107 protein-coding genes and 3 tRNA genes (2 of these 110 running past the window's edge) are annotated in these 113,647 nt (G+C 62.4%); 50 read left to right on the top strand and 60 right to left on the bottom strand.

Annotation, left to right across the window (positions count from 1 at the left end; translation table 11 throughout):
• Positions 1-156, top strand: the 3' portion of a protein-coding gene (locus ACR30Z_RS12340; protein WP_144648825.1) for a GNAT family N-acetyltransferase. The gene continues 255 nt to the left of window position 1, outside the view; 156 of the gene's 411 nt are visible here — the last part of the coding sequence; its start codon lies beyond the left edge, outside the window; it ends in the stop codon at positions 154-156.
• A 69-nt stretch (positions 157-225) separates the two neighbouring features.
• The gene (locus ACR30Z_RS12335) at positions 226-660 is read left to right on the top strand and encodes a DoxX family protein (protein ID WP_144648826.1); all 435 of its coding nucleotides are present in this window, start codon (positions 226-228) and stop codon (positions 658-660) included.
• 145 nt (positions 661-805) lie between these two features.
• Here the strand turns inward: ACR30Z_RS12335 and aztD are convergent, their stop codons facing one another.
• Positions 806-2,119 carry a zinc metallochaperone AztD gene (aztD, locus tag ACR30Z_RS12330; RefSeq protein WP_434372804.1) on the bottom strand — a complete coding sequence of 438 codons (1,314 nt, stop codon included), beginning with the start codon at positions 2,117-2,119 and terminating at the stop codon, positions 806-808.
• Between the two features lie 109 nt (positions 2,120-2,228).
• Here aztD and ACR30Z_RS12325 point away from each other — a divergent pair, with 109 nt between their 5' ends.
• The 4 genes from ACR30Z_RS12325 (at position 2,229) to ACR30Z_RS12310 (ending at position 4,573) form a co-directional block, all read left to right on the top strand.
• Positions 2,229-2,633: a hypothetical protein gene (locus ACR30Z_RS12325; protein WP_434372802.1), complete on the top strand. Its 405-nt coding sequence runs from the start codon at positions 2,229-2,231 to the stop codon at positions 2,631-2,633.
• The gene (locus ACR30Z_RS12320) at positions 2,630-2,962 is read left to right on the top strand and encodes a PEP-utilizing enzyme (RefSeq protein ID WP_434372800.1); all 333 of its coding nucleotides are present in this window, start codon (positions 2,630-2,632) and stop codon (positions 2,960-2,962) included. The genes ACR30Z_RS12325 and ACR30Z_RS12320 overlap by 4 nt, the downstream gene beginning before the upstream one ends.
• The gene (locus ACR30Z_RS12315) at positions 2,959-3,525 is read left to right on the top strand and encodes a hypothetical protein (protein WP_434372798.1); all 567 of its coding nucleotides are present in this window, start codon (positions 2,959-2,961) and stop codon (positions 3,523-3,525) included. The genes ACR30Z_RS12320 and ACR30Z_RS12315 overlap by 4 nt, the downstream gene beginning before the upstream one ends.
• A gap of 73 nt (positions 3,526-3,598) precedes the next feature.
• On the top strand, positions 3,599-4,573 hold the full coding sequence (locus ACR30Z_RS12310) for an acyl-CoA thioesterase (RefSeq protein ID WP_434372796.1): 975 nt from the start codon (positions 3,599-3,601) through the stop codon (positions 4,571-4,573).
• A 45-nt stretch (positions 4,574-4,618) separates the two neighbouring features.
• Here ACR30Z_RS12310 and ACR30Z_RS12305 read toward each other — a convergent pair whose 3' ends face one another.
• Entirely contained in the window at positions 4,619-5,641 is a 1,023-nt protein-coding gene (locus tag ACR30Z_RS12305; protein ID WP_434372794.1) for an endonuclease/exonuclease/phosphatase family protein, read from the bottom strand.
• Positions 5,642-5,703: 62 nt separating this feature from the next.
• Between ACR30Z_RS12305 and ACR30Z_RS12300 the strand changes: the two genes are divergently transcribed.
• Entirely contained in the window at positions 5,704-6,387 is a 684-nt protein-coding gene (locus ACR30Z_RS12300; protein WP_434372792.1) for a response regulator transcription factor, read from the top strand.
• Between the two features lie 14 nt (positions 6,388-6,401).
• Positions 6,402-7,757 (top strand): sensor histidine kinase, encoded by a 1,356-nt coding sequence (locus ACR30Z_RS12295; RefSeq protein WP_434372790.1) that lies wholly within the window; start codon positions 6,402-6,404, stop codon positions 7,755-7,757.
• A 143-nt stretch (positions 7,758-7,900) separates the two neighbouring features.
• Here the strand turns inward: ACR30Z_RS12295 and ACR30Z_RS12290 are convergent, their stop codons facing one another.
• The 5 genes from ACR30Z_RS12290 to ACR30Z_RS12270 all read right to left on the bottom strand — a co-directional run bounded on the left by ACR30Z_RS12290 (position 7,901) and on the right by ACR30Z_RS12270 (position 12,541).
• On the bottom strand, positions 7,901-8,299 hold the full coding sequence (locus ACR30Z_RS12290) for a PDDEXK nuclease domain-containing protein (protein ID WP_434372788.1): 399 nt from the start codon (positions 8,297-8,299) through the stop codon (positions 7,901-7,903).
• Positions 8,300-8,467: 168 nt separating this feature from the next.
• Positions 8,468-9,124: a GntR family transcriptional regulator gene (locus ACR30Z_RS12285; protein WP_144648834.1), complete on the bottom strand. Its 657-nt coding sequence runs from the start codon at positions 9,122-9,124 to the stop codon at positions 8,468-8,470.
• A gap of 112 nt (positions 9,125-9,236) precedes the next feature.
• A complete protein-coding gene (locus ACR30Z_RS12280; protein ID WP_144648835.1) occupies positions 9,237-10,232 on the bottom strand; it encodes a transketolase family protein in 996 nt (331 codons plus the stop codon).
• Entirely contained in the window at positions 10,229-11,140 is a 912-nt protein-coding gene (locus ACR30Z_RS12275; RefSeq protein WP_144648836.1) for a transketolase, read from the bottom strand. The genes ACR30Z_RS12280 and ACR30Z_RS12275 overlap by 4 nt, the downstream gene beginning before the upstream one ends.
• 63 nt (positions 11,141-11,203) lie before the next feature.
• On the bottom strand, positions 11,204-12,541 hold the full coding sequence (locus tag ACR30Z_RS12270; RefSeq protein ID WP_434372787.1) for an MFS transporter: 1,338 nt from the start codon (positions 12,539-12,541) through the stop codon (positions 11,204-11,206).
• 202 nt (positions 12,542-12,743) lie between these two features.
• Between ACR30Z_RS12270 and ACR30Z_RS12265 the strand changes: the two genes are divergently transcribed.
• From ACR30Z_RS12265 to ACR30Z_RS12245, 5 genes are all read left to right on the top strand, one after another.
• Complete coding sequence (locus tag ACR30Z_RS12265; protein WP_434372786.1) at positions 12,744-13,586, top strand: sugar phosphate isomerase/epimerase family protein; 843 nt, start codon at positions 12,744-12,746, stop codon at positions 13,584-13,586.
• Positions 13,587-13,608: 22 nt separating this feature from the next.
• Positions 13,609-14,382 carry an SDR family NAD(P)-dependent oxidoreductase gene (locus tag ACR30Z_RS12260; protein WP_144648839.1) on the top strand — a complete coding sequence of 258 codons (774 nt, stop codon included), beginning with the start codon at positions 13,609-13,611 and terminating at the stop codon, positions 14,380-14,382.
• Between the two features lie 39 nt (positions 14,383-14,421).
• On the top strand, positions 14,422-16,161 hold the full coding sequence (locus ACR30Z_RS12255) for a dihydroxyacetone kinase family protein (RefSeq protein ID WP_434372785.1): 1,740 nt from the start codon (positions 14,422-14,424) through the stop codon (positions 16,159-16,161).
• 9 nt (positions 16,162-16,170) lie between these two features.
• The gene (locus ACR30Z_RS12250) at positions 16,171-16,629 is read left to right on the top strand and encodes a ribose-5-phosphate isomerase (RefSeq protein WP_434372784.1); all 459 of its coding nucleotides are present in this window, start codon (positions 16,171-16,173) and stop codon (positions 16,627-16,629) included.
• A 237-nt stretch (positions 16,630-16,866) separates the two neighbouring features.
• Positions 16,867-17,328 carry a phage tail protein gene (locus ACR30Z_RS12245; RefSeq protein ID WP_434372783.1) on the top strand — a complete coding sequence of 154 codons (462 nt, stop codon included), beginning with the start codon at positions 16,867-16,869 and terminating at the stop codon, positions 17,326-17,328.
• A 28-nt stretch (positions 17,329-17,356) separates the two neighbouring features.
• Here the strand turns inward: ACR30Z_RS12245 and dnaB are convergent, their stop codons facing one another.
• Positions 17,357-18,742, bottom strand: a complete 1,386-nt coding sequence (gene dnaB / locus ACR30Z_RS12240; RefSeq protein WP_018779423.1) for a replicative DNA helicase — start codon at positions 18,740-18,742, stop codon at positions 17,357-17,359.
• 590 nt (positions 18,743-19,332) lie between these two features.
• Between dnaB and ACR30Z_RS12235 the strand changes: the two genes are divergently transcribed.
• From ACR30Z_RS12235 to ACR30Z_RS12225, 3 genes are read left to right on the top strand one after another with little or no spacing between them, the layout of a single operon-like run.
• Positions 19,333-19,806, top strand: a complete 474-nt coding sequence (locus tag ACR30Z_RS12235; protein WP_144649105.1) for a hypothetical protein — start codon at positions 19,333-19,335, stop codon at positions 19,804-19,806.
• A 7-nt stretch (positions 19,807-19,813) separates the two neighbouring features.
• Positions 19,814-20,389 (top strand): hypothetical protein, encoded by a 576-nt coding sequence (locus ACR30Z_RS12230; protein WP_144648843.1) that lies wholly within the window; start codon positions 19,814-19,816, stop codon positions 20,387-20,389.
• 28 nt (positions 20,390-20,417) lie between these two features.
• Complete coding sequence (locus ACR30Z_RS12225; RefSeq protein ID WP_434372782.1) at positions 20,418-20,843, top strand: acyl-CoA thioesterase; 426 nt, start codon at positions 20,418-20,420, stop codon at positions 20,841-20,843.
• Positions 20,844-20,895: 52 nt separating this feature from the next.
• Here ACR30Z_RS12225 and ACR30Z_RS12220 read toward each other — a convergent pair whose 3' ends face one another.
• From ACR30Z_RS12220 to ACR30Z_RS12190, 7 genes are all read right to left on the bottom strand, one after another.
• Complete coding sequence (locus ACR30Z_RS12220) at positions 20,896-21,249, bottom strand: zf-TFIIB domain-containing protein (protein ID WP_244296541.1); 354 nt, start codon at positions 21,247-21,249, stop codon at positions 20,896-20,898.
• Between the two features lie 49 nt (positions 21,250-21,298).
• Entirely contained in the window at positions 21,299-21,925 is a 627-nt protein-coding gene (locus tag ACR30Z_RS12215) for an FMN reductase (protein ID WP_144648846.1), read from the bottom strand.
• 91 nt (positions 21,926-22,016) lie between these two features.
• Positions 22,017-22,991 (bottom strand): alpha/beta hydrolase, encoded by a 975-nt coding sequence (locus tag ACR30Z_RS12210; RefSeq protein WP_434372781.1) that lies wholly within the window; start codon positions 22,989-22,991, stop codon positions 22,017-22,019.
• Between the two features lie 48 nt (positions 22,992-23,039).
• The gene (locus ACR30Z_RS12205) at positions 23,040-24,116 is read right to left on the bottom strand and encodes an alpha/beta hydrolase (protein WP_144648848.1); all 1,077 of its coding nucleotides are present in this window, start codon (positions 24,114-24,116) and stop codon (positions 23,040-23,042) included.
• 63 nt (positions 24,117-24,179) lie between these two features.
• The gene (locus ACR30Z_RS12200; protein ID WP_434372780.1) at positions 24,180-24,692 is read right to left on the bottom strand and encodes a GNAT family N-acetyltransferase; all 513 of its coding nucleotides are present in this window, start codon (positions 24,690-24,692) and stop codon (positions 24,180-24,182) included.
• A 38-nt stretch (positions 24,693-24,730) separates the two neighbouring features.
• Positions 24,731-27,241: an ABC transporter permease gene (locus ACR30Z_RS12195; RefSeq protein ID WP_434372778.1), complete on the bottom strand. Its 2,511-nt coding sequence runs from the start codon at positions 27,239-27,241 to the stop codon at positions 24,731-24,733.
• Positions 27,241-28,011: an ABC transporter ATP-binding protein gene (locus ACR30Z_RS12190; RefSeq protein WP_144648851.1), complete on the bottom strand. Its 771-nt coding sequence runs from the start codon at positions 28,009-28,011 to the stop codon at positions 27,241-27,243. Before ACR30Z_RS12190 ends, ACR30Z_RS12195 begins: the two co-directional genes overlap by 1 nt.
• Positions 28,012-28,146: 135 nt before the next feature.
• On the opposite strand from ACR30Z_RS12190, the gene ACR30Z_RS12185 reads away from it, so the two are divergent.
• A complete protein-coding gene (locus tag ACR30Z_RS12185) occupies positions 28,147-29,397 on the top strand; it encodes a CaiB/BaiF CoA transferase family protein (RefSeq protein WP_434372776.1) in 1,251 nt (416 codons plus the stop codon).
• Positions 29,394-30,383 (top strand): hydroxymethylglutaryl-CoA lyase, encoded by a 990-nt coding sequence (locus ACR30Z_RS12180; RefSeq protein ID WP_434372774.1) that lies wholly within the window; start codon positions 29,394-29,396, stop codon positions 30,381-30,383. The genes ACR30Z_RS12185 and ACR30Z_RS12180 overlap by 4 nt, the downstream gene beginning before the upstream one ends.
• 4 nt (positions 30,384-30,387) lie before the next feature.
• On the opposite strand, the gene ACR30Z_RS12175 is transcribed toward ACR30Z_RS12180, so the two are convergent.
• Positions 30,388-30,837 carry an SRPBCC family protein gene (locus ACR30Z_RS12175; protein WP_144648854.1) on the bottom strand — a complete coding sequence of 150 codons (450 nt, stop codon included), beginning with the start codon at positions 30,835-30,837 and terminating at the stop codon, positions 30,388-30,390.
• An 80-nt stretch (positions 30,838-30,917) separates the two neighbouring features.
• Complete coding sequence (locus ACR30Z_RS12170; RefSeq protein WP_144648855.1) at positions 30,918-31,211, bottom strand: DUF4287 domain-containing protein; 294 nt, start codon at positions 31,209-31,211, stop codon at positions 30,918-30,920.
• Between the two features lie 125 nt (positions 31,212-31,336).
• Here ACR30Z_RS12170 and ACR30Z_RS12165 point away from each other — a divergent pair, with 125 nt between their 5' ends.
• Positions 31,337-31,738, top strand: a complete 402-nt coding sequence (locus ACR30Z_RS12165; RefSeq protein ID WP_434372772.1) for a hypothetical protein — start codon at positions 31,337-31,339, stop codon at positions 31,736-31,738.
• 133 nt (positions 31,739-31,871) lie between these two features.
• Positions 31,872-32,759, top strand: a complete 888-nt coding sequence (locus ACR30Z_RS12160) for a hypothetical protein (RefSeq protein WP_434372770.1) — start codon at positions 31,872-31,874, stop codon at positions 32,757-32,759.
• A gap of 5 nt (positions 32,760-32,764) precedes the next feature.
• Here ACR30Z_RS12160 and ACR30Z_RS12155 read toward each other — a convergent pair whose 3' ends face one another.
• The 4 genes from ACR30Z_RS12155 to ACR30Z_RS12140 all read right to left on the bottom strand — a co-directional run bounded on the left by ACR30Z_RS12155 (position 32,765) and on the right by ACR30Z_RS12140 (position 35,699).
• The gene (locus tag ACR30Z_RS12155) at positions 32,765-33,502 is read right to left on the bottom strand and encodes an ANTAR domain-containing protein (RefSeq protein ID WP_434372768.1); all 738 of its coding nucleotides are present in this window, start codon (positions 33,500-33,502) and stop codon (positions 32,765-32,767) included.
• 59 nt (positions 33,503-33,561) lie between these two features.
• Positions 33,562-34,461, bottom strand: coding sequence for a diacylglycerol/lipid kinase family protein (locus ACR30Z_RS12150; protein WP_144648857.1), 900 nt, complete (start codon positions 34,459-34,461; stop codon positions 33,562-33,564).
• Positions 34,462-34,582: 121 nt separating this feature from the next.
• Positions 34,583-35,332, bottom strand: a complete 750-nt coding sequence (locus ACR30Z_RS12145) for a class I SAM-dependent methyltransferase (protein WP_434372767.1) — start codon at positions 35,330-35,332, stop codon at positions 34,583-34,585.
• The gene (locus ACR30Z_RS12140; protein WP_434372766.1) at positions 35,325-35,699 is read right to left on the bottom strand and encodes an iron chaperone; all 375 of its coding nucleotides are present in this window, start codon (positions 35,697-35,699) and stop codon (positions 35,325-35,327) included. The genes ACR30Z_RS12145 and ACR30Z_RS12140 overlap by 8 nt, the downstream gene beginning before the upstream one ends.
• Positions 35,700-35,913: 214 nt before the next feature.
• On the opposite strand from ACR30Z_RS12140, the gene ACR30Z_RS12135 reads away from it, so the two are divergent.
• Both ACR30Z_RS12135 and ACR30Z_RS12130 read left to right on the top strand, forming a co-directional pair.
• Complete coding sequence (locus ACR30Z_RS12135; protein WP_434372765.1) at positions 35,914-36,591, top strand: ABC transporter ATP-binding protein; 678 nt, start codon at positions 35,914-35,916, stop codon at positions 36,589-36,591.
• Positions 36,578-38,125 carry a DUF6297 family protein gene (locus ACR30Z_RS12130; RefSeq protein WP_434372763.1) on the top strand — a complete coding sequence of 516 codons (1,548 nt, stop codon included), beginning with the start codon at positions 36,578-36,580 and terminating at the stop codon, positions 38,123-38,125. The genes ACR30Z_RS12135 and ACR30Z_RS12130 overlap by 14 nt, the downstream gene beginning before the upstream one ends.
• A gap of 2 nt (positions 38,126-38,127) precedes the next feature.
• Here the strand turns inward: ACR30Z_RS12130 and ACR30Z_RS12125 are convergent, their stop codons facing one another.
• Complete coding sequence (locus ACR30Z_RS12125) at positions 38,128-38,979, bottom strand: PhzF family phenazine biosynthesis protein (protein WP_434372761.1); 852 nt, start codon at positions 38,977-38,979, stop codon at positions 38,128-38,130.
• A gap of 58 nt (positions 38,980-39,037) precedes the next feature.
• Between ACR30Z_RS12125 and ACR30Z_RS12120 the strand changes: the two genes are divergently transcribed.
• Positions 39,038-39,460 (top strand): DUF1801 domain-containing protein, encoded by a 423-nt coding sequence (locus tag ACR30Z_RS12120; protein WP_144648913.1) that lies wholly within the window; start codon positions 39,038-39,040, stop codon positions 39,458-39,460.
• A gap of 161 nt (positions 39,461-39,621) precedes the next feature.
• Here the strand turns inward: ACR30Z_RS12120 and rplI are convergent, their stop codons facing one another.
• From rplI to rpsF, 4 genes are all read right to left on the bottom strand, one after another.
• Positions 39,622-40,074 carry a 50S ribosomal protein L9 gene (gene rplI / locus ACR30Z_RS12115; RefSeq protein WP_017197273.1) on the bottom strand — a complete coding sequence of 151 codons (453 nt, stop codon included), beginning with the start codon at positions 40,072-40,074 and terminating at the stop codon, positions 39,622-39,624.
• Positions 40,075-40,092: 18 nt separating this feature from the next.
• Complete coding sequence (gene rpsR, locus ACR30Z_RS12110) at positions 40,093-40,332, bottom strand: 30S ribosomal protein S18 (RefSeq protein ID WP_003800144.1); 240 nt, start codon at positions 40,330-40,332, stop codon at positions 40,093-40,095.
• A 128-nt stretch (positions 40,333-40,460) separates the two neighbouring features.
• A complete protein-coding gene (locus ACR30Z_RS12105) occupies positions 40,461-41,042 on the bottom strand; it encodes a single-stranded DNA-binding protein (RefSeq protein WP_144648914.1) in 582 nt (193 codons plus the stop codon).
• Between the two features lie 50 nt (positions 41,043-41,092).
• The gene (rpsF, locus tag ACR30Z_RS12100; RefSeq protein ID WP_011776755.1) at positions 41,093-41,398 is read right to left on the bottom strand and encodes a 30S ribosomal protein S6; all 306 of its coding nucleotides are present in this window, start codon (positions 41,396-41,398) and stop codon (positions 41,093-41,095) included.
• 231 nt (positions 41,399-41,629) lie between these two features.
• On the opposite strand from rpsF, the gene ACR30Z_RS12095 reads away from it, so the two are divergent.
• Positions 41,630-41,968 (top strand): YnfA family protein, encoded by a 339-nt coding sequence (locus tag ACR30Z_RS12095; protein ID WP_144648917.1) that lies wholly within the window; start codon positions 41,630-41,632, stop codon positions 41,966-41,968.
• Between the two features lie 87 nt (positions 41,969-42,055).
• On the opposite strand, the gene ACR30Z_RS12090 is transcribed toward ACR30Z_RS12095, so the two are convergent.
• Positions 42,056-42,138 (bottom strand) — tRNA-Leu (locus tag ACR30Z_RS12090).
• Positions 42,139-42,256: 118 nt separating this feature from the next.
• On the opposite strand from ACR30Z_RS12090, the gene ACR30Z_RS12085 reads away from it, so the two are divergent.
• Complete coding sequence (locus ACR30Z_RS12085; protein ID WP_434372757.1) at positions 42,257-42,421, top strand: hypothetical protein; 165 nt, start codon at positions 42,257-42,259, stop codon at positions 42,419-42,421.
• 9 nt (positions 42,422-42,430) lie between these two features.
• Complete coding sequence (locus tag ACR30Z_RS12080) at positions 42,431-43,090, top strand: DUF1345 domain-containing protein (RefSeq protein WP_434372756.1); 660 nt, start codon at positions 42,431-42,433, stop codon at positions 43,088-43,090.
• Positions 43,091-43,184: 94 nt separating this feature from the next.
• Here ACR30Z_RS12080 and ACR30Z_RS12075 read toward each other — a convergent pair whose 3' ends face one another.
• The 4 genes from ACR30Z_RS12075 to ACR30Z_RS12060 form a co-directional block, all read right to left on the bottom strand.
• Entirely contained in the window at positions 43,185-44,588 is a 1,404-nt protein-coding gene (locus ACR30Z_RS12075) for an amino acid permease (RefSeq protein WP_144648918.1), read from the bottom strand.
• A gap of 220 nt (positions 44,589-44,808) precedes the next feature.
• Positions 44,809-46,116: a M18 family aminopeptidase gene (locus ACR30Z_RS12070; protein ID WP_434372755.1), complete on the bottom strand. Its 1,308-nt coding sequence runs from the start codon at positions 46,114-46,116 to the stop codon at positions 44,809-44,811.
• A 37-nt stretch (positions 46,117-46,153) separates the two neighbouring features.
• Positions 46,154-47,080: an intradiol ring-cleavage dioxygenase gene (locus ACR30Z_RS12065; protein ID WP_434372754.1), complete on the bottom strand. Its 927-nt coding sequence runs from the start codon at positions 47,078-47,080 to the stop codon at positions 46,154-46,156.
• Positions 47,081-47,152: 72 nt separating this feature from the next.
• The gene (locus tag ACR30Z_RS12060; protein WP_434372753.1) at positions 47,153-48,094 is read right to left on the bottom strand and encodes a LysR family transcriptional regulator; all 942 of its coding nucleotides are present in this window, start codon (positions 48,092-48,094) and stop codon (positions 47,153-47,155) included.
• A 123-nt stretch (positions 48,095-48,217) separates the two neighbouring features.
• Here ACR30Z_RS12060 and ACR30Z_RS12055 point away from each other — a divergent pair, with 123 nt between their 5' ends.
• Genes ACR30Z_RS12055 through ACR30Z_RS12045 form a run of 3 tightly spaced genes read left to right on the top strand, consistent with a single transcriptional unit; the run spans position 48,218 to position 50,852 of the window.
• Positions 48,218-49,210 (top strand): DUF1852 domain-containing protein, encoded by a 993-nt coding sequence (locus ACR30Z_RS12055; RefSeq protein WP_434372752.1) that lies wholly within the window; start codon positions 48,218-48,220, stop codon positions 49,208-49,210.
• 20 nt (positions 49,211-49,230) lie between these two features.
• Entirely contained in the window at positions 49,231-50,277 is a 1,047-nt protein-coding gene (locus tag ACR30Z_RS12050; RefSeq protein ID WP_144648926.1) for a methionine synthase, read from the top strand.
• 2 nt (positions 50,278-50,279) lie between these two features.
• Positions 50,280-50,852 carry a flavin reductase family protein gene (locus ACR30Z_RS12045; RefSeq protein ID WP_434372751.1) on the top strand — a complete coding sequence of 191 codons (573 nt, stop codon included), beginning with the start codon at positions 50,280-50,282 and terminating at the stop codon, positions 50,850-50,852.
• Between the two features lie 118 nt (positions 50,853-50,970).
• On the opposite strand, the gene ACR30Z_RS12040 is transcribed toward ACR30Z_RS12045, so the two are convergent.
• The 5 genes from ACR30Z_RS12040 to ACR30Z_RS12020 all read right to left on the bottom strand — a co-directional run bounded on the left by ACR30Z_RS12040 (position 50,971) and on the right by ACR30Z_RS12020 (position 56,428).
• Positions 50,971-51,663: a response regulator gene (locus ACR30Z_RS12040; protein ID WP_144648929.1), complete on the bottom strand. Its 693-nt coding sequence runs from the start codon at positions 51,661-51,663 to the stop codon at positions 50,971-50,973.
• The gene (locus ACR30Z_RS12035) at positions 51,660-52,949 is read right to left on the bottom strand and encodes a sensor histidine kinase (RefSeq protein WP_144648931.1); all 1,290 of its coding nucleotides are present in this window, start codon (positions 52,947-52,949) and stop codon (positions 51,660-51,662) included. The genes ACR30Z_RS12040 and ACR30Z_RS12035 overlap by 4 nt, the downstream gene beginning before the upstream one ends.
• A 20-nt stretch (positions 52,950-52,969) precedes the next feature.
• On the bottom strand, positions 52,970-53,821 hold the full coding sequence (locus tag ACR30Z_RS12030) for an ABC transporter permease subunit (RefSeq protein WP_144648933.1): 852 nt from the start codon (positions 53,819-53,821) through the stop codon (positions 52,970-52,972).
• Positions 53,822-53,823: 2 nt separating this feature from the next.
• A complete protein-coding gene (locus tag ACR30Z_RS12025) occupies positions 53,824-54,768 on the bottom strand; it encodes an ABC transporter ATP-binding protein (RefSeq protein WP_434372748.1) in 945 nt (314 codons plus the stop codon).
• Between the two features lie 157 nt (positions 54,769-54,925).
• The gene (locus ACR30Z_RS12020) at positions 54,926-56,428 is read right to left on the bottom strand and encodes a bifunctional phosphatase PAP2/diacylglycerol kinase family protein (RefSeq protein ID WP_434372747.1); all 1,503 of its coding nucleotides are present in this window, start codon (positions 56,426-56,428) and stop codon (positions 54,926-54,928) included.
• 79 nt (positions 56,429-56,507) lie between these two features.
• Here ACR30Z_RS12020 and ACR30Z_RS12015 point away from each other — a divergent pair, with 79 nt between their 5' ends.
• Positions 56,508-57,212: a phosphatase PAP2 family protein gene (locus ACR30Z_RS12015; RefSeq protein WP_434372746.1), complete on the top strand. Its 705-nt coding sequence runs from the start codon at positions 56,508-56,510 to the stop codon at positions 57,210-57,212.
• Here the strand turns inward: ACR30Z_RS12015 and ACR30Z_RS12010 are convergent.
• From ACR30Z_RS12010 to ACR30Z_RS11980, 7 genes are all read right to left on the bottom strand, one after another.
• Positions 57,157-58,344: an MFS transporter gene (locus tag ACR30Z_RS12010; protein ID WP_144648940.1), complete on the bottom strand. Its 1,188-nt coding sequence runs from the start codon at positions 58,342-58,344 to the stop codon at positions 57,157-57,159. The two genes, ACR30Z_RS12015 and ACR30Z_RS12010, sit on opposite strands and share 56 nt — an antisense overlap.
• Positions 58,341-59,108, bottom strand: a complete 768-nt coding sequence (locus ACR30Z_RS12005) for a DeoR/GlpR family DNA-binding transcription regulator (protein WP_144648942.1) — start codon at positions 59,106-59,108, stop codon at positions 58,341-58,343. The genes ACR30Z_RS12010 and ACR30Z_RS12005 overlap by 4 nt, the downstream gene beginning before the upstream one ends.
• Before the next feature lie 218 nt (positions 59,109-59,326).
• The gene (locus ACR30Z_RS12000) at positions 59,327-61,009 is read right to left on the bottom strand and encodes an ABC-F family ATP-binding cassette domain-containing protein (RefSeq protein WP_434372744.1); all 1,683 of its coding nucleotides are present in this window, start codon (positions 61,007-61,009) and stop codon (positions 59,327-59,329) included.
• Between the two features lie 69 nt (positions 61,010-61,078).
• On the bottom strand, positions 61,079-63,049 hold the full coding sequence (locus ACR30Z_RS11995; RefSeq protein WP_434372742.1) for a penicillin-binding transpeptidase domain-containing protein: 1,971 nt from the start codon (positions 63,047-63,049) through the stop codon (positions 61,079-61,081).
• A gap of 115 nt (positions 63,050-63,164) precedes the next feature.
• On the bottom strand, positions 63,165-67,013 hold the full coding sequence (locus ACR30Z_RS11990; protein WP_434372741.1) for an NPCBM/NEW2 domain-containing protein: 3,849 nt from the start codon (positions 67,011-67,013) through the stop codon (positions 63,165-63,167).
• A gap of 112 nt (positions 67,014-67,125) precedes the next feature.
• Positions 67,126-67,782 (bottom strand): response regulator, encoded by a 657-nt coding sequence (locus tag ACR30Z_RS11985; RefSeq protein WP_144648947.1) that lies wholly within the window; start codon positions 67,780-67,782, stop codon positions 67,126-67,128.
• The gene (locus tag ACR30Z_RS11980; protein ID WP_144648949.1) at positions 67,779-69,059 is read right to left on the bottom strand and encodes a sensor histidine kinase; all 1,281 of its coding nucleotides are present in this window, start codon (positions 69,057-69,059) and stop codon (positions 67,779-67,781) included. The genes ACR30Z_RS11985 and ACR30Z_RS11980 overlap by 4 nt, the downstream gene beginning before the upstream one ends.
• Positions 69,060-69,253: 194 nt before the next feature.
• On the opposite strand from ACR30Z_RS11980, the gene ACR30Z_RS11975 reads away from it, so the two are divergent.
• Both ACR30Z_RS11975 and ACR30Z_RS11970 read left to right on the top strand, forming a co-directional pair.
• A complete protein-coding gene (locus ACR30Z_RS11975; RefSeq protein ID WP_434372739.1) occupies positions 69,254-70,333 on the top strand; it encodes an ABC transporter permease in 1,080 nt (359 codons plus the stop codon).
• 24 nt (positions 70,334-70,357) lie between these two features.
• Complete coding sequence (locus ACR30Z_RS11970) at positions 70,358-71,059, top strand: ABC transporter ATP-binding protein (protein WP_434372738.1); 702 nt, start codon at positions 70,358-70,360, stop codon at positions 71,057-71,059.
• Here the strand turns inward: ACR30Z_RS11970 and ACR30Z_RS11965 are convergent.
• Positions 71,022-71,450, bottom strand: coding sequence for a winged helix-turn-helix transcriptional regulator (locus tag ACR30Z_RS11965; protein WP_434372736.1), 429 nt, complete (start codon positions 71,448-71,450; stop codon positions 71,022-71,024). The two genes, ACR30Z_RS11970 and ACR30Z_RS11965, sit on opposite strands and share 38 nt — an antisense overlap.
• A gap of 97 nt (positions 71,451-71,547) precedes the next feature.
• On the opposite strand from ACR30Z_RS11965, the gene ACR30Z_RS11960 reads away from it, so the two are divergent.
• Entirely contained in the window at positions 71,548-72,153 is a 606-nt protein-coding gene (locus ACR30Z_RS11960; protein WP_434372734.1) for an NAD(P)-dependent oxidoreductase, read from the top strand.
• A gap of 6 nt (positions 72,154-72,159) precedes the next feature.
• Here the strand turns inward: ACR30Z_RS11960 and ACR30Z_RS11955 are convergent, their stop codons facing one another.
• The 5 genes from ACR30Z_RS11955 to ACR30Z_RS11935 all read right to left on the bottom strand — a co-directional run bounded on the left by ACR30Z_RS11955 (position 72,160) and on the right by ACR30Z_RS11935 (position 78,056).
• Positions 72,160-73,605 (bottom strand): phytoene desaturase family protein, encoded by a 1,446-nt coding sequence (locus ACR30Z_RS11955; RefSeq protein ID WP_434372733.1) that lies wholly within the window; start codon positions 73,603-73,605, stop codon positions 72,160-72,162.
• Positions 73,598-75,109: a glycosyltransferase family 87 protein gene (locus ACR30Z_RS11950; RefSeq protein WP_434372732.1), complete on the bottom strand. Its 1,512-nt coding sequence runs from the start codon at positions 75,107-75,109 to the stop codon at positions 73,598-73,600. The genes ACR30Z_RS11955 and ACR30Z_RS11950 overlap by 8 nt, the downstream gene beginning before the upstream one ends.
• 158 nt (positions 75,110-75,267) lie before the next feature.
• Entirely contained in the window at positions 75,268-75,408 is a 141-nt protein-coding gene (locus ACR30Z_RS11945; RefSeq protein ID WP_167510425.1) for a hypothetical protein, read from the bottom strand.
• A 600-nt stretch (positions 75,409-76,008) separates the two neighbouring features.
• Positions 76,009-76,590 (bottom strand): histidine phosphatase family protein, encoded by a 582-nt coding sequence (locus tag ACR30Z_RS11940; protein ID WP_144648960.1) that lies wholly within the window; start codon positions 76,588-76,590, stop codon positions 76,009-76,011.
• Entirely contained in the window at positions 76,587-78,056 is a 1,470-nt protein-coding gene (locus ACR30Z_RS11935) for a CCA tRNA nucleotidyltransferase (protein ID WP_144648962.1), read from the bottom strand. Before ACR30Z_RS11935 ends, ACR30Z_RS11940 begins: the two co-directional genes overlap by 4 nt.
• 196 nt (positions 78,057-78,252) lie before the next feature.
• Here ACR30Z_RS11935 and ACR30Z_RS11930 point away from each other — a divergent pair, with 196 nt between their 5' ends.
• The 5 genes from ACR30Z_RS11930 to trxA all read left to right on the top strand — a co-directional run bounded on the left by ACR30Z_RS11930 (position 78,253) and on the right by trxA (position 84,105).
• Positions 78,253-78,756: an NUDIX hydrolase gene (locus ACR30Z_RS11930; protein WP_090822121.1), complete on the top strand. Its 504-nt coding sequence runs from the start codon at positions 78,253-78,255 to the stop codon at positions 78,754-78,756.
• A 26-nt stretch (positions 78,757-78,782) separates the two neighbouring features.
• The gene (gene murJ, locus ACR30Z_RS11925) at positions 78,783-80,786 is read left to right on the top strand and encodes a murein biosynthesis integral membrane protein MurJ (protein ID WP_434372730.1); all 2,004 of its coding nucleotides are present in this window, start codon (positions 78,783-78,785) and stop codon (positions 80,784-80,786) included.
• 140 nt (positions 80,787-80,926) lie between these two features.
• A complete protein-coding gene (locus tag ACR30Z_RS11920; protein ID WP_434372729.1) occupies positions 80,927-82,591 on the top strand; it encodes an ABC transporter substrate-binding protein in 1,665 nt (554 codons plus the stop codon).
• 196 nt (positions 82,592-82,787) lie between these two features.
• Positions 82,788-83,744, top strand: coding sequence for a thioredoxin-disulfide reductase (trxB, locus tag ACR30Z_RS11915; RefSeq protein ID WP_144648966.1), 957 nt, complete (start codon positions 82,788-82,790; stop codon positions 83,742-83,744).
• 34 nt (positions 83,745-83,778) lie between these two features.
• Positions 83,779-84,105 carry a thioredoxin gene (trxA, locus tag ACR30Z_RS11910; RefSeq protein WP_014923339.1) on the top strand — a complete coding sequence of 109 codons (327 nt, stop codon included), beginning with the start codon at positions 83,779-83,781 and terminating at the stop codon, positions 84,103-84,105.
• Positions 84,106-90,397: 6,292 nt separating this feature from the next.
• Here the strand turns inward: trxA and ACR30Z_RS11905 are convergent.
• The 8 genes from ACR30Z_RS11905 to rpmH all read right to left on the bottom strand — a co-directional run bounded on the left by ACR30Z_RS11905 (position 90,398) and on the right by rpmH (position 96,039).
• Positions 90,398-91,618 (bottom strand): ParB/RepB/Spo0J family partition protein, encoded by a 1,221-nt coding sequence (locus tag ACR30Z_RS11905; protein ID WP_434372727.1) that lies wholly within the window; start codon positions 91,616-91,618, stop codon positions 90,398-90,400.
• Positions 91,619-91,685: 67 nt separating this feature from the next.
• Positions 91,686-92,741 (bottom strand): ParA family protein, encoded by a 1,056-nt coding sequence (locus ACR30Z_RS11900; protein ID WP_434372726.1) that lies wholly within the window; start codon positions 92,739-92,741, stop codon positions 91,686-91,688.
• A gap of 88 nt (positions 92,742-92,829) precedes the next feature.
• The gene (gene rsmG / locus ACR30Z_RS11895; protein WP_434372725.1) at positions 92,830-93,480 is read right to left on the bottom strand and encodes a 16S rRNA (guanine(527)-N(7))-methyltransferase RsmG; all 651 of its coding nucleotides are present in this window, start codon (positions 93,478-93,480) and stop codon (positions 92,830-92,832) included.
• A 6-nt stretch (positions 93,481-93,486) separates the two neighbouring features.
• Positions 93,487-94,035 (bottom strand): protein jag, encoded by a 549-nt coding sequence (locus ACR30Z_RS11890; protein ID WP_434372724.1) that lies wholly within the window; start codon positions 94,033-94,035, stop codon positions 93,487-93,489.
• Positions 94,035-95,018: a membrane protein insertase YidC gene (gene yidC, locus ACR30Z_RS11885; RefSeq protein ID WP_144648974.1), complete on the bottom strand. Its 984-nt coding sequence runs from the start codon at positions 95,016-95,018 to the stop codon at positions 94,035-94,037. The genes ACR30Z_RS11890 and yidC overlap by 1 nt, the downstream gene beginning before the upstream one ends.
• A 16-nt stretch (positions 95,019-95,034) precedes the next feature.
• Entirely contained in the window at positions 95,035-95,520 is a 486-nt protein-coding gene (yidD, locus tag ACR30Z_RS11880) for a membrane protein insertion efficiency factor YidD (RefSeq protein ID WP_144648976.1), read from the bottom strand.
• Positions 95,450-95,860, bottom strand: coding sequence for a ribonuclease P protein component (gene rnpA, locus ACR30Z_RS11875; protein WP_434372722.1), 411 nt, complete (start codon positions 95,858-95,860; stop codon positions 95,450-95,452). Before rnpA ends, yidD begins: the two co-directional genes overlap by 71 nt.
• Positions 95,861-95,901: 41 nt before the next feature.
• On the bottom strand, positions 95,902-96,039 hold the full coding sequence (gene rpmH, locus ACR30Z_RS11870; protein WP_011776797.1) for a 50S ribosomal protein L34: 138 nt from the start codon (positions 96,037-96,039) through the stop codon (positions 95,902-95,904).
• A gap of 465 nt (positions 96,040-96,504) precedes the next feature.
• Here rpmH and dnaA point away from each other — a divergent pair, with 465 nt between their 5' ends.
• The 11 genes from dnaA to ACR30Z_RS11815 all read left to right on the top strand — a co-directional run bounded on the left by dnaA (position 96,505) and on the right by ACR30Z_RS11815 (position 108,654).
• Positions 96,505-97,923, top strand: coding sequence for a chromosomal replication initiator protein DnaA (gene dnaA / locus ACR30Z_RS11865; RefSeq protein ID WP_144648980.1), 1,419 nt, complete (start codon positions 96,505-96,507; stop codon positions 97,921-97,923).
• Between the two features lie 563 nt (positions 97,924-98,486).
• A complete protein-coding gene (gene dnaN / locus ACR30Z_RS11860) occupies positions 98,487-99,611 on the top strand; it encodes a DNA polymerase III subunit beta (RefSeq protein WP_144648982.1) in 1,125 nt (374 codons plus the stop codon).
• A gap of 46 nt (positions 99,612-99,657) precedes the next feature.
• Complete coding sequence (gene gnd, locus ACR30Z_RS11855) at positions 99,658-100,542, top strand: phosphogluconate dehydrogenase (NAD(+)-dependent, decarboxylating) (protein WP_144648983.1); 885 nt, start codon at positions 99,658-99,660, stop codon at positions 100,540-100,542.
• 22 nt (positions 100,543-100,564) lie between these two features.
• On the top strand, positions 100,565-101,758 hold the full coding sequence (gene recF, locus ACR30Z_RS11850) for a DNA replication/repair protein RecF (protein WP_434372720.1): 1,194 nt from the start codon (positions 100,565-100,567) through the stop codon (positions 101,756-101,758).
• Entirely contained in the window at positions 101,745-102,299 is a 555-nt protein-coding gene (locus ACR30Z_RS11845) for a DUF721 domain-containing protein (RefSeq protein ID WP_144648987.1), read from the top strand. Before recF ends, ACR30Z_RS11845 begins: the two co-directional genes overlap by 14 nt.
• 337 nt (positions 102,300-102,636) lie before the next feature.
• The gene (gyrB, locus tag ACR30Z_RS11840; protein WP_144648989.1) at positions 102,637-104,715 is read left to right on the top strand and encodes a DNA topoisomerase (ATP-hydrolyzing) subunit B; all 2,079 of its coding nucleotides are present in this window, start codon (positions 102,637-102,639) and stop codon (positions 104,713-104,715) included.
• A 64-nt stretch (positions 104,716-104,779) separates the two neighbouring features.
• A complete protein-coding gene (gene gyrA / locus ACR30Z_RS11835) occupies positions 104,780-107,449 on the top strand; it encodes a DNA gyrase subunit A (RefSeq protein ID WP_144648991.1) in 2,670 nt (889 codons plus the stop codon).
• Positions 107,446-108,153, top strand: a complete 708-nt coding sequence (locus ACR30Z_RS11830) for a DUF3566 domain-containing protein (protein ID WP_144648993.1) — start codon at positions 107,446-107,448, stop codon at positions 108,151-108,153. Before gyrA ends, ACR30Z_RS11830 begins: the two co-directional genes overlap by 4 nt.
• A gap of 113 nt (positions 108,154-108,266) precedes the next feature.
• Positions 108,267-108,340 (top strand) — tRNA-Ile (locus ACR30Z_RS11825).
• A gap of 48 nt (positions 108,341-108,388) precedes the next feature.
• Positions 108,389-108,508: a DLW-39 family protein gene (locus tag ACR30Z_RS11820; RefSeq protein WP_310208192.1), complete on the top strand. Its 120-nt coding sequence runs from the start codon at positions 108,389-108,391 to the stop codon at positions 108,506-108,508.
• Between the two features lie 70 nt (positions 108,509-108,578).
• Positions 108,579-108,654 (top strand) — tRNA-Ala (locus ACR30Z_RS11815).
• 207 nt (positions 108,655-108,861) lie between these two features.
• On the opposite strand, the gene ACR30Z_RS11810 is transcribed toward ACR30Z_RS11815, so the two are convergent.
• On the bottom strand, positions 108,862-110,856 hold the full coding sequence (locus tag ACR30Z_RS11810; RefSeq protein ID WP_434372718.1) for a beta-N-acetylhexosaminidase family protein: 1,995 nt from the start codon (positions 110,854-110,856) through the stop codon (positions 108,862-108,864).
• 118 nt (positions 110,857-110,974) lie between these two features.
• On the opposite strand from ACR30Z_RS11810, the gene ACR30Z_RS11805 reads away from it, so the two are divergent.
• Positions 110,975-111,883 (top strand): DMT family transporter, encoded by a 909-nt coding sequence (locus ACR30Z_RS11805; RefSeq protein ID WP_434372716.1) that lies wholly within the window; start codon positions 110,975-110,977, stop codon positions 111,881-111,883.
• Positions 111,884-111,901: 18 nt separating this feature from the next.
• Here the strand turns inward: ACR30Z_RS11805 and ACR30Z_RS11800 are convergent, their stop codons facing one another.
• Together ACR30Z_RS11800 and ACR30Z_RS11795 are read right to left on the bottom strand one after the other, a co-directional pair.
• Positions 111,902-112,777, bottom strand: a complete 876-nt coding sequence (locus ACR30Z_RS11800) for a glycosyltransferase (RefSeq protein ID WP_144648997.1) — start codon at positions 112,775-112,777, stop codon at positions 111,902-111,904.
• 119 nt (positions 112,778-112,896) lie between these two features.
• A protein-coding gene (locus ACR30Z_RS11795; protein WP_144648998.1) for a hypothetical protein crosses the window boundary here: on the bottom strand, positions 112,897-113,647 show its 3' portion. It continues 206 nt past the right edge of the window; 751 of the gene's 957 nt are visible here — the last part of the coding sequence; the start codon falls outside the window, past its right edge; it ends in the stop codon at positions 112,897-112,899.

Raw genomic sequence — 113,647 nt, 5'->3', positions numbered from 1 at the left:
TCGCTGGGCAAGGCGATGGTGCAGGAGATGATCGACGCCGGGCCGGGGGCCAACTTCCGTTGGATGCTCCACACCGGTGATGCCCACGGGCTGTACAAGCAGTTCGGCTTCGCTGAGCCCGACGCGCGATACATGGAGCGCCCGGAAGTTCGATAGCTCCTGATTTTGGTCATAAGAGGCCACAATTAGTTGACTCTTCAACCTATGTCCGTAAGGGTTGAAGATATGAACAAGTCCAGCTTGACCACCACAGCCCTGACCATCCTGCGCGTTATTGCAGGATTTCTCTTCGCCGCGCACGGTTGGCAGAAGTTCAACGAATTCACCATTGCCGGCACGCAGGCTTCCTTCGCCCAGATGGGCGTGCCCGGCGCCTCCGCGGTAGCTCCGATTGTCGCAACCCTTGAGCTGGTGGGCGGCATTGCGCTGATCATCGGTTTCCTGACCCGCGTCTTCGCAGCCCTCCTTGCCGTGAACATGCTCGGCGCGCTGTTCCTGGTACACGCCCCGGCCGGCGTCTTCGTGGGCAACGGCGGATACGAGCTGGTGCTACTGTTCGCCGGCGCAGCCTTGGCCCTGGCGCTTGCGGGCGCCGGCAAGATCTCCGCCGACGCAGCCCTGTTCGGCCGCTCCGGATCCAAGCTCCGCGTCCTCGCGTAACCCAACCGCGGACGCTCTCTCACATCCTGACCCGATTCGCCGATCGCTCTCTCACTTCCTTGAGGAAAGTGAGAGAGCGATCGGCGTTAAGGGGTGGGATGTGAGAGAGCGTCGCGGAAAAGGGGGTGGGATGTGAGAGAGCGATCTAGCCCGTGACGCCGGTGAGCTCGTTCGGGACGTGGTCCACCTTCGCCGACTTCGCAACCTTGCCCGTCTTCAGGTCCACCGCGTGAATGGTGCTGGTGGCCGGTTCGGTGACGAACGCCGTCGAACCTTGCACAAAGAGCGTCGGCCGGGGGTCCTGCCACGTGGCAGACTCTTCCCAAGCAGCTACCACGGGGATGGTTGACGTAACCGCTCCGGAGAGCGGATCGATCACGCGCAGTCCGCCATCAGTTCCGAGGACCAGAGCCTCACCCGACGGCCCGCGGCCCAGTGAGCGGAACGAGTAGCTGGTGCCGATGTCCACGAGCTGCATGGCGGCGGCTTCAGTGTTGACGAGCGAGATTCGCGTCGGACGTTCGGGCTTGGCCGCCTTGTCCACCTTGTAATCGCCCAAGATCACGGGAGACTTCTCCGAACCGGCCTGGTTTCCCAGCCGACCGTACGCATCCGGGCTCGCGACCTTAGTGATGATCCCGTCCTTATAGATCAGCATGCCGTCCTCGCAGCCAACCACCACGGCTTCGCCTGCCGCAACGGCCTCACCATGGACTCCCGGGCAGTCCTCGTTGCGCACGATTTCCTTGCGGTCCTGGCCCTTGCCGGTCGAGAGCACCGCGATGCCGGTGCGACTTTCCTCGTTGCCGAGGGTCACCAGCAGCTTGCCGTCTTCGAGTTCGACGGCGACTCCGTGGTGCGCTTCCGGCGTCACGTAAGTGTCCGTGGCAGGCAGCTTCCCATCCTCCACCGCGGCGGCCAGCGCCGACGTTTCGTAGCTCTCCACCTTGCCCGAGCCGTCATTGAACAGCACGGTCTTACCCGCGTGAAGCACCACGTGACCGGCCTTGTCAGCCTCAAACGCCAAATCGGTCAGCTTGGGATCACTTACGTAGTGGTGGCTGTGGTCGCCGTGCGGTTCGGTCCAGGCGCCCGCGTCGAAGAGGCGGAAAGAGTCGCCGGTGGATACGAAGACGTGCCGTCCGTCGCCTGCCGGATTCAGGCGGTTGAAACCGGACATCTCCGCGGTTCCCACCTGCTTCAGCGAGGTGGCATCGAGAACTGCGATACCGGCGTCGTGCGTGTATACGAGGCGAGGGGTCGGAGCGCCCGCCTCCTTCGGGCTCGGCTTTGAGGTTGCGGACGGCGACGCTTCGTTGGCGTTTCCGGCCGAGCCGCCTGGAGCCGCACAGGCGGTCAGGAGAAGGGCGGAAAGCCCGACGGCGGCAATTGGCCGCGCGCGGAAGCGGCGTCTGCGCGTCGTGGGGGCAAAGGTGGGGAGGGTTGCGTGATGAGGCATGCGTTAAATGATATTGATTCTCATTTACTGCGCAAGTTGCGTGACTTTGCCGCATTTCTACACTCAACATGTTGTTGACAACAAAGTGTTGATAGCCAAAGCTGGGGCAATGAACCAAAGCGCAGCCACCCATGACGCCGCCACAACCTCCCTCCAAACGCAGGCAACACGCCTGCTCCTGGACAGGGGCGCCTCTGACCTCCCCGCCCGGCCATGGCTCCGCCAACAGCAACCGCCGTCCGCGATGGACCTGATCCAACACGTGCTGTGGCGCTCACGGGGACAGGACAACGCTCCTGCGCCCGACACCCTGGACCTCCGCGCCGCCCTCACGCTGGTATCCGCCGCGCGAGGTGAGATGGACGCCGTCGAAACTGCGCTGTTGTTCCTTGCCAGGGCGGAAGGCCTGACGTGGCCGCACATCGCCGAAAGTCTGGGGCTCCGCTCCGCGCAGGCAGCCCAGCAGCGTCTTGACAGGCTCGCGGATCGTCCACGTACAGCGGCAACTCAATGACCCAAATCCTCACGGGAACTCCTGCGAGCGCGGGCACATCCCGGGGTCCTGCCCGGCTCATTCACGGACCCGACGAATTCAACCGCTTCCAGTCCGGCGATGTTCTGGTCTGCCGCACCACCGACCCCGCATGGACGCCACTCTTCTGGACGGCATCGGCGGTGATCACGGAGACCGGCGGGATGTTGTCGCACGCCGCGATCGTCGCCCGCGAGTTCGGGATCCCCGCTGTGCTGGGGGTTCGGGAGGCGCTGGAACTGCTCACTAACGGCGAGACGTTGGCCGTTGACGGATCACACGGAACCGTTGCCCGGATGGATGCCGAATGAGGCTCCTCACCTTGCACGCCGTCCGCCTCTTGGGCTTTGCCGATACCCAGGCCGTGGCGGCTCGCTTCTCGCAGGATCGCAGTCTGGTGGAGTCCCAATTGATCGACGCGGGCGTGAACGGTTTTGTCTCCCGCAGCACTTTTGCGGGGACCAGCGGTTGGTCGTTGTCGAGCTTGGGGAGGGCCGAGAATGAGCGCTTGCTTGCCGAAGAACTGGACAGCGCGGGTGCGCGCGGCATGGTGCTGGCCGTCCATGACGATTTCACGGACTACAACACCGGAGTTGTGAGTGCTTGCAGTGCTTTCCAACTGCAGGCACCGGCCACTCAGGATGCCATGGACTTCCTGATAGGCGCCCTGGCAGCGTGGCGTCCGCTGGAGGCACGACTGACCGGTTTGTTGCCTCGCTTCGAGGGGTATTCCGAACGTCTGCTCCGCGCACTCAAAGCAGCGGTGGAGGACTCTGCCTGGGTTACCGCTACCGACCGCGATTCCTTCCACCGGGCCTGGTTCGAATTGCACGAGGATCTCATTTCCACCCTCGGCATTCAGCGCAACACGTGAGGTGTCTGTCCGAATGGACAGCGAGGACCGACTTACTCGCGTAACAGAAACCCGCCAACAGTAAACTTCCAGCATGAGCGACGCTGCCGGCAATTCCGTGACCCTCCGCTTCCTCGCGGCCCCCACTGACGTCGGGCACAGCGGGTCGGTGGATGCCGGCACAGTTCTTGAGTGGGTGGACAAGGCTGCCTACGCGGCGGCTGTTGGCTGGGCGAAGTCCTATTGCGTCACCGCCTACGTGGGCAACATCCACTTTACGGATCCGGTGAACAGCGGCGACATGGTGGAGGTGACCTCCACGATTGTCTACACAGGCCGCTCCTCCATGCATATCCACACCGTGGTCAGCTCCCGGGATCCGAAGGGTGGACCGGAGACGATGCACAGCCAGTGCATGGTGATCTTCGTAGCCGTAGGTCCGGACGGCAAGCCGATCCCCGTCCCGCAGTTCGCCCCCTCAACGCCTACAGAGATTGAGCAACGCGACCACGCGCTGGCGCGCATCGAAGTTCGCGAGCAGATCGTCAACGCTATGAACGCCCAGGAATATACCGACGCCGGGACGGCCGAGCGCGTCACGCTGCGGTTCATGGCGTCCCCCACTGATGTGAACTGGGGCGGCAAGGTCCACGGCGGCATCGTGATGAAGTGGATTGATGAGGCCGCGTATGTTTGCGCGTCCCGCTACTGCGGGAAGGACACCGTGGCTGTGTTCTCCGGCGGCGTCCGCTTTTACCGGCCGCTGCTGATCGGTCACGTCGTGGAAGTCGAGGCGCGCCTCGTGTACACGGGAGCCAAAGGCATGCACATCGCCGTCCACGTTCGCTCCGGTGACCCAAAGACGCGCGAGATGAACCTGACCACGTACTGCCTCACGGTGATGGTCGCCCGCGACGAAACGGGGACAGCCGTGCCGATTCCGTCGTGGGAACCGGTGACTGACGAGGATAAGAAGCTCCACGCACATGCCCGGGAGCTCCTTGAAATCCGCGGCCGGGCCCCGGGAAACCGACTGCCGGATCACCTGCTGAAGGCTGGTGGCATTTAAGGGGACAGGCAGGCTGTTGGGTGTCGTTTTCCCCCGCTCGCTTTGTCATCCTTGAAAGCTCACCGTCGGGCGGGTAGGCCCGGGCTGCAGCCACGCCATCGTTGCGAGATGGTCGGTGCCCGGCGAGCTGATGACAGAGGCTCCGGAAACGGTGAACCCGCGGAACAGAATATGGTCAGGCCTCGTGGCGGGCAGGCTGGCCGGCCAGGTGAATCCGAAACCGGACCGGGCGTCGTCGAGTATTGCCAGCAACGGGCTGAAGGCGCGGTCTGTGTTGGCAGCGTTAAAGTCTCCCACCACCAATATTCGCGGCGAGGGGTCCGCCTCCACCATCCTGCTGAGCTTCGCGAGCCCGCTGTTCCTGCTGGTGACGTCGCTGGGTCGGACGGAGGGCAGGTGCACGGCATAGAGCTGGACGGGACCGTCCGGCGATTCCAGCCGCATGCTCAGGGCGCGGGACCAGCCGAGCCCCAAAGCAAGGGGCCTGCCTTGGCTTAGCGGAAAGCGGCTCCACACGCCCACCGTCCCCGCTACCTGCCGATGCGCGAACGTCCCGTCCATGAGCGGAGAGATCCGTTCCAAGGTGGGCCCGGAGAGCTCCTGGAGGACCACGACGTCGGCACCTGACTTGATCAGCTTTGCCACAGCCACATCGGCATCCGGGTTTCCTGCGCGGAGGTTCTGCGTGACAACGCTCCATCCGCTGGCAGCCTCCTCCGAGGCGCCTGCAGCGGAAGCCGGCGCGATTCCGGTGGCCACGACGGGTAGAAAGATCACGCACCAGGACACGAGTGCGGCCGCCGCCGGGAGGGCTCCAAACCAGGCTTTCGAGAGCAATGCCACTATCAGCAAGGCCGCTATGACCACCCCCACCCAGGGCAGGAAGCTCTCGATGGCCAGCGCCATCCCACGGACCTCCGGCACCAGTCCATGGCCAAAGAGCAGTGCCATGAGCAGTCCTGCAAACAGGCACACAACCCAATCCCTGGCTCGTGGACGGCGCCGCCGAGCCTCCAACAGCCCGCGCTGCCTGGCCGTTGCATAGGTGGTTCCAGTGTCCTTTTCCATAGCCCCATGGTTCAGAAAGGAACTTAAAGGATTCTGAAGCCCCGCAAACTATGCTGGTGGCCATGACGGAGCCCATAACAGTCTTGGTCGTCGACGACGATCCGGATATCAGGAGCTCCTTGCAGTCCCTGCTCGAAGCGGCCGGCTACCAGGTTGAATCGGCAGATGACGGCCGGGAGGCGTTGGAAAGGGTGGCCGCAACATCCCCGGACCTAGTGGTAGCGGACGTTTTGATGCCGGTGATGGACGGACTCGGCCTCTGCCGAATGCTCCGAGCGGCCGGCAATGCGGTTCCGATCCTCTTGCTCACGGCCCGCAGCGATGTGGCCGACTGCGTTGCAGGGTTGGACGCCGGAGCGGATGACTACCTTTCCAAGCCGTTTGACCCCAAGGAGCTGCTGGCACGGTTGAGGGCCATGGCACGCCGGACAACCCACCTTCCGGCCAGTCCCAGTGGGTACAACGATTTGGAACTGGTGCCCGAGGCCCACGCAGTGAGGCAAAACGGACGGTGGATTGACCTCAGCAGCACCGAATACGCCATTCTTTGCGTCCTCGCGGAAAACCCTGAGCAGGCACTCAGCCGAGGCCAGATCAGTGACGCCGTGTGGGGATATGCAATGACGCCGGCCTCCAATTCATTGGAGGTCTACATCAGCTACCTGCGAAGAAAACTCGAAGCCGAGGGCGAACCACGGATCATCCAGACCGTTCGGGGCGTCGGATACCGGCTGGCTGCGTCGTGACGCTACGGCTGAGGATGACGCTGGTCATCGCAGCGGCCATCACTCTCACCGTCATGGTGTTTGCGGTGCTGGTATATGCCTTGGTGGGCCACGAACTGCGAAAGAACGAGGACCTTTCCCTGCGGCGTGAATCGGATCGCATCATTCAGCTCATCCAGACCGATCCCAACTGGCAAGGGTTTTCGCAGTGCACCTGGGTCCGTTCGCCTGCCTGCGCCCAGCTCGTGGCGCCCACCCCCGGCGAAGACCCTGATTCAGGCGCCGGGCCTGCCTTACCCATCACTGGGCAGATGCGCGACGTGGCAGCCGGCAAGAGTGAGGCTTTCTTCACGGAAGCAGCCATCGGCAACGACCCAATCCGGGTTTACGTCAGACCTCTGCCAAACCAACAAGCGTTGGTGGTGGGCGTCAGGAACGACAGGGTGCTGGCGTCCTTCGAGCGGCTCGGCTGGCTGCTCACGGCGACGGTGCTGGGCGCCTTGGTTGTGGCCGCTGCTACTGCCTATGTGGCAGCGCGACGCGGACTCCGGCCGGTAGATCGCCTCACAGCCGTGGCCGAGAGTATCGCCAAGACCGGCAACACCGACGTCAGGATCCCGCGAAGCACCACAACGGAGATCGACAGGCTCAGCATCGCCTTCAATACGATGCTCGGCGAGTTGGAGGAATCCCGTCGCCAGCAGGAACAACTGATTGCCGATGCCTCACATGAACTGCGGACTCCCCTGACGTCCCTGCGAACCAATGCGGCTATGCTCAGGAATCCCGAACTGTCGCAGGCAAGCAAAGATCGCATCACCGGGGCCTTGGAGCATGAACTGATAGGGATGCAGTCCCTCATTGAGGACCTGATCGACCTTGCCCGCCACGAAGAGGCCCCTTCCTTCACCGAAGAAATGGACCTCAACGAACTTGTGCTTTTCTGCCTGGACAACGCCGAACGGCGTTACCCCGGAGTTGCATGGTCACTCGAAGGCTCCGGGCACCCGCTCCTGGTATCAGGGGAACGCGTCAGGCTGGCCCGTGCCATCGCGAACTTACTGGACAATGCTGGCAAATTCACGGCTGGCAAATTCACGGCCGGCAAATTCACGCCCGAGCCAGGCCAGGTCCGGGTAACCCTGAGCGTGTCCGAAGGCAGCGCCACTCTTGATGTGCGGGATACGGGACCGGGTATTCCATCGGAGGACCTGCCGCACGTCTTTGACAGGTTCTACCGTGCCACCAGCGCGCGAAGCGTGGCAGGATCCGGATTGGGACTGGCCGTGGTGCACCACGCAGCCCTCGCCCACCACGGCACGGCAAAAGCTCATCCGGCCCCACGCGGGGCACACTTCAGCCTTACCCTGCCGCTGGCCGAAGGCAGCTGAACACCACGACAGTTCGTCACCCGGGCCTCAGCGTGGGCGTCCTTCAAGGAAACGTGCTGCTGGAGGGTGGTTACCGTTCTACCAGTCGTTCGGTGCCATACCCTACTTAGTCTTGGTCACCGGAGTCGACCACCGTTCCCTGCTCAAGCGCGGCAGTAATTGCTTCCGGAGATGGCAGAGCTTCCCTCTCTTCCGGAGGGAGGGAAGCGTACGTATATGAACTCACGGCGACTGGCTGGGATGACCCGTCCAGTGCGTACCTCACTGTAGGCTCGTGCTTGGAGCCGCAAACCAGAATTCCGACTGTGGGAGACATCCTCAGGGAACTTCACCAAGTCATTGACCGCAGCCACGTAGAAATTCAGCTGCCCAAGATGTTCGGGCCTGAACTTGCCGGACTTCAGCTCAACGACCACAAAGCGATTGGTAGGCACGTGAACTAGGAGAAGGTCTATGTAAAAGTCCTCACCCTGGGCATCGAGATGGAACTGCCGGCCATAAAAGGCAAAACCCCTGCCGAACTCCGCGAGCGTCTGAGACATGCGCTGGGTCATCGCCTCCCCGCGCCCGGTCGGTAGTGTCGGACAGGTTCCAGGCCGCTGCGAACGCTCGGATGTAAAAGAGATTGGAACGAGAGAAGCCACGCATGCGTGGCAGAGCGCCTTTAAGATCCGCCGCCAGCCCTAAATTGCCTAGTGAAACTCCCCGAACTACCCCACCAAATTCTCGGCAGCACCGTCCATGTGCGCGATGATCGTCTCGCGTGCTTTCGCCGCGTTTCCGGTCTCAATGGCAGCAACAATGTCGTGATGCCGGCCGACGCTCATGTTGCGCGTGGCGCGTTCCAGCCCGGCGAACATGATGGACATTCGGATGGAGCCCTCCAGGGATTCCCACGAATGGAGCAGGGTTTCGTTTCCGGACAGGCGGCAGAGCGTGCGGTGGAACTCGAGGTCGGATTCAATCCGCTCCTCCAGTGATGACTTGGCGGCTTTGTCCATGGTGTCGACGGCGGCACGCAGCTCTGCGAGCGCGGCTTCCTTGTCCGGCATATCGCTGAGGGTCCGGGCAGCCAACGACTCCAGGACGCCTCGGACGGCGAAGATGTCCCGGATTTCCTTGACGTCCAAGTGCCGCACGGACATCCGCCCGCGCGCGCCGGCGGAGATCAGGCCTTCCTGTTCCAGCTGGCGCAGGGCTTCGCGGAGGGTGCCGCGGCTGATTTGCAGCATCTCGGAAAGCTCGGTTTCCACCAAGTGCCGCCCCGGCTCGAGTTCACCGCTGGTGATCGCGGTCCGCAGTGCTGCGAGTGCTTGTTCCCGCAGGCTCTTCTTCTCAAGTCCCAGCAGGGATGCGGTGGCGGCCATGGTGTGTCCTCAGGTTCTATGGGCGACTGCTGACAGTCCGGTGTTAACTGTCGATACTACGGGCAGGAGTACGGGACGGGCAGTCATGTCCGTCCCGCACTCCCAGGAAAACTCAGCCGAGTTCCGCCAACACTTTCGCCACAATCCGGTCCACGGACAGCCCGTAGCGTTCGTGCAGCGTTGGCAGTGCACCGGCGTCGAGGAATTGGTCCGGAAGCGCGATGGGAACCACGCGCTTGCCGAGACCAGCAGTCACGACGGCGGACGCAACAGTTTCGAACAGGCCGCCAACAACCGTGTGGTTCTCCAGCGTCACGGCCAGGCGATCCGTGTTCAGCTCGGCCAGCACGGTGGCGGAGTCGAACGGCTTGATGGTGGGAGTGTGCACCACGGCCACATCCACGTTGTGCTTCGCCAACGCATCCGCCGCCTGCAGCGCACGCATGGTCATCAGGCCGGAGGATACGAACACAACATCGTTGCCGCCACGCAGGACTTTGGCCTTACCGAGCTCAAACTTATAGTCGTACTCGTCCAGGACAGTGGGCACGTTGCCGCGCAGCAAGCGCAGGTACGTGGGTCCATCCGAGGCCGCAAGCTGCGGAACAGCCTGCTCGATGTCCACGGAGTCGCACGGATCCACGATGGTCAGGTTGGGCATGCCGCGGAAGATGGCCATGTCCTCGGTGGCCTGGTGGCTGGGTCCGTAGCCGGTGGTCAGGCCGGGGAGTCCGCCGATGATGTTGACGTTAAGGTTGGGCTCGGCGATGTCCAGGCAGAGGAAGTCATACGCACGCCGGGCAGCGAACACCGAGTAGGTGGAGGCGAACGGGATCAGTCCGGTTTCGGCCATGCCGGCGGCGGCGCCGAAGAGGAGCTGCTCGGCCATGCCCATCTGGAAGAAGCGCTCAGGGAAGGCCTTGGCGAAGATGTGCATGTCCGTGTACTTGCCAAGGTCAGCGGTGAGTCCGACAATCCGGGAGTCCGCCTCGGCGGCTTTGACCAGCGCATGCCCGAACGGCGCGGACGTGGTCTTCTGGCCGGGATCGGCGAAGGACGCGATCATGGCGGAGGTCTTGAGTTTCGGTTTGGTGGTCACTGTGCTCATGCTGAAGCCGTCCCTTCGTATCCTGCGGTCAGCTGTTCGCGGCAGATCTGCCACTCGTGCTCTTCGATGCGCATGAAGTGCGCTTTCTCGCGGGTTTCCAGCAGTGGCACGCCGCGGCCTACCTTGGTGTCGCAGAGAATCACCGACGGCTGTCCGGAAGCAGAGGTTCCCGCAACCGCCCTGCGGGCGGCGATGTTGTCGAACGCTGCCAGCAGCGCCCCGACGTCGTTCCCGTCCACGCGCTGCGTGTACCAGCCGAATGATTCCCATTTCTCGGTGACGGGCTCCGTGCGGAGCACGGTGTCGGTGGCGCCGTCGGCCTGGAGGGCGTTGATGTCCACCATGGCCGTCAGGTTGCCCAGCTGGTGGTGGTGCGCGCCCATGGCGGCCTCCCAGGTGGACCCCTCATCGAGTTCGCCGTCGGAGAGGAAGTTGATCACGCGGGATGCGGAGCTTTGGAGGCGAAGGCCCAGAGCCATTCCGACGGCGATGGTCAGGCCGTGGCCCAACGAACCGCCGGAGATTTCCATGCCCGGGGTGTACGTGGACATGCCGGACATCGGCAGGCGGGAATCGTCGGAACCATAGGTTTCGAGTTCGGCTACTGGAACGATTCCGGCTTCGGCCAGCGCCGCGTAGTGGCCGATTGCGTAGTGCCCGGTGGAGAGCAGGAACCGGTCGCGGCCCTCCCAGTGCGGATCGTCAGCACGGTAGCTGAGTTGGTCAGCGTAGACGGCGGCCAGCATGTCAGCGGCGCCGAGCGCCTGGCCGACGTAACCCTGGCCTTGGACCTCGCCCATGGTCAGGGCGTAGTGGCGGATGCGGTAGGCGGCGGCGCGGATGCGGTCGATGCGTTCGGGTTCGGGGGCTGCCACGGCGGCAGCCGTTTCAACGGATGAGAGAGTCACTGGATTCCTTCCGGGGTCGGGCGCGTACCGATGGGGAGAACGCGCCCGACGTCGAGGGGTGCTTTAGGCGTTTACCGTCTGGGGAGTTTTGCTGGCGGCTTCTTCGGCGAGAGCTCGCTCGCGCTTGCCCCAGGTTTCACGGGTGATCAGCGCTGCCCACAGGCCGATGGCGGCGTAGACGCTGAACAGCAGGGCCGGGCCCATCCATCCCATGCTGACGAACAACAGGGTGGTGATGAAGGGGGTGAAACCGGAGACCATGGCGGAGATCTGGTAGGACAGCGACGCGCCGGAGGAGCGGGTCTTGGCCTGGAAGAGCTCCGGGAACCATGCACCTTGGGCGCCGGCCAGGGAGTTCTGGCAGACGGCGTAGGCGATGACGATGGTGGCGATGATGAGGAGGAACACTCCGGTGTTCACCAGCATGAACATCGGGATGCCGAACACCACTGCGAAGGCCGTGGACCAGATGTACACAGGACGGCGACCAACGCGGTCCGTCAGTTTGCCCCAGAAGTATGTTGCGAAGATACCGATGCCGGCCGCAATGCAGAGCGCCACCAAGGTTTCGGTCTTGTCGGCCAGGTTGTTGGTGTGCAGGTAGGAAATCATGTACGTCACGGAAACGGCGTAGCCGGCAGTTTCGGCGATGCGGAGGCCGATGCCGCGGACGATGTTGCGCCAGTCGGTCTTGATGACCTCGACGATGGGGGACTTCACGATGTCGCCCTTGGCTTTGACGTCCTCGAATACCGGGGACTCGGGAACCTTGGAGCGGATGATCAAGCCAACAGCCACAAGCACGATGCTCGCGAGGAACGGCACCCGCCAGGCCCACTCACTGCCCAGGCCCACGCTGCTGAGGAAGACAAGGTTGGCGAGCAGGAGGCCAACGGGGAAACCGGCCTGCACGATGCCCGTGAACTGGCCTTTCTTCCGCCACGGTGCGTGCTCGTAGCTCATCAGGATGGCGCCTCCCCATTCAGCACCGAAAGCCAGGCCCTGGATGATGCGGACCAAAACCAGGAGCGCGGGAGCAAGGAGACCCACCTGCGAGTACGTCGGCAGGAGGCCGATGGCGAATGTTGCCAGGCCCATGAGGATCAGCGACGCAACGAGCACCGGCTTACGGCCGAGCTTGTCGCCGAGGTGGCCACCGATGATGCCACCCAACGGACGGGCAGCGAAGCCGACGCCGAGGGTCGCGAAGGAGGCCAAGGTGCCAGTCACCGGGTCGGCGCCCGGGAAGAACGCCGTACCGAAGTACAGTGCAGCGGCGGTGCCGAAACCGATGAAATCGTAGGTTTCGATGACTGCGCCAACGCCGGAACCGACGGCGACGCGCTTTGCTTCCTTGGTTCCATGAACCGGACCACGCATGGTCAGAGCTTCATTGCTCATGTGTCTTTCCCTTTCAAAAGTGCGGCGCTTCTTCGGCAACCCCACTGTCGACAGTCAACATAATACGTCAACTGTGACCGAGGACACCAGCAATGTCAACAGTCAACTTCGAAGGTTGACTGTTGACAGTCAACCTAGCTAACGTGGTCTCCATCACTACGGTCCCTCTCTGGCGAGGGCCCCAACTTGAGGATCAACGACGATGTTTCATCAACGACTGGGCTGCTCGTCCATCAGCTTTCGCCACCAGGATCTGGCCGCAGCCCTGAACACCATGGGCCGCCTCGGCTTCGAGGAAATCGACCTCGGTGCACTCCCGGGCGTCTGCGACCATGTGCCCTACGTACTGGACGCCAGGGCCGTGGAGGCGGTTGCCGCCGTCGTCAATGACACGGGCATGCGTGTCCTCTCGGTCAACGGCGATGTCGGCGACTTGAACGCTACGCTCGACGCCGGCGCTCAGGCAGCGCGCGAACGGCACCTCGGGATGCTGCTCACCCTGGCGGCCAAGACCGGCGCGAAGGCGCTCGTCCTGCCATGCGGGGCCATCGACCATGATCCCCTGCGGAGCGTGGAAGAGGACATCGACGTCGTAGCAGCCCAACTGATCCATGCTTCCAAGCGCGCGGCGGAGTTCGGCGTCGAGCTGTGGACCGAATCCCTGCATTACTACCGGCTGTGCTGGAACACCGAACGCGCGCAGCTGCTGGCCGACCGCCTTGCCGGTTCCGACGTCGGAATCGTCATGGACTTCAGCCACATCGTCGCGTCGGGTGGCGACCCAGTGGACTTCGTGGACCGCTTCTCCTCCCGGATAAAGCACGTCCACCTCCGGGACGCCGTGCCGGCCACAGCCAACGAGCCGGGGAATATCAACCTCAGCATCGGCAACGGCCAGGCCGACTTCGGCGCCGGACTCGTGGCACTCAGGGACATGGCCTACGCCGGCCATTTCTCCCTGGAACTCGAAACCCGGGACGTCACCCACGACGAACGCCCCGCTGCTGCAGCCAAAGCGGCCAGCTACATCTCAGACCTCATCTAACAACCACCATCCAAGGAGCACCATGACCACCATCCAGCGCACCGCAGTCCTCACCGGAGCTACCTCCGATCGCGGCATCGGCCTCACCACCGCCCGCCGCTACGCCAACCAGGGCTGGGGCATCGTTATCCTGGACCTCGACGGGGAGAAGTCCGCCAAGGTTGCCGCCGAGATTGCCAACGAATTCAACGTTCCGGCCTTCGGCTACGAGATCGACGTCGCCAACGAAGCTTCCGTCACCGCAGCCCAGGCCGCCGTGGCTGCAGAAGTCACCGCCGGAAACCTCCCGCCCGTTGGAGCCCTGGCCAACATCGCCGGCATCACCTCCCCCGTTCCGTTCCTGGAAACCACGCTTGAGCTGTGGCACAAGGTCATGGACGTCAACGCCACCGGCACCTACCTGGTCACCAAGGCGTTCCTCCCGGGCATGATCGCCAATGGTTGGGGCCGCATCGTCAACATGTCCTCGGTGTCCGCGCAGCGCGGCGGCGGCGTGTTCGGCAAGGTTCCCTACTCCGCAGCCAAGGCCGCCATCCTAGGCTTCACCAAGGCGCTGGCCCGCGAAATCGGTGAGACCGGCGTGACCGTCAACGCCATCACCCCCGGCGCCGTGGACACCAACATCCGCGTCGGCAGCACCGAAGAGCAGGAAGCCGCCATCAATGCCGGCATCCCCCTGGGCCGCAACGCCACCACGGAGGAAGTTGCCGCAGTGATCACGTTCCTCTCCTCCGAAGACTCCGCGTACCTCACCGGCACCACCATCGACATCAACGGCGGCAGCCACATCCACTAAGTCCCTCCGCCAGTCCGAAATCCAGAACCAGGACCCACCATGACCAGAATCTTCAACGATCCCGCCGACTTCGCTGACGAAGCCCTCGCCGGTTTCTGCGATGCCCATTCGGACCTCGTCCGCCAGGTGGAAGGCGGCGCTGTCCGTCGCAGTCGCCCGGCAACTCCGAAGGTCGCCGTCATCACCGGCGGCGGCTCAGGACACTACCCGGCCTTCGCCGGCATCATCGGGCCGGGCTTCGCTGACGGTGCCGTGGTGGGCAACATTTTCACCTCGCCGTCGTCGCAGCAGGCCTATTCCGTGGCCAAGGCCGCCAACTCCGGAGCCGGCGTCGTGTTCACCTACGGTAACTACGCCGGCGATGTCATGAACTTCGGCATGGCCAGTGAGCGCCTGAATGTCGAGGGAATCACCACTCAAAATGTGCTGGTTACGGACGACATCGCCAGTGCCTCCCTGGAGGAGATCGAGAAGCGCCGCGGCATAGCCGGTGACTTCGTGGTCTTCAAGGTCATGGGAGCTGCTGCCGAAGCCGGGCTGGACCTTGACGCCGTGGTTCGTTTGGGGCGCAAGGCGAATGAGTTGACCCGGACCATTGGCACGGCGTTCAGCGGCTGCACCTTCCCCGGTGCCGACCAGCCATTGTTCAGCCTTCCCGAAGGACAGATGGGCCTGGGCCTTGGTATCCACGGCGAACCCGGGCTGTTCGATACCAAGCTGCCGTCCGCCGTCGAACTTGGCCAGGAACTGGTCCGGCGCGTCCTCGCCGAAACTCCGGCGGCGTCCCGGCGACTCGCTGTGATCCTCAACGGCTTGGGTTCCACCAAGCATGAGGAGCTATTCGTCCTCTGGCGGACCGTGGCTCCCCTGCTCCGCAAAGCCGGCTACACGCTGGTGATGCCCGAGGTGGGCGAGCTGGTGACCAGCCTGGACATGGCCGGCGCCTCGCTGACGCTGACGTGGCTGGACGACGAGCTTGAGCAGTACTGGACCGCTCCGGCACTGACGCCGGCGTACCGTCGGGGTGCTGTGGGCTTTGACGTGGCTTCCTCGGACACAGCCGAAGATGCGTTGGACGCCACCGCCGCTGCCGACTACTCCTCCACAGAGGCCTCCCGCGCCTACGCACGGCAGTGCCTGAAGGCCTTGGACACCACCGCAGCATTGTTGCGCGACTCGGAGGCGATGCTGGGCGACATGGACGCAATCGCTGGCGACGGTGACCACGGCCGCGGCATGGTCCGTGGATCCGCCGCCGCTCACGACGCGGCCGCCGTTGCTCTTGAACGCGGCGCGGGAGCCGGTTCCCTCCTTGCCGCTGCGGGCGATGCCTGGGCAGACAAGGCCGGAGGTACGTCGGGCGTCCTGTGGGGTGCCGGGCTCCGCGCCTTTGGTGAGCGCTTGGGTGACGCAGAGACCCCGACGCCGGACGTCCTCGCAGAGTCTGTTCGCGCCTTCGCGGACCGCATCGCGAGCCTTGGAAAGGCCGAGATGGGCGACAAGACCATGATGGATGCCCTGCTTCCGTTCGCGTCCTCGTTGGAGGACCGCGTGGCTGCCGGGACTGACCTGGAGAACGCGTGGGCAGCTGCTGCGGCCGACGCCACCGCCGCCGCTGCCTCCACTGCGGAACTTCGCCCGTTGAAGGGCCGTGCCCGGCCACTGGCCGAGAAGAGCATCGGCACGCCGGATCCAGGGGCGACGTCGCTCGCCATGGTGTTCGCCGCCGTCGGGCCTCATTTCACTGCAGTTCCCGTCCCCGCCGCAGCAACAAACTAGGAGAATTTCATGCGCATTATCGTGGGCGCCGACGAAGCCGGCGTTGATTACAAAGACCGAATCATGGCCGATCTTCAGACTGACTCCCGGATTACCGAAGTGATCGACATCGGGGTGAATCGGGCAGACGAAGACTTCACCAGGCCCTACCCTTACGTGGGCATCGCTGCCGGAGAGATGATCCGCGACGGTAAGGCGGACCGGGCCATTCTCTTCTGTGGCACGGGAATCGGCGTAGCGATCGCGGCCAACAAGGTTCCGGGCATCAGGGCGACGGCAGCCCACGACTCGTTCTCCGTGGAGCGGTCAATCCTGTCCAACGACTGCCAGGTCCTCACCATGGGCCAGCGAGTGGTGGGCGTGGAGCTCGCCCGTCGCTTGGCCAAGGAATGGATCGGCTACGCGTTCGATCCCGAGTCCGGGTCAGCCGCAAAGGTCAAGGTGCTGAGCGACTTCGAGGGCTGCTAGGGGCACGTATCGGTTACTCGGCCCTTCCCGTCCTCGACCTCCGGGAAGGAAACCGTGGTTTAGACGGCATGAAGAACCAAAACAGGAAAATCAGGGCCAGCATGAATTGTCGCGGTGGTATCGCGCTCCACGACTATCCGCGTCTAGCGTCGGTCACGGCCCGGCAACGCGTCGTTCGATTGGCCCGGGCCGCCCCATCAGTAGCATTGGTCCAAATACGCCGGACCAGGAGAGCTGTTGCCCTACATCGTTGACTTCAAGAACGTATCTACCGTGGGACTTGAGTCCTCGCCCGTGGCCGAGGCCGCTGCCGGGCTGCGGGCCAACGAAGCCCGCTATTACAAGAACAAGTACGACCACGATTTCACAGTGAGCCCCGCCGAAGAGCTCCCCGAGGTAGTGGACAGGGTGAGCCGGATCCTCAAGGAAGAACGCGACATCGTGATCAAGTCCAGGCCGCTGGAAGCCACAACTTTCCAGGTGGAGGACTTGCAGATGGCATACGTGTTCTACGAGTCGGGCCTGTCCATCAATGTCATGTACAGCACGGGCGAGGGAAAGCGGGCTGTGGGCTTTAAGCTCGCCGACGGCATGGACGTCCCCGAGGAACTGGACTCGAAGTTCAAGTTCGCCCGCCAAAAGTCGAAGCTGGCCGGAACGATCCGTGGCTCCTACTTCGTGATCAAGGGCGAGTACTGAGCCTAAAGCCCAGCAGCCTAGGGCAGGCCTAGAACCCGCCGCCACCGCCGGTATCGCCTGCCATGTTGGCGAAGCGTGAGTAGTGGCCCTGGAAGGCAACCACGATGTCCTTGGTGGGACCGTTACGGTGCTTGGCAATGAGGATGTCGGCTTCGCCGGCACGCGGCGATTCTTTGTCGTAGACGTCTTCACGGTGAAGCAGGATGACCATGTCGGCGTCCTGCTCGATGGAGCCTGATTCACGGAGGTCGGAGACCATGGGGCGCTTGTCCTGGCGCTGCTCGGAACCACGGTTCAGCTGTGACAGCGCGATGACGGGAACCTGCAACTCCTTGGCCAGCAGCTTGAGGGCACGCGAGAACTCGGAGACTTCCTGCTGGCGGGACTCCACCTTCTTGCCGGAGCTCATGAGCTGGAGGTAGTCGAGGATCACCAGCTTGAGGTCATGCTGCTGCTTCAAGCGGCGGCACTTCGCCCTGATCTCCATGAGCGACATGTTGGGGCTGTCATCGATGAACAGCGGAGCGTCGTTCATGCGGCCCATGGTGGTGGCGATCTTGGACCACTGCTCGTCCTTGATGGTGCCCTTGCGGAGGTCCTGCAGGCCGATAGTGGCTTCTGCGGACAGAAGACGCATGGCGATCTCGTTCCGGCCCATTTCCAGGGAGAACATGACTGTAGCCAGGTTGTTCTTGATGGCGGCGGAGCGCGCGAAGTCCAGTGCGAACGTGGACTTACCAACAGCAGGACGGGCTGCGATAACAATCATCTGGCCCGGGTGGAGTCCGTGCGTCAGTTCATCGAGTTCGTAGAAACCGGTGGGAACGCCGGTCATGCCTTCGCCACGGTGGCCGGACGCTTCGATCTCGTCCACGGTGGATTCCATGACGTCCTTCAACGCCACGTAGTCCTCAGCGGTGCGCTTTTCCGCAACTGCATAGACCTCGGCCTGTGCCTGGTTGACGAGGTCTTCCACCTCGCCGTCCTGGCCGTAGCCCATCTGGACGATCTTGGTACCGGCGTTCACCAAGCGGCGGAGCACAGCCCGCTCAGCGACGATCTCGGCGTAGTATCCCGCGTTGGCCGCGGTGGGAACCGTCTGGATGAGTTCGTGGAGGTAAGCGGGACCCCCGATTCGGTTGATCTCGCCGCGCTTGGTCAGTTCGTCCGAGACCGTCACGGCATCGGCAGGTTCGCCGCGACCGTAGAGGTCGATGATCGATTCGTAGATCGTCTCGTGCGCCGGACGGTAGAAGTCATGTCCGCGGACGATCTCGACGACGTCGGCTATCGCGTCCTTGGACAGCATCATGCCGCCGAGTACTGACTGCTCAGCAGGGATGTCCTGGGGAGGTTTCCGGCTCGAGTCGGAAGCGCGTGTGCCCTCGATTGAGTCCAAGTGCGTAACTGACAAAGCCGTCCTCCATTTGTGTACCGCTGCAGAGATGTGGTCCCTGGCGGTCCGTAAAGCGCAGTGTGTGGTTACGGGCCCGCCTGGTGCATCTGACGATGCCAGTCAGGTCAGACAAAATAGCCATATCCACAAGTTATCCACAGTCGATTTCCTTGGTCCTCCAAAACCAGCTGAATTTTCGGAGCCCCAGAAAGCCTGCGTGGGATATTCGTGCCCTAAATGGACACTTCAGACACGTTACAGCAGCGGCCTGACACCCCCTGTGGAAAACCTGTGGAGTACCACCCCCACGTTGTGCACAGACTGTGGGTTAGTCTGTGGATAGAGAAATTCTTTTCAAGGAAAGTAGCCTCTGACCTGCGAAAACGTTCCTCACACGCTGTGGACCAAAGAAAGATTCTGCGGATATTAATCCACAGATCGAAAGGTTCAGTCATTCGCCCGGGCCGGCTAAACCCCCGCAAACATGCCCCAAATGTGATGCATCTTACAGTGAGGGTCTCAATTTGACACCGTCCTCTCAGAAGCTTATGCCGGAGGTGGAATGTGCTGTGGATAACGGAGTTCTGGCATAAGCTCTAGGCATGGGGATGAACTTTGGTGACGTGTTGACGATTGCCCTTCCGCTTCTCGTCCTCGTTGGGCTGTTATGGGCGCTCACAGCAGCCTTCAAGCCGCGCGACACGGGCGTTTCCGACGCCGAGAGGTACCAGCGCGAACTGGCCGCCCGTTCTGCCGCGCATCAGGCCTCCCAAGTGCAGGAAGCATTGGCGCTCCGCGCCCGTATCGAGGCCACCACCAAACCGAGCCAGAACGAGGCCAGCCATAGGGAGCAGGCGGAGAACTCCAGGACTGCCCTCCAGGCCCAGGCAGCACGCTCACATGCTGCCGGCCAAACGGGCCATCAGCCGGCCGTACTTCCGAATGGCCAGCTGAATCCGCAGCTGGCGTTCGAGCTGCAAAACCTGGTCCGCAGTGGGAAAAAGATCGAAGCCATCAAAGTCCTGCGCCAGGCCACCCATTCAGATTTGCTTACCGCCAAGAACTACGTAGATCGGCTCTGACAACGCCATGGATTCCATCCTCATTCCGCTCCTGATCCTCGTTGCGGTCATTGCGGGCGTGCTCCTTCTTATTCGCTCTTTCACCAAGCGCTCGGCTGAAAGCAAAGCTGATCTCGCAGCTGCGAATGCCCCCAAGGATCCCGTGGAGCTGGCCAAGGAATCTGCGGCCAAGCTGAATCAGGAACAGCACCGACAGCTCTATTCGCTCATCGCGCAAGGACAGGGCATGGCGGCCATCAAGCTCTACCTGCAGGCTACGGGCGAGGGCCTGCGGGCGTCCCGGAACGCCGTGGGCGCACTGGCTGCGCATCCTCAGCCGTTTACGCCCGAAGCCCCGGCCAAGGACCTCCTGGCGGACGACGACGACGAGCCGGAGCGCTTCCCCTACCGCTACCGGGCAATCGTCAGCAAGGGGGACGTGACCCGGGAAGTGAGCAGCAACATGCTCAACGATGAGATCTACGGACGAATCCGCACGCTGGCAAAAAGCGGTGACGTGGAGGGTGCGGCACTCGCTTTGACGCGCCATTCGGACATCAACATCAAGCAGGCCCGCGAATTCATCGAGCTGCTGGGTGACTGATGTAGCAGTACCGTCGAAGGGGCGCTGAATGGCGAGGGCACCAATCGTTTACAAGACCACGCACCGGGTCAAGTTCTCAGAGCTCGATCCTTACAACCACGTGAACACCGGCGTCTACGCGTCCTACTACGCAGATCACCGGATGGAAGGCCTGCGGGAGTATGTTGGCTGGGATCTGGAGACTCTGGGCAAGCTGCCATTCATGGTCTGGGTCCGGAGGATGGAAATCGATTTTCTGCGTCCCGCCCGGGGCGATCAGGAGATCGTCATCACATCGTTCGTGCGCGAATTCCGTGGTTCCAACGCACTGATCGAGTGCTCCATGGCGGACTCCGGCGGAAATCCCGTATCGCGCTGCCTCATGACGGTTGCCTACGTCGACAAAGAAACGAGTCGCGCAAGTGACTGGCCCGCCGACGTGATGTCGCTGTTCTTCGAGAAAGAAACCTCCTGAGCGCATTCCCTGCCCGTCGGGGCAGGGACCACTTCCGCCCCGGCCACGGAGACTAAAAGTCGAACAGATCCCCCAAGAAACCTTCCTTCTTCTTGCGCTTACGGCCGTACTGGTCGCGATCGCCATCGCGGCGGTCGTAGTCCCTCCGGTCGTAGTTCCGCCTGTCCCTATCCTCGTACCGCGGCTGCTGGGGCCGGGACTCGAAGGGGTTGTAGAGGGGCGGCGGCGCAATTGGTGGCTGGGACGGCGCGGCGGCAGGCCGGGCAGGTCCGGGAATGGTTTCTGCCGCGACGCGATCAATGATCTTGTCCAGCTCTCCGCGATCCAGCCACACTCCCCTGCACTGCGGGCAGTAGTCAATCTCCACGCCGCTTCGTTCGCTCATCACCAGGTCAATGGAATCCACAGGACACTTCATGCTTGCCCCAACGACCGGACCCGGCAATTAGTTCGCCCTATCTGCCTGCTGATATTCCAGCGAGCAGCTGCTCGAACGGCAGCGACTCCAGGGCGTCGTTCTTGCGATGCGGTTGGGGGCCGTTGAGCAATTGCACGAGTTCACCCGCAGCCCGGTCCACCCGCGACGAGAGGGGCGATCCGCCGTCGTCGGTGTTTCCCCAGTCCTGTGGTCCCGCAAAGACGCCTGTTGCGGCAGTCCTGGTGCGCAGGTAGCTGAACAGGGGGCGCATGGCGTAGTCAAGCACCATCTGGTGGCGGTCGGTGCCGCCCGTCGCGCCGAGCAGCACGGCCTTGCCGTCCAGGGACTTGGGATCGAGGACGTCGATGAACGACTTGAACAGACCGCTGTAGGAGGCGCTGAAGACGGGGCTGACGGCGATGATGGCGTCGGAATCCTCGACGCCGGCGATCACCTCTGCGAGGCGCGGGGCGGCATAGCCGGTGACGAAATTGTTGGCGATGTCCACGGCGAGGTCGCGTAGTTCCACGACGTCGATCCGGGGCTCGTAGCCGGCCGCACGCAACTGCCGCTCGGTAGAGGCGGCCAGCTGATCGGCCAGCAAGCGGCTCGACGACGGGACGCCGAGTCCGGCGGAAAGTACGGTGATGCGGCGGGTTTCCATGGCATTCTCCTGTTGCTCGTTCATCCAGCTTACATGCGTTTGCATCTAAATCAATGAACGGAGGGGCGCTCGAAAGTATTCCCCTAAGGCCCTAGGGCGTCCCCAGTTGCCTCAAGAACGCCACGGAGGCTGCGGAAATCTGCTCTTGCGCCACCTCTCGGCTGATCTGCGGATCCCCGTCGCCGGGCTGCGGACCGTAGCTCCCAAAGTAGGCATGGTTTCCGCCCTGAACCGCGACGAAGGTGGCATCGAGGGGCAGCAAGTCGCGGGAAGCCTCGATCTTCGCCGGCGTACTGAGACCATCCCTGGTTCCGGAAATGGACAGGACCTCCAGCCCCGCGCGGTCACGCAAGGAGTCCAGCGGATATGAGCCGTAGAGGAGCAGCCCACTCACGTCCGGGTTGCCCAGGGCGAAGGAACTCGCGGTGACACCGCCCAGTGAATGCCCTCCCACCGCCCACGTTGCAATATCCGGGTGGTCCGCCATGACGCCCCGCGCCTGGTTTCCGTCTAACAGGCTGAGGTTCAGCGGTGTCTTTAGGATGACCACCAGGAAGCCCGCGTCCACGGCCGGCTTGAGGATGTCCGCGTACGCCCGGGCCTCCACGCGTGCACCGGGGTAGAAGATCAATCCCTCTGTGGCTGGCGCGCCCTCTGGCGTCATGGTGATCGCAGTCGGCGACTCTGCCACGGGCGCCTCCGTTGATCCCGGGGCGGCGGCGCCAGCCTGGTAGGCGAACGGGTTGAGCCAAACCAGCATGGCCACCAACGCAAGGACGGCAACCCGCCCTGCCCACGCCCCCACAGCGCGCACGGCAGAACGGCTCCGGAATGCCTGGCGGCCTCGCCACAGCAAGACTCCCCACACGACCCCGACCACGACTGCCGCCACCAACAGCGACGGCAGCAGGGGATGCCCACGCAGGACAGCAGGGTTACCCACCAACATCCAGGCCGGGGCCAGGATCAGGGCCGCAACACACGCCGCAGATGCCCAGTACAGGGAAGTCCACGACAGGGCGGGGCGGCGCGTTGTGGCAGGTTCCTCGGAATTTGTGGTCACCATCCAAGAATAGTTCCATCATGGAGATAATTCCCAAACGACAGAAAGCTACTACCGCCTGGCGGCGTGAGTGGACAGGAAGTCAAAAGTCCTGTCCCGCGCCTCGCGGGCCTCGTCGAAGTTCAGATGGAACTGGTACTCGTGCGGCAGCTCAGGCTCATGGTTTGCGGGCCAGAACAGTTCGGTCACCGGCACGCCGGCCTCTTTCAAGCGGTTGCTGTACGGTACGGACTGAAGCCACGTGAGACCGTCGCCATTGCCGCCGCTGATGAACGTCGGCGGCAGGTCGGCAGTGACGAAATCAATGGTGGACATGGTGGCTCCCGCATAGGTGGCGGACCAATCCTTGGTACCGGTGTAAGCCCAGAGGGAGGTCTTGAAGCCCCAAGCGACGATGCCGCTCAGGTCAGCCATGGCCCGGAGGTCATAGACCCCGCAATGCAGGATGGTGGCGGCAAGCTCAGACTTTTGGAGCGCGGGCGTGATTCCCATCAGGTTGGCGTATTCAGGGTTCACGGTCAGCGTTGCCATCTGGCTGGCAAGCTGGCCGCCCGCAGAGTCGCCGGCCAAAACTATCCGGCTGGTATCCACGTTCAGCTCTGCGGCGTGCGCCTTGATGTAGGCAAGTGCGTCATTAATGTCTCGCACCGCAGTGGGGTAGGTGGCCTCGGGTGCGATGGGGTAGCTCAACCCGATGGTGGTGTAACCCTCCGCAGCGAGTATCTGAAGGTACGGATTCACATCGCGCTGGGCCCCGGAAATCCAAGCTCCCCCATGGATCCACACCACAGCGGGAAGCGGCGCGGTGGTCCCGGCAGGACTAAAGACATCGAAAGTTGAACCGGGCTTGTAGACAACACCCATTTCCGACTGCAGCGGTGTATCCGGGACGTATGGCGTCATCTCATCGATGGTCGCCTGCGCCCCACGCTCAAAGACACTGCGGATCAGCATCGCGGAAGGCCACGGAGTAGCCGAAAGAGCCAAGAGGACTACCAGCACCAGCAAGATCGCCAGGTCCAGCTTCCGCAGCCGTGACGATCGTTTTCGTGGAGGGCGCGAACCCGTACCGATACCCACTGATTCGCCCTGCTTCGTGCTGGCCTGGATCGATTCCAACGGTCCCATCACACACTCCCCCGGTCGGTGCACCTGTGGACCATGCTAAGGCCGCAGCAGCCTATCCCAACGTCAGTCCAACGGCCGTGCCGCTGAAAGCAGGACCCCCTCGCCGCCGTCGAACGTCACCGTATGAAAACCGGGACCACGCGCGACCTCCCGGAACCCCCACCCCCGGTGCAGGGCCAGCGAGGCCTGATTACGGGCATTGACCACATACCAGGCCTCGTTGGCCCGCTGCCAGATCCAGTTCAGCCTCGCTTCGGTGAGCTCCCCGGCCAGCCCCCTTCGGCGGAAATCGGGCAAAACTGTGACGCCAGCCAGATAATGGCCGGCCGGCGCCGGTCCGTCCGCAAAATCCCAAAGGTGCGTTTTCGCCCAACCCACGACGGCGACGCCTCCGCCCGCTGCCACGTTCGGTGACAGCTCGGCCATCAGGACCAAACGCTCGGGGTCGGCGATCGCCGCTTGGATGCTCGACGTGAAGCGTCCGGCGTTCGCGGGAGAAGTCCGCGCCGCGGCCAGGTCCACCGCAACGATGCCGGGCAGATCAGCTTTCGCGGCGGGTCGGATCACGAAAGTCATAGCGTGAGTCTAGTTTTCCCCCCGCGGCAGATCGGCCCCTACTGCCGCGACCCGATCTCGTCCATGGGTCGCCTCCGCAAGGTAGAACGGGTGGACACGGCAACAGCGATCACTGCCAGTGCGCACATGGACCCGATCACGGTGAGGCTCGGGAGCACCGAGAGGTGCGGGAGCGGATGCCCGCTGATGCCGACACTCATTCCTACGAGCGGCGGAACGGCAATGGCGACACCGAACATCACTGCTAGTACTGCGACTATCAAGGACTCCTTCCGCATCATGGCGCGGACCTGCCTTCGACTGGCTCCGATGAGCTGCATCAATGCAAACTCGCGTGATCGTTGTCCTGTGGCCATCATGAGGGTATTCACCACGGCAATCGCAATATAGCCAAGGATCACCACTAGAGCCACCACGCTCACCCACCCCTGTTGCGACCGTTCCGCCGCACCGGCCGCGCCCAAACCGCTGCCACCACTCACCTCAAAGCCGGAATCCGACAACACCTGACGCGTGGCATCACTATCGTCGCCGGTCCCAACCAGCGCAAACCCGTTAAGCCCTGAGGCTGTGTGGGAACGCACCACGTCATTGGACATGGTCACATCGCCGAATCCCAACCCGCGTTCGTAAATTGCCACCACCGTTGCCTCCACCGGCGCGCCATCACCAAAGTAGCCAGCCACGTCGTCGCCCACGTTGAGTCCAAGTGCCTGCCGCGCGTTACTGCTCAGGGCGATCCGGTGGTCTCCTGTGAGGGCTTCCAAGGATCCCTCCTGCACCTTCAGGTCCATGGTTCCTGCTGTGGCCAGTGGACGAATGCCCTGCAGAACGAAACCGGAACTGCTGGGCGGCTGGTCTCCGTACGCGACGGCCTGCTGGAGCACCGCCTGGCTCACGGTTACGGGATTAACCACGGCAACACCGGGTGTCGCCGCGATGTCCTCCACGCGCTCGTTCGAAAGACCGCCGGGGGCGCTCACACGCAGTTGGGCAACGACGCCCGCCTGAGCCTGAAGGTTCGCCTCATTGGCCAGGATGGAGGGCGCACCGATTTGGACGAGTCCCAATGAGATCCCCAAGGCTATGGGCGTGATTGCCGAGGCGAGCCGAGGCGCGTTGGCCGCGCTGTTGGCCGAGGCGAGGTAGGTGGAAGCCGACTTCCAGTGAAACAACGAGGCGATCCAACGAACGGCGAAGGCAACCAGTACGGGTCCAAGCAGAGCGAGCGAAATGATGAGGATGATCGCGGCCCCCGCTGCCGCACCTGCGGCACTCTGTCCCCTTACGGCCAATGGCACCGCCGAGAGCAACAGTCCTGCCGCGCCCAAGGCGATACCGGTGATACGCCGCGCGCGACCGATCGATACTGGACCATTCGCGGCTTCCTGCAGCGCCTCCACGGGGTCGATCCGGGCGGGGCGCCTGGCCGCGATCCTGGCTGCGCTCCAGCCGGCGACGAGCACCAGGATGGTGGCACCCAGAGCCGGCAGCGGGCTGAACGCGAGCGCGAAGTCACCTGGGATGAGGCCGGCTTGCACGAATGCACTCTGAAGCACAGTGGCGAGCAGATAGCCTGGCGCGGCACCAAGGATTGCGGCGACGAGGCCCACCGCGAACACTTCCCTGGCAACCAGACGGTGCACTTGGGCGGGTTCTGCTCCGACGGCACGCAGCAGGGCGAAGTCCCGGCGCCGGGACTGCATGGAGAGGGACAGCGTGCTTGAGACAATGAACATCGCCACGAGCAGGCACGTACTTGCGAAAGCCGCACCGACAGTTACCAGTGAGGAGCGGGCCGCCCCGGAGTCGAGGAACTCCACATCACCCCTGGCGTCTCCGGTTTGCACGCTGAGGTTTGGGAACTTGGCGGCGATGTCCGCCGCGAGCGCCACGGGTGCGGTGCCCTCAGCGGCGGCGATACCCAGCACTTGCGCGGCGCCGCCACGCGGATCCAGTTGCGCGATCCTATCCTCGCTGAGAAAGGCGTGTTCCGCCCGTACTGGTTCTACCGGCGCAGCGGCGATGCCCACAACCCGGTATTCGGCACGGATTCCGCCGTGTGCCAGAGGGACGATGTCGCCGATTGCTGCAGCCGTGGACTCTGTCAGCACCACTTCGTCAGCCGCCGAAGGGGCTCGCCCCTCCCGTATCCCGAACCCGCTCATGGACGATGCGGACCAAGGATGTGCATCGATGCGGCGCTCTGCGGACGCCATTGGAACCGTGACATCCGCAGCTACGGAAGCGACCCCCGGGAGTTTGGAGATCTCCTGCTCAGTTCCAGCCGGAAGTAAAACGCGTTCAATCAATGGCACCGGGAGGTCCCCGTAGATCGACAGGGACTGTTTGCCGCCAACCACCACATCGGCCGCTGAGTAGCGTTCGGGTACCAAGCCGCCACGAAGGCCGGACTCGATGAGTACGCCGAGGCCCGTCATGAGCATGGTGGCGACAAAAACCGACACCGCTACCCCCGCAAAGCTGATGCGGTTTTGACGGAGATCGGCGCGGACCAGTCGGTTGAAGCTGAGGTTTTTGTTGGCCATCACCATTCCCCCAGTGAGGTCATCCGGCGGGTGATTTCCGCCGGAGTGGCGCCGTCGAGGTGTCCTGCGAAGGCACCATCGGCGAGGAAGAGGATCCGGTCTGCCTGGGAAGCCACTACCGGATCGTGTGTCACAACAACCACCGTTTGGTGAAGCTCTCGGGCGGTGTGCGAGAGCAAATCCAGCACCTGCTTGGCGGAGCGGGAATCCAAGGCCCCGGTGGGTTCATCACCGAACACCACGTACGGTCTGGTGATCAACGCCCTGGCAATCGCAACCCGCTGCTGCTGTCCACCGGAGAGCGCGGAAGGGCGGCGGGACCTATGCTCGGCCAAGCCCACAGAGTCCAACAGGAAGTCCAACCAGCTTGGTTCCACGGACTTGTTGCCGAGCAGCAGCGGCAGGCATATGTTCTCCTCAACAGAAAGAGCCGGCAACAGGTTGTATGCCTGGAAGACAAAGCCCACGTGGTCGCGCCGGAATGCGCTGAGCACCTTCTTGGACAGGCCCGAAATCTCTGTGCCGCCCAGCCGCACCGACCCACTCGTGGGGGTGTCCAGACCCGCTGCGCAGTGCAGCAACGTGCTCTTTCCCGAGCCGGATGGTCCCATGATCGCTGTGAAGCTTCCCCGTTCCAGGGTGAACCCCACACCATCCAGCGCGGTGACTGATTGCGGCCCTGAGCCGTAGACCTTGACGATGGATTCGAGGCTGAGCACCTCGGCGGTTTGATGCGTCGCTTGGGCGATGCCAGGAAGAAGGGAAGTCATGTTTCAACGCTAGGGCGGTTGAACTCGTCTACCCATCCTGCCAACCACCGTAACGATGGTGGAGCTGGCTATACCGTGCCAGAGTGTAAGGAGTTTCCATCTGCTGCTCTTTCCAGCCACGCACGAAAGAAGACCATGACACACCAAACAATCGCCCCGCTGGACGGCGTCCGGGTCCTGGAACTCGGCAACTACATCGCCGCGCCCACCGCCGGCAGGCTGCTGGCCGACTTCGGAGCTGAGGTCATCAAGGTGGAGCGGCCCGGCACCGGCGACGAATTGCGTAACTGGCGCCTGCACAAGGGCAATACCTCCATGCTTTACCGCACCCTGAATCGCAACAAGAAGTCGGTGGTGCTGGATCTCCGCACGGCGGCGGGCAAGCAGGCAGTGCTGGAACTTGTGGCCAAGTGCGACATCCTGCTGGAGAACTTCCGGCCTGGCACCCTGGAAAAGTGGGGACTCGGTCCCGAAGTCCTCAACGAAGCCAACCCAGACCTCATCGTCACCCGCATTTCCGCCTTCGGACAGACGGGGCCGCTGTCCGAGCGGCCCGGTTTCGCCGCCGTCGCCGAAGCGTACGGAGGCTTCCGCAACCTGGTCGGTGACCCGGACCGGGCCCCCGTACGCGTGGGCGTCTCCATTGGAGACTCGATCGCAGGCCTGTACGCCGCCTTCGGTTCCATGATGAGCCTCTACCAGCGTGAAGCACGACGCCGGGACTCGGCTGGCGCTGTTCCGCTCACCGAGCGCATCATCGACGTCGCGCTGAACGAAGCCATGTTCTCCATGATGGAATCGCTGATCCCGGACTACCAGGCCTACGGCGTGGACCGGCAGCGTGTCGGTGGCCGTATGGAGGGGATCGCTCCCTCCAACGCCTACGTGTGCAAGGACGGCGCCAGCATCGTGGTGGCCGGCAACGGGGACTCAATCTTCCAGCGGTACATGCAGACCATCGGCCGCCCGGACCTGGCCGAGGACACGTCGCTCCAAACAAATGCCGGGCGCTGGGCGAAGCGTGAAGAGCTGGATCAGGCCATTGGCGAATGGGCCTCCGCGCTTTCAGCTGCCGATGCCTTGGCTGCCCTGGATGCGGCCGGCGTCCCGGCAGGTCCCATCTACACAGCCGCCGACATCAGCACGGACAGCCAATACGCCGCCCGCAACATGATTCAGAAGTTCGACGTTTCCACGGGCGAGGAAATTCTGCCCGGAGTGGGGTTCCCCGGGATTGTTCCCGTGATCGGGGACCAGTCCCTGCCTATCCGGAACCTCGGCCCCGACCTAGGCGAAAACACGCGAGAAATTCTTGGCGGACTCCTGAACATGGATGCCGCACAGATCGATGCGGCTTCAGGCCGCGAGGAGGCCCTCCGACCATGAAGCGCTTCGAAAGTCCCCTTGCTGCAACACTGGGCCGTGCCATCCTTCGGGATGTCACCCTGCGCGACGGTCTCCAGCTCACGGGCAAGCTCCTGCCTACGGAGCAGAAGATCGAAACAGTCCGCGAGCTGCTGCGTCTGGGCGTACCCGCCATCGAACTCGGCTCCATGGCGCGGGCCGATCTGGTGCCCACCATGGCGAACACGCTGGAAGTGGTCCAGGCGCTCAGCCCGGAGGAACTGGAAAAGTGCTGGATCTGGGTGGCGACACCGGGCCACGTGGCCAAGGCATCCGCCGCCGGAGCGCGGAACTTCCAGTACTGCTTGTCTGCCTCGGATTCGCACAACAAAGCAAACATCGGGCGGACTACGGACGAAAGCCTCGCCGCACTGCCTGAGGCTGTTGAGTACGCGCGAGCAGTGGATGGCCGGATTCAGCTGTGCATCGCGACGTCCTTCACCTGCCCCTTCGAGGGCTACGTCCCGGAGGAGCGCATCCTGTCGATCGCCAACGATCCCCGCGCTGAAGGCACCACGGACATCGTCATCTGCGACACCCTGGGGCAGGCTGTTCCGGCCCAGGTTGCCCGCCTGATCTCCCGCGTGCGCGACGAGTCCCCTGCCCGGCGGATCGTGTACCACGGCCACGACACCTGGGGGCTGGGCGTTGCCAACACCCTGGCGGCCATCCAAGCGGGCGCTGCCATGGTGGACGGTGCCCTCGGTGGGCTGGGAGGCTGCCCGTTCGCGCCCGGCGCCAGCGGCAACACCTCCAGCGAAGACATCTTGTTCGCCACCCGTCCCGAATGGCTGACGCCCGAGGTCTTCGGCGAGCTGGTAGTCCTGTCCGAGAAGTTGCTGGAAGAGTTGGGCGAACCGAACCGCTCCAAGGCCGCCCAAGGTGCCCGCTCCCGGGCTGAAGCCTTTGATTGGGTCGTGGGGAACCATTTCCTGGTCACCACCACCATTTCCGAACCCGGCATATAGCTTTCTAGTTCTGCCGTCCCGCTCCACCTTTGGCCATGAGCTCCAGCCGTTTCAAGGTCTCGCGGTTTCGGACTCCAATCATGGGGTCCCTGAGGGCCTTGGGTACCAGCTTGCCGGGGCCCTTGACCGCGTCCTCACCTAGGGAGACGCGGCATTGAGAGCCTCCGAGGTCTTCCAGGGTGATGATCACTTTGGCCTCCCCCATCGGCCAGCCCCTGGCCAGCAGCACAAGTTCCCTGCCGGGTTCCATACCGGTGACACTGGTGCTGTCATTGATCAACAGGGGCCAGGCTCCCACGGAATGATGGAGTTTGGAACCGGTCTGCGGCCACTGGTCATCCACGGCGCGGATCCGCGAGGCACCCACCACCCAGCCGGAGTAGAGCCACCCATCAGCAATCACTTTCCAAACGTGGGCCGCGGGAACATCGAATACCTGGGTCACTGTGGACATGTGGATCCCTTCTGACACGGGTGGCCGTGGCGATGGCCTTAAGCTAAGCATGCTTATCGATTGCTGGCCACAGCCCCTTCCTACGTGCCCGGCTTACTGGCCTTGCCGTCCAACCACAGGGTGTCCGATTCATCCCGGTGCGTGCCGTCCGATCCCACATGCTTGCTGTCGATCTTGGGCCCCTTTTTGATGACATGCACCAATGCCATCCCGTGGCCCCGGCCCAGATCGTAGTCGGCTTTGAGCCATTCAAGGATGGTGCCTGCTTTGACGGACGGGTCCTTGAAACCCTTGCTATCCGCGATGTCCACCAGCTGCCGAGGAGTCAGTCCGGTCTTGTCTTCAATGGCGTCGAGGTAGGCCTGGAACGACATCAGTGTCGCCTTTCATCTTCAACTTCATGGAGGAATTGCATGCGTACGTGCCGATATCGTACCCATGCCCGGGGAATCAGTGCCTTACCGCCGTGTAGTCTAAGGTCTCCGATTTGGGGGAATCTATGACTCGAAGACGCAACGCGCAAACCCGTCAGCGTGCAGTAAAGCTTTCAGTGCTCACTCTGGCCCTGGTCTCTATTGCATGGCTCGGCTCTGTTCTCTGGGCAGCCATCGATGAAGGAGCAGTCCCACCCGACGCGGCCTTCCACGCTGTTCCGCCACCCAGCCAAGCCGGGCTGATCTCCACGGGATGTGGATCGGGAGGTTGTTGGCGGGAAATGGTGGTAGATATCAAGCCCCCGCACACTGCACAATCGCTTGCAGCCGAGATGGGTTTGGCGTCGGAACGCTGCGAGCCCATGAACCTGTGGACGCTGCGAAAGACCTGCACAGGAATCGCCGATTCCGGCGGCCGGGGGCTCCATATCTATTTGCAGTATTCGCTTCTTCTTTCCAAGTATTAGGAGGTCGAATGATGTTCCCCGATGGCTCGGACCCTGCTCCAGCTCGATTCCGCTGAGGTTTATGACCTTCTGGTTCCGGACTTTAACACCATGTCCGCAGCCCCATGGTGACCTGCTTGCCTACACTGATCGCATGGCGCACCAAAAGTGGCTACCGCTTGCCGCTTGCATGGCTCTTGGATCAACCCTGCCACTCTTGGCTGGGTGCAATTCCGGTGACTCACGGTCGCAAACCACCGGAACTTCCCAAGCCATCACAGTGGAGGTCAACCAATCCAGGGACCAGTACGGCAAGCAGGCAATCCAGCTACAGCTCACCAACACCACAGATTCGCCGCTGACGGTAAGTTCTGCGAGGCTGACGTCTGCCCTGTTCGACGGCGACATTTCATGGGAGCCGCGCGAGAACTTGATACTCCCGCCCGGCCAGCCCAAGAGCCTTCCCGCCAGGCTCCCGGCCCCGACTTGCGGGGCATCAACCGGCAGTTCCGCAGAACCACTCCGGGCCACTCTTAACTTTGCCGGACCGGGCAAAGACCCAGGCGATGCCACCATGGATGCTTCCGATCCGTTCGGCGTCCTGCCCAGAAATGCCGGCGAGTTGTGCCTTGCAGCGGACGCCGCAGCCGTCGCAACCATCGTCTTGGCCCCCGAACTGGAGGTGGCCCCAGACGGTCGCACCGCCGTCGTACGTCTTCTCATCACGCCGGCGATGGCGGCCGGGTCGCCGCAAATCATGACAATCGAGGGCATTGACGGGACAACATTGTTGGCGGAGCCGCCCACCGATCCCTGGCCCCGCAACGTCGCCGTCTCGTCCGGCGACCCCGCAAAAGAACTGGCGCTGCGAATCCGGCCTGCGCGCTGTGATCCGCACGCTGTGGCCGAGGACAAGGTGGGGACGCTCCTGCCCTTGCGGGTGCAGGTGGAAGGCCGCCAAGGATTGGTCAAGGTTCCAGCCCCGGACCAACTTCGTGGCCGGATCTACGACTTCGTTACGGCCGCCTGCGTTGAGGGATGATCGGCTCAGTCATCAAAGTGGGCGGCCGGTTGCTGCTGCCCGGAAACACGCGCCACCATCTCCAGTGCCACAGCGTAAACCTTCTGGTTCCTGTCACTGGAAGCCCGGCGGAGGACGTCGAAGGCCTCGGTTTGGCTGCAACGATTCTGGGCCATGATCATTCCGCAGGCCAGGTCGATCACGGTCCTGCTCTCCATCGCCGCCTTGAGGTCATCCCCGCGCTGGTCGGATGCTGCCAGCCGGATGGCCAATCGCATGGCCTTGCTTGCCATTTCGACGAACAGCACAGCGTCGGCAACCACGCCTTCCGTGAACAGCCCCGGCTCCGGCGCGAAAAAATTAAGCACGGCCGCAGAATCATCCGGCAACGTCATGGGGACGCCCAATGCGCTATGGATTCCCTCGGCGATGAGCGCCTTGGAGTAGTCCGGCCACCGGGGGTCCGAATGAACATCGCCCAGAAGCACGGGAACGCCGCTATCCAAGGCGTCCACGCAGGGCCCCTCCCCCAACGACTGCTCAATCTTGTCCAGCATCACGGCCCGCTCGCTGCTGCCGCCGATCGTTGCCGTGCGTTTCCGCCGTCGCAATGTCACGGCGCACTCGATCCGTGCTTTGGTAGCCCGGCTCACAGTGCCCGCGGCGAAACCAGTCAGCCCGTCGAGGAACGCTTTGACGTCCTCGGTCCCACCAATCAGGTCAACGAGCTGTTCAAAATCTTCCGCCCATTCTTCGGCCACCATGACGTCAAATCTAGAAGAAGCGGCAGCAGGCCACAAGCAGGCCGGGGAGGACGGGAACGCTAGCCAAGAATAGCCAAAGCTGACGGAGCACTTTCCACCCTGACCTTGACGTTGGCTTCGACACTCTTCACCTCGCCGTCAATCTGGTACGGCAAAGGCTTTAACGTGGTGAATTCGTAGCTGCTCACACTGGGCTGGTCACCCAAGCCCTGGGTGGTGGCCCGCAAGGCGGTCAACAGTACGCGCCACTTGGGCATGTGGGGAAAGACAATGACTTCGAATTTTCCGTCCGAAGGAATGGTTTCCGCCTCGCTCAACGTGGCGTACTTGGCCATCTCGTTAATGTTGGCGAAAACCAGGCTGTCGAACTTACGTCGCTTACCGTCAGACTGGCGGATGGCAAAGGGCTCGAATTTGGAGAAGGTCTGGATGACAGTGACCATTTCCTTGAGCGCACCCTTGCTGCCCTTTTCGAGCTCGGTTGCCACTACGGGGGTGAGGCCGAACCCGATGTAGGAGTGTGCGTACTCATGGGGGTCGTCTTCCTTCTGGCCAGTGTGGATCCGCAGGAGGTCAATGTTGTGGACACGGCCCTCCGCTATGGCCTCTTCCAAGGGCTTGGTCCCAATAATCCGGCTATGGTCATTAGCGTTGCCCGCGGCAAGGACTGCACAGACAGCCTGCGGGTTGTCGGCCTGCATGACACCGTTGACAACCTCGTTGTACCCACCATCGCCGCTCACTGAAACCACCAGCACGTCCCCGCCCTTGGCGGCTGCTTCCCGCGCCAAATCAACTGCATGGCCGGCGTGTTCGGTGGGCTGGAGGGTGATGTTGGGCTCGTAGCTGAGGAGATCCTTGAGATCATCGTGCAGCTGCTGCGCCAGCTCGGGCGCATCGCCTGTGCTGTTGGGATTGAAAATGATGACGATCGACTCAAAGGTCCGGGCAGAATCCATGATGTGCTCCTGGTTCAGTGCGAGGTCCCTTACAGGCGGTTGTTACCCTCGGAGGTTCCCATACTATTCGCAAAGACTCGGCGAACCTGACTCAGGTTCCGGACAACGCGGCCGCCAACCCTTAGCGGCGGGCCTCGATCAGATGCCGGGTGGAGTGGGCAACGAAGGGCTGGCCTGATCTCAGCTGTTGATCCAGCTCCCGGAGCTTGTCCATGTAGTGCTCGGCACTGAAGTTGGGAACCCACCACACACATTTGCGAAGGATCCAAACCACCGCACCAACGTCGAAGAACTCCATGCGGCACCGGGCAGTGCGAAGATCCGTGACGGTGAGCCCCGCCGCTTCCGCCGCTTGCGCCTCCCCCTGGGCCTCGCGGCCCTTCCGCTGTTCAGGCAACGGTCCGAGGAAGTACTCAATGAGTTCAAAAGCAGAAGCCGCCCCCACATGCTGGGCGAAATAGTGGCCACCCGGAGCCAGGACACGGTGGATCTCGTCCCAATCCGGGCGGACGGGGTGCCGCGCGGTCACCAGCTCGAACGCCCCTTCCGTGAACGGCAGCGGGGCATCGGCTGTGGTCTCAACAATCTCTACCCCGCGCGGGCCCAGCAACTCCCGGGCACGCCGAGCGTTGGGAGGCCATCCCTCGGTGGCGACCATATGTTGCGGAAACCTTGCGGCCTCCGACAACACTTCCCCGCCGCCCGTGTCCAGATCAAGCGCACTGTGGACCGCGGCCAAGCGGTGGGACATGAGTTTGGCAAAACCCCATGACGGCCGTTCTTCGGTGGCCCGGCCCTCCAGCCAATCGAAGCCCCAGCCGTTCACGTCGGCTGAAACGGCCTCGTCTACCAAGGCCTCAAATTCACGCATCAGTTTCCCCATTCTTGTTCTTCGCCGGCCCTTCCGCCGCGAGTTGCGCGGCGACGCGACCGATCAATCCGTAGGGAATCGGCTTCGCCAGGACGAACTTCAGGGTCCCTTTCCCTGCAAGGTACGGTTCCAGCTCAGCGTCCAGGGTGCCGTCACCACGTGGGACCGGGTAGATCGAGATGTGGTGCTTCCATGCCGCGAAGTACACAACGTAATGCCCGTCAAGGGTGACGGTAGGGATGCCGTAACTGATCATTTCACCTGCACCAGGTATCGATTCGTGGATGTTCCTGCGAATCTTCTGGAGGACCGATTGGACGGCGGCAGGCTGCCCCGCAATGTAGGCGTCAACCGATGCGTGTTGCATGTACGTCCACCCTTTGCTTGCTGCTGACTGGCTCTCCCCCGGAAAGCGGCCACCTATCGACCGGGTCATGTCCTCTCGTGCGGCCCCAAAGGCCCTGCGCATGCCGATCCGATATGCGTGGACCTCACGGTTCGCGGAAGCATCGGATGCTGACCTAGGACTCACGCTAAACGCTGCAGACGGGCGGTGCCAATCCCGCCGGTAGGGTTGCAGCATGGGGACAGTCTTGGAAGCCGAAGGCTTGATGGTCGGGTATGCCGGGGCTCCGGTGTGCGGTGAAGTTTCTGCGTCAGTGGACGCAGGTGAGGTCTTGGGAATCGTCGGCGTCAATGGCGCGGGCAAGTCCACGGTGGCTCGAACCATCGCGGGCCGGCAGGCTTCGTTGGCAGGAGACGTGAAGGTCCACGGGCTTCTGATCGATCCCGACGCCGTGCCATTCCGCAGGCAAGTGTCCGCGGTCTTCGATGACGACCTCTTCTTCCCCTCCCTCACTGTGCGCGAACACTTGCTCCTCATCGCCCGCGGACACTCGCTTGATGACCCCGAAGGGCGCGTGGAGGAAGAACTCCAGTTCTTCGGGCTTGTGGGCAGGTCGCACGCAATCCCCGATGCCCTCTCATCCGGCCAGCGGCGCAGGCTGTTGCTTGCCGCCGGACTCATCCGCCCGTCGTCGCTCCTGATCCTTGATGAGCCGGAACAGCGGCTCGATCCACGGATGCGGACAGCCCTCGGTGAGCGCATCGCCGAGCACGCCAAGGACGGCGGCGCGGTGGTTCTGGTGACCCACGATCCGCAATTGCTGCTCGCTACGGCGTCGTCGTGTTTGGTCATTGATGAAGAAGTCCAGGAATTCGACCCTGAGCAGGGGGCTTCGATCATTGCCGGGTCCTGACGTACTCACCATTGAACGCCCACAGGAGAGTCGCCGGATAGCTGCTGACCTTGTGCGCTTTACCCACCGATCCTCCCGGCGCTACAAACGCAGCCGGATCTCGTGGGGTGACCGGTTCGTCGACGCCTATAGTTGGGCCCTCGGCATAGCTGTCTCCCTCACCATCGCTGCCTCCTTCGTCCTGGCCCTCCGCAACGAACTCGCGGACCGCGCGTCGACATCCACCAGCATCATCCGGGAGCAGTGGCTTGCCATTCCGGAGCCCCTGCTGTGGACATCCGTGACGTTTGCTGCTCTCCTCGTCATGAGCAACCTCGCGCGGAAGCTGGGACCTGTCACCGTCAACGGACCCGAGAGCACGTGGTGGCTAACCCTTCCGATCGACCGCCGTCCCATGGTCCTTCCGCGGTTCCTCCGCAAAGTGGGCCTTGCCGCGGCCGGATCGGCGATCACCTACCTGCCCTTCAGCTTGGTGACCAGCGTTGACCGCACTCCTCTGGAACACATATTTGCGGCGCTCACATTCGGTGCGGCCGCTGTCCTGGCGATCACTTTGGCGGCCATGCAGCAGCTCGGTTCATTGGGTCCCCGGGTGGGGCGGTTGGTGACGACGGCTGCCCTGCTCGCGTGCGCGGTCCTCCCGGCGTTGTCGTCGTCTCCGTGGCCAACAGCGTTGGCAGGCGTTGCCGCCGTCGGACTCTTGGGCAGCGTAGCGCCGCGCGCAGGCGAGGTACGCGGCCACGAGCTGGTTCGCGGCGGCGCCGTGGCCGGTCATGCCGGCGCATCACTGTTCATGATGGATTCCAATGAGGTGCTGCGCGCTCTCAGTGGCGGTCAAAAGAGGGTCGACGGCGGCAGGGCAGCCGCGTTCTTCGCCCGCCCTGTGCGTGGCCCGCTTCGGGCACAGATCCGCGCCGACGTAGTGGCCTTCCTCCGGCTCAATCCACCGCTTTCTCCGCCGCTTCTGTGGATAGCCGCTTGCATCGCGATTCTCCTTGTCGACGGCGGCCTGCCCGAGTTCGCCCAGCTGGCCGTCATCGTGGTTGCAGGCTGTGCGACGTCTTCCGGAATGGGTACCGTGGCGCGGAAGACGGCCTTGGTTCCTGAACTCGACGCACTGCTGCCCCTGCATCCGGCATTGGTGCGGACCAGCCGGACGCTCATGCCGTGCGTGGCGATGGCCGCGTGGATGGCGGTGCTCAGTGCGCTCTTGGTCCTCCTTGGTGCCGCTAACCCCGCCCTGATCGGAGTAGGCGCCGTGGCAGGATTCTGTATGGGTGCCGGGTCCCTCCGCTCAGCAACACGAACACCACCGGACTGGTCGGCGCCGCCAGTAGAAACCCCTTTCGGCCCAGTTCCCCGCGCTCAGCTGGGTTCGCTGCTTCGAGGGCTGGACGTGACAATCCTGGCGATGGTTCCGCTGCTGGTCGCCCTGTATCTCGGCTACGTTCCGATATCCGTGATGCTGGTGCAAGTGGCGATCAGTGTCGGCATCGTCCTGCTGGTTGTGCTGACGCGGCCAAAACGCAGCTGACTCTATAGCAACACCGTGCCTTGGATGCACGTGGCCGACGCTCCGCCGATCCAGATCTCCCCACCCTCAGCCTTGACGTGGATGCGCCCGGCACGGCCCAGCACCGTGCCCTGCGCAGCGACATACTCGTCCGGAGCCCGCCCACTGCCGATCAGCCACTGGGCCGCCCCGGCGTTGAAGCTGCCTGTCACCGGGTCCTCCACCATGGCATCGCCGGGAATGAACGTACGGACTTCGAAATCGACGTCGGCATCCGGCTGGTGCGGGCCGATCACGCCAACCTTGAGGTCACCCATGGCAACGAGATCCGGTTGGATCGCCAGCACCTGTTCAGCTGATTCAAGGAGCACACCGATCCACTGCGGGCCATTGACCAGCCACGATGCGTCTACCAGTGCCTCCTCCGGCAGCCGCAGCCCGGCCGCGAGTTGAACGCGGACAGCGTCGCTTACCGGTTCGAAGCGCGTCAGTGGCGGCGCAGCAAAAGCCAAGCGACCGGCGTCGTGCTTGACACGAACCAAGCCCGCACCGCACTCCTGAACCAGGACGCCTTCAGTCTTGGGCACTCCCCCGGCCTGAAGCCAGGTGTGTGCGGACCCAAGCGTCGGGTGGCCCGCGAAGGGAAACTCCTCGCTGCCCGTGAAGATCCGAACCTTGTAGTCCGCAGCCGGATCCGTGGCTGGCAGGAGGAACGTGGTTTCCGAGAGGTTGGTCCAGTTGGCAAAGTGCTGCATGGCCTCGCTGCTGAGGCCTTCGGCATCAACGACGACGGCAAGCGGGTTCCCGAGGTACGGCTGCTCGGAGAACACGTCAATTTGGTGGAACGGGCGGATGCGGAGGGCTTCTGAAGTCACCGCTGCAGGCTATCATCGGGTGCTGGCAGGCATGCCACGCGTCTGCGAAACTACCATCATGGCAGAGAACAAGACGCAGCCCACGGACGTATCCGTGGAGGAATTCCTGGCCGCTGTGGAGCACCCAACGCGGCGGGCAGACGGCTTCGAATTGCTGGACATGATGCGTGAGCTCACAGGCCAGGAAGCCGTCATGTGGGGTCCGACCATCGTCGGATTCGGCAGCTATCACTACAAATACGACAGTGGCCGCGAGGGTGACGCCGCCGCCGTCGGCTTTTCACCGCGCAAGGCCAATCTGGTGCTCTATGGCGTCACCGAAGGCCCGCACGCAGACAGGCTGCTCCCTGAGCTCGGCAAGCACAAGACCAGCACGGCCTGCCTCTATGTCACCAAGCTCGATGACGTGGACAGGGGTGTCTTGGCCGAGATGATCCGCACCGGCTACCAGCACGTCATGTCGGAGTACCACACGCCGTAGCCGGTCCCCCGAGCAGCCCCACCCCTCGCCGAGATGGCGTTTGATGACAATCCGGTGCCGCAACATTGCCATTAAATGGCATCTCGGCGGAGGACTGTGGGGAAGAAAAAAGGCCCCCGCCACCGGAATCCGGTAGCGGGGGCCTTCTTTGCAGTCAGAGACTACTTGCTTGCAACGACCTCGAGGTCGATGACAGCAGAAACATCCTCGTGCAGGCGAACGTTGGCCGTGTACGAACCGACAGACTTGATGTGGTTCGGCAGTTCAACGTTGCGCTTGTCGATGGCGCCGAGGCCAGCGGCCTCAACAGCAGCAGCGACATCAGCAGGCTTGACGGTGCCGAAGAGACGACCGGACTCGCCGGCCTTCACCTCGAGCTTGACCTTCTTGGAGGACAGAGCCTGGGCCTGTGCCTGTGCAGCTTCAACAGAAGCGTGCGCACGAGCGGCACGAGCAGCCTTGATGGACTCAACCTGCTTCTCGCCACCCTTGGTCCAGGTCAGAGCGAAGCCGCGGGGCAGCAGGAAGTTACGTGCGTAACCGTCCTTGACCTCGACAACGTCGCCAGCAGCACCGAGACCGGTTACTTCGTGGGTCAGAATGAGCTTTGCCATGTTAGTTAATCCCTTCCCTTAGCCGCGGCCAGCGCCGGAGTAAGGCAGCAGAGCAACTTCGCGGGCGTTCTTGATTGCCTGGGCGATCTTGCGCTGTTCCTGAACGGTAACGCCAGTAACGCGACGAGCGCGGATCTTTCCGCGGTCGGAGATGAACTTGCGCAGCAATGCTACGTCCTTGTAGTCGATGACAGTGATGTCAGCGGCCTTCAAGGGGTTGGACTTTGGTTTGGGCTTACGGAGTTCAGCCTTAGCCATCGTGGAGCTCCTTTTCTATGGAGCCCGTGGATATTGATCCACGGGATGGTGGTGTTCGACGGCGGTCGTCACCGAGGTGCCTTTCGGCAGTTCCGGTGAGTGTCCGGCGTCGGACTTTTATTTTTTGTTTAGAAGGGAGGTTCGGAATCCGGGCCGTTGCCCCAGCCGCCAGCATTGCTGACACCGGGCGTAGCCCAAGGGTCATCCTGCTGTTGTGCGGGCTGGTTGCCGCCCCAGGCTCCACCGGAGTTGCCGCCGCCCTGGTTTCCACCAGGAGCGCCACCCCCAAAGCCACCGGAATTACCGGCGTTACCGCCACCGAAGCCACCCTGGCCACCGCCGGAGCGCTGGGTACGGTTGACCTTGGCGTTTGCGTAACGCAGGCTGGGGCCGATTTCATCGACCTCAAGCTCGATAACGGTGCGCTTCTCGCCTTCCTTGGTTTCGTAGGAACGGCTCTTCAAACGGCCGGAAACAATGACGCGCATGCCCTTTGTGAGGGACTCGGCCACGTTCTCGGCTGCTTCGCGCCATACCGATGCGCGGAGGAACAGGGTTTCCCCGTCCTTCCACTCATTGGACTGGCGGTCAAAGGTCCGGGGAGTAGAAGCGATGGTGAAGTTCGCTACTGCCGAGCCAGACGGGGTGAACCGCAGCTCCGGGTCATTGGTGAGATTACCGATGACCGTAATAGTGGTTTCGCCTGCCATCTACTGCCTCCTTGTTCGTTCCTGCGGGGTAAAGATCTGGAAGGGGCTGATTACTCAGCAACGACCTTCTGGTCTTCAGGGCGGATGATCTTGGTGCGCATGATCGTCTCGTTGAGAGACAGCTGGCGATCAAGTTCCTTGGCGGTAGCCGGTGCAGCGGTGAAGTTCACCACGGCGTAGATACCTTCGGACTTCTTCTTGATGTCGTACGCCAGACGGCGACGGCCCCAGATGTCAACCTTTTCGATGGTTCCACCATCTGTGGTGATGACATTGAGGAACTTCTGAAGCGACGACTCTACGGTACGCTCTTCGACCTCGGGGTCGATGATTACCATCAATTCGTAAGGACGCATATGTGAACCCACCTCCTTTGGGCTAAGCGGTTACGGTATTTCCGTAACAGGAGGTTCATTTGCGATGCTGTGGCTCGCTCCCCCGCCGAAGACTCGGAAGGAGGGCGCAACACAGACTTCAATATCTTAGTGCATCTCCTGCACTCAAAGCTATTCGGCGGCATGCGTGGCAGAAACCCTCTGAACGGCGTATGTGGATAACCCAGCCTCGGTCCAGTGAATACTGGTCTCATGACCGTCCTGAAGTCCATCGTCCTCTTCGTGTTGGCTGCCGTCGCAGAGATCGGCGGAGCCTGGCTCATCTGGCAGGCAGTACGTGAGGGCAAGGCGTGGTGGTGGGCCGGACTCGGCATCGTGGCACTGGGCATCTACGGCTTCTTCGCAGCCTTCCAACCGGATGCCCACTTCGGCCGGGTCCTGGCCGCGTACGGCGGTGTGTTCATTGCCGGCTCGCTTGCGTGGGGGATGCTCATGGATGGGTTCAGGCCGGACCGCTGGGACGTCATCGGCGCCGCCATCTGCCTCGTTGGCGTGGGCGTCATCATGTTTGCGCCCCGGCCGGGCGCATAGGCCGCCGCATAAGCCGGGCGCATAGGCCGCGCGCTCACATCGGGAACTGGAAAACCCCCGGAAGGCGACCTTCCGGGGGTTTCTTTGTGCGCGGAGGGGGACTTGAACCCCCACCCCCTTTCGAGGACTAGCACCTCAAGCTAGCGCGTCTGCCATTCCGCCACCCGCGCAAGGTGATCAGGAGAACGGTGTTTCGTTTTTCTCCTCGACAGCGACAAAGACACTAACACGAAGGAGGCCAATCCGTGGATTCCGGATGTCTTCATGGCGGCCCGCTAGGGTAGGCGCATGGATGCCACACCCCTGAACACCATGGTCCTGACCGTCGTCTTCGCCGCAATCGCGCTCTATGCCCTCTACTTCGTGATCCGATCCGGCGTGCGGGACGGCATCCTCCTGGCCGACAAGAAACGGGGCACCGTCGACACGGCCGAGCACAACACCGATGGTTAGGGCGTACAAATGAGCCCAGTCAGAGTGAGGCGCTCACGGTTGCGCTTCATCGTCATGGTGGTGGCCAGCACCGCGGCAGTCATCGCCACGGGCCTCAGTGGCAATTGGGTGGACGCCCCGGCCGTCGGTTGGGCGGTTGCCGCGTTGATCTATGTGGCTTGGGTGTGGCTGGTGATCGCCCGGTTGGATCCAAGTGAAACCCAGCAGCACGCAACGTCCGAGGATCCTTCCCGCGGAACCACGGACCTGCTGATCCTCGTCGCGAATCTTGCCAGCCTCGCCGCAGTGGCCGCGGTAATCGTCAACTCACATGCGGAGGCCACGGGAACCCGCTTGTACTCGGGCGGGCTTGCACTCGCTTGCGTTGCGCTGTCCTGGATGCTCGTCCAGACGCTCTTCACTCTTCGCTATGCCGAGCTCTACTACAGCCCGGAATCCGACGCCGGCGGTGAGGTGGGTGGCATCAGCTTCAACCAGGACCGACTCCCGCAGTACACGGATTTCGCCTACTTGGCTACCAGCCTGGGGATGACCTATCAGGTCTCGGACACCAACATTGGAAACCACAAGATCCGGGTAGAGGCGTTGAAACACAGCCTGCTGTCCTACTTGTTCGGTACTGTCATCCTCGCCGTGACCATCAATCTGGTCATTGGGCTGGCGCAGTAGCGCCTCACGAGGCGCCTTCCACAACAGAACAGGGCAGCCGCCGTCGAACGTTGACGGAAGCTGCCCCGCTGTTAAAGGGCCCGGACGACGCCGGTCAGGAACCGATGTTGGCGCGCTCGGCTTCTGCGGTGGTCGCCTCGGGTGGGGTGGCACCACGCTTGCGGTACCGCCATACCCCAATGCCCACCACAACGGCAGCCAAGGCCAGCGACAGGAAGAGCGACTCACGGGTGGATTCGAGGATGACCATGCCGATGATGAGCGCCACGATGCTGCCAATGGCGATCCACGTGAGGTACGGGAAGAACCACATCTTGAGGTCAAGGTCCTTGGCGGCTGCGCCCATCCGTCGGCGCAGGATCAGCTGCGAGGACGCGATAACCAGCCACACAAACAGCGCAATGGCGCCCGAAGTGTTCACAAGGAACAAGAACACGGTGTCCGGGGCGATGTAGTTCAGGCCTACGGTGATGAACCCCACCACGGTGGAGGCGAGGACTGCAGCAGCCGGAACGCCGCGCTTGGAGATCTTCATCCAGGACTTGGGAGCGTCGCCACGCTGCGAGAGCGAGAACAGCATGCGGCTGGCGGTGTAGAGCCCCGAGTTCAGGCAAGAGAGCACCGAGGTGAGGACAACAATGTCCATGATGGTGCCGGCGCCGGGGATTCCGTAGAGCTCGATCACGGCGACGTACGGGCTCTTGGCCACGGAGGCGTCGTTCCACGGGAGGAGTGTGACCACGATGGCGATGGAGCCGATGTAGAAGATGAGGATGCGCCACACGGTGGACTTCACGGCCTTCTTGACGGCGTCCACGGGGTTCTCGGATTCGCCGGCGGCGATGGTGGCGATTTCCGCACCGAAGAAGGAGAAGACCACCACGAGGATGCCCGCAAGGACGGCACCAGGACCATTCGGCATGAAGCCGCCCTGATCCAGGAGGTTGGCGACGCCCGGCGCGGAAACACCGGGCATGAGGCCGAGGATAGCGGCAATGCCGGCCAGCAGGAAGATCACGATGGCGGCCACCTTGATGGACGCGAACCAGAACTCGAACTCGCCGTAGGACTTCACGGAGCCGAGGTTGGTCAGTGTCAGGAGGACCATGAGGACAAGTGCCCAGATCCACTGGTCGACGCCGGGAACCCAGCGGTGCATGATGGCGGCGCCGGCCGTGGCCTCGATGCCCAGGACGATGATCCAGAACCAGGCGTAGAGCCAGCCGATACTGAATCCGGCCCAGCGGCCAAGTGCCTTGTCAGCATAGGTGGAGAACGAGCCCGTCTCGGGGTTGGCTGCCGCCATCTCGCCAAGCATGCGCATGACGAGGATGACCACCAGGCCGGCGGCGAGGTAGGCCACCAGGATGCCCGGACCGGCCTGCTGAATGGCAGCCCCGGAGCCAACGAAAAGGCCAGCTCCGATGACGCCGGCGATGGCGATCATGGAGAGGTGTCGGGGCTTGAGGGACTTGGAAAGCTGTTGGTCAGCGTGCATGGATCGGCGCCGTCCTTTAGTTTGGGGTTGGCCACGGTGTGTGCCACTGGCCACATGACTAGTTCACGCTAGCCTGCTGCACGGCCCCGAATCCTGTGCAACTGAACATTTTGCTGATCCCCAAACAGGGACGATGCACAAAATGTAAACCCTGAGGCATCCGAAGTTTTCTATAGGAAACTTCCGTAATACCCCTGAAATGACTGTTTGAGGCTTCAGCCTAGACGGCAGTGCGGAAGAACAGCTCCGCCACCGTGGCCAGGCTCTTGGGATCTTCCACGCCGCACAGCTCCCGCGCCGAGTGCATGGACAGCAGTGGGATACCCACATCCACCGTCCGGATTCCGAGGCGGGTGGCGGTCAGGGGTCCGATGGTGGAACCACAGGGGAGGTCATTGTTGGAGACGTACTCCTGGTACGGAACGTCCGCTTCATCGCACAGCCGTGCCCAGAGCGCAGCACCTGTGGCATCCGTGGCATAACGCTGGTTGGCGTTGATCTTCAACAACGGCCCGCCGTTCAACACCGGCTTGTTCGCGGGATCATGCTTCTCCGCATAGTTCGGGTGGACTGCGTGGCCGGCGTCCGCAGAAACACAGAACGACGCCGCCAGGGCCTGCCGCCGCTGGCTCACCGAGGCGCCGAGGCCGTCGGAGATGCGCACCAGGATGTCTTCAAGGATGGGGCCGCAGGCGCCGGAGCGCGAGTTGGAGCCGATCTCTTCATGGTCAAAGGCAGCCAGAACCGCGATGGGGCCATCTGCCGGTACCGCAGAAGCGTGCGCTATCAACGCCACCAGGCCAGCGTGTGTGGAGGAAAGGTTATCCATACGCCCCGATGCGAAGAACTCACTCTTGGCCCCGAAAACCGCGGGTGCTTGCGTGTCTGCCACCACGACGTCGTACCCGCCGATATCAGCAGCATCAACGGTGGCGCCTTCAACGCGAGCGGCGAGCAGCGCCAGAAGATCTTCGCCGGCAGGATCGCCTTGTCCAAAGACGGGGTTCATGTGCTGCTGCTTGGACAGGTGCAGGCCATTGTCGTTGACCCCCCGGTCCAAGTGAATGGCCAGCTGCGGGAACCGAAGGAGCGGCCCCGTGGCAGTCAGGTATTGGGTACCGTCGCGCAACACCAAGCGGCCGGCCAGCTGCAGTTCGCGGTCCAGCCATGAGTTCAGGAGCGGTCCGCCATAGACCTCTACGCCGGCCTGCAGCCAACCGAACCTGCCCGTGGTGGGCTTGGGCTTGAGCTTGAAGGACGGCGAATCCGTGTGCGCGCCGAGGATGTTGAAACCAGTGGTGGGGCCTGCGTTCTCCGGGGTCACCCAGGCAATAAGCGCGCCATCGCGGATGACGTACAACTTGCCTGCTCCTCCGTCCCACGGCTGCAGTTCGTCCAGTCCCGTGAAGCCTGCGGCGTCCAGCCGACGGGCGGCTTCGTGCACGGCGTGGAAGCTCGACGGCGACGCCGATACATACGCGCCGAGGTCCTGGATGTGGTCAACTGCTGCGGAGGCATTCGAAGGCATGCCCCCGAGTCTAGCCCCGCTTTCGCTGTCGGCCGGGCTAAACGGTGACGTTCAAGGCGGCCGTGTAGCCGCCCGCAACGGAACCAGACATAGTCGCCAACTGGTATATGCCGCCATCGTCACCAAAGACGTTATCCGAGGTCAGGGTGGTATTCGGGAAGTTCCGGGCACTGGATTCGTAGCCTGCAGTCGCGTAGACCGCCTTGCATGCCGCTTCGGTGAGCGCGATCTGCGAGACCGTCAGCACCTGACCGGCCGCCGTGGTGTTGCTCATGGATTCGAATACCTCAAAGTGAATATGTGGCCAACGGCCGTTGTAGGCACCGGGATAGATGGTACTGAAGGTGAGTTGCCCGTTGGCGTCGGCCTCCTGCACGCCCCGCAGGTAGTTCTCGTTCTCCAGCCCGGAATCGTAGAGCGAGTACTTGCCGTTTTGGTCGCAGTGCCAGGCGTACACGGCAGCGCCTGCAAGCGGGGAGCAGCCATTCTCGTTGTCCAGCAACGTCAGGGTGACTGTCAAAGGCACGCCCTCGGCCTTGGTAGTGGACGTTCCGAAGCTGGACCTGATGTCGCGACGGACAACCCCGGATGTCTCGAGCACGTTCGGACCATTCGAGCCGTCACCCGGGTAGGGGCCCAGGGTTTCTTCCGGGATCTCTACACCGCATTCAGCGAACGCACGGGTCACGGTACTGGTGGCCGACGCTGTCGGGGAGGCCACCGCCGTCGTGCTTTCCGTCGCCGTGGCTGTTGCGCTGGTGGTGCCCGACGGCGTCGCGCCGCCACCTCCCGTACTCGGCGTACAGGCTGCGAGGGCTGCCGCCGTACTTGCTCCGAAGAGAACTCCCAAGGTGCGGCGCCGACTCAGGAGCGTAGACAGATCGAACTGCAGGCCGCGGTCGTGGTTCGGGTGGGGCTGCCCGGTATCCATGGGTTCCTGGGAGGACTGTTGAGGAGAAGTCATGCCTCCATGAAACGCGCGCCGCCTATGCCTTGTACATGGGAGAACTGTGGCAGGCCTGTGAATCTCAGCCAGTCAGTCGATCAGCGCCACGCCGAACTCAGCGACGACGGCCCGCAGTTCCTTGAGGTAGTGCTGCGCCTGGTCGGTGAGCGGAATTGCTGCGTGGCCGATCCAGCCGATCTCGATGCGTTCGTCAACGTCGAGCGGGATGGCGACGATCTCCGGATCGAGCTCCCCGCTGATAATGCCCGTGGAGATCGTGTAGCCGTGGAGCCCGATCATCAGGTTGAAGATCGTCGCACGGTCAGAGACCCGGATCTCCTGCTTACTGGACATGGTGGAGAGAATCTCCTCGGCGAAGTAAAAGGAGTTGTTCGCACCTTGATCGAAAGTAAGCCGCGGCATGCCGGCGAGATCATCGAGGGTCGCGCGCTCTTTTGAGGCGAGCGGGTTGTGCCGTGAAATGAAAATGTGCGGATCGGCGAGGAAAAGCGGGGTGAACGCGAGCCCGGACTCCCGGAGCAGCTTGTCGATAATCTTCCGGTTGAAATCGTTCCGGTAGAGGATGCCTATCTCGCTGCGGAGCGTCCGGACATCCTCGATGATGTCCCAGGTGCGGGACTCGCGCAGCGAGAACTCGTATTCGGCCACGTCACTGGCCTTGACCATCCGGACGAAGGCGTCGACCGCGAACGAGTAGTGCTGCGTTGACACCCCGAGCAGACGTCGCCGTGGTGGCCTGCCAAGGTAGCGCTGCTCAAGGAGAGAGAACTGCTCGACGACCTGCCTCGCATAACCGAGGAACTCTGCCCCGTCGGCGGTGAGGGTTACCCCGCGGGCGGAGCGAAGCAGGAGCGAACGGCCCACCCGGGCCTCAAGATCCTTCATCGCCGCGGACATTGTCGGCTGCGCGACGTAGAGAAGATCGGCAGCCGCTGAGATCGACCCCTCCGCTGCAACTTCTATGAAGTAGCGGAGCTGCTGCAGGGTCAGACCGCTCGAAATCTGGGGCATAGGGAAATTCTATATGAATGCATAGAAGGGCCTAGTTACCCGATATCCCCAGGAAGGTTGCACCATGGATACATCCCCTTCTGAAAGGCCGTCTCCGGCCCATCACCAACGGATTGGCAGCGCATGGCAGACGACTTCAGCTTCAGCATCACCACCACCCGCTTCGACGAGGACTACTCGCCGTCGGAAGGCTCCCGGATCACGACGAATTTCGCCAACCTGGCACGGGGCGAGCATCGGCAGGAGAACCTTCGCAACGCCTTGACGATGATGCGGCGCCGCTTCAACGATCTCGCAGCCTGGGACAACCCGCACCGGGACCGCTACACGCTCGAGCTTGAGATCGTCTCCGTGCAGATACAGCTCCCCACTGAAGCCACGGATCAGCAGTTTCCGCTGTTCGAGGTTTTGGACATCCAGATCGTCGACCAGCTGAACGGGGTCCGCCACCAAGGGATCGTGGGGAATAACTTCTCCTCCTACGTCCGTGACTTCGACTTCAGCGTCGTACTGCCAGCGGCAGCAGGCGACTCAGGCAAGCCCACCATTCCCGAGGACTTCGGCGATCTTCACGGCAAACTGTTCCAGCACTTCCTCGATTCCCCGGAATGCCAGGAACGCTTCCCGCAGCCGCCAGTGGTCTGCATCAGCGTCTCCACGAGCAAGACATACCGGCGCACCGGAAACCGTCACCCGGTCCTGGGCGTCGAGTACCAGCAGGACGACTTCTCGCTGACCGACCTGTACTTCGGAAAGATGGGGCTGCAGGTCCGCTACTTCATGCCACCCGGCAGCGTCGCGCCGCTCGCCTTCTATTTCCGCGGCGACCTGCTCAACGACTACTCCAACCTGCAGCTCATCGGCACGATCAGCACCATGGAGACGTTCCAGAAGATCTACCGCCCGGAGGTCTACAACGCGAACTCCGCCGCCGCCGCCGTCTACCAGCCGAGCCTGGGAGAGCAGGATTACTCGCGGACCGGGATCGCTTACGACCGTGTCGAGCGCAGTCAGCTCGCAGTCAAGCAGGCGAAGTACACGGAGGAGCACTTCATTGCTCCCCACAAGGACCTGTTGGACCGGTGGACCGCCAAATACCCCGCCCTCGTCAACTGACCCCCGGAGAAACGTCAATCATGAACACACTTTTGCCCACCACCGTCGTCGGAAGCCTGCCGAAACCATCGTGGCTCGCACAGCCGGAGACTCTTTGGTCGCCCTGGAAACTGGAGGGAGATGCGCTGCTCGAAGGCAAGCAGGATGCTCTGCGCATCGCCATCCAGGAACAGACCCGGCGCGGCATCGACATCGTCAGCGACGGCGAGCAAACCCGTCAGCACTTCGTCACCACCTTCATCGAGCATCTCAGTGGGGTCGACTTTGAACAGCGCAAGACCGTGCGCATCCGCGATCGCTACGACGCGAGCGTGCCCACCGTCGTCGGAGCGGTGCGCCGCGAGCGACCGGTATTCGTCGAAGACGCGAAGTTCCTCCGCGCAACCACAGACCGGCCGATCAAATGGACTCTTCCCGGTCCAATGACCATGGTGGACACGCTCTTCGATGACCACTACAAGAGCCGCGAGAAGCTGGCCTGGGAGTTCGCCGCGATCCTGAACGAGGAGGCGAAAGAACTGGAGGCGGCCGGGGTGGACATCATCCAGTTCGACGAGCCTGCGTTCAATGTCTTCCTCGATGAGGTCAAGGACTGGGGCGTGGCTGCGCTGGAGAGAGCGGCAGAGGGATTGCGTGCGGAGACCGCCGTGCATATCTGCTACGGCTACGGAATCAAGGCGAATACTGACTGGAAGGCGACGCTCGGCTCACAGTGGCGGCAGTACGAGGAATCGTTCCCGCTGCTGCAGAGCTCCAGCATCGACATCATCTCGCTGGAGTGCCAGAACTCCCACGTGCCCATGGACCTCATAGAGCTCCTCCGCGGCAAGAAGGTCATGCTCGGGGCAATCGACGTCGCAAATGAGACCATCGAGACCCCGGAGGAGGTCGCCGACACCCTCCGCAAGGCCCTGCAGTTCGTCGATGCGGACAAGCTCATCCCCAGCTCCAACTGTGGCATGGCACCTTTCCCCCGGGACGTCGCATTGGCCAAGCTGAGTGCTCTCAGCGCAGGGACGAACATCATTCGCGAGGAACTCGCCCGCTCCGCCCCCGGGGTGTCATAACCATGTTTCACGCCTACCCCACTGACACTTGGCTCGAGGCTCCGAAGCAAAGCTTCCCGTCCTCCCTCTCGGCCGACGAATTCAAAGCACTGTTCCGTGGCCACCCGGGAGGTGTCGCCGTCATCACGGCGGATGCCGGCGAGGGTCCGGTGGCGCTGACGGTATCGTCGGTGGTGTCAGTGAGCGCGGAACCTCCGTTGCTGATTTTCTCGGTCTCGGCACTGTCCTCTGCGTCCGAGGTGCTTTCACGCGCCGAAACCGTCGTCGTGCACCTGCTGGACGCGCACGACATCGACTTGGCGAAGTTTGGAGCAACCCCCGGCGCCGACCGCTTTGACCAGACACACCGCTGGTCCACCCTTCCAACCGGCGAAGCGGTGTATGACGATGTCCGCGCCTGGGTGCGCTGCGCCGTCATCAACCGCATGGAGGTGGGGACCTCCACCATCATCGCCGTTCACGCCCTGGAGTCCCGCGTGATGCGTGACGTCCATGCTGGCGAACCCGGCGACGCCCTGGTCTATCACAACCGCTCATGGCACCGTTTGGGCGAACACTCCAAGCATGAGGGCTGAGCGCCGCGCCAACATCGCGAGGCAGCAAGAAGAACGGCGCACGACGGCGGGAGCATAACTCCCGCCGTCGTCCTCATGGCACGGCCAGAACTGATATGTGGCCGGATCTACTGATCGGTCAGTAATCGGGGTTGCTGGGCACCACGAGTCCGGTTTCGTAGGCGTAAACCACAACCTGCACCCGGTCCCGCAACTGCAACTTGCTGAGAATCCGGCGCACATGGGTCTTCACCGTCGCCTCGGACAGGAAGAATTTGTGGGCGATTTCCGCGTTGGACAGGCCCTCCGCGATGGTCGTGAGGATCTCGGTTTCCCGCGGAGTGAGTTCGTCCAGCAGCGGGTCCCGGTGGGGAGTGGGCGGATGACCGGGAACAGCTCCCCCTCGGACATACGTTTCCAGGAGCCGCTGCGTAACCCGCGGAGCGACCACCGCGTCACCACTGGCCACCAAGCGCACGGCATGGACCAGCTCAGCGGGGGCAACGTCCTTCAGCAGAAACGCGGAAGCTCCGGCTTGCAGCCCCGTGAAGGCATACTCGTCCAGGTCGAACGTGGTGAGGATGATGACCCGGGCCTCGGAACCGGAGTCCGAAATACGTCGGGTTGCCTCGATGCCGTCCATGGCGGGCATCCGGACGTCCATCAGCACCACGTCCGGCTGCAACTCCTCAACGCGGCGCACGGCCTCAATGCCGTCCGAGGCCTCGCCCACCACGTGGAAGTCCTCTTCGCCTTCAAGAATGAGCCGGAAGCCCATCCTCAGCAGTGGTTGGTCGTCCACCAGCAGCACTTTGATGATGTCTTCGGTCATGATTCCCCCTTGTCGCCGTTCCAGCGGAGCTCGGCGTGGACCGCCCAGCCTCCCCTTTTGCTGGGACCGGCAGTAACGATTCCAGCATAGATTCCGGCGCGTTCGTTCATTCCAGCGATGCCTTGGCCCGTCCCCAGGCTGCCCACGGATTCGCCACCACCCTCACGGGTTCCACGGCCGTCGTCGAACACGTCAATGGTGACCAGGTCGCCGTCGCGAGCCACTTGGACGTCAACGCGGCTGAGCGACCGCCCGTACCGCAGGACGTTCGTCAAGGATTCCTGCACAATCCGGTAAACGGTCAGTTCAAACGCCGGATCGGCAGGGAGGCCCGGCCCCGTGTGCGCGTAGTGCAGCGGCAGGCCGGCCGTTCGGAACCCCTCAAGGAGCTTTGAGAGGTTATGCCCCGACTCCAGCGGGGTCAGCGGTGCAGGCCGGCCGGAATCATCCCGCAGGACCCCAAGGACGCGGCGCATATCCGCCAAGGCGGCCCGGCCGGTTCGGGACAGCTCGCTCAGCACCTCACCGGCACGTTCCGGGTCCTTCTTGACCACCACCGCCGCGCCGTCCGACAGGCTGATCATCACAGTCAAGGAGTGCGCCACGACGTCGTGCATTTCGCGGGCGATCCGGTTGCGTTCGGTGACTTTGCCCAGCTGCGTGGTTCGTGCGGCCCACGCAGCGATCTCCGCTTCGTGTTCCCTGCGCTGACGCACCGAAATGCCGATGCCTGTTGCCAGGAGGTTGGACAGCATGATGGTCACGGCCGTGGCGATGTTGTTGATGAGATGGAAGTTTTCCGGGACGTCCTGCAGGTTGTCCATCTCGCTGGGACTCGTCCACATGAACAGGTAGAGAAGGCTCAGCGGCAGGCTTGCCGCCACGAAAACCACCAGTGACATCCCTCGCCCCCGGAGGGATGCCAGCGCATACAGGGCAAACCACAGGCCTGCCGAGACGTTGGAACCCCAAGGGTTGAGGATGGTGGCCGCTATCTCCAGAAGACCGACGGCGAGAACCACCTGAAGGGGGAACCGGCGCCTGAAGATCAGGGCAGTGGCGATCAACAGCAGTATGGCAACTACAAGCCATTTACCGTCGATGGCCGACGGAATGATGGTGGGCAGTGCCAACAGCACGTAGCAGAGGACCACCACGGCATCCATGGCGCGAGGATGCTTGTAGAAGTAGCGCCGGATCCTGCCCCTGCGGCGTTGGGCAATTTCAGCGAAGGACGCGTCGGCCGCAGTGGCCGGCGCGTCCTTCACCTGTGGAGCTTCAGTCATGGATTGAGCCTAGACGGAGGCTAGACGTCCCGCTTCTTCAGCAGGACCATGGCCAGTGCAACCGGCACCACTACCCAGGCGCCCAGAACCAGGGCCGCCTGCCACGCTTCCAACGTTTCCGGAACATGCTCGACGGCGGTCAACGGGCTGATGGTGCTGGTGGGAAGGTACTTGTTGGCTTCCTTGAAGAAGTCGCCGGGAATGAGCTGGAAGGCGATCGGGGCCACGAACAGGAGCCCCACCAGGCTCATGATGCCGCCTGCCGAGTTGCGGACGATCGTGCCAAGCGCCATACCAATGGCTGCCACGGCCGCCACGTAGAGGCTGTTGACCAAGAGGAGCTTCACGGACTGCGAGCTGCCAAGGTCCAGCTTGAGGTCGTAGTTATCAACGATGGGGAGCGACACCAGTCCAGCGATGTAGATGGACACCGCCGTCAGGAGGAAGGCACTGACCATGACCACGATGAGTTTGGCCAGGAACGGCGAGAGCCGCTTGGGAACGGCCGCGAACGTGGAGCGCGCCATGCCGGTGGTGAACTCGGAGCTCATGAGCAGGACGCCCAGGGAGCCGAGGATCAGCTGGGCGAAGGAGATACCGGAGGTGGGGATGCTGACGGCCAGGTCCCCGCCCTGCGCTGCCATGGCGGCGGCGGCCTCGGGGTCGTTGGCAACCTGCTCTGCGAACTGGCCCGTTCCCCAAGCGGAGAGAGCTGCGAAGCCCACCATCACCAGCGCCGTGGAGGCCAGGAGGATGAGGGTGGACATCAGGGTCCGGAACTTGATGAATTCCGAGTTGAGTACGCGGTGGAACGCCGGTCCGGGACCGACGGAGTTGCGGATGGACTTGCGGTCCACAGTGGTGGTGCTCATGTCTATTTCCCTCCGGCCTGGGCGGGAGCCGAGGCCCCGGTGGTGATGTGCGAGTGGTATTCGACCTCGTCCTTGGTCAGTTCCATGTACGCCTCCTCCAGGCTGGCCTGGAGCGGTGTGAGCTCGTAAACCATGACCTGGTTGTCCAAGGCGGTCCGGGCGATGCCGCGGGGATCCAGCCCGGAAACTTCCAGCAGCTCGCGCTCGTAGACTTCAACGGAAACACCGGTGCCGGCGAGCAGCTGCATCAACCGCTCCGGCTGGTCGGTGCGGACGCGTGTCCGGGCCTGGCCCTTGCCGGTGATGATTTCTGCAATGGGGGCGTCGGCGATGATCTTGCCGCGACCGATCACGATCAGGTGGTCCGCCGTCAACGCCATTTCACTCATGAGGTGGCTGGACAGGAACACCGTGCGACCCTCCGAAGCCAGGTATTTGACCAGGTTGCGGACCCAGACAACGCCTTCCGGGTCGAGGCCGTTGACCGGTTCGTCAAGGATGATGGTCTGCGGATCGCCCAGCAGCGCAGCGGCGATGCCGAGGCGCTGACCCATTCCGAGCGAGAACCCTTTGACCTTTTTCTTGGCAACGTCGCTGAGGCCGGTCATCTCGATGACTTCATGGACCCGGCTCTTGGGAATGCTGTGTGTTGCGGCCATGGCAAGCAGGTGGTTGTAGGCGGTGCGGCTGGTGTGGACTGCCTTTGCATCCAGCAGGGCACCGATTTCACGCAGGGGCGCCTTGTGCTGGGCGAACGGTTCGCCGTTCACCGTCACAGAACCTGCCGTGGGAGAGTCCAGCCCCATGATCATGCGCATAGTGGTGGACTTGCCGGCACCGTTCGGGCCCAGGAAGCCCGTCACCCGTCCGGCTTGGACAGTGAAACTGACGCCGCCGACGGCGGTCTTCTCGCCGTAGACCTTGGTCAGGCCTTTTGCTTCGATCATGGAAGCGTTCCCTCCTCGGAGCACATGAGTGTGCAAGTGAGTTTTGAATGTACTCACAACGCTACTCACGGAGGGGAAGTAAATCGCCTGTCTCAGGGATGATTCAGGGTTCAGTCAGGGTAGTCCTCGCGGATGACCTCCCCCGCGCCCAGCCGCCTTAAGCTGTTGGCAGGGGGGAGTAGACCCGCAGTTCCCGCGGCTTGACCGTGAACGTAGCACTGCGGACCCCTGGCTTCGGTTCCCCATCCACCGCCAGGACCAACGGCTGCCCGATCGCCTCAATAGTGATCTCCGTAGCTTCCGTCAGATGGGTGACCTTGGACGCTGCAACCGTGCCAGTCACGACGGCCCACAACAACCGTGCCCGGGCAAAGGGCTCATCCGCCGTGATCATGCGGAGGTCGAACACACCGTCGTCCAACACCGGTCTGCGAAGCGGCGCATGGTCGCTTGGGTAGAACCTTCCACGGCCCATATAGAGAATCCAAAGCTTGTGTTTGACGCCGTCCACGGTGAGGGTGGTGGGGGAGTTCACGCCGAAGGTGCGCAACGACGCCACCACACTCGCAAGCGGCTTGCCCATGGCCGGCTGAAGCCGTTCCCTGCGGCGGACCAGATTGGGATACACGCCCACACTGGCGGTATTGAGCATGGCCAGCTCGCTGGTCTCAGGGTTCTCCGGCAGGCCCCGCTGAACCACAACATGCCCCAGGTCAACGGCCGCCGCCTGACCTTTGGTCACTGCCTCGATCGCGTCATCGATGGAGCTTGTGCCAAGGTCGCGGGCAAAGTGGTTGAGCGTTCCGCCCGGCAGCACCAGGAGCGGCAGTGAATGCTCGACGGCGGCAGCCGCCGCAGTGCCCACCGTTCCGTCGCCGCCCCACACGCCAAGCGCTACGGTGCCCGGCCGGGTGGCCGCGGCCTCCACCTGGGCCGCAACATCGTCCCCTTCAGCGATCTCGCGTATATAAGCCTTCGGGAATATAACTTTCAGGAGTTCGCCCGTTTCGGGGGTGTAGGAGCCACCCATGACGTTGATCGCGATACTCAGCCCCTCGCCGTCGTGAATGGCGGGCGCCTCTGCCGGCGTACGGCGAGGTGTGGGTTCGGCGGGCCTGGCCGGCCACCACCTGCGGGTCAGGAGAGCGGCGCCGGCTCCCAACGCGGAACCAAACACCACGTCTGAGGGCCAATGGGCACCCGTGTGCACACGCGAGTAGGCAACCCCCGCGGCGATCGGGGCCAGGGCCGTCCCGATCGGTGGGGAAACGATTCCGGCACCCACGGCGAATGCCACAGCGGAAGCGGAGTGGCCGGAGGGCATTGACGAACTGGTGGGCTGCGGATTGACGAAACGAAAGAGGGGGAGATGCTCCGGGAGCGGCCTGGTTCTGGGAAGGGCCTTCTTGAAGATGAGGTTGGTGACGCCGGAGGCGACGCCCAGCGCCAGCAATCCGTGAAGTGCGGCCCTGCGTGGCTTGCCGGGGAACGTGGCCATGATCCCCGCGATGCCGAACCATAGCTTTCCCTTGGTTGCGGCGGAAGAGAGCCTCCGGAAGAAGACATCGTGATCGCCTTGGGGCTGCCGGGAGACAGCCCGCACCAGGAAGTGGTCGAATCTCGCAACACGTTTGGGTCCCTTGCCCACGAAGCCTCGCATCCCATCACAGTAGCCCTTTTGTGCGACGTGCCCCGAAAGCGGGCGATGTACGCCCAGCAGCCGTGGCTACGATGAATGGATGATTCGTGTCCTGCTTCCGCGCCAACGGCCAAGTTGGCAACTGGTCACACCCGGGGTGCTCCTGCTGTGCGCCTTCGCGGTGCCGGCCGCGATGCTGCTGACGGGGCAGGGCGAGCCTGCATTCAACGCCGTTGATACCACGTGGCAGGCCTACTCGTTCACCCTGCACTCGCCCTTCTGGGACAGCGTGAACGCCATACTCAATTGGGCCGGGTACGCGGGGATCCTTGCGTTCCACGTGGTGCTCGCGATTGCGCTCCTGGTGTGGCAGCGCCCCATGGCGGCCGTCTTTGCTGCGACGTCCGGTATCACCGCCCTGGCCCTTACGCAGTTGGCCAAGGCCGTAGTGGGCCGTGATCGCCCTCAAGGAGCCCGGGTTCTGACCGATACGGGTTCATACCCTTCAGGGCATGTATCGGCCACTACGGCATTCCTCGTGGTTCTGGTGATCCTGATCGGACGCTGGTGGATGACGTTGCTGGCAGCTATTGGGGTCATTGCGATGATGGTCAGCCGGACCTACCTGTCCGCCCACTGGCTCAGCGATGTCCTGGGTGGTGCTTGCCTGGCCGCTGGAGTGGTTCTGCTGCTCTGGTGGCGCTTCCGCGATATATGCATCAAGGAGAATGCAGAAGCCGACGGTAAGACTATTTGGGCGGCAAGGGCTTTGCAACGCCGGCAAGCAGCAGAGCGAGCAGAATAGGCGCTCCGATGGCCAGCAGGGCCAAGTGGATGCCGGTGTGGTCACCGAGGTAGCCCAGCAGCGGCGGTCCAGCAAGGAACGCGATGTAGCCGATGGTGGACACCACGGAGACGCGGGCTGCGGCATGTTTGGGATCGTCCGCGGCGGCTGACATGCCCATGGGGAAGGCCAGCGCCGCGCCAATCCCCCACAGGGCTGCACCAATTCCGGCCAAGACCACGTTGCCGGCAAAAACAAAGAGCGCCAGCCCCACGGCGGCGGCAGCCATGCTGGCCCGGAGAACCGTCACTCGGCCAAACTTGTCGATCGCCTTGCCACCGAGGAAACGCATGATCGTCATAGCCAGGACGAACAGAGCGAACAGCAGCGCACCGGTGGATTCCGAGGCTCCCAGGCCGTCCACTGCAGCCTTTGCGATCCAGTCGTTGCCTGCGCCCTCGGTGAGGGTCGCACCCAGGACCACGACGCCGATGAGCAGCGTCCTGCCGTCCCGCCATGCCGTGGGTCCCTTCTCAACCGGCGCGCCGCCGTCGTGAATTTCTGCGGCTTGGTGCGGGAGGAAGTACCGGGGGACCGTCAGCGCAAGGACGACGGCAATGGCGGCAATCACCAGCAGGTGTTCGGGCAGGCCGACACCCAGCTGGGAGAGTCCGGCGCCGATCAGCGCGCCCAGGAAGGCGCCGCCGCTGAACGCCGCGTGGAACTGCGGCATGATGGTGCGCTTGAGCCGGTGCTCAACGTCGGCGCCTTCAATGTTTTGGGCCACATCCCACAGGCCGATACCAATCCCGAAGAAGAAGAGGGCAATCGCCGTCGCCGGAACCGAGGCGGCCATCAGCGAGAAGGCGATCGCCGCGCCCGCGGCTCCCGCCACGATGCCCGCCACACGAACGGTGTTCGCGGTGCCGATCCGGCCCACCACCCACCCAGCGGACGGCAGGGCCAGCAGGGACCCGACGGCGGTGCACAGCAGCAGGGTGCCCATCTGGCCGGACGTCAGGCTGAGAGCCTCGGTCACGGCCGGAATGCGGGCAGCCCAACTGGCGAAGACCAGACCGTTCATGCCGAAGATCAGGAACGTCGCCACCGCTGCGGCGTTGACGTTGGTGGTGCTTCTGGTGCTGGTGGTCATGCAATCACAACTTCCACGGAGAGTTTGTCGAGCCGGGCAAGATCTTCGGGGGATGGTTCCAGGTCCGTCACTATGACGTCCACGGTATCCATGGCTGCCACCAAGGCAACCGCACTGGCATTCCATTTGCTTCCCGACGATGCGACGATCACGCGCGCCGCAGATTCCAGCCCGGCACGCTTCACCGCCGCATCATCGAGGTCGTGGGCCAGGAGGCCGTCCTTGAGGTTGAGCGCGCAGGGGGTTACGACGGCGGTGTCGAACCTTAGCGAGCGGATGTTGGCTTCCGTCATGGGTCCCCTGAAGGACTGCTCGCCCGGGACGAGGCTGCCTCCCGGGAGGATGAGTTCGGGCGGCCGGCCATCCTTGGTGCTGGTCAGGGCCTCGACGCCATGGAGGGACATGGGCATGACGGTGAGTTCGCGTTTTCCCAGCCTGCGTGCGATCTCTGTTGCGGTTGAGCCACTGTCCAGCCACACGTGCTCCCGGTCCCTAATGAGCCCGTCAACGGCCTTGGCTATGCGGTCCTTGGCCTCGTGGTCTTCCAGTTCGCGCTGCCCGTAGCCCGGGTTGTCTCCACGCGCCACCAAACTTCGGGCGCCCCCGTGGACGCGTTTCAGGACTCCATGAGCTGCGAGAATCTCAAGGTCCCTGCGGATGGTGGCCCCGGAGGCCCCCGTCGCAACGACGAGTTCATCAACGGTGGCTTGTTCGCGTGTGCGCAGCAGCTCGCCAATGAGCCGGTGGCGGTCAGCAGTTCCCATTCTTTAACCCTAGCAAGGCCTGCGCATTTAATCACGCCAGGTGATCATTTGCGCACGGACGCTCTCTCACATCCCACCCCATAACCACGGACGCTCTCTCACATCCCACCCCATAACCACGGACGCTCTCTCACATCCCACCCCTTAAACGGAAACGCTCCTGCAGCAAGTGCAAGAGCGTTTACCGGAAAGCGTTGGGATGTGAGAGAGCGTCGGAACTACCGGGCGCGCTCCACGCGCTTCTCGTCCCACACGGGTTCCTCGGATTCGTAGACCTTGCCGTCAGAGCCGAAGATGAGAAAACGGTCAAAGGACTTGGCGAACCAACGGTCGTGGGTGACGGCCAGGACCGTGCCTTCGAAAGCATCGATAGCCCGCTCCAAAGCCTCGCCGGAGTGCAAGTCCAGGTTGTCGGTGGGCTCGTCCAACAGCAGGAGAGTGGCACCGGAGAGTTGAAGCAGCAGGATCTGGAAACGCGCCTGCTGACCACCGGACAGGGACTCGTACTTCTGCTCCGACTGGCCGGCCAGTCCGTAGGAGTCCAGCGCCCCGGCAGCAGCCTCGCGGGGGAGGCCCGAGCGGTGTTCGTCACCGCGGTGCAGAATTTCCAGCAACGTCCGGCCCAGCAGATCCGGGCGGACGTGGGTCTGAGCGAAGAACCCGGGCCTGATACGGGCACCCAGCTTCACGGTTCCATCGTGCGGCACTTCGGCAATCACGACGTCGGACACCGGCAGGTGCTCCCGTTCCGGATCCGTGCCGCCGGTAGCGAGCAGCCGCAGGAAGTGGCTCTTGCCCGATCCGTTGGAACCCAACACGCCTACCCGATCGCCGAACCAGATCTCCGTGGAGAACGGCTTCATGAGACCGGTCAATTCAAGCTTTTCGGCCACGACGGCACGCTTGGCCGTGCGGCCACCCTTGAGGCGCATCTTCACGTTTTGCTCGATGGGCAGTGCCTCAGGCGGCCCGGCTTCCAGGAACTTGGCAAGGCGGGTCTGCGCTGCCTGGTACCTGTTGGCCATGTCCGAGCGGAACGCGGCCTTGTTCTTGTACATGTTGACGAGTTCCTTGAGCTTGACGTGCTCCTCGTCCCAGCGCTTCCGCAGTTCTTCGAACCGGGCGTTACGGTCGGCACGGGCCTCTACATACGAGCCGAAGCCGCCACCGTGGATCCAAGCACCGGCACCATTGATGCCGGGCTCGAGCGTGACAATTCGGCCGGCAGCGTTGTTGAGCAGCTCACGGTCGTGGCTGATGAACAGCACCGTCTTCTTGGACTCGTTGAGCTTGCCCTCCAGCCAGCGCTTGCCGGGCACATCAAGGTAGTTGTCTGGTTCGTCCAGGAGCAGGAGCTCGTCCGGACCGGCGAACAGTGCTTCCAGCACCAAGCGTTTCTGCTCGCCACCGGACAGCGTGGAGGCGCGGCGGAATTGGGCCTTGTCGAAGGAAATTCCCAGCGCAGCCATGCAGACTTCGTCCCAGACTGTCTCCACGTCATAGCCGCCCGCATCTCCCCAGTCCACAATCGCTTGCGCGTACTTCATCTGGGTGGGCTCGTCGTCATGCTCCATCATGGCGAGCTCTGCGTCCTCAACCGCCTTGGCAGCAGCGGCGAGCCCGGCCTGCGCGGTGGAAACCAGGAGGTCGCGGACTGTGGATTCATCGCGGACCTGGCCCACGAACTGCCGCATGATGCCCATGTTCCCGGACCGGCCCACAACGCCTTCGTCCGGCGTGAGGTCGCCGGAGATGATCTTGAACAGCGTTGTCTTACCCGTTCCATTGGGTCCGATCAACGCCGTTTTGGTGCCGTCCGGGACCTTGAAGGTCACGCCGTTGAGCAGCTGGGTGCCGTCGGAGAGGAAGTAGTCGATGCCGGAAACGTCAATATGGGCCACGTTTCAATACTCCCACGGCGCGCTATTAACGCTCGACGGCGATACCCGGAACCGCCGTCACACCTCCGCTCAGCCCGCCGCCGTAAGGAACGTCTTCAGCAACGGCCCGCTGGTGGTCGCCCCCAGCCCGCCGTCTTCAACGAAGACTGCAACCGCCAGGTCACCGTGCGTAGCGACGATCCACGCGTGCGTCTTGGGCGGATCGTCGTTGCCGAATTCCGCCGTACCCGTCTTCGCTCCAACCGGAGCGCCCGGAACCTGCGCGAGGAAGCCGGCGTGGCCGGAAGTCACCACGGCCCGCATCATGCTGGAGAGCGCAGTGGCTTCCTCCTTGGTGATCGGTTTGGTGGACGCCGGAGCGGCGCTTGCCGCGGCAGAAGCGGACGACGGCGATGCGCTGCCACTTTCCGTGGGAGTCGCGCCGGGGCTGGAGTTTTGGGCTGCGTCGGCGTTCAGCACGAGCTGCGGCGAAACAGGCGCGCCGTTGCCAACGGAAGCGGCCATGATGGCGGCAGAGAGCGGCGAAAAGAGTACCTTGCCTTGGCCGATCATGGAGGCTGCGTGCTCGGTACCTTCAGCGGCGCCGGGTACGGAGCCCAGGAATGCGTCTGCGCCGAGCTTGGGAGCTTCTACCGCCACGCCCAAGGCCTGGGCTGCCGCCTCGAGCTGGTCCTGGCTGACGGTGTCGCGGGCGTTGATGAAGGCGGTGTTGCACGAGTGTGCGAAAGCGTCGATCAGCGGCACGGAACCCAGCGAGGTCTCTGGGTAGCCCTCTGCATTCTTGAAGGTGCGGCCGTCAACGGTCAGGGTGGACGGGCATTCCACCTTGGAATCGGGCGTGGCACCGTTGCGGAACATCGCCAGTGAATCGACGATCTTGAAGGTGGAACCAGGAGCGTACTGCCCGAGCATGGCCGTGTTGTAGCCGTTGCTGCCCGGTCCTGAAGCTGCAGCCAGGACAGCTCCGGTGGAGGGCCTCAGTGCCACGATGGCTGATGCCGGCCCAACTCCGGCCAACGTTTCCTCAGCCAACTGCTGCAGTTTCAGGTCAAGGGTGGTCTTGAGCGTGGTGCCGGGAGCAGGCAGTGAGGAGAAGAACACCTTGGTGCCGGGCGTTTCGCCTTCGGACTTGGCCTCGGAACTCGCAATGACTTCCACGCCATCCTTGCCGCGGAGCAGGGAGTCGTACTTCTGCTGCAGCCCGCCGGTTCCGGTGGTGTCTCCCGCACGCAATGCGCCGTTGGACTTCTCAATTTGTTCGGCACTGGCTTGGCCCACGCTGCCCAACAACGCCCGGGCAAAGGTTCGGGTGGGAGCCAAGGCCATGGAATCCAGGATGCTTGCACCGCCGGGAATGGCCTTGATCTTGGCTTCGGTGATGTCAGCTGTGTAGGCGCGGAGGACGAGGCCCTCCACGAACGCCTGTGGCCCCGAAGCAGCAACCTGATTGGCGTATTCCTCGGCGTCCAGGCCCAGCAAGGCAGCCATGGCCCGCGCTGAGGCGTCTGCTTGTTCGGCAGGTATCTTCGTCTTGTCCACTCCCACGCGGAAGACGGGCCGGTCCTCAACGATCGGAGCGTCACCGGCGCCCAGGATCTGACCACGCTGGGCAGGGACAGTCTTAACGGAAAGAGTCTCGCCTTCGGAAAGCTGGGGTGCCAGCAGGGCAGGACCCCATTGAACCGCCCACTTGTCGCCCGACTTCTTGAGGGTGGCCTCAGAGCTGTACTCCCACTTGGCCGAACCGATGTTCCAGCTGTAGCTCAAAGGGAAGGTGGCGGTGTCGCCGTCGAGCTTGACGTCACCGGACTGCACTGACGGTTTGGCGTCGAGCCCCTCGAAAACTGCCTTGAGTTCATCGTTGGCCGCGGCAGCGTCTTTACCGTCGACGGCGATCTGGCCGACGTCGAGCGCTGACAACGAGGACGCCAACTGCTTGGCTGCTCCCTCCGCGCCGGCCCGGCCGTCATCACAGGCAGTCAGTGAGCCAGCCATCACGAGCGTTACAAGGCCCAGGACAAGGTTTCGTGTTTTCCCCATTTGCGACATTATGCCCGGTTCCCCTGACAGTTTCTTGTCCCGGCCAGCAGACGGACAGCCGCCGCCTGCCACCCCCGGAAAGAGGCGGCAAGCGACGGCTGTCAGCACAAGCGACTTACGGGGCACAGGTGAACTTGGCATCACCCCAGACACCATGTGCGCCATTGATGGAACCGGATGGGTCAACAGCCAATTCCACATATGCCACGCCCGTCAGGTCAACGGACACCGATTCCGGAGCGAATCCCGGGGTGTACGTGCGCGACTGGTACTTGTTCACCCCGTCGGTGTTGACCTTGAAGATGATGTTGCCGCCGAAGCCGCTTTCAAGGCCCACTTGCGACGTAAACGAAGTGCACTTGCCACCCAGGTAATAGGTGATCTTGGAGGCAGCATGCACGCCGAGGCCCTTCGAGAAAACAGGCTGCTGACCGGTGGCGGGATCAGTGTAGTTAATGGCCAGCGGCTTGTCCGGGGACGACGCGGAGTCCTTGTTGGCCACGTTCTTGCCGATTACTCCGTAACCGTTCAATGCCTGGACCCACGGGGTTTCCGAGGCGAACACCGAGCCATGCGGAACGTCCGGCAGCGGCTGCGAGGTCACCTTCCAGTCGAAGAACTTCACCCGGGTGTCGGTGGGCAAGGTGACGGAGGCCAGTTCCTTGGTGGGGTTAAGCCGCACCGTGTTGGAGAACGCCTGGTACTTGTACTGCGTGTACTCCGGCGACGGACCGTTGGCGTTGTTGCGGCCTTGTTCGGAAACTGCGAGCAGGGCGCCGTTCAGTACTGAGGGCTGAAGCCAGTTCGGGAAGAAGATGGACTGTTTCTCAGTGGATCCGTCAGCATACGTCAAGGTCAACGTAGGGCTCGTTCCATTGCCCACCGCGGCCGATCCGAGGACAGCCAAGTGCGTTCCCTTGCCCTTCACGGCGATGGTCTGCGCGGACAGCGCCACCGAGTTGGGGACATCGGGTCCCACGACCGGCCATGTGTAGTCCACCTGCGTCGGCTTCCCGGCATCCACCGTTACCGTACTGCCCGGCCTGACACCGCCCGCCGGAACCGTGGCGGCAGCCAGCTGCTCGGCAGCGAAGGTGGCCCCTCCGCCGTCGAAGTTTCCGAGCGCCTTGCCCGCCACCGTGGTGATGGAGACGGTGTTGTAGGCCGCAGCCAAGGACCCGTAGGCGACATAGATCTGGTTGCCGCCGGTCACCGATTGCTTGGAGCCGGAAGCAGTGTACGACGCCGATACCCGCACGGTCTGTTGGCCCGCCTTCGCGCTGGAGCCGGGTTTGATGACGAACGTGGCAGTGGTTGTGGCGCCGCCTTCGACCTTGGCCGCCGTCGCGCCGGAGGAAGAGACAACAGTCCAGCCCTCGGGAAGAACCGGGGTGAGGACCACATTGGTCTTGGCCTTGGTTCCGGTGTTCACAAATGCCGCGGTGACGGTGGTTTCCTGGTCCTGGAAGACCTGCTGGCCGGTGGTCACGCGGACTTCCGCTGCGGTGTCTTCCTGGCTCTTGCCGCCCAGCGGGCCGGCCTGCTGGAGTTGAACCGTTGCGGACTGGTTGGAAGCGATGGACCCGGTCTTTACCCAGATAGTGCCGTTGTTGGCCTCGTCGAAGTACCAGCCGGTTGCCGCAGCTGCGTAAGCAGCCTGGGTGGTGTGTTGGGTGAGTTTGGTTCCACCGATTTTGACGTCCTTGGGTGCCGCGCCTGCATGGACTTTGAGCTCGTAGGGGCGGGCTGCGGCCTTGCCGGTGTATTCGCCCGTCCGTTCACCGATTGTCACCTTGACGCTGCTGTTGCCGGTACCTGGCGCATCCACGGAGAAGAGCTGGCTGGAGGACTTGCCGTCCTTGAATTCGCGGGTGACCTTGTCATCCTCATAGAGCGTGAAGGTGTCCTGGCCCTTGGCGTAGACGTCCAAGGTGATCATGGAGTCTTCCGGGACCAAGGACGCATTGCGGGCCACGATGCCTTGCGGGATCACCGCTCCGGCACGAACGAATACAGGCAGCTTGTCCAGGGGTGCGTTGTAGCCGTTGAGGATCTGGCCGCCCTGGTAGAGCTTGCCGGTCCAGTAGTCCACCCACTGCTGTCCTGCCGGGAGGAAGATTCCGTTGCGGACGTCGGTCTGGGTGAAGACCGGTGCCACCAGGAAATCGGACCCAAGCATGAACTGGTTGTTCGCTTCGGCCCCGTAGGACCACTGCTGGTCAGGGAATTCGAGGGCCATGGAGCGCATCATGGAGACGCCGGTGGTGGAGGATTCCTGCGCCAAGGAGTAGATGAAGGGCATGAGTTGCTGGCGGAGCTGCAGGTATTGGCGGTTGATGGCTGTTGCCTCATCGCCGTAGAGCCACGGGCGCTTGTCCGTCGCGGCCCAGCCGGACATGGAGTACAGCGCCGGAGCGAAGGCTTTCCACTGGAGGTCGCGGACGTAGGACTCGGCGGACCCGCCAAAGATGCCGTCAACGTCGCCGGTGGTGAATGCCAGGCCCGAGTTGCCGGCGCCGGTGAGGGCCGAGACCTGCCAGCGGACGGCGTCGAGGTTTCCTGAATGGTCACCCGTCCACTGCATGCCGCACCGCTGGGAGCCGGCCCAGCCTTCCACCATCAGGGAGGTGCCGCGGGCGTTCGAGTACTGCTCGATACCACCGTGGGCAGCCTCGCAGCCCGTGAGGGCCTGGCGGTAGCCTTGGCCCACCCATGCGACGTCCAGCTTGCGGAGCCGGACTCCGGCCTCGCCCACTTCATATTCCTGGTTGGTGAGGGAGCGTTGCGTCCAGAGGCCAACCTTGAGGTCGGCTTCGTCCTCGATGTTGCTCACGGTTTCCGGGAGTTGCTGGTACTCGCAGCCGTAGCCGTCGTTGACCAGCATCCAGCCGGCGGGCATGTCGTTCTCAACGAACTTCCGTGCGGTCTTGATGGCGTCGGGAGTTTTCTGCTTGGCGCCGTCGGGATCGCCGTAACCGGAGGACGAATAGCCCGGATTTGAGCGGTTGTAGCAGTCAGCGTCGCCATATTCCAGGGCGTAGACCGGTGGCATCATCGGCTTGCCGGTCAGCGTGGTGTATGCGCCCAGGGACTGCTTGTAATCGCCCACGAAGTAGTAGGCGTCAAAACGCTTTTCCTCATGCGTAGTGGTCGGTTCGCCCGCGAAATTGTAGGAGCCGCGGGCAAACGTGTCGCGGAGGACGCCGTAGCCCTTGGAGGACATGTAATACGGCACGGCGTTGGGGTAGCCGTCGTCGTCCCAGTCGAAGTTCTTGGCGATGTTGATCAGTGCGCCGGTGTGGACGGAGCGGCCATTCTGCATGCCGCCGCCGATGAATTGTTCACCGTCCTGCTGCGCAAGGTGCTGGGTGGCCGAATTTGCCCCAAAAGTGATGGGAGCGGACTCTTCCAGGACCAGGGAACCGTCAGCCCTGACGACGCGGAGCTGGGTGGAGGCTTTGTTGATCTCGACGCTGATTTTTGCAGTTTTCAGGACCAGCCAGTCGCCGTCGGTGACCGTGGGCGTGGTGCCAGGGAACTTGTCTTTGCCCACCACGATGTTGGCGGTCCTGGCCGGGTCGCCTTGGTCGGTATTGGCCGGGTCCGTGAATTTTCCGCTGGGATCGGCTTCCAAACGGAAGTTACCGTCGTCCAGGAACGTGACGCGGATGGCGCCCTTTTCGGTGGAGAGGTCGACGACGTGGCCGGACTGGGTAAAGCCGGTCACTGCCCCGAGGGGTACTCCGGCAGCATCGACGGGTACTTCCGGGGTAACGGCTTTGATCGCCGCGGGATCACCGGGTGCGGCATTGGCGGCGGCGGCAAAGGTGAGGACGGGGATGGTTCCTGCGAGAAGCAGCGAGGCGAGGCCGAGGGATGCGACCTTCCTGGCTAACGAGTTTTTTCTAGTGCGTCCGAAGCTGTTGGGGGCAGCTCCGGACAGACCCAAGGAGGGTGCGGACATGTGAGCCAACTTTCGACGAGTGACAGTTTGTGATCTAACTCATAGCGAAACGTGCACTAATCGTCACCGCTCGAAGGCGAAAGGTCAACCGTTTCACCAAAATTGGCGGGGTCTAATGGCCGCGGATGATCCTGCGTTGCGTCGCGACGGCGATGGCAGCCGTGCGATTATCCACGCCGAGCTTCGAGTAGATGTGCACCAAATGGGTCTTCACCGTGGCCTCGGAAATGAAGAGTTGCTTGGCCATGGCACGGTTGCTCATGCCGGTGGCCAGCAGTTCCAGCAGCTGGACCTCCCTGCCGCTCAATGCCGGAGAGGGATTCCGGATGCGGCCCATAAGCCGGGCCGCAACTTCAGGCGCCAACGCCGTTTGACCGGCCGCGGCGGACAGGACCGCCTGCCGGATCTGCTCCGGCGGCGCGTCCTTCAGCATGTAGCCGCTGGCGCCGGCCTCCACTGCGGCGAGGATGTCGGCGTCAGTGTCGTACGTCGTCAGAATCAGGACGGGTGGAGGGGGGCTGCCGGCCTCACCCGCTTTGATCTTCCCGGTGGCCGTCACACCGTCCATGCCATCGCCCATCTGCAGGTCCATGAGCACCAGGTCCACGGGCTCGCCGAGCGTGTGCAGCTTGCTCAGCTCAACCAATGCGGCATCACCGTCGGACGCTTCCGCCACCACGCTTACGCCGGGGAAGTCGGCCAACATCGCCCGGAGACCAGCCCTGACCACCGGATGGTCGTCCACCAGCAGGACACGAATGTCACTCATACGGCACCTTCCCCCGCAGGTAAGGGCACTCGCATCGCCACGACGGTTCCCTCACCAGGAGCCGACTCGATCTCCAGGCTGCCGTCCAAAGCGGCAAGCCGCTCACGCAAACTCAGAAGCCCGACGCCGGTGCCGTCGCCGCGTGCTGTACCGGCCGCCGTCGACGGCTGGAAACCTATGCCGTCGTCGAAAACGTCCAGCGTCACCTCCGTGCCAAGGAAGGACAGGGTCACGACGGCGGCGCGCGCGTGGGCGTGCGCCCACACGTTCGCGAGGGATGCCTGGGCGGCCCGGAGCAGGGTGGTCTGGTACGTATTGGGCAGCTCCACAGGCGTACCAACCAACTCGAAGCGGCAGCGCAACGCCGTACCCCTGGCAGCGGCCTCAGTCTCGGTCTTTTCGCAGAGCCGACGCAGCGTGTCCACCAGCCCGGACTGTTCAAGGTCCGGCGAACGCAGTCCCCGCACGAAACTGCGCGCCTCCGCCAGGTTGGCCGACGCCGTGTCCTGGACGATCCTCAGCCGCTCCTGCGCCGTCTCCACGTCGCCGCCCTCCAGTGCTTTCTCTGCGGACCTGCCCATCAGGACAATGCTGGAAAAGCCCTGCGCCAGCGTGTCGTGGATTTCCCGGGCCAGCCGTTCGCGCTCGGCCATGGTCCCGGCGTCGTGCTGTGTTTTGGCAAGTTCCGCCCGGGTCCGGCGGAGATCGTCAGCCACGATCCGCTGGTTCTCCGCCTCGAGGAACAGTGCCCGGTACGCCAGTCCGGTGACCACAGCGAAGCCGGCCCCGAACACCGGCCCCAGAACCATGGCCAGTTGCAGGCCGCCGTCGGACAATCCCCGGCTGTGGAACCACAAGGCGCCCACCAGCAGGGCGGTGCTCGCTGCGATAGCCGGCAATGCCAGGCGACGGGGGAGCAGGTGCAACTGCAGGAAGAACAGTGGGAAAGCGACCCAGGCGAAGTCGCTGCTGACCAGCAGGAGCAGCAGCCACAGCAGCATCACGGCGCCCAGCCACAAGCGTGCATACATCGAGGGATTGAACCGCGAGGAGTCGGTTGCGTGGCGTTTCTCAAGGATGGTTCCTGCGAGGTAGACCAGCGCCAGGAGGGCGGACAATCCCAGGCCAGCCACCACGGTCATCGGAGAGGGTGTCCCGGCAGTTCCAACACCGGTCAGCAACCGCACCATCGCCACTAGCAGCAGCACCGCGAAACCCACGTGCAGGCAGACGCGCAGCACGCGAAGGATTGTGGCGGCGCCTGCGGGGGTCTGCATGCCTCCCAGCGTATCCCCGGCCACCTCCCGAACGGCCCGGAATCCACGTCCTGGAGCCTGAATCAACCTTTCGGATGATCGTCGGTTCAACCCCTCGGCGCCGGCCAATCCATCCGGCTCCCGATGTCCTCCCTACCCGTCTTCGGAAGAGTTGATGGTGCCGGGACCAAGCCCGCACCAACCGAAGGAATCCGATGTTTCTCGCCATCCGCGACATCCGCTTCGCCAAGGGCCGCTTCGCGCTCATGGGCAGCGTCGTCGCCCTGATCACTTTGCTGCTGGTCATGCTCTCCGGCCTGACGGCGGGCCTGGGCAACCAGTCGACGTCGGCTATTGCTGCCCTGCCCACCCAGCAGATTGTCTTCGGCGCACCGGCGGGCGGTGAACCGAAGCTCTCCTATACGGAGTCGGAGGTTTCCGCGGCCCAGGTGGAGTCGTGGCGGGAACAGCCCGGCGTCACGTCAGCCCAGGCGCTCGGGATCAGCCAAACACGCTTCCAGTCCTTGGGAGCGGGCGATACTCCGAGTGGCACGGCGAATGTCGCTGTTTTTGGCGGGTCCGTGGCCCCATCCGCTGTGCAGGATGGGACCGTGGTGATCGGTGAAACGCTGGCCAAGGACCTTTCGCTGGAGGCCGGCAACCGTATCCGGATGGGCGGGACGGACCTGACGGTCGCGGCCGTTGTGGAGGACCAGTGGTACTCGCACACGGGCGTGGTCTGGACGACGCTCGATACTTGGCGCTCCATCGCCCACGCCTCGCCCGGGACCGCCACCGTCATCGCCATAACGCACGACGCCGGAACCTCCTTGGACCTCCACGCCGCCAACGCGATGGCCGGCACGGTCAGCACGGATCCCGTGGGCTCCTTCCAAGCGTTGGCCTCCTACAAAAGCGAGAACGGGTCACTCATGCTCATGCAGGCATTCCTTTACGGCATCTCCGCCCTGGTCATTGTGGCCTTCCTGACGGTGTGGACCGTGCAGCGCACGCGGGACATCGCTGTGCTCAAAGCCCTGGGCGCCTCTTCGGGCTACGTTCTGCGGGATGCATTGGCCCAAGCTGCCCTGGTATTGCTGGCCGGAGCGGCCGTTGGCGGTGCCATTGGCTTGGGCGGAGGAGTTCTCGCCGCCCAAGCGGCGCCCTTCCTGGTCACTCCCCTCACAACGCTGCTGCCGGTGGCGGGGATCATCCTCCTGGGCCTGGGTGGTGCCGTCCTGGCAGTCCGAAAAGTCACAACGGTTGATCCGCTGCTGGCCCTCGGCGGCAACTAAAACATACTTCGAAAGGCATACACCGTGACCTCCGCACTTACACTCGTCAACATCTCCCTCGAATATCCCGATGGCGGTTCCACGCTCAAGGCCTTGGACTCCGTGGACCTGGCCGTCCGCAGGGGTGAGTTCCTCTCCCTGGTGGGACCCTCCGGCTCCGGCAAATCCTCTTTGCTCGCCGTCGCGGCCACGCTGGTCAAACCCACTGCCGGGCTGGTGGTGATCGATGGGCAGGATGTCTCCGCCCTTAAGGATGCCGAGCGCACAGAACTCCGCCGGGACAAAGTGGGCATCATCTTCCAACAACCCAACCTGCTCCCGGCACTGACCGCCGTCGAGCAGTTGCTGATCCGTGAGCATCTGCGCGGCAATCCCCTGAAGGACGCCCGCCTCAAAGCGGGGGAACTTCTGGATGTGGTGGGTCTGTCCGGTGCTTTGCACAAACGGCCACACCAGCTGTCCGGCGGGCAGCGCCAACGGGTGAACATCGCACGGGCCTTGATGGGGAGTCCCACGGTGCTCCTGGTGGACGAGCCCACGGCGGCTCTCGATCACGAACGGAGCGATTCGATTGTCCGTCTCTTGCGCCGCGTCACCGATGAGTTCCGGACGGCCACGGTCATGGTCACCCACGACACGGAATTCCTGCCCCTCACCGACGCGGTCGCGACCATGCGGGATGGCCGGATCAGCCGCGCGGCAGTCCCGTCCGCCCAGCCCAGCTAGGGGAGCCGAGGAGAGCTTCGTCCTGGGCGTCGTCGTAAGCATCGCGGGCTTCCAGGATGGTGGGGACATGGCTCTCGGCCCATTCGCGGAGCAATGACAATGGTTGCAACAGGGACTCGCCCATCGCCGTCAGCTCGTAGTCCACGCGCGGTGGTACCTGGGCGTGGACGGTCCGCGTGATCAGCCCGTCCCGCTCAAGGGCTCGCAGCGTCTGGGTCAGCACCTTGGGCGTCACAACGCTCACCATCTTCCGCAGCTCCGAGAAGCGGACGGGTCCTTCGCCCAGAACCTGGATCACCAGCGATGCCCACTTATCGCCGATGCGCTGGAAGATCACCCGTGATGGGCACTTTGGGTCCAGGATGTTCGCGGGGAGGTCTTGGGTGTTCATAGTTCAGTATCCCTGAGGTAACTAGGTTCCTTTGAAGCTATCAGTATCTATTGGATACCTTTGACTTATTGCAAGGATACCAACCCCAAGGAGAGCAATGAAAATCGCAGTTTACGGCGCAACGGGCATGGTCGGAAGCCAGATCGTCAACGAATCCATCACTCGCGGCCACCAAGTCACGGCTATCTCCCGTAAGGGCGCAGAAGTCCCCGGCGCTTCCGCCCGGGCCGCAGACCAGGCCGACGGCCAGACGTTCGCGTCCATTGCAAAGGAGCACGACGTCGTTGTGTTGGCAACGGGTCCCAGCCGCACCGGCGGCGACCATGCGGAATGGCTTGACGCCATGGCTACCGCGTACAGCAACTCCGAGGGCACCCGCCTGATGATTGTTGGCGGCGCCGGCACCCTGGAAATTGACGGTGTCCGCCTCCTCGATTCCCCGGACTTCCCCGAGGCCTACAAGGCTGAAGCCACCACGGCAGCCAAGGCATTCGAAGCTGTGAAGCAGACTCCGGAGACCATCGACTGGACCGTCCTTGCTCCCGCGCCCGTCATTCAGCCTGGTGAGCGCACCGGCGAATACACCGTGGCCAAGGATTCACCTGCCGGCAACAGCATCTCCTCACAGGACTACGCCGTAGCCATGCTGGACGAGATTGAAACCCCGGCCCACCGCCGCGCACGTTTCACCGCTGCCAACTAGGGCCTCCTACAGCCCCACTCCGAGCCCGGGTACCTGCGCCTGGAATATGTCCTTAAGGGCATATTTCGCCGCGTGGTATCCGGGCATTCCCGTAACCCCCGGACCCGGTGGCGTCGAGGATGAACACAGGTAGACACCGGGCATGGGGGTCCGCCAGGGCGCATTCGACACCACGGGGCGCTGGAGGAGACCGCGCATATCCACCAAGCCCGCGCTGAAGTCTCCACCCACATAGTTCTCGTTGTACGCCGCCAGGTCCGCCGGCGTCGTGGTTTTGGAAGCGACCACAACATCACGGAAGCCCGGGGCATACTGCTCAATGCGTGCGGTCACCGCCTCGGCCATGTCCACGTCGGAGCCGGCGGGCACGTGGCAATACGTCCACAGGATGTTCCGGCCCGCGGGTGCCCGCGATGGGTCAACCAGCGATGGCTGTGACACCAGGACATAGGGGTCCTTGGGGTGCTTGCCCATCGCCACCAGGTTCTCGGCTTCTGCTATGGCTGCCCGCGAACCACCGACATGGACGGTTCCCGCCTTCGCCAATCCCGGGGCGGACCAAGGGACGGGTCCGGAAAGGATGTAGTCCACTTTGCAGGCAGCATTCCCAAATCGGAATGTTTCCAGTGCCCGCCGGTAACGGTCTGGAATTTCCCCGCCACCCAGTCGTGCCAGTGTCGGCGGTGCCACATCCAACAGAATGGCCTTCGCCGGCCGGACCTGGTCCAGCGAGTCCACCCGCTCACCCGTATGGATAGTGCCTCCATGGGCGAGGAGGTCATCGGCCATGGCCTTGGCAATGGCGGCCGAGCCGCCCATGGGGACCACCCAACCCCCAGCGTGAGCCAGGACCCCCAGCAAGAGGCCAGCGCCGGTGGCACTGAGCGATGGCAAGGCAGAGACGGCATGTGCCATGACACCGGTCAGCAGTGCGGGGGCAGCCTCTTCACGGAAGCGGCGTCCCCAGAACGGCGTTCCCTGGTCCAAGGTGGCAAGCCCAAACCTGAGGGCTGCCTGCGGATCCCGGGGGACGCGCAACAACTGGTTGGACGTAAAATCCACCACGCCCTCAACATGCGCCAAGAGGGGCGCCATCAACCTGCGATAGGCCGGGCCGTCAACGCCCAGCTCCGCCGATGTCCGTTCCAACGACTGGTAGGCCAGCGCTGCCCCGCCCTTGTCCAAGGGAGTGCCGTGCTGGATCTCTGGAACCCGCAGATCCACGCGCTGCGAAAGTTCGAAGGACTTGAAGAACGGCGACGCCAACGCCATGGGATGCACCGCAGAGCACACATCGTGGAAATAGCCGGGTTCAATCAATTCCGTGGTCCGAGTTCCGCCACCAATGGTGGCTGCGGCCTCGTACAGATGGACATCGAGCCCGGCACGGGCCATCACCACCGCAGCGGCAAGGCCGTTGGGACCGGCACCGACGACGGCGACATCAGCCATCGCTCTTCACCTCCGTTTTGTGGGCTGCTGTGGATGCGGGAAGGGCAGCTTGGGTCCGCCACGGCAGCGCAGAGCGCGAAGGGCGGAAGACATCGAACCGCAACCAGTCCCGCGCACCATCAAAAGGTCCGCCGTGGGGATCGTCTTGCCCGTACGCTCGCAACGGATCCTGGGCAGGATCCCAGATATCCATGATCACGCGTGCCATCAGGTACGCGGTTGCTGCCATATGAAGTGCGACAGCCAGGACGTAGTAGGACATGTCGATGTTGTGCTGAACGGAGCCGCCGCTGGTCGCTTGGCCGAGGTACATCCAGATGGCTGCCCAATGCAGCCCTTCTGCGGCCTGCCAGATCAAGAAGTCCCGCCACCGGGGCCTTGCCAGGGCCAGAAGCGGGATGAGCCAGATGACGAATTGGGGCGAGTAGACCTTGTTGGTGAGGATGAAGGCAGCCACGATCAAGAAAGCCAGCTGGGCCAGGCGCGGCCGGTGTGGTGCACACAGGGACAGTGCACCTATGAGAACGCACGCCAGAATGAACAGGGACAGCGCCAGGGAGTTGATGGTTCCCGCGTCCAGCTGCGTCCACTGGACTCGGTCGGCCACCAGGTTGTAAGCGAACCACGGTGAGCTGTACCCGGCCGGGCGCTCTTGCGAGAACTCAAAGAAGTAGCGCCATTCGGAGGGGTTGATCACGGCGATGGGTAGATTAACGGCAAGCCAAGACGCCAGGGCAGCGCCGGTGGTGACAAAGAACGTCCGCAGCTTGCCAGTCCGCAGGGCCAATAGCAGTATGGCGCCGAGTATCAGGACGGGATACAGCTTGGTGGCCGTTCCAAGGCCGATGAACACACCCGCCAGTACCAGTTTGTCCCGGGAGAAGAAGTACATGCCCAGGGCCAGCAGCCCCACGGCCCACATGTCCCAGTTGATGAAGCCGGCCAGAATCATGCCCGGGGCTACGGCCACCATGGCAGCATCCCAAGGGCGTCGTTTGTTGATCCGTGCCGTGAGAAGGACGGTGACTATCCATATGGCCACAATCATGGTGGCATTGATGTCAAAGTAGGCCAGAACGCGCTCGTTCCCCACACCTTGCCCTGGAACCAGCAATGCTGTGAAACCTGCAATGACCCCCATGAGCACGGGGTACTCGAACAGGCTGCCCTGCGTGAAGAAGGGGAAGATGCCATCGCCCAGTCCCCGGTTTTTGAAGAGCTCAGGGAAGTCGGAGTAGCAGGTGGCGTAGAACTGATCGGGAGTCTGCCAGCCGTTGACACGGCAGTAGTCCTTCGCGAGGACCGCCAGCAACGCGGCGAACACGGTCAGGATGATAAGGACGCGTTCAACTGTGAATGGCCCTGGAGAGATTTTTCCCGGAGACGAGTATTTGCCCATGGGCCCACCCACCAGCTCCGTGAAGTTGCGAAGCAGGGGATCGCTGCGGCTGGGAACCACAAAGCGGGCACGTTTTCGCTGCTGGTGCGGCTTCGTCTCCTGCATGGATCGAGCTTACCGTCATGCCGTGACCCACGGCCCAGTGGAAGTCCCCGGTCGGAGTCCCCGTTAAAAGGGGGGAGCCCACGCGTAGCCGCGTGGGCTCCTTGAGGTTCAGCATGAATGTCTGGCATCTGAAACTCCTTCGGAATGGCTGAAGGGATTCAGCGGATGAGTCCCATCTGGTGCAGGACAACGTAGACGTCTTCGCGGCGCTGGTCGAGCAGCTGGCCGTTGAACAGGGTGCGGTCCTTGGGAGCATCGCTGCTCTTGTAGAAGCGCATGTCTTCGGGGCGTTTTGGCATGGTTCACCTCCTTTCGTGGAGAAATCTCCGATATTTAGGCATGACAATTAGAGCCAATTGATTCCATGAGAAATCAAAGCCTAAAAGGGCATAAATAGCCGAGGTTAATGAGGGGATAAAGCGGACCGAATCAACAGGGATTCGTCGTGCAATAGCGCGTGCTTCCTGCAGTCGACCCAACAAGAAGCTGGTTCCGAACTTTGGGGAAACTGCGCACCCGCGGCATGCTGCGTGGGTCCGCGCCTACAACTGACTACTCAGAACGCCAACCACGCAGGGTGGTGGCCATGAACACCGCCGGCATCAGGCCGGTCCGGTGAATCAGGAGTGGGTCAGAGAGCAAAAACGGCGTCGATCATCAGCAGAGGCCGGGGTAGCAGTGACGGTCAACTTCCGTCCGCTAGTCAAAGTAATCATTTTTCCCAACCTCCTTTTCTGGCTGTAACAGCCTGCTGTGGCATTGTCCCGACTGACTAACCGGTGAATGCGCGCCTGGTTCCCGGCGGGTCGCTCTGGGAACAAGATATAAGCTACCCCATGAACACGGAGTTTGACCAGCGCAATTCGCTAATTTGCCAAAAGTTTTTCTAAATTAATGGTTTAGAGGCCCCATCGGACAATTGCGGGCGTCCGCTTATCCCAACCAAGCGTGCACACCTTTGCGGTTCCCAGAATGAAGTGCCGGCCTTCGCGGGCGTCCATTTCGAGCCAACGCGCCGTGAGGATTCGGGAGAAATGTCCGTGGGCAACCACCAGAACGTTATCCATCCCGGATTCCAGGACACGCCCAATGATCTTGTCAGCCCGGGCAGCTACTTCGTCCAGCGTCTCACCGTTCGGCACGCCGTCGGTCCAGATCAGATAGTCCGGGTTGTCCTTGCGGATGAGGTCCGAGCTGATGCCTTCGTAGTCGCCATAGTTCCATTCGACAGCCAGCGGTTCATGCACGGCTTCCGGATAGCCTGCCAACTCGGCGGTGCGTCGGGCGCGACGCAGCGGTGAAGTCAGCACCAGGTCGAAGTCGATACTTTCCAGCACCTTGCGTGCTTCAACTGCCTGCTGCTCACCCTCAACAGTGAGCGGGAGATCCGTCAGGCCCGTGTACTGGCCACTCTTGGACCATTCCGTCTCACCGTGGCGCAGGATCCAGAGTTGTGGACGCGGGGAAGTCGCAGCGGTCATGATGGCTCCTCAGTTTCGGTCAAAGGCTCGACGACGGCGGACTCGGGTTGCGCTTCCCACCATGCCAGGAGCTTCTGCTCGGCTTCGTCCGGGGACAGTGGTCCGTGTTCCATGCGTTCTTCGAGAAGGAACTTGTAGGCCTTGCCAACCACAGGCCCTGGTTTCAGTCCCAGGAGGGCCATGATTTGCGCTCCATCAAGGTCTGGCCGGACTGCAGCCAACGATTCCTGCTCCAAGAGCGCCGCGATGCGATGCTCAAGGTCATCGTAGGCGAAGGACAAGCGGTCGGCCTTGCGCTGGTTACGCGTGGTGACGTCAGAGCGGGTCAGGCGGTGAAGGCGCTCCAGCAGGGGACCGGCGTCGGTCACGTAGCGGCGGACCGCTGAGTCGCTCCAGCCAGCGTCGCCGTAGCCGTAGAAGCGCATGTGCAGTTCAACCAAGCGGGAGACGGCTTTGATCGACTCGTTGTCGAACCGCAGCGCCTTCATCCGCTTCGCCGTCAGTTTCGAGCCCACAACGTCATGGTGGCGGAAGCTCACCGCACCGCCCGGTTCAAAGCGGCGCGTAGCCGGCTTGCCGACGTCGTGCATCAAGGCAGCGAACCGCAGCACGAAATCGGGGCCGGGCACCGGACCGTCAGGACCAGTTTCAAGCGCGGCGGCCTGTTCCAGAACCTGCAGCGAGTGCTGGTACACGTCCTTGTGCCGGTGGTGCTCGTCTGCTTCCAGGCGCAGTGCGGAGACCTCCGGGAGCACGAACTCAGCCAGGCCGGTGTCCACCAGGAGATCAATGCCCACGCGGGGGTGCGCTCCGTTGATGAGCTTGACCAACTCTTCGCGGACACGCTCGGCGGAAATGATCTTGATCCGGTCGGCCATCTGGGACATGGCGAGCCGGACGTCGTCGTGAACCGACACGCCGAGCTGAGATGCGAAGCGGGCCGCGCGCATCATCCGCAGCGGATCGTCCGAGAAGGAGGCTTCAGGAGCGCCGGGCGTTGCGAGCTCGGAGGCATGGAGGTCGCGGACGCCGCCGAAGGGGTCCACCAGTTCCAAGCTCGGCAACCGCAACGCCATGGCGTTGATGGTGAAGTCGCGGCGGAGAAGGTCGTCGGTCAGGGAGTTGCCGAACGCCACTACTGGCTTGCGTGAATCGGGGTCGTACGCTTCGGCGCGGTAGGTGGTGATTTCAATCTGGAAGCCGCTCTTCTTCATCCCGATGGTGCCGAAGGCGCGTCCGATTTCCCAGAAATTGTCCGCCCACTTCTTGATGACGGAAATGGTCTGGTCCGGCGTGGCGTCAGTGGTGAAGTCGAGGTCCGGGGAGGTCCTGCCGAGGAAGAGGTCGCGCACGGGCCCGCCCACCAGGGACAGCTCGAAGCCGGCATCGACAAAGCGCTGCCCGAGGTCGAGCACCACCGGATCGATGGTGAAGTTAACAGAAGAGCTGTCCAGTACGTGCGCCATAGTCCCTTAAGCTTGGCAGATTTTTACTCGGCAGTGGGCCACTGTTCCATGCAATATCAGGCATGCATCCGTGGACCGTCTCTTGGAGTCCATCTTGTGGCCATGTCCCGGTCATCACTCCGGGGCAAGAGTCGTTAGAGTGGACCTCATGGCCAACCCGATCCCGAGCGCTCCTGGCAGGAGGACAAACGCACCGTTGCCGTCGGCAATCGGCGCGCACGTCGCCCCTGCCCCGCAGCACCCGGTGCAGGCCTCCCTTCCTACTGTGGAGGAAGTGTCGGCGGGTGGCGTTGTAGTAGACACGTCCGACGGCGAACTCCGGGTTGCTATTATCGCCCGCCTTAATAGGGGTGGCCGGCTTGAGTGGTGCCTGCCTAAGGGCCACCCGGAAGGCCGCGAGAACAACGAGGAAGCTGCAGTCCGCGAGATCGCCGAGGAAACCGGCATCGAAGGCAGCATCCTGGCTCCTTTGGGGAGCATCGACTACTGGTTCACCGTCAGCGGCCACCGAGTCCACAAGACCGTGCACCATTTCCTGCTCCAGGCCACAGGTGGCGAGCTGACCATCGAGAACGATCCCGACCAGGAAGCCGTGGACGCTGCCTGGGTTCCCATCCAGGAACTCGCCCGCAAGCTGTCCTTCCCGAACGAACGCCGCATCGCTGATCTGGCACGGGAAGTGCTGCCCGAACACCTCTGACCCGGGTACATGGGACGATAAAGGCGATGTCTGAAGCCAAAACTACTGAGTCCGTTCAATCCGGAGAAGCACGTTCCAGCGCCATCATGGCAGCAGGAACGCTCGTTTCCCGGTTCCTAGGCTTCGCCAAAACGTGGATGCTCGGCGCCGCGCTCGGCCTTGGTTCCACGGTCAATGACACGTTCATTAACGCGAACAACCTGCCGAACCTGATCTTCCTGCTGGTGGCGGGCGGCGTGTTCAATGCCGTCCTCGTCCCGCAGATCATCAAGGCCAGCAAGGCCCCGGACCGCGGTGCGGACTACATCAGCCGTCTGCTCACACTCGCTGTCCTGGTGCTGTTGGCCCTGACGGCCCTGGTGACGCTGGCGGCGCCCCTGGTCATCGACCTCACCACGCAGGGGTATTCCGAGCAACAAAAAGCCTTGGCTGTGACTTTTGCGTTCTGGTGCCTTCCCCAGATCTTCTTCTACGGGCTCTATGCCCTGCTCACACAAGTCCTGAATGCCCATGGCGCGTTCGGTCCGGCCATGTGGGCGCCCATCCTGAACAACCTCGTGGCCATCGCCGGCCTGGGCATGTTCATCTGGATCCTGGGCGCCAACATCGACAACCCGCACACCATAGATAATTGGGGCCCAACGCAGACGTTCCTGATCGCGGGGTTCGCCACCTTCGGTGTTATTGCCCAAACAGCCATCCTGCTGATCCCCGTCTTCCGGCTGCGCCTCGGCTTGCGTCCCCGCTTCGGTTGGCGCGGCGTTGGACTGGGCCAAGCTGCCAAGCTGAGCGTCTGGACGCTGGCGACTGCCGCCGTCGGGCAGTTGGCATTCCTCTACGTCATGAGGATCGCCACGATTCCCGGCGCTGAACGTCTCCGCCTGAGCAACGCGGGAAACAACGTTGCCGCAGCCGTCCTGCCGGGTAACGCCGTCCTGGAAGTCGCCAGCCAGCTGTACCTGCTGCCGCACTCGATCATCGCTTTGTCCTTGGCCACCGTCCTCTTTAACCGGATGACACGGGCCTCGCAAGATGGCAACAAAGCCGAGCTCCGCGATGCCTTGTCCCACGGCCTGCGCACCATGGCCGTTGCCACGGTTTTCGGTGCCTTGGCCCTGTTCGCCTTGGCCGGACCACTGGGTATGTTCTTCTCCGGAGGGGAGCCGCAGGACGGCGTCATGCTGGCCCAAACGCTCACCATCCTGGCCCTTAGTACCCCGTTCCTGAGCGCTAACTTCATGATGTCCCGCGTGTTCTACGCCAACGAGGACGCCCGCACGCCCCTGTACGTCCAGTTGTGGCTTGCCGTGATCTACGTGGTGGGCGCCTTCTTCATCCAGTTCCTGCCCGTCGGCCAGATCATTTACGCGATCGCCATCCTCTACACGCTGGGCAACATCCTCTCCGTGGTCATCAGTGTGGTCTTCTTGCGCAGGCTTCTGGGTCACCTTGACGGGCCGAGGATCGCCAACTCGTACATCCGCATGGGATACGCAGGTTTGGGTTCCGCGCTTGCCGGCGCCGCCGCGCTGTGGCTCCTGGGAAGCTACCGGGCGGACGGTTTCGCGTGGAGCAGCCGCCCGGCCGCCCTGGTGACCGTAGTCGTCGTCGGGCCTGTCATGCTGCTGGCCTATCTGGTCCTGCTCCGCGTCTTCCACGTCACTGAACTTCGCGACCTCCTCCGCCCGCTGATGGGCCGCTTGGGACGCGGCGCACCAGCGCCTGCCGGAGCCGCAGCAGAACCCGCGACGGCGGCACGCGCCACGGTCTCGGACGATACCGGCTTGATTCCGCGCATTTCCGGTGAGTTCGACGCCGCCTCCTTCAGGGCAGGCCCGGCCGTTGAACCCCGGCGGGTCGCCCCGACGCCTGCCCCTGATGCTCCCAAGACCTACCTGCCCGACGAAGACGTGCCCAGCACGGCCCAAGGCGGCAAGTTCCGTCCGCAGGTCCCGTTGCCGGGTCGACGCACCTACCAAGGCGATGCAGGCCGCAATCCATACTTCCCCAGCGGGCGGAAACGGAAGTGAGCCGGTGCCGCCAACACGGGCGGCGGACGCTAATCGGCTAGGCTAGAAACGAATATAGGTAGTTGCAAAAGCGGTTGAACCGGCTCGCCGGGCCAGCCGCGTGCAGGACCCGCAGCTCCCGGACAGCCTAGGAGGAACACGTGTCCCACCCGATCGACGTCGGATCAGTACTTGGCGGCCGCTACAAGGTCACGGCCAATGTGTTGACCTCGCATGACCAAGATCAGGTGCTCGACGGCGTGGACCAGGTCCTCAACCGTCCCGTGAGCATCCTGGTGGCCGGACCTGGGAACGCCGAACAGGTGGCGCAGAGCGCCCGTGAAGTGGCAACCGGGGAGCGCCCCGGACACGTCCAGATCTTGGACCTCGGCGTCAGCGACAACACCACCTACCTCATCACCAACCACAGCACCGCTCCGGATCTCCTGGACCTCGTGGTGGCTACCAACCCGCCGTACATTGAGCCGTTCTTCACGGAAACGCTCGGCAGTGAGATCTTTGGCCAGCCGCGCACATATGAGCCGGAAACGTACGACGGGCTGTATGAGGACGACGAGCACGACGCCGAATACATCCAGTACGACGAAAACGGCTACCCCATCCCGTCCGAGGACGACGCTGAGCCTGAAGCAGCTGGCTCCCAGCCCGGCCATGTGCCGCCCATGCCTTCCGCCAGCCCGTCGTCGTCCAAGAGCGGCATCGCCGGTAAGTTGGCCGCTGCCGCAGCGGGCGCGGGCGCAGCCGGTCTCGCAGCTGCCGCTGCGCTGAAGAACTCGGGTTCCAAGAATCACGACGCCGGTGCGGCCACCGGCGCTGGCGCCGCCGCTTCCACCGCTTCCGCCGGGGGAGCATCGCCTGCAGTGCCGGCCCAGCCACCTACCCAGGCCGTAGCTTCGCAGCCCACCGCCGCGCCTGCCGCACCGGTCGAACCGCCGACGCAAGCAGTCACCTCGCAACCGGCGCCGGCCCGGGAGCCTGCCGACCCCAAGGTTTCGCTCTGGTCCGAAGAGGACTACGGCTTTGCTGGGGGAGGCGGCGCTGCTGCTGGCCGCAGTACCCCGGACGCAGGTTACGACCGCGCGCCAACCAGCTTCCCGGCGTCGGCCGCTGTCCAGGACGACTACCAGGATGAAGAGGTCTACGAGGACGAAGCTCCCGAAAAGGAGCCCCGTTCCTTGCGCTGGCTGGTGGGCGGCCTGCTCGCTGCTGTCCTTATAGTGGGCCTCGTCCTCGCCGTCACCAACCTTGGCAGCCTGTTGCCCAGCAACACTCCTGCAGCAACGCAGAACACCACGGCTCCGCAGTCCACCGGCACGGAAACCGAAGAGCCCGCGCCAACCCAGGCTCCGCCGCCCGCGGCACCGCCCGCAATCGAGGGGATCACGCGCCTCGGCGACTTCCCCTTCGCAGCTACCTACGACAAGGACCTCGTACGGGCCTTCGATGGCAATGCGGCCAGCTACTGGTCGGATATGGAATTCGCCACGGCAGACTGGGGTGGACTCTTCGTTGATATGCCGCTGGTCATCAAGCTCAAGGAGAAGACCGAGGTCAAGTCCATTGTGCTGAACCAGTTGGGCGGCTCCGGCGGCAGCATCAGCGTTTACACCAACGACCGACCCGCCATGGACGGCGCGAAGCTGGTGGGCACCAACAGCTTCACCTCCCCGGAGCTGACCATGCCGCTCGCAGCGCCCACCCAGACGCAGTACGTCATTGTGGTCATCAAGGCTCTTCCCAAGCTGGCTGCACCGAAGACCCGCTTCGGCTTCGGCCTGCGCCTGGCGGAAGTCACTGTCCAGTAGTACCCCTTCTGTGACCGTTGGGGCTGCCGGTCATTCGGGGTCCCCACTTCGATTCGGCGTGTCCGCAGACGGTACCCTGAATGTTGGTGGCTTTTAAGGTCCCCAACTCCAACGGAATATTTGGGGCATTACAGGGGTTGAGTCAGGTGGCTGCCCCGAAAGCCGCAGCATCGACTAAGGAAGAGGTTCACGCCACGTGAGCATTGCAGAAAACAGCGCATCGCAGGTGCGTGACGTCATCATCGTAGGTTCAGGCCCGGCCGGCTACACAGCCGCCGTTTACACCGCCCGCGCCAACATGAAGCCTCTGCTCATTGCCGGTTCCGTCACCGCTGGTGGCGAACTCATGAACACCACGGACGTGGAAAACTACCCGGGCTTCCCCGACGGCATCATGGGCCCGGACCTGATGGAGAACTTCGAGAAGCAGGCCGCCCGGTTCGGCACGGAGATCCAGTTTGAGGATGTCACCGAACTGGATCTCGACGGCGACATCAAGACCGTCACCATCGGCACGGGGGAGACCTTCCAGGCGAAGGCCATCATCCTGTCCACGGGTTCGGCCTACCGCGAGCTTGGCTTGGCCAATGAAAAGCGCCTGTCAGGCCACGGCGTTAGCTGGTGTGCAACCTGCGACGGTTTCTTCTTCAAGGACCAGGACATCGCCGTTATTGGTGGTGGCGACTCCGCTATGGAGGAAGCACTGTTCCTGACCAAGTTCGCTAAGTCAGTAACTGTTATCCACCGCCGCGATACCCTGAAGGCTTCCAAGATCATGGGTGACCGCGCCCAGGCACACGAGAAGATCAACTTCGTCTGGAACACGGCCGTTGAGGACGTCCTCGGTGAGGATAAGGTCACTGGACTGAAGCTGAAGAACCTGGTGGATGGCACTGAGTCCGAGCTCGCAGTCACCGGCGTTTTCGTGGCCATCGGCAACGACCCCCGCACGGATCTCATCAAGGGCAAGGTTGATCTGACCCCCGAGGGAACCATCGCCGTCGAGGGCCGCAGCTCCCGTACCAGTATTAAGGGTGTCTTCGCTGCCGGCGATGTCATCGATCCCACCTACCGCCAGGCCATCACGGCCTCGGGTTCCGGTTGTGTGGCTGCTCTCGATGTTGAGCACTACCTCGCAGACCTGCACTCCTAAGCTGCATCCAAGCAACCATACGAAGGGAAGAGTTATGAGCAACGCAAAAGACGTAACTGACGCAAGCTTCAGCACGGATGTCCTGGCTTCAGAAAAGCCGGTCATCGTGGACTTCTGGGCAGAATGGTGCGGCCCCTGCCGCAAGCTCGGCCCCATCCTCGACGAGATCTCCGTTGAGTACAGCGAGAAGGTTGACGTCGTGAAACTCAACGTTGACGACAACCCTGCCATCGCAGCCGAATACGGCATCACGTCCATCCCGGCCGTGTACCTGTTCAGCGGGGGAGAAGTTAAGAGCACGGTCATCGGTGCCAAGCCGAAGCAGTTCTTCGAAAAGGAATTCGCGGACGTCCTGTCCTAGTTCCACACTGATCACCTGAAACCGGCGGTTGCTGCTCCCGAGGGAGTGGGAACCGCCGGTTTTTTTGTCGTTTCTTAGTGAAATGAACGTCATCAGGTAGTTTTTCTACGTTTCGTTCTCTGAGCCGGTTTGTGGGACGTACTGCTGCTACGTTTCACTTCGCCTTACCTGGGGTAGTGGCGAATCGTCCCTCTCTCACCTCCCACCCCCACTACCGTCGTCCCTCTCTCACCTCCCACCCCCTTACCGCCGTCCCTCTCTCACCTCCCACCCCCTTACCGCCGTCCCTCTCTCACATCCCACCCCCTTACCGCCGTCCCTCTCTCACATCCCACCCCCTTACCGTCGTCCCTCTCTCACCTCCCACCCCCATTACCGCGGCCGCCCCGGCTTGCTTTACAGATCCCCCTGGCTACTCGCGTGCCGCGTCTAACGTCTCACATGAGAACCTGTTCGACAGATAGAACAGGAGCACGGGGCGCGCTATACGGCTTTCAATTGGTGGCGATAGTGCACACGCAAAGGTTCGCTAACGGTGCCTACGTGTTTCACGTGAAACACCTTAGGGATGCACGGCGCAGGGCTAGTTCTCTGACGAATTCCTGGCTGTCACCCGCTCGTTTCACACAGAACATCGGCCTATGGACAAGGTTGTCCGAAACCAGCTGTTGACTTCCCATGCGACAAAGCCATCGCCGACACTAAGACGGTCATCGCTGGAATCATGCACCTAGGACTCTCTACGAGTACGGATGATTGGCTAAGCGTCCACCACTTCAATGCGGCCCCCACTGTGGCCCAAAAGCGCTTGATGATCATAGGCTGCCTGCGCTTGAATGGACGCACTAAGCCCTATCCGGTGGAATCGTCACGACCTTTAGTAGTGCAGGGATCTGCGAAGCAGCAACGCCCGCGGACTTCTCAAGACCGCTAACGCTTCCTGCATGGCAACTGACTTCGCATGGTTAGCGACAGCCACTGCCGCTAACCATGCGTCCATCTGAAGTTACCTGCGCAGACTCTTGGGAACTCACCAGCGAACGATGGGCCAGCCCATCCTACCGTTGACCGCCAATCGCGCGTATCGGAGGGACCGATAGGGGCCCACTTTGCGTGATTGTGCTTTCCTAACCCGACTTCTATCGCCATGTTCCACCTAGCTGGCGGGCACACTGAAGATGAGTCGGCCCAACGATGCTCCCTTCTGACCGCCGGTCCACCCTTCTGACAACGCCTCTCGCTCTATCCGCCCAAGTGAGGCCGTACAGGCCGAGGACATAGTCAGCAGGCCACGGTGGAGAATCATCTTAGGTCAACTAAACGGGTATCGATGCAACAAAACCCGGTTGGAGGCCTATACGTTTGCACTTCGTCAGCCGAAAAGATGTAGTAGAGCCGCTCCGGCCAACGGGGTAACTACGCTAGGCCCTATGCCGGCTACTCCGAGGCTCGGCGTCAGTTCGCGACCCGGGCGCCGGTCTGCATCAGGCAAAGGCGCACCAGTGCGACAGACGGCAGTTCTAGCGGTCAGTGGCACCGGCCAGCGAGCCCAGGCGGTCTAGGTTTAAGGCATCGCTCCACGGGGCCAGTACGACCCGTAGATGCATCGTCTCAGCTCAACGCGGCGCCGCGACAGGCATAAACGTACGGCTCGCCTAGTTGAGAAGCACCCCACACGCCATCTGTACACCGTGTGCTGGTGGGTAAGAGCAGCTATTTGCACCGGCTAAACGAGTCGCCAGGGCTTCTTTTAGGCTGTCAGCCTGCGTCTGCACCGTGCCACCGTTCATGACCGCCTGGGCCAAAAGGCGGCAGTTGGGAATTTCTGCTACCCAGGTGGGTATCGTCTGTTGGCCGCGTTTCGCGGGTCGCCCACCGGAGACCCCTGCTCTAGCACAGCTATCTGTCGTTGCATCTGGGTGAGTTCGTATCAGACCTGATTTTCTAGCGACTTGTGCGGCGTAAGGGCGGTTTGTGGCTTCTCCTGCTCTGACGCTGGGCGTCCCAGGCAAGCAGCATCCAAAAACTTGGCACGGAATATTGGGGTCGTCCTGATCTACAAAGAGCTTGACCGACCTGCAGCAACCCGCCGTGGCTCATGTTTCACGTGAAACACAGGTACCGAGACTAAGGTGCCCCCGGTTCTTCCCAACGTCGTGCACCGAGGACTGTCTCATTTACATCCCTCGGCATCACCGGCCTGCCTCGTCGCGCGCCTAGTCGGAATACTCAGCGATCTATATGGGCTAAAAGCCGCCCAAAACGTGAACGCGTCAGCTCCATGCGAGAGGTCCCTTATCGGACACGGACCTGAGCCGGGGGAGCTGGCGCACCGACTAAGAGTGGAAGGCGTCTACGGCACCCCCACCGCGACCGAATGACGAGGGGAAATTCAAGTATCAATCCTCAGCGACAGTCTTCACACCATTAGGCCATAGTGTCTTTGATGGCGGGCCCGCAACCTCGATTACGCCTTCCTGGCCTTGTTTCGCGTGTGAGGTCTCCACGTCCTCTCCGATGCCAAGTCGACCTGTCGCGGGGGTCAGCACCGCTACTGCAGTGTTTCACGTGAAACGGAACCGCCAAAGAGCATGCACCCCGTCCTAACCACCGGCTGGGGTCGCGAACCCGATCAGCCAATGCGGCGGCACCCACACTACACGAGCTGAGAACACGGGGGAGCTGTCAGTCGAAACCACAGCCAAGCATGAGCCAGTACCCACGCTCAACGTGGGTGGCAGTCTCGTGAAGACAGAATGCTCCAATACCCCCTAACAGCCTGCTTCCTCAACGGAGGGGACTCATCCGTAAGTGGTATCTCAGCCCCGCACCCTTGGTCAGTGTGCCCGCGTCCTAATGACAGCAGACGCACATCGGAGTCCGGAACTGGCATCTTTCCACCTTCCCATGATCATCAGAGCTCTTGCCGTCCGTCAGTGTCACGGGTCCACTGCATGTCCGGCATACCCCGGATTGCACAATAGGATGCGGAGACATCGGATCTATACCTACCAACCCGTTCGACGTCAGCCCGCCGCCGAATCGGGATCTCCGCCTCGCAGTTTCGGGAACCTGGAAGAACAGCAGATGAACGATCATGCCTAGTCGCGAGGTGCAGTATTGGCTGTACCAGGGATGCGGTGTGATCCCACACCCGTGTCGGAACACCACTCATGAGCTCCGCGGGGCCAGGCATCTTCTTGGCCTCTGACCATATGGACATGGCTCGAGTCCGGCTTCGCATGACAAGTTTTGCACAACTTTATCCACAGGCTTATCCACTGCTCATGAGATTGACCACAGCTCAGCGGATGGCCGGAGAGATTGAGCATCCTATATAGAGATTCAACATCTCAGTACTCGACATATAGGTGGGAGAGCCAGCAGCCCCCCTTAGCCTGCTGAGTTCCCTATAAATCAATGAAATACAGGCGTTATGCGCTTCATCATGACTGGAAGATGAGTAGGGCGCGCAGCGTGAAGTGGATGGAGGTCCGGGCCAGCGGGACGCACATTCATCAGTGCCGACTATAGTCATCACCCCGCCCGCATCAAGCCGCAAGGAAGCTCTTTGTCCACAAAGTTATCCCCACTGTTTTCCACAGGGATATCCACTGGGTTATCCACGTCTCCGGTCCTTGAAGCTATTGGTCCCGGCGCCTAGTAGAGCGTCGCACTGCGGCTCCGTTTCACGTGAAACACTGCAGCCTTTGGTCGCCTTCGGATTTGCCGAATTTGGCGTTCAGGATCTGTCTCGACGGGCTGCCTGAGTCACGGTCACTGTCACGAGCAGCAGCACAAACTAGCACCAACGACGATCTTCAAAGATGACATATCAACATCGGACCAATCGCCCACTGAACTTCAGTCTTTGAGTCCAATTCGCCATCTTGTACGTACGTAATACCAGCCCCTCGCTCATGAGATTCCGGTCTGGCGAGGATGGTTGGAATATGTGGCAGGCAGCCCGGTTTGGAGACAATGAACAGACCATTCCAGGGTCACAGTGAGTCCGGAAGAGGCCTACGGCAGAGTACCCGTGGTCAGCTGAGGCCTGCGTCCCACTGGATGCGTTCGTCACAGCCCGCTCAAACGGGTGTCGAACCGCCCAGGCGATCGACATCCCCCGTATGTAGCCATGTGAAGGTCTAGGTGCGTTGCTCGTGCCTAGGAGGCTTTGCGCTGACCACAGGGGACACCCACACGAGGTATGCATGCTCCAAATAGCTTCCACTACCATTTCACTGGCGACAGATCACAAAGGCGCTCAGAACCGTCAACGCCTAGAGTAGACCTCGTGGTTCGTGCAGCCGCCGCTAATGCGAATATTGCAGCATCTTTGGAGAACCTGGAACCCTGTGGGTTGTACCGGTCACTATTGATGCGCCTTCCTTCAGGCCGCTAATGGTGCGTTGGGGGAGCGTGGTGCGCTGATCCTTCTCACCCGGGACTCCGTTTATCCCTTGGGATATATAGAGCGGAACGAAGCGCATAGTGCCGAACATAGAATCGGCCGCTCCGCCCGCACCCACGCCCACGCCCACGCGAGTTCGAGGCCCATAAGCCCGACTAGTCGGCAACCGCCTGCATGAGGCAACCAGCAAGCCCGTTATCCGTATGCTGACGAGAACACGATCGCGGGCACAACTCAAGTACTTCGTGGACTATCGGATGGTAACCAGGTTTTGGATGAATGAGCAGAGCTCTGCATGGATGCGCGTGCACGAATCACATCAGAGCCGCCTTCCCATTCGCTGTCGCGCTCGTCCATTTACCTGGTCACGGTCTCCTGGTGAATCCGAATCGGCAGTGAGGCGCCCAACCGATTCACAACCAAGATTAGGACGGTTCTCCCGCCTGCCCGTCACGGTCCCTAAGAGATGCACTCGGCCCGTTTAGGTTTCATTACGCTTGAAGGATCGGATGATGTTTCACGTGAAACCGTGCGCTGTCGCCCTACCCCTTACACAGCCGGCTACTGGAGCATTGGTCTATGCTGCTAACACCGAGAACCCCCCCCAAATATGGATCGTGTTGTTGCCCATAAAATTGTTTAGTGAATGCTGTCCTTTCGAGCATTGGCCTCTCATTACACTGCCTCATGTCCCTGCGTGCCCCATTCATATCGATGTCTCCGACTCACTTCTCATTTCGAGACTGCCCGTCTACCAGAATTGGGATGGTGAATCCGACTTCTTGTTTCACGTGAAACACCAACACGTAAGGGGTTGCCACGCCACGCCACGCCACACCACGCCACGTTAGGGCACGCCGCGGCGAGTACTGTTGAGTCCTCGACGCGATGAATACCCTCGCGATGCAGATATAGCTCTCGCCCAAGTTTCAGACAACAAAGCAGTTTACGACGAGAATCACGGTCCAGGGGAAGTCCTCACCGTCAGAAAAATCGCTCTTGGGTGATGAAATCTACCTACGAGGCAATATCTGTGCCAGAGAGGCCCTAAGGAGGCTCCCTAGGGGACTGCACCGGAGCTGTCATACCGCCGTGTGCACACCGGCGTGATCGAGCCGCGCTGATGGTCCATGACTATGTGATTTGGTCTGGTGCATCAGAGTCTCATAGAAGGGAAGGCGCACCGGAGCTTAGCAGGTCATAGCTTGCACGGTTCCGGCCATTCAAAGGGAGCACCAGCGTGATGTTTCACGTGAAACGAAGGGTCAAAGGGATGCGGTGAGGGCGCGAGCAGTACACGGGAAGGGTTCGGGTGCCGTTATCCAATAACTGGGTCAGCGTGTAGGGCTGAGAAAGCGCATCTGGTCGCCGACCCAGGCCAGACGTGCAGTTCATCTGGCAACAAGGTGAACAGAGGACGCCGAAGCCGGGGCGCATTGCATGTGGGTACCACTAGCACCAAATGCTCTATTCATCGCATCGGGGTAACAACTCGTTCCCACCATGGACTCATAGAGTACATTTGAGGACCCTCTCCGCTGTCGGCATCGCGTATCTGGAACAACTGATTAGCACTAATGGCATAGGGGGCGTACTCGAAACCGGTAGAGTGCGGCTTCGGTCCGATTGCTACCAATGGAGGCCTTACCCACCGGTCAGCAAACCACTAAACAATAAGGCACCCAACAGAGCGGCCGACTTCGGTCAGCCGACCCGATAACAAGCCACTTTGAACAAGTAGGCGATACCGTTTCACGTGAAACATTCCATAGAGATGCGACAGCTTAACTACGTATGACAGCCCGACGCCCGAACCGCCAAGACAAGAAAAATGGGGCCCACATCAAATGTGAACCCCATTCCATTGAAACAGTCGACTTAGTCCTCTGCGCCTGGACCCAAAACGTCCATAATGCGGTTGAGATCCTCAACACTTGCAAACTCGATACTCACGCGTCCCTTTCGGGCGCCAAGGGTGATCTTCACGTTCGTATCCAGCCGATCGGAAAGCGACGACGCGAGGTAGTCAAGACGCTCATGGCGGGCATTCGGCTTGGGAATGCTGCTCTTCGCAGGAGTTGCAGGGTCCTGGTAAAGCGCAACGGCTTCCTCTGTGGCCCGCACAGACATACCCTCTGCCACGATCCTCTGGGCAAGGCGTTCCATTGCAGCGGCATCCGGGAGTGCGAGCAGGGCACGTGCATGGCCAGCAGAGAGAACGCTCGCAGCTACACGGCGTTGAACCAGCGGGGGAAGCTTCAGCAAGCGAAGTGTATTGGAAACCTGCGGGCGTGAGCGACCGATGCGGTCTGCCAACTGCTCGTGGGTGGTACCAAAGTCTTCCAAAAGCTGCTGGTAGGCCGCCGCTTCTTCCAAGGGGTTCAGCTGACTGCGGTGCAGGTTCTCCAGGAGGGCATCCCGGAGAAGGTCGTCGTCGGTGGTGTCACGAACAATGGCGGGGATGGTTTCGAGCCCAGCCGCCTGCACAGCGCGCCAACGACGCTCACCCATGACCAGCTCGTACGGTTCTCCACCCTTTTCGGTTGAAGTCCGTACAACAATTGGCTGGAGGACGCCTATTTCCTTGACGGAGTGCACCAGCTCGGCCATGTCGTCTTCATCGAAGACGGAACGCGGCTGTTTGCGGTTCGGGTGGATATCGCCGACTGGAATCTCGGCGAACCGGGCACCAGGTACCTCCACCAACTCGACGTCGGGAGCAACGGGCGCGGCAGCCGCCGTCGACCGTTCCGTAGTATCAGCAACGTCCGGAGCAGTGCGCTTGGCAGCCGGCTTAGACGCCGGAGCCTTCGTGGGTGACTTAACCGTAGCTGGCGCCTTGGCGGCAGCAGACTTGGCGGCCGGCTTCTTTGGAGCATCAGCGTTAGCAGACTTGGTGGAGGGCTTAGCCGCGGGTGCCGTGGAATCAGCACTCGGCTCATCCCGAGGTGCATCTACCGTGGGCTCCGCCGTCTTCCGTGCCTCTGGGAAAAACAGATCGACGGGACGCGACGGCGCAGCACCGTTGCCCTGGGCCGCGGCCGAGCTAGGAATGAGAGCCCCAAGACCCCTGCCGAGGCCCCTTCGCTTTTCGCTCATTGATTCATCCCTCCGATGGAATAGCCGAGCACGGATCGGCCCTGGCTGTTGCAGTGTTTCAAGAATTCTAGCGTTCAGCGATTTCGGCAGCGGCTTCCATGTAGGACAACGCGCCGCTCGATGAAGGATCGTACGTCATGACCGTTTGCTGGTAGCTCGGAGCTTCAGAGATGCGCACGGAACGGGGAACCACAGCACCCAGGACCTGGTCCGGGAAGTGCTGGCGGACCTCGGACGCCACCTGCGCTGCCAGGTTTGTCCGGCCGTCATACATGGTCAGGAGGATGGTGGAGACTACCAAGTCTGCATTCAGGTGCTTCTGGATCATCTCAATGTTCTTGAGAAGCTGGCTCAAGCCTTCCAAGGCATAGTACTCGCACTGGATGGGGATGAGTACTTCGCTGGCAGCGCAGAAGGCATTGACGGTCAGAAGGCCAAGGCTTGGCGGGCAGTCTATGAAGATGAAGTCAAGCCGTCCCTCACCGTTCTTCTCGCGTTCCTTGGCGTAGACGTCGATAGCGCGGCGAAGCCGTTGTTCGCGGGCTACCAGCGACACAAGCTCAATCTCGGCGCCGGCCAAGTGAATGGTTGCGGGCGCGCAGATCAAATTGGGGATGTCTGGGCACGGTGCCACGACGTCCTTCAACGGAAGATCGTTGATCAAGACGTCGTAGATGCTGTCCACGTCGGCGTGGTGCTCAATACCCAAAGCAGTGGAGGCGTTGCCCTGGGGATCAATGTCGATCACCAGCACGTTGAGGCCGGCAGATGCCAGAGCGGCCGCGATATTCACGGTGGTAGTAGTTTTGCCTACCCCGCCCTTTTGATTGGACACAGTGAAGATTCGGGTCCGGTCCGGCTTAGGCAGTTCGCGGCCAATCAACCGCTCTCGACGACGCGTCTCGTTGGCCAACTGCCGAGCGATAGGGCTTGAATCATCGATGGAATCCATAACGTTATGCGCTCCATCTGAAACAGTTTCACGTGAAACGGCAACGCTTTCAACCGAATCAGTACGCACAATCGCGGACTGGAGAGATGCAGAGGGTGTAGCCATGGCCCGCGCGGACCCCAAAGACATAAACGGGGGAATCCGCTGCGTGGAGGTTTCACTACTACCCACTGGTCACACTCTCACTCTCATTTCGGCGCTTGCTGCCGTTCTCTAGCCTAACCGCTCAGCCGCCGACACGCGGGAAACCGAGCGGGACCTAGGCCGTCTTTCCGGGCTTGTTGACGATGATCCTCACCACGGTGGTGGGTTCCTCCAAAAGCTCCTGTCCGCAAACAACAACGGATGTCGCCACGCCGCCAAGTTTGCGGATGACCTTTGTGGCCTTCTCGATCTCTTCGGCAGCACTGCGTCCCTTGATCGCAACCACTTCACCATGGCCGTTCAACAAAGGAATGGTCAGGCCGGCGAGATTAGTCAGAGCAGAAACGGCGCGAGCCGTCACAACGTCCGCGTCCACCATCCCCACTGCAAGCTCAGCGCGCGTACGCATAATGGTCACGTTGTCCAAGCCGAGGTCGTCAACGACTTCCTGAAGCCAGATAACACGACGTTCCAGCGGCTCTATCAACGTCAGCTCGAGATCCGGACGGGCAATGGCAAGGCAAAGACCCGGCAGGCCTGCGCCGGATCCGACGTCGGCGACGTGGCTGTCCATGGCAATCGCAGACTCGATGACGGCACAGTTCAGGACATGCCTGCTCCACAACCGAGGGATCTCGCGGGGGCCAATCAGTCCACGTTCAGTACCCGACGTAGCCAGGTGTTCAACGTAGCGCTTGGCCAGATCCAAGCGCTCCCCAAAAATCTTTTCGGCCGCTTCCAGTTCAGCTGCGGTGATTTCAACCATGAGCTGCTAGTCAGCCGAGACGACGATGTGGCGGCCGGCGCCTTCGCCTTCGGACTCGGAAACGAATCCAAGGTCAGCTACGGCGTCATGGACAATCTTGCGCTCATAAGCGCTCATCGGTTCAAGGGCAACGGTTCCGCCGGATTCCTTGACCTTGGCCACAGCGTCTTCGGCGATCTGCTGAAGAACGCCGGCGCGCTCCTTGCGGTAACCGTTGATGTCCAGAACGAGGCGTGAGCGGCTTTCCGTGGCGGACAGGACCGAAAGACGGGCCAGTTCCTGCAGTGCCTCCAGGACCTCGCCGTCGCGTCCGACGAGGCTGTCCAGGGCCGCGGACTCTTCATCAGCACCGATGGAGATGTACGTGCGTCCGTTGCGGACCTCAATATCGATGTCGCCGTCGATATCGGCGATATCAAGAAGTTCTTCGAGGTAGTCGGCGGCGATGTCGCCCTCCTCTTCCAAGCGGCTGGCCGTCTTGGACTGCGTCTCCTGGGGCTCTTCCTGCTCTTCAGTCACAGCGGCGATAACTTCTTCGGTGCTCTCGGCAGACATTACTTCTTCTTCCTGTTCTTACGTTGTGGCTGGACGCGCTGGGCCCGGATCTCGGCGGCTGCAGCGGCAGCAGCTTCGGCTTCGGCGGCGGCGTCCGCGGTCTTTTTACCACCCAGCAGCGGGGGCAGGCCCTTGGCGGCGCGGCGCTCCTCCAGTGCCTTGGCGGCAGGGGAACCCGGGGTGGGCATACGGCGGATGACGAAGAACTGCTGGCCCATGGTCCAGAGGTTGGTGGTGGTCCAGTAGATGAGGACACCGATCGGGAAGTTGATGCCACCAATGCCGAACACGAGCGGCAGGATGTAGAGCATCATCTTCTGCTGGCGCATGAACGGGCTGGCCATGGCCTCTTCGGACATGTTCTTGGCCATGATCTGCTTTTGGGTGATGAACTGCGAGGCCGTCATGGCGATGATCATCACGATGCTGAGAACCCAGACAGCAACAGCGCTGTTTCCACCACTCGGATCGCCATGCAGCAGTGAAGCGGACAGTGGCGCGCCGAAGATGCTGGACGAATCGAACTGGACAACCTGTTCGTGGCTCATGGCGCCCACGCCCTGGCCCGCCTTGGCGTTCGTCGAAATACCCGACAGCACCTGGAACAGTGCGAAGAAGAACGGCATCTGGATCAGCATCGGCAAACATGCCGAGAACGGGTTGGTTCCGTGCTTCTTGTACAGCGCCATCTGCTCCTGCGCCATGGCCTGGCGGGAGAGCTGATCGGTCTTGCCCTTGTACTTGGTCTGAAGCTTCTTCAGGTCCGGCTGTAGCAGCTGCATGCCGCGCTGCGCTTTGATCTGCTTGACGAAGACAGGAATCAGGGCGGCACGGATCACCAACACGAGGCCGATGATGGACAGAGTCCACGTCCAGCCGTTCGCGGCGGGCAGGCCAATGAAGCTCAGTCCCTCGTGGAAGCCAACCATGATGATTGACACCAGCCACTTGAACGGAAACATGATTGTTTCAAAGAAGTCCATACGATATCCCTATTCGTTAGGCCGCCGAGCGGCCTTCTTCATCAGCCTGAGCAGCCAGGAACTGGTCCGGGTTGTTCAGTACAACAATTGTGGGCGTCCGGCCTTCGGGCCAGTGACGGTGGCCAGCGGGGACATGGTCCACTCCGCCGGCGTTCCAAGGGTGGCATTTGGCGAGCCTTTTGGCTGCGAGCCAGGTACCCTTCACGGCACCATGCACCGTCACTGCTTCCAAGGCATAGGCCGAGCAGGAGGGAAAGAAACGGCAGACCTGGCCGTACAGGGGCGAAACGACCTTACGGTACGTCTTCAGCAAAAGAATGAGGATGTTGCGGGGCAGGTTCCAGAGAAACGTGCCAACCACCGCCGGCATGGTCCTTTCAGGAACCTTGCCGGAGGGGTCGCTTGAAGAAGGAACGACGGCGGTGCTTATGTCATGCACGCGGTGTCCCTTCCGTTGTGGTGCCGTTGTGGTCCGGCGAAGCGTTGCGTGGAGCTGAGCCACCCAATCGCTTCGTCGTCACTGCCAATGCGGCGTTGTAGTCCGAAAGCAGCTGCTCCCAGCTGGCATGTGCAGCTGCGGGCAGTGCCCGGACCACGACCGCCAGGCCCGTTCCATGCGTATGCAAAGAAAGTGCGCCTACTTGTCTCAGTCTCCTCTTAACGAGGTTCCTGGTCACGGCGTTCCCGACGGCTTTGGAGACAATGAAGCCGATTCGACTCGGCTCCTCGGCCCCGATAGGGGCCGTATATAACACTAAGTTCCGGCGTCCATTGCGGACGCCGGAACGTACAGTTGTTGAAAAGTCGGTAGACGTCCGCAGACGGTTAGGGGTGGCTAGCACCGTCGAACCCGCAAAAAGACCCTGACCGACAAGTCAGTTATTTACGCCGACAGTTCGACGCGGCCCTTGCCGCGACGGGCAGCCAGGATGGCGCGGCCGGCACGGGTGCGCATACGAAGGCGGAAGCCGTGCTTCTTGGCCCGACGGCGGTTATTCGGCTGAAAAGTCCGCTTGCTCACGTTAGTTACTCCAGTGGATCAAAGGTGCGCCCACCCGATCAAAAAAGGGGAAGAACTGGCCGACGCTAAGTTTTGTATGTGCCTGCCGCCGTTGCCTCCCGCACGCTGAACGTACGGACTTACAACTGATCTCAAAAGCGGACACAAAGGACTTCACAACGTTAGGGCAAAAAGGCACCCTCAGTCAAACCGGGAGACTGCCGGAGGCCTATCCACAGCTGTGTCCAACCACCGTTGCCAGCCTGTGGATGAAGTAGCTCACAGGCCGCTTTAGAGAACCACAACCGTGTAATTATCCACAGGCAAGTTCCCAGCTATCTTCTGGCGATTCCATCCCCTAGAGTGGCTCAGTAGCCCATTGTCCACCCGCTGTGTATAACTCTGTGGATTAACGCCCGGAACAGCGACGCCGGAGACACTTCGGCTGCCAGCAACGCCGGCAAGCAAGTATTTAGGAACTGATTGATGACAGTAGACGAAGCCAACCACGCCAACACTGTCGGAAGTTCCTGGCGCAGGGTGCTGAGCCTCATGGAACAGGACGACCGGGTCACACCCCGTCAGCGCGGTTTCGTCATCCTCGCCCAGGCGCAGGGCCTCATCGGTTCCACCCTTCTGGTGGCCGTTCCCAACGAACTCACCCGCGAGGTGCTGCAGACCCAGGTCAAGGATGCCCTGGACGATGCTCTCCGCAACGTGTTCTCCGACGACATCCGCTGCGCTATAGACGTCGATACCGATCTGGTGCCTGTCCACGCAGAGCCGGAACCCGCCGTCGAGCTTTCCGCAGTCCCGGACTTCGCCGAGCCGAAGCCGCAACCTACTCCGCCGAGCACATCGCATGAGTTCGGTCGACTGAACCCGAAGTACATCTTCGACACCTTCGTGATCGGTTCATCCAACCGCTTTGCGCACGCCGCCGCCGTCGCGGTCGCTGAAGCCCCCGCCAAGGCGTACAACCCGCTCTTCATTTACGGCGACTCGGGACTGGGCAAGACCCACCTGTTGCACGCAATCGGCCACTATGCCCGGCGGCTCTACAGCGGCATCCGAGTCCGTTACGTGAACTCCGAAGAATTCACCAACGACTTCATCAACTCCATTCGTGACGACGAAGGCACCAGCTTCAAGACCACGTACCGCAACGTGGATGTCCTCCTCATTGACGACATCCAGTTCCTGGCGGGCAAGGACCGGACGCAGGAAGAGTTCTTCCACACGTTCAATGCCCTCCACAATGCCAACAAGCAGGTGGTCATCACCTCAGACCAGCCACCCAAGATGCTCGCCGGCTTCGAGGACCGCATGACGTCCCGCTTCGAATGGGGCCTGCTGACGGACATCCAGCCTCCGGAACTCGAGACCCGAATCGCAATCCTCCGCAAGAAGGGCCTCAGCGAAGGCCTCTCCGCACCGGACGACGCACTTGAGTACATCGCCTCAAAGATCTCCAGCAACATCCGCGAACTCGAAGGTGCCCTGATCCGCGTCACGGCATTTGCCAGCCTCAACCGCCAGCCGGTGGATGTTGCCCTTGCCGAGATGGTCCTCAAGGACCTGATCACGGATGACGGCGCCCAGGAGATCACGGCGAAGCAGATCCTCGACCAGACTGCTGACTATTTCAAACTCAGCATGGAAGAGCTCTGCAGCAAGTCCCGTACGCGCACCCTGGTGACAGCCCGCCAGATCGCCATGTACCTGTGCCGCGAGCTGACGGACATGTCGCTGCCAAAGATCGGTCAGGAACTCGGCGGCCGCGATCACACCACGGTCATCCACGCGGATCGCAAGATCCGCGAGCTGATGGCGGAGCGTCGTGTGATTTACAACCAGGTCACCGAGCTGACCAACCGCATCAAACAGCAGCAACGCGACTCCTGAAACCACATCGCGTCCGCCACTACATACCTTATTAACAGGTGCATGTGGATAAGCCTGTGGATACTTAAGGGGACAAGCGTCCTTAATGGGCTTAAAACCCTTAAGCCGTCTGTGGATCGTTAAAAATGGCCCTGGGAGTTGTCCCCATCCACACCCTGTTTAAAACCCAGTTAACGCACAGTCCGTGAACAGGGCTTAACCGCGGAACTGCGGGGCGAGATGGGGTTATCCACAGTTTCCACAGCAGTTATTAACACTACGAATCCCAAAAAATTGAAATCCCTCAAATAACAATCTCGTTCTGCCACACTTCGAGCCCGGCCAGCGGCCAGGCCAAGGCCAGCCTGCGGCTGTCCACATACGGGGGGTCCGAGCGTGCGGGGATGGGTTAATCGCGGATCTTCCGGCTAAGCTGTCAGCAGCGCTCCCATCCTTGGGTCTGTTTGTAGTTCGCTGAGTGCGGACCATGCAGGTTCACGTGTCGGACCGCGCAGATTTGGCGGCTTCCAAGCAGGAATCCGCAGCGATGACATGGCAGCAGCAATGAAAGGCGGCACCCTTCCGTGAAGTTCAGAGTCGACCGCGACGTCCTGGCAGAAGCCGTTACGTGGACCGCGCGGTCGTTGTCTCCGCGGCCGCCCGTACCTGTGCTTTCCGGCCTCCTCCTCAAAGCTGAGGCAGGAACCGTAAGCCTCTCCAGCTTTGACTACGAGACCTCAGCACGCTTGGAAATCCCGGCGGACATCGCTGTGGAAGGCACCATCCTCGTCTCGGGACGCCTGTTGGCAGATATCTGCCGCAGCCTTCCTTCAGCGCCCGTAGAAGTTGAGACCGACGGCAGTAAAGTCACGCTTACCTGCCGTCGAAGCAGCTTCCACCTCGCCACCATGCCCGAGTCCGAGTACCCGGCCCTGCCGGCCCTGCCGGCAATCAGCGGAACGTTGCCCGGTGACGCCTTCGCCCAGGCTGTTTCACAGGTGATCATCGCTGCCAGCAAGGACGACACCCTGCCGATTCTCACCGGCGTCCGCATGGAGATCGAGGACGACCTAATCACCCTCCTCGCCACGGACAGATACCGCCTTGCCATGCGTGAAGTCCCGTGGAAGCCGGTCACTCCTGGAATTTCCACCAGCGCGCTGGTCAAATCCAAGACCCTGAACGAGGTGGCCAAGACCCTCGGTGGCAGCGGCGACATCAACCTCGCCCTGGCTGACGACGACAGCCGGCTCATCGGCTTTGAAAGCGGCGGACGCACCACTACGTCGCTCCTGGTAGACGGCGACTACCCCAAGATCCGGTCTCTCTTCCCCGATTCCACGCCCATCCACGCAACAGTCCAGACCCAGGAGCTCGTCGAAGCTGTTCGTCGTGTCTCGCTGGTTGCAGAGCGCAACACTCCGGTCCGTCTCGCGTTCACCCAGGGACTCCTGAACCTTGACGCCGGCACAGGCGAAGACGCGCAGGCCTCCGAAGAGCTCGAGGCCCAGCTATCCGGTGAGGACATCACCGTGGCCTTCAACCCGCACTACCTCGTTGAGGGCTTGAGCGTCATCGAAACCAAGTTCGTTCGCTTCTCCTTCACCACCGCCCCAAAGCCGGCCATGATCACGGCCCAGGCTGAAGCAGATGGCGAAGACCAGGACGACTACCGCTACCTTGTGATGCCGGTCCGTCTCCCTAATTAGTCGGTACCGCACCACGTCCACCCGCATTCGCAGAAAAGAGTTCACTGTGCACATCGGACTGATCGGCCTTGGAAAAATGGGTTTCAACATGCGGGAGCGCATGCGGAACGGTGGCATCGAAGTCACAGGTTTTGACCGGAACCCAGAGGTCACCGATGTTGCTTCCGTGGACGAACTCATCGCTGCACTGCCCACTCCGCGACTGGTGTGGGTGATGGTTCCTTCCGGCGCCATCACAGATGCCGTGGTTACGGAACTTGGCGAGAAACTGAGCCCGGGCGACCTTGTGATCGACGGCGGCAACTCACGTTTCACCGAAGACCAGAAGCACGCTGCTGCACTCGCTGAAAAGAGCATCCGCTTCGCAGACTGCGGTGTGTCCGGTGGTGTCTGGGGCCTGGAGAACGGTTACGGACTTATGGCTGGCGGTGCCGATGAAGACATTGAGCTGGCAATGCCGGTCTTCGACGCCCTGCGTCCTGAAGGCGAACGGGCGGACAGCTTTGTGCACGTCGGCGGCGTTGGCGCCGGTCACTACGCCAAGATGGTCCATAACGGAATCGAGTATGGGCTCATGCAGGCGTACGCCGAAGGCTACGAACTGCTTGCAGCGAAGGACATCGTCAAGGACCTTCCGGGAACGTTCCGCGCGTGGCAAAAGGGAACCGTTGTCCGCTCCTGGCTGCTGGATCTTATGGTCAAGGCACTGGACGAGGACCCAGGGCTGGCCTCCATCGACGACTACGTGGAGGACTCAGGCGAAGGCCGTTGGACCGTGGAAGAAGCCATCGCCAACGCGGTGCCTGCCCCGGCCATCACCGCCGCGCTCTTCGCCCGCTTCTCCTCGCGCGAAGACAACTCGCCGGCTATGAAGATGGTCTCCGCCCTGCGCCACCAGTTCGGCGGACACGCCACACGTCCGGCCAACTAGGCCGCAGGAGTCCAGCAAAGACGTGTACCTCGAACATCTTTCGCTGACGGATTTCCGCAGCTACGCCCAGGTGGACCTGAAGCTGGGCCCCGGCGTGACGGTCCTGGTGGGTTCCAACGGAATCGGCAAGACCAACCTCATGGAAGCCATTGGGTACTTGGCCACGCTCAGTTCCCATCGCGTGAGCACGGACGCGCCGCTGCTCCGGTTCGGTGCTGAACGCGCCATGGTTCGGGCCAAGCTGGTGCGCGGCGAACAGTCCACAGTGATCGAACTCGAGATCAACGCCGGGCGGGCTAACCGCGGGCGGATCAACCGCGGCAATCCGGTCCGGGCCAGGGACATCCTGGGCATCTGCCAAACCGTGCTGTTCGCGCCCGAGGATTTAGCGTTGGTCAAAGGTGATCCTTCCAACCGCCGGCGTTTCCTCGACGAGTTGCTGGTCAGCCTCGTTCCACGGCACGCGGCCACCCGCAGCGATTACGATCGCGTCCTTAAACAGCGCAACGCACTCCTGAAATCGGCACGCACCGGCAAGTTCACGTCCGGCCACGAGGCTACCTTGGACGTGTGGGACCAACACATGGCCCGCGCCGGCGCCGAACTCCTGCACGCACGCTTGGAGCTGGTGGAGCGCCTGCGCCCCCACCTTTACAGCGCCTACGCACAACTCACCGACGGTTCCAAGGACGCCGGCGCGGTCTACCGCTCAACTATCCAGGACATCCTGGACGACGACGGCGGGCCGGCCGACCACGGAACGGAACCTTCGGCGTCGGTTGAGGACCTTGGCCTGCTGTCCGTCGACGATCTGACCGAACGCTATGTCCACGCATTCGCAGCGTCCCGGAAGAAGGAACTGGAACGTGGCATATCGCTGGTAGGCCCACACAGGGATGAACTCGAACTCGTCTTGGGTCAGGCCCCCGCGAAGGGCTATGCCTCACACGGCGAAACGTGGTCCATGTGCCTGTCGCTGCGACTGGCTTCCTACTACGTCATGCTGGATGATGCCCGCACCGGCGGCACGGCTCCGATTCTCATCCTGGACGATGTTTTCGCTGAACTCGATGTCCAACGTCGGCGTAAACTGGCTGCAATAGTGGCCGGTGCCGAACAAGTGCTGGTGACTGCCGCCGTCGATGCCGATATCCCCGAGGAGCTGGCCGGACGGCGCGTAACCGTTGTTCCGGGAGGCATCGATGGCGAAGGATAGCCGCGACGGACTTCAACCGGGCCGCGACCCGGACGAAATCGATGCTGCCCAGGCCGCCCTGAACCGCATGCGCGAGGCTGCTGCTGCCCGTGGCGAAGTGCGTCAACGCGCCCCTCGTCCCGGATCGGCCCCGAAACGCAAGGGCTTGCGCGATACCAGGGGCTTCACGCAGTTTCATGGCAGCGGCCGGGACCCTCTTGGTCTCGGCAAAGTTGTTGGTCGTTTGGTGGCCGAACGTGGTTGGACCTCGCCTGTAGCGGTCGGATCGGTCATGGCCGAATGGGAAACCCTGGTTGGCCCGGACATATCCGCCCACTGCACACCGGAGAGTTTCACCGACACCACACTCCATGTCCGTTGCGACTCAACCGCCTGGGCCACCCAATTGAGGCTGCTCAGCAGCAGCCTGTTGGAGATGTTCCGCAACGAACTGGGCGAGGGCGTTGTCACCAGCATCCAGGTGCTGGGGCCTTCGGCTCCAACTTGGCGAAAGGGCGGCCGCAGCGTCAACGGTCGTGGACCCCGGGACACATACGGCTAAACGGCGTGCAGGGCGTTTCAACGCCCCTGAGTCGTATAGGCCCCCATCGGGACCACCGCAGGGCCATTGCAGATAGGGCCAGCGGCCTCCCATGGGCATATTCAGCTCTCGGCTGCCCCTGTATTTGCAAGGATTCGCGCCTATCCACGATAGAATTGGCGTAGATCACTGAGCGCCGGTGAAACGTCGTTGGGGTCCTGAATACACTCTTGTGCCCTCGGAACCCCCTTCGTCGTAGTAATCGGCGCAATCAGTCACGTGCCCGTTGACGGCCTCGGTTCGCCGTGGACAACTTCGGGAACGGCCGACATCGAGTACAGAGGAGTCGAAAGCGCCTGTGGCTAACGACAATGCAGAGACCTTGGCAGTAGAGCCCGTAGAGGAGACTGTTCCTACGCCTGATACGCCCGCGGAGACGCAAAGGGAGTACGGTGCCAGCGACATCACCGTGCTGGAGGGCCTCGAAGCGGTGCGCAAACGCCCCGGCATGTACATCGGATCCACCGGTCCGCGCGGTTTGCACCACCTGGTCTATGAAGTGGTGGACAACTCTGTTGATGAGGCGTTGGCGGGGTATTGCAGCCACATCGAGGTCACGCTCCGTGCCGATGGCGGCGTCCGTGTTGTTGATGACGGCCGCGGCATCCCCGTGGACATCCACCCCACCGAAGGCAAGCCCACGGTTGAAGTGGTCATGACCATCCTGCACGCCGGCGGTAAGTTCGGCGGCGGCGGTTACGCAGTTTCCGGTGGTCTGCACGGTGTGGGTATCTCCGTGGTCAACGCCCTGTCCCGTCGCGTGGACACGGAAGTCCGCCGCCAGGGTCACGTTTGGCGCATGACATTTGCCGACGGCGGCAAGCCCCAGGGCGAACTCGTCAAGGGTGAGGAAACTGAGCGTACCGGGACGTCCCAGACGTTCTACCCGGACGGAACGATCTTCGAGTCCACCGAATTCGACTTCGAAACGCTCCGTGCGCGGTTCCAGCAAATGGCTTTCCTCAACAAGGGTCTGCGGATCACGCTGACTGACGAACGCCCCGTTGCACGCGAGGGCGATGAGGATCTCGACCTTGACGCCGTCGCGACTGAAGGTGAAGTCGCTGCCGAGCACCGCACGGTGGTGTACCAGTACCCTGACGGCCTGCTGGACTACGTCAAGCACCTGAATTCGAGCAAGAAGGTGGAGATCGTCCACGAGGACGTCATTGCTTTCGAAACCGAAGACACTGAGCGGCACATCGCCGTCGAGGTCGCCATGCAGTGGACCACCGCCTACTCGGAAAGCGTCCACACCTACGCGAACACCATCAACACCCACGAGGGCGGAACGCACGAAGAAGGTTTCCGTGCCGCGATGACCTCGCTCATCAACCGTTACGCACGCGAGAAGAGCATCATCAAGGAGAAGGAAGACAACCTCACTGGTGATGACATCCGTGAAGGCCTGACCGCTGTGATTTCGGTGAAGCTTTCCGAACCGCAGTTCGAAGGCCAGACCAAGACCAAGCTGGGCAACTCCGAGGTCAAGGGCTTCGTCCAGCGCGTCGTTACTGACCAGTTGGGTGACTGGCTGGAGCGGAACCCCGGTCCTGCCCGCGACGTTATCCGCAAAGCTATCTCGGCCGCCCAGGCACGCATGGCGGCCCGCAAAGCCCGCGATAACGCCCGGCGAAAGAGCCCGCTGGAATCATTCGGCATGCCCGGCAAGCTTTCTGACTGCTCCTCCAAGGATCCCTCGCGCTGCGAGGTTTACCTGGTGGAGGGTGACTCGGCCGGCGGCTCGGCCAAGCGTGGTCGAAACCCGGAAACGCAGGCCATCCTGCCGCTGCGAGGCAAGATCCTTAACGTTGAACGTGCGCGCCTGGACAAGGCCCTGGGCAACGCCGAAGTCCAGTCCATGATCACTGCCTTCGGCACTGGAATCGGCGAAGACTTCGATATCGCAAAGCTCCGGTACCACAAGATCGTTCTGATGGCCGATGCCGACGTTGATGGTCAGCACATCACCACCCTGTTGATGACGCTGCTGTTCCGTTACATGCGCCCGCTCATTGAAAACGGATACGTGTACCTGGCCCAGCCCCCGCTGTACCGGATCAAGTGGTCCAATGCGGCCCATGACTACGTTTACAGCGACCGTGAACGCGATGAAACCATCCGGAAGGGCGCTGCGATGAACAAGCGCCTTCCCAAGGACAACGGCATCCAGCGCTACAAGGGCTTGGGCGAGATGGACTACACCGAGCTGTGGGACACCACCATGGACCCGGATCGCCGCACGCTGTTGCAGGTCACCATGGACGACGCTTTGGCCGCCGACCAGACCTTCTCCGTGTTGATGGGCGAGGACGTGGAATCACGCCGTAACTTCATCCAGCAGAACGCCAAGGACGTCAGGTTCCTCGATATTTAGCGGCCCGATCGCGGCAACTGAATATTCCAGAACTGACATATACCTGAAACGGAAACCTTAGATTATGAGTGACGAAACTCCCGAAGTCCCGGCGGATTCCAACGCTGATGACGTCGTCCTTGAAGGCGACGTGCTGACTGACCGCGTGGAGCAGGTGGACCTGCAGACCGAAATGCAGCGGTCCTACCTGGACTACGCCATGGCCGTGATCGTAGGCCGCGCCCTCCCGGACGTTCGTGACGGCCTCAAGCCGGTTCACCGTCGCGTTTTGTACGCAATGTTCGACGGCGGTTACCGCCCCGACCGCTCCTTCAACAAGTGTGCGCGCGTGGTGGGCGACGTCATGGGTACGTACCACCCGCACGGTGACATGGCGATTTACGATGCCTTGGTCCGCCTGATCCAGGACTGGACCATGCGCTACCCGCTGGCACTCGGCCAGGGCAACTTCGGTTCGCCGGGTAACGACGGTGCTGCAGCTCCGCGTTACACGGAAACCAAGATGGCGCAGCTGGCCATGGAAATGGTCCGCGACATCGACGAGGAAACCGTCGACTTCCAGGACAACTACGACGGCAAGAACCAGGAACCCACCATCCTGCCGGCTCGTTTCCCCAACCTGCTGGTCAATGGCTCCTCGGGTATCGCCGTCGGTATGGCCACCAACATCCCGCCGCACAACCTCCGTGAGGTAGCCGAAGGCGTGCAGTGGGCACTGGACAACCCCACCGCCTCGCGTGAAGAGCTCCTCGAAGCACTGTTGCTGCGCATCAAGGGGCCCGACTTCCCCACAGGTGCCACCATCCTGGGACACAAGGGCATCGAGGACGCGTACCGTACGGGCCGCGGCTCCATCACCATGCGCGCCGTGGTCAACGTGGAGGAACTCCAAGGCCGTACGTGCCTGGTAGTTACCGAGCTCCCTTACCAGGCCAATCCGGATAACCTGGCCATCAAGATCGCCGAGCTGGTCAAGGACGGCAAGATCCAGGGCATCGCCGACCTCCGCGATGAGACTTCCGGCCGTACCGGCCAACGCCTGGTGATCGTGCTCAAGCGCGATGCCGTGGCCAAGGTGGTCCTCAACAACCTGTACAAGCACACGCAGCTGCAGGACAACTTCTCGGCAAACATGCTGGCAATTGTCGACGGCGTTCCCCGCACCTTGAGCCTGGATGCCTTCATCCGGCACTGGGTTGCGCACCAGATGGACGTCATCGCACGCCGCACCCGCTACCGCCTGCGTAAAGCCGAAGAAGAGGCGCACATCCTGCGTGCACTCCTCAAGGCCTTGGACATGCTGGACGAGGTCATCGCCCTCATCCGTGCGTCCAATACCACGGAAGCAGCCCGCGAAGGCCTCATGGAGCTCCTGGAAATCGACGAACTCCAGGCCCGTGCCATCCTCGACATGCAGCTGCGCCGCCTGGCTGCGCTGGAGCGCCAGAAAATCCAGGACCGGCACGCGGAACTCGAAGCCATGATCGAGGAGTACAACGCGATCCTCGCTTCGGAGGAACGTCAGCGCCAGATCATCAGTGAAGAACTCGCGGAGATCGTAGCCAAGCATGGCGACGATCGCCGCACGCACATCCTGATGGGCTTTGATGGCGACATGTCCATGGAGGACTTGATCCCCGAAGAGGAAATGGTTGTCACCATCACCCGCGGCGGCTATGTCAAGCGCACCCGCAGTGACAACTACCGCTCACAGCAGCGCGGCGGCAAGGGTATTAAGGGTGCCCAGCTCCGTGGTGACGACGTCGTGGAGCACTTCTTCGTGACCACCACCCATCACTGGCTGCTGTTCTTCACCAACTTGGGCCGCGTGTACCGCGCCAAGGCCTACGAACTGGCAGAGGCCGGCCGAGATGCCAAGGGCCAGCACGTTGCCAACCTGTTGGCGTTCCAGCCCGACGAACACATCGCCCAGGTCCTGGACCTGAGGGACTACCAGCAGGCTCCATACCTTGTGCTGGCCACCAAGAACGGTTTGGTCAAGAAGACCAGGCTGGAAGACTATGACACCAACCGCACGGCCGGTGTTATCGCCATCAACCTGCGTGATGGTGACGAACTTGTCTCTGCCCAGCTGGTCAGCGAGACCGACGACCTTCTCCTGGTTTCACGCAAGGGCCAGTCCATCCGCTTCACGGCTACCGATGACGCCCTGCGTCCCATGGGCCGTGCGACGTCCGGTGTGACCGGTATGAAGTTCCGTGAAGACGATGAACTCCTGGCCGCGGATGTGGTCCAGGACGGTTCATTCGTTTTCATCGTGACCGAAGGCGGCTACGCCAAACGGACCGCTGTGGACGAGTACCGACTGCAGGGCCGAGGTGGTCTGGGCATCAAGGTGGCCAAGCTTGCCGAGGACCGCGGCGACCTTGTGGGCGCTTTGATTGTGCAGGAAGAAGATGAAGTCCTGGTGGTCATGGAAGGCGGCAAGGTAGTCCGCTCGGCCGTCACCGGCGTTCCCGCCAAGGGACGCGACACCATGGGAGTCATCTTCGCCAAGCCGGACAAGAACGACCGCATTATCGAGGTTGCACGCAACAGCGAACGTGGTTTGGAAGGCGAAGAGTCCGAGGACGGACTCGACGATGACGTAACGTTGGCTGCAAACGACGGCGCCTCCGAGGCGACCGTGGAGGCCGATACGGAAAACGACGCAGACCCGGAAATCGAAACGGGCGCGGAGCTGAACGAAGACAATACCGGAGGTAACGAGTGAGTAATTCCGACTCATATCCCAAGCCGAGCACAGGTGTCCCCGGCGGACTCCGGCAGCCCTCGGGCAACGCGCAGGCAGGAACGCCCGCACGGCCGCAACAGCGACCTGGAGCCGGGTCTCCCGGGGCCGGAGCTGCAGGTGCGCGTCCCGCGACAGGCACTAACTCCGCCCAGCGTCCCGCCGGGGCTCCCGGGCAGCGCCCCGCACAAGCAGGCCAGCGTCCCGCCGGGGCTCCCGGGCAGCGTCCTGCCCAGCCCGGCCAGCGTCCGGCCGGCGCCGCTGCCCAGCGACCTGCCCAGCAAGGAGCCCCAGGCTTGGTAAAGCCGGCTCCCAAGGCCAAGGTTCGCCGCGCACGCCTGCTCGTCAGCAAGGTTGACCCGTGGTCCGTCCTGAAGATGGCGTTCCTGCTGTCCGTCGCGCTGGGCATTGTCACTGTGGTTGCTGCGATCGTGCTGTGGACCGTGCTGGACCTGACGGGCATCTTCAACCAGGTGGACAGCCTTCTCGGCACGCTGGCCGGTTCCGAGGGTAGTGGATTCGAACTGAAGAAGATTGCTTCCCTGGGGCAGGTGGCTTCCTTCGCCACCATCATTGCTGTGGTGAACGTGGTCCTCCTGACGGCCCTATCCATGCTCTCGGCCGTTCTGTATAACATTTCGGCAACGTTGGTTGGCGGCGTTGGCGTCACTTTGACGGACGACTAGCAAAAATCCGCGGAAATCCGCCGAAACCGGCGGAAAACCACGGCAAGAAAGCCTCGATTTGAGATCGGGCCGGGATGTGCTGTACAGTCATATCTCGGCCCGATGAGGCATCGGGGCGTATAGCTCAGGCGGTTAGAGCGCTTCGCTGATAACGAAGAGGTCCCAGGTTCAAGTCCTGGTACGCCCACGGAACCTACAACAGGTTCAGGTAAAACTGAACTGGAATGAGGTACTTGTGAAGAAGTTGCTGGTAGTAGTGGCAGCCGCAGTCGCAGGTGTCCTGGTCTATAAAAAGGCCCAGGAATCCGAAGCCCGGAAGGATGTCTGGAGCAAGTCAACCGACAAGGTGGACTAGCCGAGGAGCCCGGTTTGAACTGGTAAATACCGGTCCTGACATGGGGTATGATTGACGGGTTGCTTCTTATGGGGGCATGGCGCAATTGGTAGCGCACCTGCTTTGCAAGCAGGGGGTTCGGGGTTCGAGTCCCCGTGCCTCCACCATAAGAAAAGTCCCGGTCAGAAATGACCGGGACTTTTGCATTTAACGTCCTAACCCTCGCGAACACCCAACACAGCCGGTGCCAGTTTGCTATACCCGCGCCACGCGTTTTCGCCCGCGCCACGCGCTTTCGCCCACGCTACGCATATCCGGGTGTCGCCAGCGAATTTGCGCGTCATCAACGAATGCCCGCGGCCCCAATGGGCTACTCAGCTACCCGGAACCTGTTGAAGCGCCCGGTCCAGGAAGGCCTTGAGCTCGCTGTCCCCCAGCACCGGAGTCACGACGCCCAACTCAAGGGTGGGCTGCGTCTTTGCTGTAGCAGCCGTCAACGCGCCCTGGACATTCCTGCGGGCCATAGTCGCGGCCTGGACATCACCGCGCTTTGCGGCCTCCAGCATGACCAAGGCTTCCTCCACACCGCGTCCATACTGCGCAGCCGCCGTCATCCAGTGGGTAGCATCCGTTGAGAAGCCCGGCTCCGCCATCCTGGGAAGGAGCTCCGGCAGGCGCTGCAGCAGCTCAGCGCGAGCCTTGAGGCCGCCCGAAGGTGATCTTCCGGCGTCGTAGTCTTCCCAAAACTGGTCAATATCACGGCGTAGCTGGGGAGCTGAGGGTGTGAGTGCGTCGTCCTGCCAGTCCTGGTTGAGGTCCACGAAGGCCCTGACAGCTGCTTGGACCTCGGGATCAGGCCCGGCAAGCAGGGAAAGGGCGGCACTCATGGACTTGTCGGGATCATAGCCCGGACCGTTCCATGAGAGATCGGCGTAGTTGAAGACCGCCGGCAGGGAGAGATAGGGCTCAATCATGGGGTTGGTGACGACGCCCCGGACTGACTCATGGAGTTTGGCGTCCCTGCCGATGACAGGCGCCATGAACAGGTGGTCCTGGGAGAAGTCGTTGACGGGATAGTTGTCCCAAATGACCAGACTGCGGGGAGAACCCGGGCTCCCGTAGGTCAGTCCGGCGGTTTCTGCTGAGTCCTGGGTGATACGGTGCGACACGACGTCTTCACCGGTCCACTGCACCACGATCCCCGGGTTCAACGCCTGGCCGAGTTCCCGTTTGTAGGGATTGCTGGCGGATCCGTTGTAGAACGTCGGGACCGTTTCGAGCGGCAGCACGCCCTCGCGTGCAGAGATGAATCGGTCATTCACATCGTTGAGGAAGGAAGCTTGTGCTTTAGCCAGGTTGGCCTGGCCGGAACCGAACGCCCGGAGGTCCTCGGCGCACTGAACTTTGGTGGCGATGTCGTCAAGGGGAATCACGAAGGACCGCACACCCAGCGAATACAACGAGTCAAGCTTGGCCACGGCGTCGTCCAAGTCAGACGAACGCGAATAGCAAATGTCGATCCCCGGGGACAACGCGTAGCTGAACCGGATGTGGTTGTCCGCAGCCGCGTCGATCAGCTCCTGCAGTTCCTGGAGTTCCTGATCCGAGTAGAGGTCCCGCCATTTGTCCCTGAGCAGGGGGTCGTCTTTTGGCGAATAGATGTAGGTGTTCATCTTCTGCCGCCCTGCGAATTCGATAACGTCCAAGCGCGCCTGATGGGACCACGGCGTGCCGTAGAAGCCCTCGATGACGCCGCGTGTTTCCATCAGCGGCCAGTCGGCCACGCGGACCGGAACTACGGAACCGCCTCGGACCAATTGGCGAAGGGTCTGGACCGCGTGGAAGACGCCGTCGCCGTCGCTTCCGGCGAGGACCGCCGTCGGTATTCCTGCAGACTGTCCCGTGGCAAGTGCGTAGCCTTCGGCTCGACCCAAGGCGTCCTGGATCTCCGGGTCGCTGTCCAGCCGCAACGCTTGGAGGGCCGAAGAAACAGTTGCAGCGCTCCCCAAAAAGACGGCAGAGGCTCCTTCTCGTGGCGAAGTGAGGGATGTTACGGCCTCGGCAGTGCCTCCGGCTCCCGCAACCAGGTCCTGAACGGCAGCGATTGACGCTTGATCCGTTCCAGATGGAGCCACGATGTACACGTGGCCGTTCAAAGGAACCGGGCTTCCGGTTCCAGGGCGCGCATGCTGGGGGACTGGGAAGATGTTGGGAACCTCCGTCACCTGTCCCTCAGGTCCGCCGGGGCGGTCCCGCGAAACAACAAACCAGCCGGTGACCACGAGGGCGGCCGTGAGCGCCCCGGCTGCAACCAGCAGCAGGACCGACCGTCTCCGTTTGGTGCCAGCTCCGACGGGTGCGCTGTTCAATCAGGTATCCCCTTGGGTACGCCGTTATCGGCTCACTGGAATGATGAGTCAAGACAATCACACTGTCAGCCCATCAGATAGGGGCAAGACGGTCTGTCCGCCCCACTAAGGTTGATCCGTGAACCTTCTCATCGCAGCCCTGGGAGTACTGGGTGTTGCCTCCTCCGGCCCACTTATCGCAGGCACTCTCGGCGCCACCTCAGTGACTGCGTTGGCCATCGCCTTTTGGCGGAATGCGATCGGCGCAGTGGTGATGGCCGTTCCGGTTGCGATCCGGGAGCCGAAGCAGTTCGGAAGGATCACACGACGCGAATTCGGATGGTCGGCAGTGGCTGCTGTTGCACTCGCCTTCCACTTTGCGTGCTTCATCACCGCGCTGCAGCTGACGTCGGTGGCTGCCGCTACCGCCTTGGTGTGCCTTCAGTCAGGCTGGATTGCTGTCTTCCAGCTGTTCCGGGGGACGCGGCACCGGTGGCCCGTGCTGCTGGGCTTGGGCATAGCGTTCGGGGGCGTTGTGGCCATCACAGGCTTCGACATGGGTTCCTCCCCCGAGGCTTTGCTGGGCGACCTCCTGGCGCTTGCTGGCGGCGCTTTGGCGGGTCTATACACCCTTGCCGGCGGTAAGGCCCGGCAATCGATGGGAACGGGAACGTACACCACCCTCTGCTATGGCATGTGCGCGGGCATTGTGGCTGTGCTGGCTTTGGTCGGCGGCCAACCGCTCACAGGATTCGACGCCGGAGGCTGGCTTGGCATTATCGCCATCACCATCTGTGCGCAGTTGGTGGGGCACACAGCGTTCAACCACTTGCTGGCCACGATGAGCCCGCTCCTGGTATCCATGATCATCCTGCTGGAAATTCCGGGCGCGGCGATCCTGGCCGCCATTTTCCTAAATGAAACCCTGCCGGCCGGAACATATGCCGGCCTTGCCCTGATCCTTGTGGGGCTGGCAGTGGTGGTTGCCGGGCAGCGGCGTGGCCGGCCTGAAGCAGACCGGCGGGAAGCCGAGCTGGGCACCGACTGACGTACCGGCGTCGGGCGTTTACAGACCGCCGCGGCGGACGCCCTGCGCGGAGTTGGCCGTGTGAATGGCCCGCAGCAGCTTGGCCGGGAAGTACACCGAGAAGAACACCACCATGGGCGCCTTCAGGGCCATTTTCTTAACGTTGTGCGCCTTGTAGGTCCGGTCGAACCGCTGGACGTAGTAGCGGTAGTCGCGGGGTGAGTCCTCGAGTCGGCGGGCCGACATCCCGGAAACCATTTGCGGGAGGTACTGCACCTTGAGGTCGTGCTCAAAGAGGTGCAGGGAGAGATCAATATCCTCATGCATTTCATCCTTGGGATCCAGGCACGCTTCGTCGCGGATGGTCTCCCACGCAGTGCGGCGAAGGGCCATGTTGGAACCGAAGAGGAAATGGTACTGGTGCTTGGCCAGGCGCAGCATGAGCTGGCGCATCTTGTCGTCCGCCTTGAGGCCGAAGCGACGCATGGGCATGTCGTAGTAGACCACCGGCCCCGTGGCGGCAGCGACAGCCGGGTCCATGAATGCTTTCTGGACCTGCTCCACCCAGTCCGGCTCCAGGACGGAATCGGCGTCGATGCGGCCAACGACATCCCCTGTGGCGTTGTTCAGCCCATGGTTACGTGTTGGGATCAGGCCCTGGGTGTCTTCCTGGCTGAGGAGGATAATGGGGCTTTCCGGGTACTCCTGCTGCATTTGCTGCACGATTGTGACCGTGCGGTCCGTGGACAGATTATCCACCACGATGATTTCGTCGGCCGGGACAGACTGGTAAATCGCAGCAATGAGGCACTGGCGAATGACGCTTTCCTCGTTATACGCCGGGATGACGATGGACACGCCCGGTGGTTCCGGAGCATCCTTGAGGGCACCCGCAAAGGGTCTATCGGCTGACATCACTTCAAATCTAACACCCGGGGCACTGCGCCCGATGGAGGCTTTGGTTACAAGCCGGCAAACACTGAAGGGACCCCGGCAACAGCCGGAATCCCTTCAGGTGATCGGAGTGGTGCGTGCTAGCTGTGCGCGCCCTTGGAGCCGGACTCAGTGCCGTCGGCATCCTTGTGCAGGCTCGCCGCGATGTTCTTGACTGCGGTCTTGGCGTCGGTTGCTACCTTCGCCGTGGAGTCCTCAACGTTCTTGAAGGCGTCCTTGGTTGCCTGCTCGGCTTCGGCAGCAGCTTCTTCCGGGGTGATGTCCGTGGCACTGGGTTCAGTTACCGCTGCAGCCGTGGCAGACGCGGCGGCATCAGCCGGAGCCGGGGTGGTTTCGGGCTTGGGCGTCACCGGGGAAGGTGTCTTCCACGGATCCTCCACGGGCTTGGAAGCCTTCCACGCAGCAACGCCTGCCGCAGCGGCCGCGGCGATGACCGTAACGATCAGCCAACCGCGTTTCTTTGGCTTCGGTTCCTTGCCCAACTTGGTGGAAACAGCCTTGGTTGCTTCACCGGCTACTGCCTTGATCTGTTTCCCAGTGGCCTGGGCCTGCTCCTGCACGCTGTGCACAACGCCTGAATCAACAAGCTTCTGTGCGACAGCGTCCACCTGGGCCGGCGCGTTTTCAAGGGCATGGTGAACAGCTACGGAAGCCTGGCCCAGCTGCTCGGACAGTTTGGGCAGGTATTCGTCCACCACCTTGTCCCGCGCGTGCCCAAGAGCCGGAGTGGCCTTGTTCAGCGTCTCCTGGATCCTGGGTGTTGCGTCCTCCACAGCGTCATGGATCTTCGGCGCTAGGTGCGCCAGTCCATCCTGAATTCGCGGTGTCACA

Origin of the sequence: Paenarthrobacter sp. FR1 (genome assembly GCF_051106045.1) — a bacterium.
Taxonomy (GTDB): Bacteria; Actinomycetota; Actinomycetes; order Actinomycetales; family Micrococcaceae; genus Arthrobacter; species Arthrobacter nitroguajacolicus_A.
This window is presented reverse-complemented; position numbering and strand designations above follow the sequence as displayed.

Bases quoted from the DNA above. Each gene is read 5' to 3' on its own strand.
- ACR30Z_RS12020 (WP_434372747.1), bottom strand. From the start codon at position 56,428: ATGCGAGGCTTCGTGGGCAAGGGACCCAAACGTGTTGCGAGATTCGAC.
- ACR30Z_RS12300 (WP_434372792.1), top strand. From the start codon at position 5,704: ATGACGGAGCCCATAACAGTCTTGGTCGTCGACGACGATCCGGATATC.
- ACR30Z_RS11985 (WP_144648947.1), bottom strand. From the start codon at position 67,782: ATGAGTGACATTCGTGTCCTGCTGGTGGACGACCATCCGGTGGTCAGG.
- ACR30Z_RS12055 (WP_434372752.1), top strand. From the start codon at position 48,218: ATGGCAGACGACTTCAGCTTCAGCATCACCACCACCCGCTTCGACGAG.
- ACR30Z_RS12140 (WP_434372766.1), bottom strand. From the start codon at position 35,699: ATGCAACACGCATCGGTTGACGCCTACATTGCGGGGCAGCCTGCCGCC.
- ACR30Z_RS12015 (WP_434372746.1), top strand. From the start codon at position 56,508: ATGATTCGTGTCCTGCTTCCGCGCCAACGGCCAAGTTGGCAACTGGTC.
- ACR30Z_RS12120 (WP_144648913.1), top strand. From the start codon at position 39,038: ATGGCAGAGAACAAGACGCAGCCCACGGACGTATCCGTGGAGGAATTC.
- ACR30Z_RS12150 (WP_144648857.1), bottom strand. From the start codon at position 34,461: ATGGATTCTGCCCGGACCTTTGAGTCGATCGTCATCATTTTCAATCCC.
- ACR30Z_RS12070 (WP_434372755.1), bottom strand. From the start codon at position 46,116: ATGCCTTCGAATGCCTCCGCAGCAGTTGACCACATCCAGGACCTCGGC.
- ACR30Z_RS12050 (WP_144648926.1), top strand. From the start codon at position 49,231: ATGAACACACTTTTGCCCACCACCGTCGTCGGAAGCCTGCCGAAACCA.
- ACR30Z_RS12075 (WP_144648918.1), bottom strand. From the start codon at position 44,588: ATGCACGCTGACCAACAGCTTTCCAAGTCCCTCAAGCCCCGACACCTC.
- ACR30Z_RS12170 (WP_144648855.1), bottom strand. From the start codon at position 31,211: ATGTCGTTCCAGGCCTACCTCGACGCCATTGAAGACAAGACCGGACTG.
- aztD (WP_434372804.1), bottom strand. From the start codon at position 2,119: ATGCCTCATCACGCAACCCTCCCCACCTTTGCCCCCACGACGCGCAGA.
- ACR30Z_RS12010 (WP_144648940.1), bottom strand. From the start codon at position 58,344: ATGACCACCAGCACCAGAAGCACCACCAACGTCAACGCCGCAGCGGTG.
- ACR30Z_RS12190 (WP_144648851.1), bottom strand. From the start codon at position 28,011: ATGACTTCCCTTCTTCCTGGCATCGCCCAAGCGACGCATCAAACCGCC.
- ACR30Z_RS12185 (WP_434372776.1), top strand. From the start codon at position 28,147: ATGACACACCAAACAATCGCCCCGCTGGACGGCGTCCGGGTCCTGGAA.
- ACR30Z_RS12155 (WP_434372768.1), bottom strand. From the start codon at position 33,502: ATGGTGGCCGAAGAATGGGCGGAAGATTTTGAACAGCTCGTTGACCTG.
- ACR30Z_RS12045 (WP_434372751.1), top strand. From the start codon at position 50,280: ATGTTTCACGCCTACCCCACTGACACTTGGCTCGAGGCTCCGAAGCAA.
- ACR30Z_RS12305 (WP_434372794.1), bottom strand. From the start codon at position 5,641: ATGGAAAAGGACACTGGAACCACCTATGCAACGGCCAGGCAGCGCGGG.
- ACR30Z_RS12180 (WP_434372774.1), top strand. From the start codon at position 29,394: ATGAAGCGCTTCGAAAGTCCCCTTGCTGCAACACTGGGCCGTGCCATC.
- ACR30Z_RS11980 (WP_144648949.1), bottom strand. From the start codon at position 69,059: ATGCAGACCCCCGCAGGCGCCGCCACAATCCTTCGCGTGCTGCGCGTC.
- ACR30Z_RS11905 (WP_434372727.1), bottom strand. From the start codon at position 91,618: ATGAGCGAAAAGCGAAGGGGCCTCGGCAGGGGTCTTGGGGCTCTCATT.
- ACR30Z_RS12235 (WP_144649105.1), top strand. From the start codon at position 19,333: ATGAACTTTGGTGACGTGTTGACGATTGCCCTTCCGCTTCTCGTCCTC.
- trxA (WP_014923339.1), top strand. From the start codon at position 83,779: ATGAGCAACGCAAAAGACGTAACTGACGCAAGCTTCAGCACGGATGTC.
- ACR30Z_RS11975 (WP_434372739.1), top strand. From the start codon at position 69,254: ATGTTTCTCGCCATCCGCGACATCCGCTTCGCCAAGGGCCGCTTCGCG.
- ACR30Z_RS11965 (WP_434372736.1), bottom strand. From the start codon at position 71,450: ATGAACACCCAAGACCTCCCCGCGAACATCCTGGACCCAAAGTGCCCA.
- ACR30Z_RS12200 (WP_434372780.1), bottom strand. From the start codon at position 24,692: ATGACTTTCGTGATCCGACCCGCCGCGAAAGCTGATCTGCCCGGCATC.
- rsmG (WP_434372725.1), bottom strand. From the start codon at position 93,480: ATGGTTGAAATCACCGCAGCTGAACTGGAAGCGGCCGAAAAGATTTTT.
- ACR30Z_RS12065 (WP_434372754.1), bottom strand. From the start codon at position 47,080: ATGACTTCTCCTCAACAGTCCTCCCAGGAACCCATGGATACCGGGCAG.
- ACR30Z_RS11935 (WP_144648962.1), bottom strand. From the start codon at position 78,056: ATGGCGCACGTACTGGACAGCTCTTCTGTTAACTTCACCATCGATCCG.
- ACR30Z_RS12095 (WP_144648917.1), top strand. From the start codon at position 41,630: ATGACCGTCCTGAAGTCCATCGTCCTCTTCGTGTTGGCTGCCGTCGCA.
- ACR30Z_RS11955 (WP_434372733.1), bottom strand. From the start codon at position 73,605: ATGGCTGATGTCGCCGTCGTCGGTGCCGGTCCCAACGGCCTTGCCGCT.
- ACR30Z_RS12315 (WP_434372798.1), top strand. From the start codon at position 2,959: ATGAGGCTCCTCACCTTGCACGCCGTCCGCCTCTTGGGCTTTGCCGAT.
- ACR30Z_RS12205 (WP_144648848.1), bottom strand. From the start codon at position 24,116: ATGGGACCGTTGGAATCGATCCAGGCCAGCACGAAGCAGGGCGAATCA.
- rpsR (WP_003800144.1), bottom strand. From the start codon at position 40,332: ATGGCTAAGGCTGAACTCCGTAAGCCCAAACCAAAGTCCAACCCCTTG.
- gyrA (WP_144648991.1), top strand. From the start codon at position 104,780: ATGAGTGACGAAACTCCCGAAGTCCCGGCGGATTCCAACGCTGATGAC.
- ACR30Z_RS12290 (WP_434372788.1), bottom strand. From the start codon at position 8,299: ATGTCTCAGACGCTCGCGGAGTTCGGCAGGGGTTTTGCCTTTTATGGC.
- ACR30Z_RS12230 (WP_144648843.1), top strand. From the start codon at position 19,814: ATGGATTCCATCCTCATTCCGCTCCTGATCCTCGTTGCGGTCATTGCG.
- ACR30Z_RS12025 (WP_434372748.1), bottom strand. From the start codon at position 54,768: ATGATCGAAGCAAAAGGCCTGACCAAGGTCTACGGCGAGAAGACCGCC.
- ACR30Z_RS12005 (WP_144648942.1), bottom strand. From the start codon at position 59,108: ATGGGAACTGCTGACCGCCACCGGCTCATTGGCGAGCTGCTGCGCACA.
- ACR30Z_RS12145 (WP_434372767.1), bottom strand. From the start codon at position 35,332: ATGCGTGAATTTGAGGCCTTGGTAGACGAGGCCGTTTCAGCCGACGTG.
- ACR30Z_RS12030 (WP_144648933.1), bottom strand. From the start codon at position 53,821: ATGAGCACCACCACTGTGGACCGCAAGTCCATCCGCAACTCCGTCGGT.
- murJ (WP_434372730.1), top strand. From the start codon at position 78,783: ATGTCTGAAGCCAAAACTACTGAGTCCGTTCAATCCGGAGAAGCACGT.
- ACR30Z_RS12135 (WP_434372765.1), top strand. From the start codon at position 35,914: ATGGGGACAGTCTTGGAAGCCGAAGGCTTGATGGTCGGGTATGCCGGG.
- ACR30Z_RS12335 (WP_144648826.1), top strand. From the start codon at position 226: ATGAACAAGTCCAGCTTGACCACCACAGCCCTGACCATCCTGCGCGTT.
- yidC (WP_144648974.1), bottom strand. From the start codon at position 95,018: ATGGACTTCTTTGAAACAATCATGTTTCCGTTCAAGTGGCTGGTGTCA.
- ACR30Z_RS12295 (WP_434372790.1), top strand. From the start codon at position 6,402: ATGACGCTGGTCATCGCAGCGGCCATCACTCTCACCGTCATGGTGTTT.
- ACR30Z_RS11995 (WP_434372742.1), bottom strand. From the start codon at position 63,049: ATGGGGAAAACACGAAACCTTGTCCTGGGCCTTGTAACGCTCGTGATG.
- ACR30Z_RS11890 (WP_434372724.1), bottom strand. From the start codon at position 94,035: ATGTCTGCCGAGAGCACCGAAGAAGTTATCGCCGCTGTGACTGAAGAG.
- ACR30Z_RS11845 (WP_144648987.1), top strand. From the start codon at position 101,745: ATGGCGAAGGATAGCCGCGACGGACTTCAACCGGGCCGCGACCCGGAC.
- ACR30Z_RS12285 (WP_144648834.1), bottom strand. From the start codon at position 9,124: ATGGCCGCCACCGCATCCCTGCTGGGACTTGAGAAGAAGAGCCTGCGG.
- ACR30Z_RS12165 (WP_434372772.1), top strand. From the start codon at position 31,337: ATGACTCGAAGACGCAACGCGCAAACCCGTCAGCGTGCAGTAAAGCTT.
- ACR30Z_RS12260 (WP_144648839.1), top strand. From the start codon at position 13,609: ATGACCACCATCCAGCGCACCGCAGTCCTCACCGGAGCTACCTCCGAT.
- ACR30Z_RS12270 (WP_434372787.1), bottom strand. From the start codon at position 12,541: ATGAGCAATGAAGCTCTGACCATGCGTGGTCCGGTTCATGGAACCAAG.
- ACR30Z_RS11990 (WP_434372741.1), bottom strand. From the start codon at position 67,013: ATGTCCGCACCCTCCTTGGGTCTGTCCGGAGCTGCCCCCAACAGCTTC.
- ACR30Z_RS12215 (WP_144648846.1), bottom strand. From the start codon at position 21,925: ATGGAAACCCGCCGCATCACCGTACTTTCCGCCGGACTCGGCGTCCCG.
- ACR30Z_RS12040 (WP_144648929.1), bottom strand. From the start codon at position 51,663: ATGACCGAAGACATCATCAAAGTGCTGCTGGTGGACGACCAACCACTG.
- ACR30Z_RS12080 (WP_434372756.1), top strand. From the start codon at position 42,431: ATGAGCCCAGTCAGAGTGAGGCGCTCACGGTTGCGCTTCATCGTCATG.
- ACR30Z_RS11960 (WP_434372734.1), top strand. From the start codon at position 71,548: ATGAAAATCGCAGTTTACGGCGCAACGGGCATGGTCGGAAGCCAGATC.
- ACR30Z_RS11940 (WP_144648960.1), bottom strand. From the start codon at position 76,590: ATGACCGCTGCGACTTCCCCGCGTCCACAACTCTGGATCCTGCGCCAC.
- ACR30Z_RS12160 (WP_434372770.1), top strand. From the start codon at position 31,872: ATGGCGCACCAAAAGTGGCTACCGCTTGCCGCTTGCATGGCTCTTGGA.
- ACR30Z_RS12255 (WP_434372785.1), top strand. From the start codon at position 14,422: ATGACCAGAATCTTCAACGATCCCGCCGACTTCGCTGACGAAGCCCTC.
- ACR30Z_RS12325 (WP_434372802.1), top strand. From the start codon at position 2,229: ATGAACCAAAGCGCAGCCACCCATGACGCCGCCACAACCTCCCTCCAA.
- ACR30Z_RS12250 (WP_434372784.1), top strand. From the start codon at position 16,171: ATGCGCATTATCGTGGGCGCCGACGAAGCCGGCGTTGATTACAAAGAC.
- rpsF (WP_011776755.1), bottom strand. From the start codon at position 41,398: ATGCGTCCTTACGAATTGATGGTAATCATCGACCCCGAGGTCGAAGAG.
- ACR30Z_RS12320 (WP_434372800.1), top strand. From the start codon at position 2,630: ATGACCCAAATCCTCACGGGAACTCCTGCGAGCGCGGGCACATCCCGG.
- ACR30Z_RS11800 (WP_144648997.1), bottom strand. From the start codon at position 112,777: ATGTCAGCCGATAGACCCTTTGCGGGTGCCCTCAAGGATGCTCCGGAA.
- ACR30Z_RS12265 (WP_434372786.1), top strand. From the start codon at position 12,744: ATGTTTCATCAACGACTGGGCTGCTCGTCCATCAGCTTTCGCCACCAG.
- ACR30Z_RS12035 (WP_144648931.1), bottom strand. From the start codon at position 52,949: ATGACTGAAGCTCCACAGGTGAAGGACGCGCCGGCCACTGCGGCCGAC.
- ACR30Z_RS12210 (WP_434372781.1), bottom strand. From the start codon at position 22,991: ATGGTGACCACAAATTCCGAGGAACCTGCCACAACGCGCCGCCCCGCC.
- ACR30Z_RS12105 (WP_144648914.1), bottom strand. From the start codon at position 41,042: ATGGCAGGCGAAACCACTATTACGGTCATCGGTAATCTCACCAATGAC.
- rplI (WP_017197273.1), bottom strand. From the start codon at position 40,074: ATGGCAAAGCTCATTCTGACCCACGAAGTAACCGGTCTCGGTGCTGCT.
- ACR30Z_RS12225 (WP_434372782.1), top strand. From the start codon at position 20,418: ATGGCGAGGGCACCAATCGTTTACAAGACCACGCACCGGGTCAAGTTC.
- ACR30Z_RS11950 (WP_434372732.1), bottom strand. From the start codon at position 75,109: ATGCAGGAGACGAAGCCGCACCAGCAGCGAAAACGTGCCCGCTTTGTG.
- ACR30Z_RS12280 (WP_144648835.1), bottom strand. From the start codon at position 10,232: ATGAGCACAGTGACCACCAAACCGAAACTCAAGACCTCCGCCATGATC.
- ACR30Z_RS12175 (WP_144648854.1), bottom strand. From the start codon at position 30,837: ATGTCCACAGTGACCCAGGTATTCGATGTTCCCGCGGCCCACGTTTGG.
- ACR30Z_RS12310 (WP_434372796.1), top strand. From the start codon at position 3,599: ATGAGCGACGCTGCCGGCAATTCCGTGACCCTCCGCTTCCTCGCGGCC.
- ACR30Z_RS12060 (WP_434372753.1), bottom strand. From the start codon at position 48,094: ATGCCCCAGATTTCGAGCGGTCTGACCCTGCAGCAGCTCCGCTACTTC.
- dnaA (WP_144648980.1), top strand. From the start codon at position 96,505: ATGACAGTAGACGAAGCCAACCACGCCAACACTGTCGGAAGTTCCTGG.
- ACR30Z_RS12085 (WP_434372757.1), top strand. From the start codon at position 42,257: ATGGATGCCACACCCCTGAACACCATGGTCCTGACCGTCGTCTTCGCC.
- ACR30Z_RS12195 (WP_434372778.1), bottom strand. From the start codon at position 27,241: ATGGCCAACAAAAACCTCAGCTTCAACCGACTGGTCCGCGCCGATCTC.
- ACR30Z_RS11945 (WP_167510425.1), bottom strand. From the start codon at position 75,408: ATGCCAAAACGCCCCGAAGACATGCGCTTCTACAAGAGCAGCGATGCT.